Source organism: Sinorhizobium sp. 22678, from assembly GCF_052044265.1.
GTDB classification, from domain to species: Bacteria; Pseudomonadota; Alphaproteobacteria; order Rhizobiales; family Rhizobiaceae; genus Sinorhizobium; species Sinorhizobium meliloti_A.
On sequence record NZ_JBQEMS010000001.1, the window covers coordinates 104,498 to 215,094 of the forward strand.

The window sequence follows — 110,597 nt, forward strand, 5'->3', positions numbered from 1 at the left end:
GCCATACGCCTTCTCGCCGGTCGCGACCGCCTTCAATACGCCGCCATTGCCGCCGGCGGCCGTCGCGCCGTTTTCGGCGAGCGCCTTGTAATAGTCCCAGCCGAGCCCGTCGATGCCGGCAAGCGTCTGGGCATGGATCAGCGCCGCACCCGAGGTGAGCGGGCTCGGCATGGTGACCAGACCCTTGGCCTCGGGTTTCGCAAGATCCTGCCAGCCGGCCGGCTTCATCGAAGCGGAAGCGTTGTAGACGATGCCGGTCGTGATCATCTTCGTCGAATAATAGGCGCCCTCGGCATCGAAGAGCGAGGCGTCATAAGCCGCCGCTTCCGGAGATTTGTAGGGCATCAGATATCCCGTTTCCTTCAGCCGTTGCATCGTCACCGTGTCGGCGATCAGAAGCACGTCCGCCACCGGGTTGCCCGCTTCGATCTCCGCCATCAGCTTGGCCATTATCTTCGTCGTCCCGTCCCGCACCCACTCGACCTCGACACCCGGATTCGCGGCCTGAAACGCGTCCACCGTCGCCTGCGCGTCCTCGTTCGGCTGGCTGGTGTAAAGCACGAGGCTTTCCGCGAAAGCGGCAGTGGACAGGAGGCCGGCGACGAGCGCTGCGGCGACGGCAGGGAGAAGCGTTTTCATGAATTTACCCTCGGTCGGAGAAAGATCGCGCCGAGGGATAGAGCGGGTGTTTTACAGGGATGTGACAGCGAAAAGCCGGAAAAACCTCAGCTCGTCGGCCGACCGGAGTATTCCACGAATGTTCTCGGACGATCTCTCTAAAATATTATTGGCGATTCAAATCAGCGGCTTGATCGTATTTTCGGGACGGGGTGAGTCCCTCGCACAATTAAATTCGGTTCATCCATTGCATATCTCGAAGCAGCGTTTATATATAGCTCATCGAAACTTGCTTGTGACCTTTGTCTACGCGCCGAAGCGCTTCGTCAGATTTCCTCTCAATATCGATCAAACCGGGCTGATATTCGTCCGGGAACTCTAGCGATTGAAAGGAAATCGTTATGAACTCAGGCACCGTAAAGTGGTTCAACAGCACCAAGGGCTTCGGCTTCATCCAGCCCGACGATGGCGCCACGGACGTATTCGTGCACGCCTCCGCCGTTGAACGCGCTGGAATGCGTTCGCTCGTAGAAGGCCAGAAGGTTACCTACGACATCGTCCGCGACAACAAGTCCGGCAAGAGCTCTGCAGACAATCTGCGGGCCGCATAAATTCGTCATTCGCCTCCGCTGACCACGGATGTACTGGCAGGGAGCGTTTGAATGACGGGGCGCCCCAGCGCGTCTGGTAAAGACGCGCGGCGCTCAAGAGGAGGTCGGGGTAACGCCCGGCCTTTTTTGCTTGTGCCGCCCCCGGGTGGCACGGACGAAGGAGATGGCCATGGGCCGGAACACCTACAGCGTTGGCGACAGTGTCGTCCTGAGAGCCGATCTCACGCGCACGGCCGCTGCGGACCGGACCTGCCGCATCGTGTCCATCCTGCCCGCGGCCGAACATGGGGAAGCGCAATATCGGGTGCGGTTCGGAACGGAGAACTTCGAACGGCGAATCTTCGAACACGACATCGATCCTTCGGAAACGGCTTCGCCGGTCCAGGAACACGGCCAGACGGCATCGGTCGAAGGCAAGCCCTGGTTCAAACCCTTGAACATCAGGACGCCGAAATAAAGAACCCAATCAGCAATCCTATAAAAACGGAAAGGATATACTTTGCAGGTACTCGTCAGGGACAATAACATCGACCAGGCTCTTCGCGTTCTCAAGAAGAAGATGCAGCGTGAAGGCGTCTTCCGCGAAATGAAGATGCGCAGCGCCTACGAAAAACCGTCCGAAAAGCGCGTCCGCGAAAAAGCAGAAGCTGTCCGCCGCACCCGCAAGCTGGCGCGCAAGAAGCTTCAGCGCGAAGGTCTGCTGCCGTCGCCGAAGAAAGTAGCCCGCGCGCGCTGAGGCGCGCCCTGCGGCTGCACAGCAGCTACGGCGATCCTCGCACGTCTGATGAGCGCGCGGCGCTGTAGGCTGGTACCACTTTGCGACGCGCCCTTGCGCGTCGTTTTCATGCGTGAATTCGCTCGGTCCCCTCTGCGGCGTTTCCTTCGACCCTGCGATCACGGTTCCTGCGCCTTTGCATCCGCCAGACCCACAACGCGGCCGCGCAGATCGCAATTTCCGCCGCAAACGTCCAGTGCAGTATGAAATTGAGGTACCAGGGCTCAAAGCGCGCCGGCACCTCGACGAGGTTGAAGCGGGTCCCCGAAAGGGGATGGAGCCAGCGGATGTCTGCGGCGATCGAATCGAGAAGAAGGTGCATCATCACGTTGGCGAGCGCGACCCAAACGAGAAACATAGAGTGCCGCTTCCCGGCAAGGATCAGCGCCGCGGCCGTGAGCGCCGCAATCCCCAGCCAGAAAATCGGCAAATGGGTCCAGTAGTCGTGATGTGGCGTACGCCGGCCGTCTACGAGGTAAAAATAAATCAGATCCAAATCCGGAAGCACGGAGAAGATCAGCCCGACCGCGAGCGCGCGGGATCGGATGTTTTCATTCTTTCGAGCGATGCAATGGGTGAGAATGTAACCGGCGGGAAGATGGGCAATGAACATCGAGGGGGATCCTGGGCGGCAGCGTGCCGGGTGCAGACCATCAGGGCATCCCGGCATTTTCATGGCAACCGCCGGTTATGGTTATGAGGAATTTCTACCCTAAAGGGCGCTGCAGAGAAGCCTGCTTTTCCCCTCCCGAATCCGCGCTATAGTCACTGGGGCCGGCCCAAGGACATGTCGCATGACACTCACCCTCTACCTTCATCCGCTTGCTTCCTTCTGTCACAAGGTGCTGATCGCGCTGTACGAAGCCGGCACGCCGTTCACCCCGCAGGTCGTGGATCTCGGAGACCCGGCGGAGCATGCTCGCTATCTGGAGGTCTGGCCCGTCGGCAAGATTCCCGTGCTGCACGACGCTGCACGCGACAGGACGGTGCCGGAAACCTCAGTGATCATCGAATATCTCGACCAGCATTACCCCGGTGAGCAGCCGCTGATACCGCAAGACGACGCCCTGGCGCTCGAGGCGCGGCTCTGGGACCGCTTCTTCGACCTCTACGTCCAGGTCCCGATGCAGAAGATCGTGACCGATACGCTGCGCGCCTCCGGCGAGAACGACCGGCGCGGCGTCGCCGATGCGCAAGCGGCGCTGGCGAACGCGTATGACCTTGCCGAACGCCACTTCGACGACCGGCGCTTTGCGGTCGGGGAAAGCTTCTCGATCGCCGACTGCGCCGCCGCGCCCGCCCTCTTCTACGCCGGTATCGTGGCCCCGTTCGACGGCACCCATCCGAACCTCGGCGCCTATTTCGAGCGCCTGCTGGAGCGCCCCTCCTTCCAGCGCACCTTGGCCGAGGCGCGGCCTTACTTCCCGCTGTTTCCCTATAAGGACGCGATACCGACAAGATTCCTCTAACATCCTATAGGCGACCAACAACACAAGGAGCGAGACAATGGAATATCGTCGGCTCGGCCGCTCCGGGCTCAAGATCTCGACCATCACCATGGGTACGATGACGATCGGCGGTGGCGGAAAGTTCTCCCAGGTCGGCGATGTCGGTGTCGCGGATGCCCGCCGCTATGTCGACCTCTGCCTGGATGCGGGCGTCAATCTGATCGATACGGCGGACATCTATTCGACCGGCACCTGCGAGGAGATCATCGGCGAAGTTCTCGGAGGAAAGCGCAAGGACGGCGTGCTCATCGCCACCAAGGCGCGCTTCTCGATGGGCCCCGGCCCCAATGACGGAGGCCTGTCGCGCCATCACCTGGTCCACGCCTGCGAGGCGAGCCTGAAGCGTTTGAAGACCGACGTAATCGACCTTTACCAGGTTCATGAATGGGACGGTCAGACGCCGCTCGAGGAAACCATGGAAGCGCTCGATACGCTCGTGCGCCAGGGCAAGGTGCGCTACATCGGCTGCTCCAACTATTCCGGCTGGCACATCATGAAGGCACTCGGCATCAGTGCGCTCGAACACCGCCAGCGCTTCGTCAGCCAACAGATTCATTACACGCTCGAAGCGCGCGAGGCCGAGTACGAACTGGTCCCGATCTCCATCGATCAGGGTCTCGGCATCCTCGTCTGGAGCCCGCTGGCGGGCGGCCTTCTGTCAGGCAAGCACAGGCGCGGACACTCGCCGGAAGGCACCCGCCAGCTTGCCGGCTGGAACGAGCCGCCGATCCGCGACGAGGAACGGCTGTGGAAGATCGTCGACATGCTGGTGGCGATCGCCGCCGAGCGCAACGTGTCCCCGGCGCAGGTCGCGCTCGCCTGGCTTATCGGCCGAGATGCCGTCACCTCGGTGATCATCGGCGGGCGCACCGAGGAGCAGTTCCGCGACAATCTCGCCGCTGCCGGCCTGAAGCTCACCGACGAGGAACGCGAGCTCCTCGACGCCGTCAGCCTGCCGCCGGTCATCTATCCCTATTGGCATCAGCTCTGGACCGCCAAGGACCGCCTCGGCAAAGCCGATCTGTCGCTGCTCGGGCCGCATATTTGAGCGACGACAGCTCTTTATGAACCCGCGGCCGCCCCTCATCCGCCTGCCGGCACCTTCTCCCCGCTATTGGGGCGAAGGAGACTCGCGGTAGCCGCTCGATATCTCTCCGCAACCGTTCATTGGAACTGAGTGCATGCCGCTTGTCCCTTCTCCCCGATTTGCGGGGAGAAGGTGCCGGCAGGCGGATGAGGGGCGAAAATCGTCAGCCTGCCGCGACTTCCACTCAGGCCGCCTGCGCGACCTCGCCGCGAATGAGATCGGCCAGCCGGCGGATGCCCTCGTCGATCATCCTGTCGTTGGCGCAGGAGAAGCTGAGCCGCAGGGTGTTTTCGCCGGACCCGTCGGCGAAAAAGGCGCGGCCGGGGACGAACGCCACCTTGGCCGTCTGGATCGACTTGGCCAGCAGCTCAGCGCCGTCGCTCCCCTTCCTCAGCGTGACCCAGATGAACATGCCGCCTTCGGGCTTCGTCCAGGTGACGCCGGCGGGCATGTATTTTTCGAGCGCCGACAGCATCGCGTCACGCCGCTGCCTGTAGGCCTTGTGGATTTTCGCCACCTGCGCCTCGAAGCCCCGCCCGGCGACGGTCGCGATCGCCATCTGGTTGATGGTGGAGGAGTGAAGGTCGGCGGCCTGCTTCATCAGCACCAGCTTGCGGATCACCGGTTCGGCGGCGCAGATCCAGCCGACGCGAAGGCCAGGCGCCAGCGTCTTCGAGAAGCTGCCGCAATAGATCGTGCGGGTGCTGCTTATGTCGCCTTTGCGGGCGATCTCAAGCGCAAGGATCGGCGGGATCGCCTCGCCGTCATAACGCAGCGACTGGTAGGCCGCATCCTCGATGATGGCGATGTCGAGCTCCTCGGCAAGTGCAAGGACGTGCTCGCGCCCGGCACGACCCACCGTCTCGCCGGTGGGGTTGGAAAAGTCGGCCGAGAGATAGGCGAACTTGACGCGCCCGCCCGCTTCCGCTGCAGCCTGGGCATAGGCTGCCGGCGTCCGGTTGCCGGCGGGGTTCAGCTGATCGTAATTGGGTTCATAGGCGTTGAAGGCCTGTAGCGCACCTAGATAGGTCGGCCAAGTGACGAGCGCCGTGTCTTTCGGCGACAGAAACAGCTTGCCGAGATAGTCGAGCCCCTGCTGCGACCCGGAGGTGATGAAGATGTTGTCGACGCTCGCCGGAATGCCAAGTGCCGCCATCTGCCCGGCGAGCCACTCGCGAAGCGGCCGATAGCCCTCGCTCACCGAATATTGCAGCGCGGCACCGACCGACGGCCCATCGAAAATCTCGACGTAAGCCTCCCTGAACGCATCATTCGGGAAAAGCTCAGGATCGGGAATTCCGCCCGCAAACGAAATGATGTCGGGACGATCAAGGAGCTTCAGCAATTCGCGGATTTCCGAAGCCTTCATCCGGCTCGAGCGCGTGGCGAAAGTGCTTTCCCAATCCAGCATGGAGGTCCTCCCGGTTGCACCCGAGGGACATGAACACAGCGCAATATTTAAGTCAATATTCCTGACCTATTTTGCCTCAGCTGTCGCCTGCGCCGTTACGGCAATCGTGCAGTTACAGACATTCCGATACGCTCGTTGGAAATGGGAGGCGTTGGGAAGGGCTGCATACGGGATCGAGCATACGGGATCGTGACGCCGTGGCCGTCGACACCGTCAGGCAACGATCGGCTAGCCGCTTCGGCTCGAGACGCCAAGGGTCGGACCGGATAAGTCCGGTCGGCAGGAGGCGGCGAACGCCTCCTGATACTCAGGCCTCACCCTCGTCGAAATAGCTGCAGATCAGAAGAAAAGAGATCCCAGCCAAGATAAACAAATCGAAAAGAGCGAAGTGCTGTATGATCGTGGACATAGTGCTCCTCCTACCCACAAGGGTATCAGAACACAATTTCTGAATTTTTGGAAGAAAATTCTCCGGATGACTTCCGAAGGAGAACTCTATTCTTTAATTTTTATGCAGCGCAACATTTATACTGCGCCGCAAAAGCGAACCGGAAGAGGCGTTTGTTTGAATCCGCCCTCTTGAATACCTATGCCGGCTGGACCGACCTCACGCTGCCGCTGCTGTCCACGATGCAGGTAAACTTGCGACCGGCGGCATCGAGGTCGACGCTGTAGCTCGTCGCATCGAGTTGTCGAGAACTCATCGGCAGGACCTTGGCGCCGCCGGCCTGGGCGACCACGGCATTGGCGCACAAAAGCTGCAGGTCGGCGGGGGCTGTCTGAAGGCTCGTGCGGGCCATTTCCTGAGGTTCCGGGGTCGATTGGCATGCGGCAAGAAGAAAGACCGCAGCCATCACGGACGCTTGAATTGGACGGCTTCCCAATTTACTCGTCGACAAATCCACATCCTCCGGTCTTGGCATATAGCCCGTATCTTCGCGCTCTCGCCCATGCGGCCGCGTTTCGGCCGGTTACACGCCCTTATAGAGAGCAGCCCCCTGCATCAGCACGATGACCTTCGCGCCCACGCTGACGCGCGAATGCAGGTCGATAATGTCTTCATTGTTCATTCTTATGCACCCGGAGGAAACGTCCAGCCCGATCGTCCAGGGCTCCACCGTACCATGGATGCGGTAGATCGTATCGTTATCACCTTCGTAAAGGTAGAGCGCGCGAGCGCCTAGCGGATTGTCGGGCCCGCCCGGCATGCCGCCTGCCCATTTTGCCGCGTTCGGATCGCGCGCGACCATCTCGGCCGGCGGCGTCCAGGTCGGCCATTCGGCCGTGCGCCCTACCCGAACGATGCCCGCCCAGCCGAAACCTTCGCGGCCTACACCGATGCCGTAGCGGATCGCCTGACCGCCGGGCTGCACGAGATAGAGGAAATGCTGGTTGCCATCGATGATGATCGTGCCCGGAACTTCTGCCGTGCGGAACGGCACCATCTGCCGGCGAAAGGCCTCGGGAACCTGATTGTTTCGCGCAAAGTACTGTCGGGCTTTCCTCTTGTCGTAGTTCACCCATTTCTTCGTCTTGGAATCGTAGATCTGCGTTTGGGCAAGCGCTGCAAGCGGAACGAGGCAAAGGCCGAGGAGAAGCAGCGCCTTGCCCAATTTACGCCGGCCTGCCTGTCTTTTCGAGAGCGTCTGGATCATCGTCATTTCGCCCATCCGTCGATCCGTTCCGCGTGGCTATCAACCCATTTCCTGGCGTAGTCCGCAGGCGCCTGCCGCTCGACTTCGAGCGCATAGCTCATCGCCGTCACTTCATCCGGCGAGAAGTCTACCTTCTGAAGGAACTGCGCGACTTCCGGATGCTTCTTTGCGAAGGCCGTCGCATAGCCGATCTGAAATTGTCCGGCGTCCCACGCCGTGGCGGCGCTCGATTTGCTGACCCATAGCGGGTCGTTCGGCGGCGCGATCTTCCATTTCGCCGGGTCGTGAGGCGGCTCCTCGAGCCGGGAGATCTGGTGCAGCTTGAAAACATGGTGCGGAGCATAGCAGTAGAAGACCATGGGGCGCGCGGTCGCGATCGCCGCGTCGACCGCCGCCATCGCCACTTCCTCCTTGGCCTCGACGAGCGTCAGGTTCGCCGCATACCCGTAGCCCGCCGCCCGCGCCCGTTCGATGCCCGTCGAAAGCCATTCGGCGGCGCCGATCCACATTTCGCCGCGCCCGTCGCCGTCGGTATCCAGTATCTTGGTCTTGGCCGGATCGCCGAGATCCGCGACCGATTTGATCGTCGCAGCCGCTTCCGGCGTGGCGCAAAGCCCCTGCCATGCAGGCACCGCACGCTCGCTGAGCGTCACGACGCCTTTTTCGGTCACGAATTTGCGGACGAGTTCGTCGAAATTCGGCCGCCAAACCTCCGGCTGGATATCGACCTCGCCCTTTTCGAGGCCGATGAAGGCGGTCAGCGTCCCGAGTTCGCGCACCTCCGCCTCGAGGCTGAACTTCTTGGCGATGCCGAGCTTGAGAATGTTCGCGGCTGCCTGTCCGGATGGCCAGGGCGGCATCGCGATCACCAGATCCGCCGCCGCTGCCGGCGCAGCCACGGCCAACGCCAGCGCCGCCGCGCAAAGGAACTCCCGGCCTCTCCTCACAGTGCCCCCCGAAAAGATTTATCTGAACGTCGTTCCTATGCGAATGCCTGCTGAGCTTTATCTTCCTTGGGGGCACAATGCACGGCTTGCCGAGTCCCGTCAACTTCCGGTTACACCGCCTGCATTTCGCCGCTTAACCTATGCGAGCCGGTGCTCACCGTCCGGGACGGCGCGTGACCCACCGAAGTCCCGCCGCCACCGCAATTCCAAGCAGAGGCCATACCGCCCACAATCTCCCCTCCCAGGAAAGGAGATTGACCGCAAGGACCGCAAATCCGGCTGCCCCGAGCAGGGCCAGTCCGCGGTCGAGCCGCGTGGACGTCCATAGGCCACCGAGCATCGCGATCAAGGCCAGCGCAAACAGGGGCCATCTGGCCCAGAACGTTCCCTCCCACGACGCGAGATTTATGGCAACGACCGCCGCTGCGGCTACGGCGAGAACGCCGAAAAGGCGACGGCCTGCCGCTGCGCGTCCTACGATCGTCGCTCGCCGTGCCCCGGTCTCGGCGGCCGGGGTCCCGCGGTCCGAATGTGCACCCGGTCTCCCCCAGTCGCGGCCCCGTTTTTGCGACACCGCGCCCTCGGCCGTTCCGATCTGCACCACATAACTCGGAATGCCCCCGTCGATGTTCTTGACCGTCAGCGCGCCAAGGAATTCGAAGCCGACGGCCAGCTTGTTGCGAACCTGATCATACACGGTGCTCGAAATCACGATGCCGCCGGCCGGCGCCGAGGCTTGCAGGCGGGCCGCGATATTGACGCCGTCGCCGTAAAGGTCGTCGCCGTCAGCGATCACATCGCCCAGATTGAGGCCGATGCGATAATCCATCCGCGCCTCGCCTTGCCGCTCGGCATTCAGTCCGGCCAACTCGTTCTGAACGTCTATCGCCGCCCTCACCGCCTCCACCACGCTCGGAAACTCCGCGATCACCCCGTCGCCCCACGTATTGACCACCCGTCCTTCATGCGCCTCGATCAGGCGCGCCATGGCATCCCGGCTGCGCTTGAGAGCCTGAAGCGTTCCCTCCTCGTCTTTCCCCATCAGGCGCGAATAATCCTGCACGTCGGCGCAGAAAATGGTGGTCAGCTTACGGCGTGTTGGTGACATCGGATTTCGCCCTCGCTCGGAGGCTGGCCGAAGGCCCGCGCCTCGCAGGATAGCGACGCCGTCGCGATTCTCAATGCCGGACGCATCTGCGGCGCGTCACTGCGTGCTTAGAGCACTCCAGGAAAGTGTGTGACGGCTTTGCGTACGGGAGCACCGGCAGCTTGCTGCAAGGAACTGATCGGTCCCTCGGTGGTTTGGAGCCGTGTATCGCATGAAGCGACGAAACTGGAGGTTACAGATGTTGAGAAAAATGTTGGTTGCAGCCGCGATATCCGCCGCTTGCGTGTCCCCAGCCTTTGCTCAGGCCGATATGGTTTGCGACCAGGCAGGCATGACGAAGCTCGAGACTGACGTGGGCCAGATCACCGACACGGGTCGGAAGGAGATGGCGCAGAAGGAACTCGCCATGGCCAAGGAGGCACTGGCGGCGAACGATCAGGAAAAGTGCAAGTCCCATATGGCGAATGCCATGAAGGGTAAGGATCCGATGTAAGCCGCTGCATATGAAGAAGCCGGAGCGTGGGCTCCGGCTTCCCTTTTGTTCATTGCAGGCAGATCTTAGTTTTTCGCCTTATCGACCAGCTTGTTTTTGCCGATCCAAGGCATCATCGCGCGCAGCTTCGCGCCGACTTCCTCGATCTGGTGAGAGTCGTTGACGCGACGGATACCCTTGAAGCGGGCGGCACCGGAGCGGTATTCCTGCATCCATTCCGAGGTGAACTTGCCGGTCTGGATGTCCTTGAGGACCCGCTTCATCTCGGCCTTGGTCTCTTCGGTGATGATGCGCGGTCCGGTGACGTATTCGCCCCACTCGGCCGTGTTCGAGATCGAGTAGTTCATGTTGGCGATGCCGCCTTCATAGATCAGGTCGACGATCAGCTTCACCTCGTGCAAGCACTCGAAATAGGCCATCTCCGGCGCATAACCAGCCTCGACCAGCGTCTCGAAACCGGCGCGGATGAGTTCGACCAGGCCGCCGCAGAGAACGACCTGTTCGCCGAAGAGATCGGTTTCGCACTCTTCCTTGAAGTTGGTCTCGATGATGCCCGAGCGGCCGCCGCCGACGCCGCAGGCGTAGGAGAGAGCGAGATCGAGGGCATTACCGGAAGCGTCCTGATGAACGGCGACCAGGCAGGGGACGCCGCCGCCCTTCTGGTATTCGCCGCGGACCGTATGACCCGGGCCCTTCGGCGCGATCATTACGACGTCGACCGAGGCCTTCGGCTCGATGAGGCCGAAGTGGACGTTCAGGCCGTGCGCAAAGGCGATTGCCGCGCCGTCGCGGATGTTTCCGGCGATCTCGGCCTTGTAGATGTCGGCCTGCAGCTCGTCCGGCGTCGCCATCATCATCAGGTCGGCCCAGGCGGCAGCTTCGGCAACCGTCATGACCTTGAAGCCGTCCGCTTCGGCCTTCTTTGCCGTGGCGGAACCCGACTTAAGCGCAATGGCGACGTTCTGCGCACCGGAATCCTTGAGGTTCAGCGCATGGGCGCGGCCCTGGCTGCCGTAGCCGATGATGGCGACCTTCTTCGACTTGATGAGGTTGAGATCGGCATCACGATCGTAATAGACGCGCATCGAATTTTCCTTCCCTTTGCTTGTCCGTTTCGCTTTGGCAGCCGCAGATACGGCCGCCCTACCTTTTCGCGCCGTAGAGCGTGAGAAAGGCGTCGACCGCCCGCTCCGCCCTGCGGCTGAAATCCTTCTTCAGGCTACCCGGCTCCTCGCCGAGAAGCATGCGCAAATGCCAGTCGGAGACGACGAGCCCGTAAAGAGCGCCATAGGCTTCGTCAGCGTTGTCGAAAGCCAGGAGACCGGCCTTGCGGCCCGCTTCGAGCAGCGCTCCCGCCCTGCGTCCGATCTGCCGGCGGCCGCGTTCCTGCAGCATGTGGCCGAGCTTCGAGCCTTCCCGGCTCGCCTGTCCGATCGCCAGCCGGTTGAGCGCCAGCGACACGTCGCCCGCCAGCACGTCGAGAAGGTCCTTGGCGAAAGCGACGAGATGCACCCTCAAGCTGCCCCCGTCCAGCTTTGCGGCGGAGACGTCGAGCGTGCGAACCTTGCTCGCCTGAAAGGCGATCATGGCCGAAAGGAGCCCTTCACGATCGCCGAACCACTTGTAGAGGCTCTCCTTGGAGCAGTTCGCTGCGCGCGCCACTCCCGCCGTCGTCAGCGCCTTTTCGCCCCCGTCGACAAGCAGGCGCAAAGCCTGTTCGAGCACCGCTCCCTGGCGCTCGGTCAGGCCGTTTGCGGCACCTGCCTCTCTTATCGCTCCGACGCTTTGCACTCGCTTCGCCCTATCAGTACCGTACGGTACGGTTCGTGAGGTTTCTAATTGTCCGATCCGGCGACGTCAAGCGGTTTTGGATATCCGGTTCGTTTCAAGGCAGCCCCGGACAAAAATGGGAGCAACCCACTGGCGGGACTCCGATTTCCGTGCCTGCGTCGCCCCCGCGCCCGCTTTACCGGTGCGCGCCTCTCTACATTACGAAAATATAATGATTTCAAAGCTTTTCGCTGATCGGGTTGATCTTTATGTTGAATGAAGATGCCTGGGATAGAGAAAAACGATGAGCAAGACAGCCAAGACGACGGACGAAGCGTCGCGTTCGACACCGTCGAACGTCACCGTCATCCCGGCTCCGGTGATGCCGCCACGCAAAAAGCGCCGTTCGCGCCGTCGCTGGATCTTTGCGCTCCTGGTGCTCGCTATCGTCGGCACGGGCTACTATGCCTGGAGCCGCCAGGGCGCGCAGCCGGCCACCACCATGATCACTCAGGCGGTCACGCGCGGCGACATCGAAGAGAGCGTGACTGCCGTCGGCACGCTGGAGGCGGTCAAATCGGTCGATGCCGGCGCACAGGTCTCCGGCCAGTTGAAGTCGCTGCATGTCGGGATCGGCGACAAGGTCGAACAGAATCAGCTCATCGCCGAGATAGACCCCGCCTCCATCGAGAACAGGATCGAGATCGACGAGGCGGAACTGGCCAATCTTGAAGCGCAGCTCGTCTCGAAGAAGGCCCAGCTCGTATTGAAGCAGGCCAACATCGAGCGTCAACGCAATCTCGTCGCCACGAAAAGCATTTCGCAGTCGACGCTCGACCAGGCCGTCGCCGATCATGCGGCCGCTGGAGCGGACGTGCAGGCGATCGAGGCGCAGATCCGCAAGCAGAAGGCCACCCTTGCCGGGGACCGGGTCGATCTCGGCTATACCAAGATCTATGCTCCGATGGCCGGCACGATCGTCGACGATCCCGCCAAGGAGGGACAGACCCTCAACGCCAACCAGACGACGCCGACGATCGTCACCATCGCCGATCTTTCCACGATGACGGTCAAGGCGCAGGTCTCCGAAGCCGATGTCGGCAAGCTGAAGCTCGGCATGGATGCGTATTTCACCCTGCTCGGCCAGCCCGGAAAGCGCTTCGCCGGCAAGTTGCGTCAGATCGAGCCGATGCCCGATACCGAGAACAACGTCGTCCTCTACTATGCCCTGTTCGATGTCCCCAATCCCACGGGCGAATTGATGATGTCGATGAGCGCGCAGGTCTTCTTTGTCCAGGCGGCGGCCAAGAATGTGCTGGTCGTCCCGAGCACGGCACTCCGCACCATGGAGGCGGCGGCCTCCGACGGGCCCGCAAGAGCGGAAGTGACCGTCGTCGCGCCGTCCGGTGCGAGGCAGACGCGCACCGTCGAGGTCGGTGTCCGCAACCGGGTGAGTGCAGAAATCCTCCGCGGGCTGGAGGAAGGTGAGAAAGTGGTCGTCGACGCTGCCTCCGCCACGAACGGCAACCGCGGTCCCAATACCAACCGGCGCGGCATGCGCATGCCGCCGATGTTCTGAGCACGCCGATGGCCCCGCTCATTTCACTCCGGGATGTCAGCAAGACCTATTTCAACGGCGACATCGCCGTCGAGGTTTTGCACCATATCTCCCTCGATATCGAGGCCGGCGAGTTCGTCGCGATCATCGGCCAGTCCGGTTCCGGCAAGTCGACGCTGATGAACATTCTCGGCTGCCTCGACCAGCCGACCTCGGGCAACTACTTCATCGAAGGCGAAAGCGTCTCCGGCTTCGACGGCGACGCCCTCGCGGCGTTGCGCCGCCGCACCTTCGGCTTCATCTTCCAGTCCTACAATCTGATCCCGACCGCAAGCGCCCGGGAGAATGTCGAGGTACCCGCCGTCTATGCCGGCGTTTCCGCCCGCGACCGGCACGATCGTGCCGAGGCGCTCCTGCAGTCGCTCAAGCTCGGCGAACGGCTCGATCATCGTCCGAACCAGCTTTCCGGTGGCCAGCAGCAGCGCGTCTCGATCGCCCGCGCCCTGATGAATGGAGGCCGCGTCATCCTTGCCGACGAGCCGACCGGCGCGCTCGACAGCCAGAGCGGCGAAGAGGTGATGCGCCTCCTTCGCGATATGAACGAAAACGGCCACACCGTCATCGTCATCACCCATTCGCGCGAGGTCGCCGCACAGGCCGACCGGCTGATCGAGATCAGCGATGGGCGGATCGTTGCCGACCGCTCCAAGAAGGGACGCAGCAATCCCGACGCAGCCGTGGGTCTCGCCCAAAGCACGCGTGAGGGCTTCGCGGCGATCGCGGACGTCTCGGAAGCGGTGAAGATGGCACTGCGGGCGCTGCGGGCAAACCTCTTCCGTACGATCCTGACGCTTCTCGGCATCGTCATCGGCGTCGGCTCGGTTGTCGCCATGCTCGCCATCGGCACCGGCGCGCAGAATTCGGTACTAGACCGCATCTCGTCGATGGGGTCGGATCTTCTCGTCGTCCGCCCCAGCATGGCGAATTTCCGGGGCAGCGCCGGCGGGACGAATGTTACCCTCGTGCCGGCAGATGCGGATGCGATCACGGAGCTTGCGAATGTCGCATTCGCCGTCCCGGAAATGACGAGCACCGTGACGCTTCGGCGCGGCAACATCGACTATCAGACGACCGCTAACGGAACGGTGCCGCAGTTCACGGAAGCGAAGTCCTGGAAGATCGGCCGCGGCGAGTTCATCAACCGGAACGACATGGAAACATACGCACCGGTCGCCGTGCTCGGCGAGACCGTCGTCAAGACGCTCTTCCCGGAGGGCTCCGACCCGATCGGTCAATATGTGCTCGTGAACAAGATCCCCTTCCAGGTGATCGGCGTGATGAGCGGGATGGGCGCCAGCGCCGGCGGCAACGATCAGGACGACGTGGTCCTCGTGCCGCTCACGACCGGCAGCATGCGCCTCTTCGGTCAGCGCAACATCCGCACGATCACCGTCAAGGTGCAGGATGCCGCGGCAATAGACGTGACCCAGGAGAGAATTCAGGCACTGCTCAACGAGCGCCACAGGAAGGACGATACCCAGATCACCAACATGTCCTCCGTGCGCGAGGCATTCACCGAGACTTCGAACACCATGAAGTTCTTCCTGGGATCGGTCGCAGCGATTTCGCTGCTCGTCGGCGGCATCGGCGTGATGAACATCATGCTCGTCAGCGTCAGCGAACGCACACGCGAGATCGGCGTGAGAATGGCGACCGGAGCGCGCGAGCGGGACATACTCGTGCAGTTCATCGTCGAGGCACTGGTCGTTTCCGCGATCGGCGGGGCGATCGGCATCGTGGCGGGTCTATCGACCGGTTACGCCGCTAAAGCCTTCGGCATGCCCGTCAGCTTCACGCCCGGCCCCGTCGCGCTTGCCTTCGCTTGTGCGTTTCTCACCGGCCTGCTCTTCGGCTATCTGCCGGCCAGAAATGCATCGCGCCTCCAGCCGGCGGTGGCCCTCGGCGCGGATTAGATCAATTCCACGCAATACGGGTTTTCCCGCCCTGCAAAAGCGCCCATTCAGTCGAAGTCAGATATTTTGCGCGCCTGCGATCAATTCCCAGCGCTTACCGTTCGACTGGGACTGTCGGGCGAAGTAATTATAAGGAGTGCGTGACCAATCTCTGACCGAGTTGGTCCTGTTGTCGAGCACAAGGTCGCCTTCGCTCGTGCGGACGGTGAGAACCGTGTGGCCCTCCCCGCGATAACGCGCAACCGTGAGTAGCAGAGCCGAGGCCGGCCACCCCCGTTTCAGAAGTTCCCGCTTCTTCAGAATTGCAAAGTCCTCGCAGTCTCCGTAAGCGGTCGGCACGCGCCAGTCATCGTCCTTGCCGACATTTGCGCGGTCGCTGCGTTCGCGGATGCTTGCATTGACGGTGCTGTTGATCTGTTTGAGCTCGCTGATCTTTTCCGGGGCGAGAACGACGGCCTTCTTGCCGCCGCCAGTGTTGCAGAGCCGCGGCTCGCGGGCGCAGAAGGATGCGAAGGCCGGCGGCGCGAAGGCCTTGCCGGCGGTCCTCATGGTTGTACCGGCATCGGCAGCCCCAGGGGCCGCGATCAGCAACAAAAAGACTGTCTGCGCAATGAAGCGTTTCACGAGGCGTTCTCCAACGGCGGGCATAAGTCCCCCGGTTCGCCGTAGAGACTAGCTAAGATAGATTAAGCCATGGTTGATAACCCGAAATGAGGCAGTGATATGGCCATCTACTAACAATTCGTAAGTTGACCACAGGTAATTTTAATTCAATTCTAAAAAGTATTTTTAAAGTTAATGTTTTTAGGAGTATAGAAATGAAAAGAATTAATAGATCGATATTTCGGACATTTTTCATACTATCCACGGCCACGATAGGAGCCGTAATCGTTACGACGGATGCGGATGCAGTACAGCGCCAGCGCATGACTGCCCGTCAGTGCAGTCCGCTTTCGGAAGACAACTTCGCGGCATGTTGCGTTGCAATAAACCGGTCGAAGATTCTCACCCCCGCGCAGATTAAGATGTGTCCGCCCCTGACGACGGCGACCATTGGTGCGGGCACCGGACGCCACGATCGCAGTGACTCCACTGCAAGCGGTCCGACGAGAGGCGGCGGCAAGAGCGGTGGCAACAAGGGCGGCGGCGCTGGTGGCGGCGGTGGCGGCGGTGGCGGCGGCGGCGGCGACAACGGCGGCGGTGGTGGTCAGGATCCCGGCAAGGGTGACCAGGATAATGGCAAAGGTGATCAGGACGGCGGTAAGGGCGGCCAGGATAACGGGAAGGGCGGCCAGGACGGCGGCAAGGGCGGCCAGGACAACGGGAAGGGCGGCCAGGACGGCGACAAGGGCAACCAGGACAACGGGAAGGGCAACCAGGACGGCGGCAAGGGCAACCAGGACAACGGCAAGGGTAACCAGGACGGCGGCAAGGGTAACCAGGACGGCGGCAAGGGTAACCAGGACGGCGGCAAGGGTAACCAGGACGGCGGCAAGGGTAGCCAGGACAACAATAAGGGCGATCAGGACGGCCAAGGCAAAGGCGGGAAGGACAAGGGCGACAAGTAAGCAGCCGCGGCCATGGACGCGGTGACGGAAGTCCCTGGCATCAGCGAGAACAGCGATCGCGACTGTCGACGGCTTACGGCCGGACTGGGAAAGTGACAAGCCGGGGCGCTTGTCCAGCAACGTCGACGGTAACCCTTGAAGGGCGGCTCCCGCAGGTGCCGCCCTTCCCTTTTGGCAGCGGTGTCGTCAGAGCGGGATCAGGAAGAGTGTGCAAAACTGAAATGACTTGACCCGTGCAGCGACGACAACCTTTCACTAACCCCTGGTCCCGATAATGCCGCCGCAATCGAGGACCGAATCCCATGACCAAGGCAAATTCCAAAAGACGAAAGCGCAGCACGGCCCGCAAGAGCAGCCGGAGCGGTATGGGCCGCTGGTATCTGGCGGCAGCAGTCATCGTCGGCGGGATTGTGGCCTACGAGCACCGGGGGGAGTTAGGACATCTCCCCGGGGCATCGAAGGTGACGGCACTGCTTTCGCACGCCGAGAAACCGTCCGAGAAAAAAGCGCAGGCGAAGATGCCGGCCGAGAAGAAACCGCCCAAAAAGGTAGAACTGGCGACCATTCCGATCCCTTCCCGTCCGAAGGATCAGACCGGGTCGATAGCGCCGAAGACCGCATTGATCCCGCCTGCACCCGTGGAACTACCGGTTAGGCAGTCTCTCGAACAGACGAACCTGCGGCCGGCCGAGAGCGGCACCTTCTATTTCTGCGGCATCCGCCATGATAACTGCGTTCTCGACGGCGATACCTTCCTGTACCAGGGCCAGAGAATTCTCATCGCCGACATAGATGCGCCGGAAACGAAGCTCGCGAAATGCGACGAGGAACGGTCGCGCGGCTCTTATGCCAAGGCACGATTGCGAGAGTTGTTGAATTCCGGAAACTTCGCCCTCGTTGCATCCGAAGCCACCCCGGGCGACGAGCCCGGCAAGCGGCGGCTCGTCGTCAGGAACGGCAGATCCCTCGGAGACATCCTCATATCGGAAGGGCTCGCCAGAAAGCGAACCGGGCAGCCACAGTCGTGGTGTGGCCAGTCCACCGCGCGCGTTTCCGGTTGAACCGCATCGTCAACAGGACGCGGGAATGAAGTTCGCTACCCATAGCGGCGGTGATCTGACAGAACCGCATCGATGACCCGCCGCGATTTTTCGATTTCCCGTCGATCGGTGCCCGGAATCTCGGCGGCAACGATCAGCGCCTTCCACAAGGTCCATCCACGGCCACGCGCCCAGGTCTCTTCGTCGAGCGGATGGGCGTCCCGGAATGCGGCGCGGCTTGTTTCATCGAACATCGTCCAGGAGATCGACAGGTCGCAAGCCGGATCGCCGACGCCGGACGTGCCGAAATCGATCACGGCGCTCAACTGGCCGTTTTCGACCAGGAGGTTGCCGGAGGCGACATCGCCATGGAACCAGACGGGAGCATTGTTCCACGCGGAGCCAAGCGCCACCTCCCACACCACACGTGCGGTGGCAACGTCGATCCTGCCCTCGAGCGCTTCGAGTGCCCGGCGCGTTTCGGGGTCGTAGACGGCCAAAGGACCGCCTCGGAAGAAATTGTGTTGCCCGGGCGGCGGACCGCTCCGCGCGTCGATCCGTTGCAGCGCAGCCAGGAATTCACCGAGGGTCCTCGCAAAACTGCCGAGGTCGGCGATGGGCGCATGGGTCGCGGTCTCGCCCGGTAGCCATCGATAGACGGACCAATGCCACGGATAGCCCCTGCCCGGCCGCCCAATGGCCAAAGGCGCAGGAATACGCAACGGCAGGTACGGCGCAAGACGAGGCAGCCAATGCTGCTCCTTTTCCACTTGAAGCGCGTAATGGGCGGCACTCGGCAACCGCACGTTCATATCGTCGCCCAGGTGAAAGGTCCTGTTGTCCCACCCTCCGAACTTGACCGGTCTTATCGGCAGGTCCGCCCATTGCGGAAACTGCTCGGAAATCAACTGTTCGACGAGAGCTGTACTGATTTCGGGCGTTTCGGCGGAAGACATCGAATGTCCGCTTCCCTGATCACGGTGATTGGTAGACTGCCGGGAGGAGCCGGATCGCTTCGATGGCTCAATGAGACGGCGGAACGATCCGGCTGGACCGAATTAAGATCATGAAACGTGACGGTTTCCAAGTTCCGCCCGGAAATTGCGCTCAGGCATCGACCTGCAACAGCCCGAGAACCCGCGTTACGGCGGACGGGATAGGGCCGATGACGGGCACATCGAATAGCGGCTGCAGCTGCTCCGCCGCCTGTCCGAGCGGGCCGCCGCCGATGATGACTGCCTCCGCCCCATCCAGGTCGACGGAGGCGCGAACTGCGTGCCAGAGCGAGGTCCGCAAGCGCTCCTCGTCTCTGGATACGGCGAGCGGATCGCCTGGCGTGCAGCGGATGCCGGAGTAGAGATGGGAAAGCCCCAGATGCCGTGCCCGCTCTGCGATCGCATCCGCGAGGTCGGGCGTCGTGGTTGCAACGCCGAACCGTCGTCCATCCCGCGAAGCCTCCAGCATCGAAGCTTCGCAGATGCCCACGACGGGAATGCCGACACGCTCCCGGAGCAGGGCAAGGCCGGGATCGCCAAAGGCGCTGACGATGATCCCGAGGCAGCCCGGCTCGTGTCTGGTGCCGATTTCCACCACCTCGTCGGCGGCGGCTGCCAGTTCGTCCGGCTTCAGGATCATCCGGGGACTGCGCCTGGCCGTGGCGCTTGCCACGGCCAGGCGTCCATTCGCAGCCTTGTGCGCGATGGAGGCCATCATCTCGCTCGTCGCCTGCGAGCTGTTCGGGTTGATCAGCAGAAGATGGAAGTTCACGTTCTGAGCTCCGCGACGACTGGCCCCTGCTGCGCCGCCTTCGGCTGATCGGCCTCCGCCGGCAGCGAGAGATCCTCCATCGATCGGCCGTAGGTTTCCGGGCCAAGCTGGATGCAGAATGCGAAGACCGCATACATTCCCGCAGCAAGCCCGAAGACGCCGATCATTCCGTAGCTGTCGAACAGCATGCCGGAAATCGTCGGCACGAACGAGCCGGCCGCCGATCCCGTTGCCAGAATGAGGGCCACCCCGAAGGCGCGAATTCTCGTCGGGAACAGTTCCGGCGCATAGATCCAGATCGACGTGTTGAGCAGCAGGACGAAGAACTGGAAGATGGCTCCGAACAGGAGCACGAGATAGATATTGGTGCCGAGAGCGACGATCGACACCGCCGCAAGGCAGGCGAGCGCCGCACCCACGGTCAGCACCTTCTTGCGCGGCAGATAGTAGCCGAACATCGAAGCGGCGATCGCACCGAGGACGCTGCCGCTCTGGATGATCATGCTGTAGAGCAGGCTGCCGGAGAGCGTATAGCCCATCGACACGAAGATGACGGGCATCAGCGTCAAGACCGACAATTGCGCGCCATAGCTCATGAGAATGGCGATCGCTACCGGTATGGTCCGCCCGATGAAGGGTGCTCGGAAGAGTTCCCGCCAGTCGCTCTTCTCGGTGGCCTCGTCCGTCATATGATCTGTCGTCAGGTATTCCTGCACCACGAGATTGCGCGGTTTCAACGAGCCTGAGGCCAGGATGGACAGTACCTTGTTCGCCTCGTCGATCCTGTTCTTCGAGGCGAGGAACCGCGGCGTCTCCGGTACAAAGCGGCGATAGAAGACGACCAGAAGCGCCGGCAGCGCCAGTGACGCAAATAGCCAGCGCCAGCTGTTCTCTCCCGGGAAAAGCGTAAATATCAGCAGGCCGAATGCCGGCGCCAGGAAGTTGCCGAACCCGCCGGCGCCGACATTCACGAGACCCGCCGCCGTGCCGCGAAACTTCGGCGAGCAGAATTCCGAGAGCATCGTCACCGCCGTCGAGATTTCGCCGCCGACGCCGAAGCCGACGATCGCGCGGGCAAAACAAAGCATGGTGAAGTTCGGCGCCATCGCGCAGGCCGCCGAGCCGATGGTGAAGAGCAGGAGATTGACGGTCAGCATCACCCGCCGGCCGTAGCGGTCGCCGAGAATGCCCGACAGCAGTCGCCCGACCGCGGCGCTGCCGAAGGTGATCGTGTTGAGAAACCCGATGTCCGTGCCGGTAAGGCCCCAGTGCTCCTTGAGAATGGGGCCGGCGACGCCGATCGTGTTCTGTTCGAAGCTGTCGAACAGGCAACCGATCAGGACGAGGGCGAGAATCTGCTTGTGCGCGCCGGTAACGCCGATTTTGGTGAAAGCCGATTCCAGTTGTCGAATGACCGGCGAACTCCCGCCGGTCGGCACCATATTTTCCGCTGCCATTGTTGTTCCCCTTGTGGTTGAACGAGCGTGAAAACTTAGTTTCTCAATCATACATCAAGAAACTGCAGTTTCATAGCCCTGAATCCACAGGGGGCGACGGAGAGGAATTCCTGCCCTTCCGGCAGGCTTGGCCTCCACGAACATGGCGTTCCGGCCGGGGCCTATCGATGGCGAGCTTCGTGCGCCAAGCCGTTGCGATCCTTACTGCGCGGGCTCACAGCTCTTCCAGCGTGTCGTTCAGTGCCTCGATACCGCGCAGCCGGTTCCGGCCGGCAACGCCTGCGGTCTCGATGCAGCGTGTGGTCAGGAGATGGCAGAGCGCCATCACCGACACATGGTTGAAAAGCGGCCCCGGCGCCAGGGTCTGGCAACGGAAGTGCCAAGCCGCACCGCTCAGGAGAGGCACGCCTTCATCGGTGATGTAGAGCAACTTCGCCTTGGTTCTTTCCACCTGCGCCATGAGTTGCTCCATCAGAGCGACGCGGCGCCGCAGACCGAAGAGAACGACGACGTCGTCGGGCGCGATGCTGACCAGATGCTCGCCGAGCGTCTGCCCGCCTCCGGGAATGGCAGCGATGTTTTCGATCACCTGCGTGAGCTGCCATTGCAGATAGGTCGCAAAGGAATGGCTGGCGCGAAAGCCGATGACCCACACCTTGCGGGCCTCCAGGATGGCTGTGGCAGCCGCATCGATCTCAGCCTCGCCGATCGCGAGGAACGTGGCTTCGAGATTGGCGACGCCCTGGGCGACATGCGCTGCGACCGATTGCCGGCCGTCGGCATCGGTGGCGGTCGCCAGGAAAAGGCGCGACCCGGTCTGCTTGTCCGCGCGCGCGTGCCGCCGCGCTTCCTCGTAGTTTTCGTAGCCGAGGCGCTGAACGAAGCGCGACACGGTCGCTTTCGACACATGGGCCAAAGCCGCCAGCTCCTGCGCGGAATAGCTCGCTATCTCCCCCGGAAAATCACAGAGGAAATCGCCGAGCCGCCGCTCGGCCGGATGCAACTCGGGTAGAATTTCGCGGACGCGAGCGAGGAAGGATCGTTCTTTGGCGGCCATTGGCACTCCCATGAAACTGTCGTTTCACGGGACTGTCCGATTTTCGTCCGGCCTTGGCAATAGGTGGAAGATCCGCCCCGCGGTCACCTTTCTTCCGGAAGCGTATCCTTCTGCGTTATCAGCCGGGCGCTGTGCTGGCCGCTCAGATATGTCCATAGCCAGCTCCAGGCCACGGCAAAGCGGCTGCGCGTACCGATCAGGAAATAGATGTGGGCAATGCCCCAGATCCACCAGGCAAGCGACCCCTTGAGCTTGATCCGGCCGAAATCGATGATCGCCGCGCGCCTGCCGATGGTGGCCAGGCTTCCCTGGTGCCGGTAGCGGAACGACCCCGGCGCCGGAGAGCCCGTGAAGCGGCCACGGATCACCTGGGCGACGTAGGCCCCCTGCTGCTTGGCCGCGGGCGCGATGCCGGGCACCGGCTTGCCGTCCTCCTGGATGACGGATGCCGTATCGCCGATGACGAAGATGTCCGGATGGCCCGGCGCGGTCAGATCGGGCCCGACCTTAACGCGGCCGGCGCGGTCCGCGTCTGCGCCGATCCATTTGGCGGCGGGCGAGGCCTGGACCCCGGCCGCCCAGACGAGCGTCCGGCTCGCGACGAAGCTCTCGCCTATCGTGACCCCCTCCTCGGTACAGTCGGTCACCGGCGTGCCCGTCAGCACCTCGACGCCAAGCTTCTCCAGTTCGCGGGAAGCATAGGCGGAAAGCTCCTCGCTGAAGGCGGGAAGAATGCGCGGGCCGGCTTCGACGAGCACCACGCGGGCCAGACGCGTATCGATCCGGCGGAACTCGCCGGGCAGCGTTCTATGGGCCATTTCGGCAATGATGCCCGCAAGCTCGACCCCGGTCGGTCCTGCGCCGATGATCGTGAAGGTCAGCAGTGCGTCGCGCCTGGCGGGGTCCTCCTCCATCTCCGCCTGCTCGAAGGCGATGAGCACGCGGCGGCGAATGGTCGTCGCATCCTCCAGGGTCTTGAGTCCCGGCGCGACCGCCGCCCATTCGTCATGGCCGAAATAGGCGTGCGTTGCGCCGGTCGCCAGGACCAACGTGTCGTAGGGGATCGATTGCCCATGCACGAGCGTCACTTCCTTCGCAGTCGTATCGACGCCCGCTACCTCGCCGAGCAGCGTCGTCACCTCCTGTCGGTCGCGGTAGAGCCGGCGGATCGGCCATGCGATCTCGGAGGTTGCGAGCACCGTGGTCGCCACCTGGTAAAGCAGCGGCTGGAAAAGGTGATGATTGCGCCGGTCGATCAGCGTGACCCTGACCGGCGCACCCTTGAGGTCGTTGACGAGTTGCAGCCCGCCGAAACCTCCGCCGACCACGACGACATGATGTCTTTCCTGCATGGTCTTCCGTCCTGTTCCTCATCCGCTCACATCGAGCTGGCAACACTGTTGAACTCCACACGCGGGAGCGCAAGCCGTTGCCCGGCATGGCTGCATTGCATCCGCGAATGGTCTTCGCCGGACGTTTCGGCGGCCTACTCCGCATAGCCGACGGGCACTGCGGTACCACTTTTCAGGACTTCCATCGAAATCGACGCGGAAACGTCGAAAAGCTCCACCTTCCGCACGATCTGCTTGTAGACGACGTCGTAGTGTTCGACCCGCGGCAGAACCACCTTGACGATGTAATCGTAATTGCCGGTCAGCCGGTGCGCCTCGACGATCTCCGGAATGTCGCTGATCGCCCTGCGGAACTTTTCGATCCAGTCGTCGGAATGATGCGCCGTCTTGATCAGCGCAAAAACCGTGGTCGGCACGCCCATCCTTTCCCGGTCGAGGACGACGATGCGCCGGGTGACATAGCCGGCCTCCTCCAGCCGCTGAATGCGCCGCGAGCAGGCGGAAAGCGAAAGACTCACCCTCTCGGCAAGGTCGCCCATGGCGACGCTCGCATCCTGCTGCAGAAGCATGAGCAGCTTCCGGTCTCTCTCGTCAAGCACGCTCCGACTCCTTGCTCTTGCCATAGAGTGCGCCGAAATTTTTCGCGGCATCTGGATTCGGGCGCAAACGGCTTGCTAAAATTTGGCCAAGCGCCGATCAAAGCAAACACATGCAACCGGGCCCGCACGATAATCTAGCAATGGAACGGGGAACGTGGCGAAGCGTTCCCGACGGCCAAAGGGCAGCAGCAGGAATGACGATGGAAATGCGGAAAATCGGCCTCATCGGCGGCATGAGCTTCGAAAGCTCGGCAGTCTATTACCGCTTGGTCAACGAGGCCGTGCGCAAGCGACGCGGCAAATTACATTCGGCGGAAGTGCTTCTGCATTCCGTCGACTTCCAGCAGATCGTGGACCTGCAGAGAGCCGGCCATTGGGATGACGCCGCCCTGCTTCTCTCCGATGTCGCGCGCGGGCTCGTCGCCGGCGGCGCGGACTGCATCCTGATCTGCAGCAATACCATGCACATCATTGCCGACGCGGTGCGTGCCTCCGTCGACGTCCCGTTGATCAACATCATCGACGAAACGGCCTTGCGCCTGAAGGCCGCCGGCAGCCGCAAGCCCCTGTTGCTCGCCACACGCTACACCATGGAACACGGCTTCTATGCCGAGCGCATGAACACACATGATATCGACCTGATGGTACCCGATGCGGATGGCCGGACACTCACTCACCAACGTGATCTTCGACGAGCTCCGCGCCGGCCAGGTGCTGAACGTCTCGCACTCGGCAATGATCGGGCTCGTCGAGAAAGCAAAGGCGGAGGGTGCGGACGCCGTCATTCTCGGCTGCACCGAAATCTGCCTGCTTCTCGATCCGGCCGAATTGCCGCTCCCGGGCTTCGATTCCACCGCCATCCATGCGGAGGCGGCGGTCGAATTCTCGCTTGGCGACCGGCAGTAAGCTGCCTAAAGGCGCTGATATAGCAGGCCCACCGCAGCACCGAGAGCGATACCGATCGCATGAGCGTGGCGATGCCACAGGCCTGCGGCGATAATCCGCCTATCGCGTGTCGTCGTACTCCGCCCGCGCCTGTCGGATAGTCTGGTGGTTCTCCAGCGACCAGTCGACGAAGGCCCTTAGCACGATAAGAAACGAGCGCCCGAGATCCGTAAGGCTGTATTCCACGCTCGGGGGCTGCGTCGGGTAAACGGTACGGCGCAGATAACCGTCACGCTGCAGATCGCGTAGCGTCTGGGTCAGCATCCGCTGTGAAATGTCCGGGATGAGCCGCCTGAGCTGCGAGAAGCGCAAAGGACCGTCGGCGAGCGACAGAATCATCAGCGAGTTCCACTTACCGCCGATATTGTCCATCACGTCCCGCACCGGACAATTGTCGATGTCCATAGGCACGCCGCAGACGACTGCCACCCGCTTGCCCTTCAACGTGCCCGACGCCCTGGTCATGGCGGTACCCTTTCCGTAACCACGGCAGAAAAAACTGCCTCCTTTACAGCTCTTAGCAGATCACGGGATAAGAGCAACTCTCAAAAAGAGACCAGCTTTCGGGATGAGCTCATGTCGACAGGACATGCTGAACAACGCGCTGGAGTGGAAACGAAAGGAAAAACATGTCTGGAAGACTGCTCGTAACCGGCGCCGCCGGACAGTTCGGCAAACTCGTGCTCGATGCGCTCCTGACCTCCGGCAAGACGAAGCCGGCCGATATTACCGCCGCCAGCCGGGACATCGCCAAACTGGCGGACTACGCAGCGAAGGGCGTCGAGACCCGTGCCGCCGACTTCGACGATCCGGCCTCGCTCGAGCGGGCCTTCGCCGGCGCCGACCGCATACTCATCATTTCGACGGATGTTCTCGACGAACCGGGCAAGCGTCTGAAGCAGCACCTTGCCGCCGTCGAAGCGGCCAGGAAGGCGGCGGTGAAGCACATCCTCTATACGTCGATGCCGCAGCCGGAAACCTCGGTGATCCCTTTCGCGTCCGATCATCTCGGCACCGAAGAAGCCATCAAGGCGACGGGAATTCCCTACACGATCCTGCGTAACGCCTGGTACATGGAAAACCTCCTCCTGTCGCTCCCGCACGCACTCGCGGCAGGACAATGGTTCTCCTCCGCCGGCGATGGCCGTATTTCCCACATCGGCCGCCGTGACCTTGCCGCCGCCGCCGCTTCCGCTCTCCAGTCAAGCTCTGCGGAAAGCCGCACTTACACCTTGACCGGACCGCAGGCCCTTACAACCGGCGAGATCGCCGCCCTTGTTGCCAAGGCCACCGGCAAGACGCTCGAGGTGGTCCACGTCTCTGACGAGGCATTGTCGGGCGGTCTCAAGAATGCGGGTCTCCCGGACTTCGTCGTCCCGATCCTCGTCTCCTTCGACGCCAATACCCGCAAAGGACATTTCGACATCGTGACCGACGACACCGCCGGGCTTACCGGAAGGCCCCCCATCGACCTCGCCTCCTTTCTGGAGGCGAATAAGTCAGCACTCGTCCACTGATCATGAGGAAGCGGGAGGCCCGGCAAACGACCGGGCCTTTTTTAAAAGCGGGAGCAGAAGAATGCGCAGCTTTCCCTTCGGAATTCCGGTCCAATTCGAGGGTGGAGGTTCGGCGTTCAGCGCAAGGCGGTCTCGCTCGAACTCTGCGGCGCGGACGCTGCGGCCCGGCGAGCTACCCTGCCCTCCTCGGCCTTGTAGAAATATTGGCTCGCCACCAACCAGCCCTTTAACGGCCTCAACGGCGGAATACAGGTCAGGAACATGAACGGCCCGGTGACCAGGAGATGGACCCAAAGGGGGGCGTTGTATTGCACCTCCAGCCACACGCCGAGAAACACGCTCGGCACGCAGGCAAAGCATATGACGAAGAAAGCAGGACCGTCCGCGGGATCGGCGAAAGAATAGTCCAGGCCACAGACTTCGCATCCTTGCCTGAGCTTCAGGAAACCATCGAACAAATGTCCCTGGCCGCAACGGGGGCAGCGACCTCGTAATCCCGTATGCAGCGGCGACAGAGGCGGCCACTCATGATCCGACATCGTTCTTCCTTTCAGTCTTCTGCATGCCCCGGCAAACCCGCAAGCCTGCGAGACGTTCCCGTCGACCAGGCACCGGCCGCTTCGGCGACCCCCAAAAGATGACATACAAACCATACAAGAACAATAAATTGTATGCATACGGGGGCGCGGCAATTCCACGCAGCACCTTCGCACGGGAGTATCACCGCTAAACGATGAGGTTTCGGGCCGCCGGCGACTGAGCGAGGAGACCGGCGATGACCTCCAGGCTGTGCCGCAGTTCATCGCGTGTCCGCGCAGACCCCAGACCGAGCCGGACGGCTTCCGGTGGGTCGGAGATCGCGAAGGCATCGCTGGCGACGACGCCGATCCCCGCCGTTCGCAGCTGCGCCGTGAACTCGCCGCGATTCCAACGGGGGGGCAGCTTCAGCCAGAGATGAAACCCCTCGCGATCGGTGAGAAGATCGGCGTCCTCGAGGCTCTTGATCGCGATCTGCTGGCGCGCGCCGGCTTCCGTGCGGATCGCTCCCAGAACCGCTTGCGCCGTTCCTTCCTCCAGCCAGCGCGTGGCGATAGCCGCCGAAAGCGGTGACGTCATGCCGACTGTCGCTCGGATCGCGCCTTCGAGGCGGACTGCCGCCGATCGATCGGGCGCGACGAGATAGGCGATGCGGAGCGCCGGCGAGAGGCACTTGGCAAGCCCCGCTATATAAAAGACGAGGTCCGGCGCGAGCGCGGCCAGTGGCGGAACGGGGTTTGCGGGCAAGGCGCCGTAGGCGTCGTCCTCGATCACGGACACGCCGTAACGGCGTGCAATCGCCACGATCGCCTCGCGGCGCTCGAGCGGAAGCGTCGCGGTCGTGGGATTGTGAAGGGTCGGATTGCAGTAAAGCGCCTTCGGCTTGTGCCGGGCGCACGCCTCCTCGAACGCGTCGGGCAATATCCCGTTTCGGTCGATCCGGACGCTCACGAGCTCGATACCCATATGCGCCGCCAGTGAGCGGAGGCCGGGATAGGTGAGCGCCTCGGCGCAGATCCTGTCGCCCTTCGTCGCCAGCACCCCGACGCTCGCAAGCAGAGCCCCTTGCGCTCCTGTACAGACGACCAAGCGGTCGGCTCGAAGGTCGCCGAGCCGCGGCTTGAGCCAGGCTGCACCGGCAGCCCTGTCCCGCTCCGTGCCGCCGACGGGCTGATAGCGCATCAGCAGTTCGGGATCACGCTGGTCGAGAGGCGCAACATCCGTCCACATTCTCTCCGACAGGGCGGGGCCGTCGAAGAGCGGCGGCAGGTTCATGCTCATGTCGACGAGACCGCCCAGCAGGCCGCCCGCCAGACCGCCCGAGGAGGGACGTGCGGCGCTCCGGCGCCGAGCCGTGACGTAGGTACCCTGCCCCACGCGACCCTCGACCAAACCGCGCCGGCGCGCTTCGTTGTAGGCGCGGCTGACGGTTGTAAAGTCGATGCCGAGCGCGGCCGCCAGCGCGCGCTGCGGCGGCAGGCGCACTCCACCCTCAAGTCGACCCGCCGCGATGTCCGCGGCGATCTCGTCGGCAATTGCGAGATACAGCGGTCCTCGCGCTTGACCGAGCGCCGGCATCCAGGAAACCTCCACGCGATCCACGTCCATCGTAGCCTTTCGAGTCTTACAATGTATGGATATTGCATGGACGGAGTTTGGCGCGCAAGATCGTCCTGGTAGACAGAGCTGGAGCGCGCGGCTTTCCGGCGATACGACTAACCGGGCCTGAGCCGGCGATTGGTGTCGCTCGGCATGAGATCCTTGAACATCCTCGGCACGATGGTCATCGCACCGTAGACGCTGAGGTGGTCGTCGTCGGAATATAGGGGAATGCCGTTCTTCTCGACAGCGCAGACCGGATTACAGAGGAGCGGCACTGCACTGACGCGCTGTACGCCCAGGTCCTCGTCGGCAATGGCCAGGACCGAATTGGCCTTCGCGCTGCGTGCATCGACTGCCTGCCGCGTTGGCGGAGGCGGCAGGTCGGCGTCGATGAGGCGGTGCAGCCCCAACGCGTGCGGAACAGACCAGCCGATCTCCGGTATCCCATCCACGATGACGACGCGCCGGCCGGTGTCGCGGATCTCCCGAACCGTCCTCAAAAACTCGCTCTTGAAAATCGCATAGTTTCCGGCGGTGCCAAGGCTCGCCTCCTCGAAATCCAGACGGTCGAGGATTGCGGGGCGTCCCGTCTCCCCGGGATATCGTTTACCGTTCGCTGCGAGCGGCCAACGTGCGCTGAGGACGACGATCGGAAAATCATCGCTTTGTTCCAGCATCGCCATGATGGCCGCGTTGAAGGCGACGCAATCTCCGCTGTGTTTCTGATCCACCCGCTGCACGCCGAGGATCGGCGGGCATGCGCCCTTGAAGGCGACCGCGCCGCCTCGTTTCCGGCCGTCCATCAGGAAATCGAGGCCCGACAAAAGCGCCCCTGCATGGGAGTCACCCCATAGGAGCACGTCGTTCCTCCGATCCGAGGGCGAACTTGCTTCGCCTTCGATGCGGCACAGTCCGTCCTTAGGCAGCTTGCCGTCACACCGCCCGCGGCGCGCGTCGATATCGCGACTGCCGGCATAGGCAAGTCGGACATCCTGCGGAAGGCGTTCCGGAAAACCCTCCCGCAGGTCTACGACTGCTGAAACGACCGAGAGGACGGCAGCGCCGGCGAGCGCGGAGGCGAAAATGCGTTGCCGCGAAATTCCAATCGGCGGCCGACGACGGAAGGGCCTTTCGACCAGACGCCAGCTCGCGAAGGCACAGGCGAAGGAAAGGCCTATCGCAAGCGAAGCCTGCGCGTAAGGAAGGTCCAGCGTACCGAGGGTCAAACGAAAATAAACGATGATCGGCCAGTGCCAAAGGTAGAGCGAATAGGAGACGAGGCCGATCGCCACCGGCACCGGGCTGGACAGAATGCGCGCTACGGCCGTCTGCCGTTGCTCGCCCGACCAGAGCAACGCCAGGGCTCCGAAGCATGGCAGCGCGGCGGCAATGCCTGGAAATGGCGTCGCGGCGCTATAGAGCGCGACGGCGATGAAGATTGCCGCGATCCCCGACAGCGCGATCGCCTCGACCAGATACGCGTTCCGGCAGGCCGGAAACACGCCGAGCGCCAGCAGCACACCGAGCCCAAGTTCCCAGGCCCGTGTCGGAGCAAAATAGAAACTCTCCTGCGGATAGGGACCCGTCGCCCAGACGGAAAGCAGGAAGGAGAAGATACAGAGACCGACAAGCGCACCGAGAACGGCCCTGCGCGGCCTCCCGTAGAGCCACCAGAGGAGCAGCGGCAGGACGATGTAGAACTGCTCTTCGACGGCCAGCGACCAGGTATGAAGCAGGGGTTCCAGATCCGCACTTGGAGCGAAGTAGTCGGAAGTGGAGAACCAGAACCAGACGTTCGAGGCGAACATCATTGTCGCCAGTGCCGAACGCGCAAGGCCGACCAGCATGTCCGGCAGAAGGAGAAGCACACCGGCAGCAAGGCACGTCGCCACGACGACGAAGAGCGCCGGCAATATTCGGCGGGCACGCCGCTCGTAAAACGTAGCAAGCGAAAAGCGACCTTCGGCAAGATCCTTATGGAGTATTCCCGTGATCAGAAACCCCGATATCACGAAAAAGATATCGACGCCCACGAACCCGCCGGAAAAACCCGGAATGCCGGCATGATACAAAACTACCGGCAGGACCGCGATCGCTCGCAGCCCGTCAATATCCTTTCGGTACTCCATCTGAGCAATCCTCGAGCACCTGCAATAAATTTATTCGAAATAACTTGATCGATAACGCTGTAGTGTGACCTCTATAATACAAGTGGAGCCCGAACTGAACTCAATTACGTTGATCCGCCGCTTTTTTTTGGCCTCAGCTGCCCGCAGTCGGCGCGCGCAGCTTCACATCAAAAGAGGTACGCGCGAAAATCCCTCGTCAAAGCGACACGCAACAAGAGGCGCGCCGAGCTACTAATCCGTCGCCCTAAGTCGTCTCGCCACAGGCGCGGCGGAAGCGTCGTACGGTCTCGGCCATTCCGTATTCGAGCGCATCGGCCGTCAGCCCGTGTCCGATCGAGACCTCGGCGAGTTCGGGAATGTGTTTGACGAGCAATGGCAGGTTGGCGACGGTCAGGTCGTGGCCGGCATTGACGGCCAGACCAAGGCCGATCGCGATCTCCGCGGTGCGGCCCAGCTCGATCGCGATCCGCTCCGCCTTTTCCGGATCGTCGTAACAGCCGCCATAGGGTCCGGTATAGAGCTCTATACGGTCGGCCCCGGTCTCCTTGGCAAGCTTCAGCGCCTCCGGGTCGGGAACGCCGTCGGCAAACAGCGAAACGCGGAAACCTCTCTTCTTCAGCCGCCCGACGACGTTGCCGAGCAGGTTATGGCTCTTGCGAAAATCCCAGCCGTGGTCGGAGGTTGCCTGTGCCGGATCGTCCGGCACCAATGTCACCTGCTCGGGTTCGTGCCGCTCGACCAGTTCGAGGAACGCCTCGTTCGGAAAGCCCTCCATGTTGAATTCCGCAGCCGGAAACTCGTCGTCGATCAGGTCGCGGATCGGCTGGAGATCGGAAAAGCGGATATGCCGCTGGTCCGGGCGCGGGTGGACGGTCAGTCCGCTCGCTCCCGCCTGCAAGGCGGTGCGGCCGAGGCCGGTCACAGACGGCCAGGGGAGATCGCGCCGGTTGCGCAGCATGGCAATGGCATTGAGATTTACGGAGAGCTTTGCAGGCATATCGGAACTTTCGGACGAAACGCCCCAATTGAACGAGGGGCCGAATGATGGCTACGCTGCTGTTCTACCGCAGTTTTCAGGAAACCGAAATCGATCTTTGCCCGGCCCCATCACATGACGCCTCTTTGACAGCGATCAGATAGGTTGATATCAACGTTACCGCCGATGATTGATTGATGCCGCAGCAACCGGAGGAGAGTGATCATGACGATGCAGACCACCGCTACGGAACTCGCAGCGCGTAACCGCGCCCGCTTTCCCAACGAAAGTCCCGACTACCGCCGGGCGCGTAACGCGCTTCTCGCCGAGGAGATCGAATTGAGGCGCCACATCGAGCGGGTGTCGGAGCTGCGCAGGCGATTGCCGCCGGGGGGCGAAGTGACCAAGACCTACCGTTTCGAGAGTGAGAGCGGACCCGTCACACTTGCCGATCTCTTCGGCGACAAGGATACCCTCATCATCTACAGCTATATGTTCGGGCCGCAGCGCGAAAGACCCTGCCCCATGTGCACCTCCCTGATGGCCGGCTGGGAGGGCAAGGTGCCCGATATCGAGCAACGCGTGGCACTCGCCATGGTCGCCCGTTCGCCCGTGGAGAGACTGCTCGCCGCAAAGAAGGCCCGCGGCTGGACGCAATTGAAGGTTTATTCCGATAGCGACGGCGCCTTCACCCGTGACTATGTCAGTGCCGAGGATGAGGACGTTCCGGGCTATACCGTCTTCACGCGGAGAGACGGAAAGATCCGGCACTTCTGGAGTGCGGAGATCAGCGGCGAGATGGCCGATCCGGGCCAGGATCCGCGCGGCGCACCCGATCCCGACCCGTTATGGACCCTGCTCGACACCACGCCAGAGGGACGAGGTGCCGACTGGTACCCGAAACTCGAATATAGCAGCGGCCAGTGATCGCGCCGTTTTAGGCGCCCTCGCCTGCCCGTCCATAGAGGACCCGTGCAGGCGACGGCCTTGCGCGCCCGCCAATCCACGCATTTCTGCTGCGGAGCCCGAAACGCGGACTTTTTGACGCGCGGCCTGACAACCACCATCTTTGGGCCTAAGTTTCGAATCAGGCTAAGGTTGCTTATGTTCTAAAACAATTTGAGCCGCATCTTTTATTGGAGCCATCGATGACGCCAGCCGAAAGGCCATGCAATGAGACGATCCGGCGAGCGCTCGCCCGGATTCTCGATAGCAAGGGCTTTCAACGCTCCGAGCGGCTGCGCGCGTTTCTCGCCTATGTGGTGGAAAAGGAGATCCTCGGTGAAGGCGCCCAGTTGAAGGGCTATTCGATTGCCATCGATGTTTTCGGACGCAGCCAGACATTCAATGCGGACAGCGATCCGCTTGTCCGCGTCCATGCCGGCAAGCTGCGCAAGCTGCTAAAGACCTTTTACGAAACGGACGGCGCAGACGAAGAATGGCAGATCGCCATGCCCAAGGGGACCTATGTGCCGGAGTATCGCCGGCGGTCGTCCAGTGTGCCTGTGTCTTCAGGTCACGATACCGCAGGCACCCGCAGCCGGCAGTCCGGGCGCAGGCCGCCCTGGCAGCCCGCCCCCTTCTCCTCTCCCTGGGCCGTGCTCACGGTGCTGCCGCTTCTCCTTTTCGTTCCTCTGCCGGCGTCGGAAATGTCGCTCGAGATCGATGCCGAGGCCAAGCTCGTCAATGGTCCTATGGCCGCCGTCAGGGGCCTTCCCTCTGTCAGCATCAGCGTGACCGGCCCGCAGCACAAGAGCACCCGACGGTTTGCCGCGCAGTTGCGCGAGGCGGCGCTTCGTCACGGAACGCTCGGGCAGGCAACCGCGTCCGACGGCGGCCGTGCGTCGGTTTCGGGCAATCAGGCGCTTGCATTCTCCATAGCGCTCACCTGGTATGATGCGCCTGCGGCCGGCATCCGGGTCACGCTTTCCCATGACGGCGAAGGCATCCCCCTGCGCCAGGACTTCATTACAGCGGACCGGCTCGATAGCGAGGCCGACATTCTCTACGAAAGCACCTCGCTTGCGGCACAGCTTTTTGCCCTGGACGGCGAAATCTATGCCCATGCCGCACTGGAAGGCCTGCAAAGCACGCTGATGCGATGCATGTCGGCGACCGCTCAGTACCGCAAGCTGCTGACGCGCGAAAGCTTCCAGGAGGCGTGGAACTGTCAGCAGAAACTAAAGCCGCTCAAGGGCGACGAGCCCTTCTTCATCCTCTCGGTCAGCAGTCCGCACAAGATCAACGGTCACTGAACTCTTCACAGGGCGTTCTTCATCCGGTGGGACGCCGCTGAGCGGGAATATGACCCGGCATAATCACGGCCCACATCATATGTTGCCATTGGTGATCGGTGGTCAACTGGCCCGAGAGTTGTTTTCACGCATAGGCAGCGGTAGTATTTGCCGTTAGTCCGCACGTCTTTCCGGATGGACCGCGTGTTCTGCCGAAGGGCAGCTTCCGATGGAACAGAAGAATCCTCTTCTTAGGAAGGAGTTATTCGGAAGCCCTTTTCCATTCGACGCCACTCGATGGCGCCTCCTACGATCTGTACTTGATACGGGCGAAATGCTTGGAGGAAGAAATGAAGAATTGCACGATCGCTCTCGCTCTCGCAGCCTGCTTCGCCTTGTCCGGCTGCCAAACCGCCTCGATGACCGGGGGGCGGACCGGTGAGTTCGGCTGCATCGCAGGCACCGTCGGTGGCGCGGTCGTCGGTGGTCTGGCCGGCGCGACCATCGGATCGGGAACCGGACAACTCTGGGCCGTGGGCGGCGGTGCCGTACTCGGCAGCGCGGCGGGCAGCGCCCTGACCTGCACCTGACCCAAAGGAACGGGGTGATGAAGAGACCAGTCCTCGTGGCGGTGTTCGCGCTTTGCCAGGTGATTGCAGCAGCGGCGCAGGATCAGCCGCTGGCCATGAACCAGGGTCAGATGAATCGTCTCGACCGTGACGGGAACGGCGCCGTCGACCGGCCGGAATATCAGGCCTTCATGGCCTCGGCCTTCGCGAACCTGGACAGGAACAAGGACGGAAGCCTGCGCTCGGAAGAAGTGGCGCAGGTTCTGAACGCGCAGCAATTTGCCGCGACCGACGCCGATCGCGACGGGAAGCTCAGCCGAACCGAGTTCCTCAACAGGGTCATGGCCGACTTCAAATCAGCCGACAGAAGCGGCGACGGCAGCCTCCAATAGGGCAGCGCCGCCGCTCGGCCAAGGATGTTCAGTCGCGATGCCGTTGCGGAGCCAACGCCATGACCTGCGCATAGGCCATGGGCGACCGGCTGCCGGGCATGTTCTCGTCGAGCACCAGGGTCTTCACGTCGTCGGAGCGGACGTCCAGCGCAATGACGCGCTCGAGCTTGTCGATCTGCCATACGGCGTAGCCGAGTTCGGGAACATATCCGCAGTCGCATCCGCAATCCCCGCCGAGGATCTCCCGCGGCTCTTCCGGCAGATACATGATCTGCGGCTTCGGCAACTTGTAACAATGCCCCTCATAGGCATAGCCGTATATCACGCCGATGCTCTTGATGTATCGTTCGCCGCCCTTTTCGAAATTCTTCGCCGGTATGTTGACGCTGACCGGAAGCTGACTGAACTTCAGCTCATCATCGAAAATGGCGAGGACGATCTGCTGCTTTAAGATACCGGCGAGAACGTCGTTGTCGACCGTTCCGATCGCCGCCTCCTTTACTATTCTCACCAGCGTGTTCAGGTCTTCGTCCCGAAGCGAAGTTTCGCGCAGCGACGACTTGATTCTTTGCCGGATCTGCTCGTCCGTGATCTTGAATATCTCTTCTCGCGTTGCCGGTCGCCCGTAGAGACGTACTTCGCTCGGATTGTAGGTATCGTAGATTGGTTTGGACAGGCCGTCCGGCTCTTTGCCCACCCCGGGATGGCTGCTGCAATTGCTCATCTTCCTCTCCTTTTCTGTCCCCTATCTCGAGCTGATGATTTCACGCCATGCGAAATTCGCCTCCAGAACTCCGGCGGCCGTTCCATCGGCAGCCGCGACGACAGCGGCCGCGGCCTGATCCAGCCGCAAGGTGTCCGGATTGACCGACCGCAGCGAGGCTGCAAGCGCCTGTCCAACCGCGTCGCGGGCCGACCGCAGCGCAAGTCCGAAGATCATCGGCTTGATCCGGAAAGCCTCTGCCGTTGCCTGACGGAACCGGTCGAAATCATCCTGCTCCAGATGCCGGAGGTCGATATCGAGCAGCCGTATGTCGGCACAGTCGCGTGCCACAAGCTCGCGATGATAGAGCTCGACGATCGAGTCGAAAATTGCGCCCACGAAAGGCAGTGCGCGGTCATGCACCTCGCGCGTGACCTCTGACATGCGGCGGAAATTCGTGGCGAGACGGATCTGGCTTTCCGGACTGGTCTCGGCGAAGCGGTTGAGTTCGTTATAGAGAAGGAGGTTCCCTTTCGTCCGCCTGAGCAGCCTGTCGATCGCGGAATCGAAGTGCAGGAACGAGATCAGCGACACAAGGTCTGAAAAGGCCTCGGAAAAAGCGAAGAAGTCGCCTCCATGTGACACAGCCGTCGGAATGCCGGTTTCAGAAAGGAGAATGAGATGTCCGGTCTCGTGAGCGATGGTGTCCAAATTGAGCGCATAGGGCCGCCTAATTCCGTCGATGTCGGAACAGCCAAGCTCCAGGAAGCCGTAGCCCGCCTGGGCATTGTCCCAATTCACGAAGGCAACGATCTCCAGCCGCGGAAAGGTCTGATCGAAGAACCAGCGGACCGGTCTGCCCAGATAGCTCTGCCAGATGTTGAGAACGAAGTGGACACAGGCATAGGCATGCACAGGCAGGAACGCCCGGGAGTCGGGAGACAGGTTGTCGAAATGGCGATCCGGACCCGGTCCCACCGGTGCGCGAGCGGCGCCGTGAAACGGCGGCAGCCGGTCGAAGCCGTAGGGTTCCTTGTCATCGAGCGGATCTACGACATACATCGTCGCGTCGCTCGGGCCTTCGCCGATCTCATCCCTCGGTATGGGCAGCCAGACGCGGTCCGGTTTTTCATAGCCCGGAATGAAGGGTGGCTGAGGGAAAATCCAGAACCGCGTGCCCAGACGGGAATCGCCGGACTCGAGGGCTTCGTCTCGAAGCAGACGCATCGCACACTGCCCCCCGGATGAAAATGCCTAAATTATGGTTTCAATTTATAGGTGTTCACCAAATTCGAGTCAATGCCGCCTGCTTCCAGGTCGCGGAGGAAGGTGTTCGTCGCGATCCAGTCGCCATCTTGCTGCGTGCCGCGATGCTGCTCCAGAAGGCTTGGCGCTTGCTGTAGTGCAAGGATCGCGTCGTGCCTCTTCTGTCCGATCATCTGCTCCCGCAGTTCCTTGCTTCTCTCCTGAGCCCAGCCCGCCGCCTGCAAGACCGCAGAAAGCGAGCGCTCCCGGAAGTTCAGATTTCGCGCAAACGTTGTAAGTCTCTCGCGTTCCGAACGGCTGACGACACCCAGGCGCCACCACGCGGAAAAGGTTCGCTCCAGGTCGACAAGTGCATCCGTCAAAGGCGGAAAGCCGAGTTCCGGCGGCCCCGAATGTACCGCGACCGCATCGTCGGGGGCAGGGTTGGAAAGTGGACCACGTCCGAAGCGTCGATACCACCTGTAGACGAGACCGAGACCGATCATGCCGAAAGCGTCAAGCTCCGCGGCTCGGAGCGCGCCCATGCTGGCGGCGCCGATAACGACGATCCCTTGCGCCATGGCCCAGAGAATTTCCTTGTGCCGGACAGCCGGTCTGTCTTCGAACTGGCCGTCGATCAAAATCATGGCCCGCGGTCGAAAGGCATGTGCCGCAAGCAGGACATCCCCCTGGGCGGCCGGCTGCAGATAAATCGCGTCGAGGATTTTCTCCGCCTCGGCAAGACGCAGCGTCGGACCGAGAAACACTAGGATCGGATTGTCGCCTCGGCCGGCCATCGCACACTCATCGCAGGACGAAAAAGGGAGAGGCTCCGGGAAGAACCGTTCGCACGCAATGGACACCCGCCTCCTCGTCGGCGCCCACGGGAATGGCCAGCACAGGTCCAAGACCGGCTTCGACCACCCGGTCTACCAATGTACCGGGATCCGGAGTCGCCGCGGGCGTCGGCTCTGCCGGCTTGGCCGCCGCATCGGCGAGGACGAGCTCGCGGGCCTTCGCCACCGCGGCATCGGTGCTCCTGCGGTAATGTTCCCTCGTCTGGTCGTCACGGGCGCCGGAGATCGCCCCTGCCCTTGCCGAGAGCGCCTCCAGCATTGCGCTCGCCGCCGCCATTTCGATGCTGGGCCCGGCGGCGTAGCCTTCCGTCGGCAACGCAAGGATCGGTTCCCCGAACCCGGCCTCGACCGTCTGACACCAGACGACGGCAACAGCCGCCGGCGACGGAGCGCGCCACAGTGCAAACGATATCCCGCGAGCGCCCGCGAGCGATCGGATATGATCCACCCCGTCACCGAGTCCGTGGGGCGCAATGCGCCACCGGTCGAAGAAGCCGTGTGTTGCGAATGCGCGTGCGATGGCGTCCCGTTCAAGGCATTCCCATAATCCGTGCAGGAAAGCACCATGGGGGCTCGTATGGCAGGCAAGCCCGGTGGTTGTTCGCAGAAAGACGCCGTCATGGGACGGCTGCGGTTCGCTGTAGCACGTATGCACAAGTTCCAGCGGCACCGGGTGCGCCGAGCCGCCGACGACATCGATACCGTCGATCCACGCAATTGTCCTTTGCCGCCATTTCCCGCGCCACTGCGGAACCACGAGGTTGTCAAAAAGGTCGTCGGCGATTTCGAGCTGGTCGGCCGTCGCCAGAAAGGTCCGCTCCGCCGGAATGGTCTCGGCGAAATAACGCTCGAGCGATTCCATCAGAGCGCCGACTGCCGCCTCCGCTCTCGACAGGCCCCGTCCGAGAGACGTGACCTCTGAAAGCGCGGCAGGGCGGACAGCCTGCATCACCGGCAGGCCGATGCGGTCGAGCCCCGTCAGATCGCCGAGGCGGGTGATGCGCGCGCGGCGGCAGAGTGGCGGCAGGGCGGCGAGACAGCGCTCCAGGCTCCCCTCGACCAGATCATCCGATAAGGGCGCCTTCCGCGCGGACACGAACGAGGCATAGAGATCAGCGAGGGGGCCGCGTGCGCCCTCGTTCGACTTCGCACCGTTTCGTTCAGCGCCCGATGGCAATGCCGAGCTCCCGCATCGAATGCCTCGCTCGCCTGATGAGCGCCGTCGCCCGTTGGCTTTCCGCGATTTCAACGGCGCACCGCAGGTCTGTGGCGACGGCATCCTTACGCTCGCCTGCCCGCGCCCGGAGAATGGCGCGGCATCGGTGCAACTCCGCCAGCCAATAGGCATGGCCGGTTTCCTCCCCCCTACCGATCGCTTCGTTAACGACGTCGATCGCCGGCTCGATCTTGCCGGCGAGACCCAGCAAGGTAGCGTGCATGCAGAGATAGATCGGCAGATCCGCCACCGTCCCAAGTTCGCGCAGAAGCGCCAGGCCGTTTTGAAAGGTGGCATGGCCACTCGCAAGGCTCGTGCGGTGCGCCTCGGCCCACCCGCTGAAGAGAATCGACAGGCCGGACAGGGACTGCATCTTGTGCCGCTTTGCGAAATCCGCCATTCGTGCCGAAACCTCGACGAGCCTTTCGAAATCGTCCCGGTAAAAAGCAGACACCGCTTCGGTATCCAGGGAGTGTGCCTTGCTGTGGGCATGCGCTATCCGGTCCGTGAAAGCGATCATTCTCGATAGCGCCGCGTCCGAGGCTTTCGTGCGCCCCGTGAGCCATAGGGAGAGCGCGAGTTGGCCGAGGCCGCAAACCTTCGCATCATGCCCGCCGAATTCCGTTCGGCTCTCTTTGGCGCGCTTCTCGTCATAGAGCGCCAGGCCGGCCTTGATCGCCTCCTGCGTTTCCCGATGGCGGCCGAGATTGAAATCGATCGCCCAAATGCAGTGGTTGACCTGGAGCTGGATTTCCGGTTCGTTGGCCTTCGACAGCATCGACCGCACCTCCAGGGCACGGTCGTGCATGATACGGAAGTCCTGTCCGGTAAGCCACCAACCCCAATATATCGGAAACCATTGGGACTGCTCGGACATCGGTCGTCGCCGGGCGATCTCCACCGCGTCCTCATAAAGCCTTCGCGCGGGGTCGGAACTCAGGCCGACCGTTCCTAGCAAAATCGGACCGAGGGCCGTCAACGCCGAAAGCTTCAGAGGTTCGGCTGTGTCGCTCTCGCTCAATTGGCCGCAAAGATCCAGGGCATGTTCCAGAAATTGCCTCGCCTCTATCATTGCGGACCGGCTCGAACTCTCCTTCCCCGCGGCGATGAACAAGGGGACGGCCTCTTCGACAAGCCCCGCCCTTTCCGCATGCTCGGCAAGCGCGCCGGTATCGATCCAGGCCGCCATGCCACGATTTTGGTCGACCGCTGTGAAGAGCCGCCGATGCAGCACCTGCCGCTGCTTGCGCAGCACGGCATTGTAGATCGTCTCCTGGATCAGCGTATGCCGGAAGCCGTAGGCGGTGCGCCCCGGCACCCTTATCCGCGTCAGGAATCCCGTCTCGCAGAGAGTATCGGCCGCGTTCGCAAGCGCGCTCTTGCCGAAATCGGGTAACAGAGCCCGAAGCAGCGGCAAGGTCACCTGCGTGCCGGCGACTGCCGCCGCGCGCGCGACCTCCCTGGCCGTGCCGAGCTGCTGCAGGCGGGATTCCAGTATCGACTCGAACGCCGACACATGCGACGGGTTGGCGTTCTCCGACAGGCGCATCGTGTCGGGCTCGACATTTTGCGACACCCATTGACAGATCTCCTCGATGAAGAGCGGAACGCCGCCGGATATCCGTTCGGTCGCGTCGAAGAGATCGGGAAGCAGCGCCAGGCGGTGCTCCGGCCATTTTGCCTTTATCGCCAGCCTGGTTTCATCCGAATCGAGTGGCCGCAACGCAAGCCGCGTCGGGTTGGCGGCGTCGAGCCATTCCGAAGCAAAGGAAGGACGCGACGTCGTAACGAGCAAGACGGGGAATTTTGCAATGATCCTCGCAGCTTCGCCAAGCAGGTCACGGGATGTCGGATCGATCCAGTGGACGTCCTCGACAGCCACCACCACCGGCCCGCGTCGGCACACGGCTTCCAATGCACGGAGCATGGCGCGATGAGCCTTCTCGCGGATCGCCTTCGGATCTTCGTTCAACTGCAGACGGCTGCCCTGCGCCCCGAGCAGGTAGGAGAAGACATCGACGACCTCGGCGTCCCTGATACCGTTGCGTTCGAACAGCGCCGCCACCGCAGCGGCCGTCGGACCCATCTGCCCTCCGCTCCCCGACGCCGCCTCGGGGAGATTGTTCAAGAGAGGATGAAGTGTCGAGCGGAAACCGCCGGGCAGGCACTGGAAGAAGAGAAGCTTGGAACGCTTGCCGCGCGTCCGCCTGCGAATTTCCCTGAGAAGACGCGATTTGCCGATGCCGGCGTCCCCCTGGATCAGGACCACGGAGCCGTGTCCCGCAAGGACGCCATCCCAAAGTTGCCCGATGGTATTCAGTTCGTTCTCGCGGTTGATAAGGGGCCCGCCCATCCGTCCGAAAGCATAGAAGCGGTCCACTCCCAATTTATGACCGAGCGCGCGCCACACTTTCTCAGGCGCCGCAAAGCCCTTGAGCTCCTTGCTGCCCTGAAACACGAAGGCATGGGATCTGCCGGCAAGGTGACGTGTCTCCTCGCAGACCAGAACGCTGTTCGGGGCCGTGATGGCCTGCAGCCGGGCAGCCATGGCAAGCGCCGCGCCTGTGACCGGTTCCCGAGTCCAGCCTTCGCGGGATCCTTCGCGAACGAGGGCTACCGACGTGGCGATGCCCACGCGGACCTGGAGATCGTCCTGCCCCGCCTCGCGGCCGACGCGCTTGCAGGCCTCTACGATCCCGAGCCCAGCGCGGATTGCGAGCGAGGCGGCGTCCTTCGCCTCGAGTTCGATCGGGAAGAGCGCAACACCGCCGTCGCCGGCCTCATGCTGCATCACGCCGGAATGCGATGCGATCGCTTGTTTGGAAGCAAGCTGAAAGGCGGACATCAGTTCCTGATAGTCCTCGATATCCATCACGTGCATCAGATCGGTCGACCCGACCAGGTCATAGCAAAGCGCCGTGACGATACGCCGCTCGCCGCCACGCACGGAAGAGCCGCCCGGGCGCTTCCCACGCTCGGCCGCTCCTCGTGGTGTTTTGGTCCGGCTCTCGCGCAGCATGCACCACTCCCGCATTCGCCTGCCAGGTCCGCTCAGATACGCGGCGCTGCCTAAGGGCGACCTGTCTGTCTCGCATTTTTCCGACGTGATCCCGACCTGAGTGCGAAAAATATCACCCCTGACTGCACGCGGTGTCGGGACCGACACGGGGAAGGCTGATTGCCCGTCAGGGCAATGTCAATCGGCGGGCAGTTGCAAAACGCGCAGCCGGGCAACCTTTCCCCTTCGATGAGCGTTAAGACGCGCCTTCTTGTGCTGCAACCCACGCCGGAACCGCAGGCGCTACTGGATTGCCGCACGGTTTGAGCGCAACCTTGCAAGAGAGGCGGCGCAGGCACCCGGCGCCTGGAGGATGGTTTTTCGTCACATCTGCATCAGGAGACGATCGATGGCACGCACTCCCGCGAAATACTGCGATCTCGTCATGAAGGGCGGCATCACCAGCGGTATCGTCTACCCGAATGCCGCTCTGGCGCTTGCGCGGGAGTACCGGTTCAAGAATATCGGCGGCACGTCGGCCGGGGCGATCGCAGCTGCGGCTTGTGCGGCGGCCGCGGTCGGAGACCGGCGGAAGCAGATGAAGGCGGCGATCGCTCAACCAGAGGAGCACGTCGGTTTCGAAGGCCTTGCGAAGGCATCGTCGAACCTCGCCTCTCCCGGCTTCATCAACGGCCTCCTCCTGCCTGCGGCCGGCGCAGGTCAGGCATTCCGTTTGCTCGTCACACTCGCCGGCAACGCCGGCGTTCTTCGCAAAGGCCTTGCGCTTCTTGGAAGCGTCGTGCTCATCGCACCCGTCGAAACGCTGCTCCTGCTCGCGGCACTCACGGGTCTTGCCTATGCTGTCGGGGGGCAAACCGGCATGATAGCGGCGGCTCTACCGGCTGCGGTCTGCGCCTATCTGGCAGGGGCGGTGTTCTCGGTATTGCGCATCGCTCGTGTCCTGCGCCGCAATCTGATGGGCCTCTGTACCGGCACGGCACCGGATCAGCCCGCCCGCCCAGGAAAGATGGTCTTGACCGATTGGCTCCATGAAACCCTGCAGGCACTGTCCGGCAAGGCTTCGGACCAGCCCCTCACCTTCGGCGATCTTTGGACGGCGGAGCGCTACCCCGGCGAACCGGGCTCCGACCGGGCCGTCACCCTGAAGATGATCACGACCGGCATATCGCACCAGGAACCGCGCAGCCTGCCGTTCGAAAGCGCGCTTTTCTGGTTCAGGCGCACGGAATTCGAAGCGCTTTTTCCCAAGGTCGTCGTCGACTGGATGGTAGAGAAGGCCGGGGAGCCGGTCACCGTGGCGGGTGAGGATTACTATCTGCTACCGCATGGCGCCGACATGCCGGTGCTCGTCGCAACGCGCATGAGCCTCAGCTTCCCCCTCCTGATCAGCGCCGTGCCGCTGCATGAGCCGGCCCGCCGCGAAAGCCCGCCGGAATCCGACGGAGAAAACGAAGCTGAAGATACGACTTCGGACGAGGACGAACAGAAGACCGTATTGGACAGCACGGAAGCGCTGACCACCGGCGGCAAGAAGCGCAGGGCCAGGCCCGCCGCGTTCCGGATCTGCTGGTTCTCCGACGGCGGCATCAGCAGCAACTTCCCGATCCACCTCTTCGACCGGGCGCTGCCGCGATGGCCCACCTTCGCCATCAATCTCGTTTATCCGGGAACCTCCGATACCGGCTCGCGGCCGGAGGTCTTTCTGCCGGAGAACAACCGGCAAGGATGGCAGCGGCACTATCAGCCGATTGCACACAAGTCGGCAGTTCACGAACTCTGCGCCTTCGTTTTCGCGATCGTCGCGACCATGCAGAACTGGCGCGATCTCCTCCAGTCGCGCGCGCCCGGGCATCGCGAACGCATCGTCCATGTCTCGTTGAGCCCACAGGAAGGTGGCCTGAACCTCGCAATGTCGAAAGAGGTCCTCGCGACCGTCTCGAAAAAAGGCACGGCCGCCGGCGAGGCATTCGCCCGGTTCTCCTTCGAGAACCATTACTGGATCCGCTGGCGCAATCTCGCCTCGGCACTCCAGCGCTACACGATCGATATTGCCGCGAGCGACGCTTATCAACCGAAGATCCCCGGCTACGAGACCGCCTACGCTCTCGCCCGCGACCCTACGTCGAAGCCTCCCTCATACCGGTTTGCAAGCAAGGCGGAGCGCGAAGAGGCGGCGCAGCTTCTCGAAAAGCTGATCGGCGAGGGAGAGAAATGGAGCGGTGAAGGCCCCGACCTGACGAAGACGGCGCCGCGGCCGCTGCCACAATTACAGATAGCACCGACTTATTAAAGGGTGAACGACCGAAAGTTTGAAACTACAATTTCCGCTACAGCATCGCGCGTTATCGGATGCGCCGAGGTCAGGAGCGCGTGACAGTCCCTCATCCGCCTGCCGGCAGCACCTGCTCCCGGCAAGCGGGGCGAAGGACTGGCTACATGCGTCCATGCCAACAGACTCCGGCGATTTGCGGGGCAGGTCTCCTCTCCCCGTCAAAAACGGAGAGGGTTTAAGGCGAAGGGCAAACCGCTGGAGGCATAAGGAAGGCCGAGACTTCACCGGACTATCGTCAACCGCTCGGCCGCGCGTGTGATCGCCGTGTAGAGCCAGCGTTCGCGCGTGTCTCGGAAAGCCCAGCTCTCATCGAAAAGCACGACGTTGTTCCATTGCGAGCCCTGGGCCTTGTGCACGGTCAGCGCGTAGCCGTAATCGAACTCGTCGTAACGCTTGCGCGTGGACCAGGGGATTTCGCCCTCGACGTCCTCGAAAGCCGCCTTCAGGAGCTTGATCTTGGCGGCGCCGCGATCCATGTCGTCGTCTTCCGGGCGGATCATCAGGTTGATCCCCGGCTTGACCGTCTCCTTTGACGAACTCATCACCTGCCAGAGCGAACCGTTGAGCAGCCCCTTGGCCGGATCGTTGCGAAGGCACACGAGCTTGTCGCCGGACTGCGGATATTCGCTGGTAAAGCCCTTCAGTTCACGAAGCCGCTGGTTGTAGCGCCGCCGTGTCCTGTTGGTCCCGACCAATACCTGATCGGCTTCCAGCACCATAGGCTGTGTCACCTGCCCCTTGGAGATGACCTGGGCGGTGCCGTAGTCGCCGTGCATGATCTCCTTGCCCTCGCGCACCTGCATGGCGAGCTGGATGATAGGGTTGTCCCTCGCCTGGCGATGGATATCCGTCAGAAGAAAATCCGGTTCGTGATTGGTGAAGTAGCCGCCGCCGGAAACCGGCGGCAATTGGCCGGGATCGCCGAGAACGAGGATCGGCGTGCCGAAACTCATCAGATCCTTGCCGAGCGCCTCGTCCACCATCGAGCATTCGTCGACGATGATCAGCGCCGCTTTCGCGACCGGACTCTGGCGGTTGATCGCGAACATCGGCGCAATCGAGGTCTTGCCGGTCTCCTCGTCCTCCACTTCCTCCTCGCCGCGCGGTCGGTAGATCAGCGAGTGGATCGTCTTGGCGTTCGTGGCCCCCTTGGAGCGCAGCACCTGTGCAGCCTTGCCGGTGAAGGCGGCGAACACCACCTCGCCATCGACATTTTCTGCAAAATGGCGGGCGAGCGTCGTCTTGCCGGTGCCGGCATAGCCGAACAGCCGGAAGAGCTGAGATCGGCCTCCCTTCAACCATTGCGAAACGGCCTTCAGGGCCTCATCCTGTTGCGGAGCGAACTGCATGACCTTGAGTGTCAGGATTCGGCCGCCCGGCGCAAGTGCGGATTTGGCCGGCCAGCCAACGAAGCTCGTGCGGTGCTGCTGCGCGAGGCCATCACGTCAGCAATCCACGACTTTGTGGCCGACTTCCGGCAAAACGGCTGTGGCACTTTTTTGCACCGCACCTTGAATCGGGGCGGCCGATCCTGCTACCAACGGTGCGCTGCATACAGTGTGCAGGAAGACGCGCCGCCCGCCGGAGAATGACCTTGAAGCCGGAACAGCCCTCAACCCCGACGCTGCCCAGGAACGGCGGACTGGGACGTCTGTCCGCCGTTTGGCAGTGGTGCCTGCTGGCCCTGCTCTCCGCCGTCTTCGCCGGCCTCCTCGAAATGATCGGAATTCCTGCGGGGCTGCTGATGGGGCCGATGATCGCCGGTGCGCTCGTCGGCATGAATGGCGGAACGATCCGGCTGCCGCGACAACTCTTCTTTTGCGTTCAGGTCGTGCTGGCGATGATGATCGCCGCTTCGATGAGTCCCGATCTTCTCGTGACCTTTTCCGGCAATTGGCTCCTCTTTCTCGCCATCATTCTTTCGGTGATCGGCGTCAGCACGCTCTGCGGCTGGACGATCACCCGGATGGGCATCCTGCCGGGCACGACCGCGATCTGGGGCTCGTCGGCGGGCGCTGCCTCGACCATGCTGCTGATGGCCGATGCCTATGGCGCGGACGCCCGGCTCGTCGCCTTCATGCAATATCTGCGCGTCGTCTTCGTCGCCAGCACGGCGACCATCGTGTCTCATCTCTGGGTGAGCGGCGTCGAAGCCGAAACGGCACCTCACTGGTTCGCCCCGCTTGCCGGTCTGCCTTTCATCATGACGCTCGCCGTCGGAATCGCGGGCGGCTTCCTTGGCAGGATACTGCGTGTCCCGGCCGGCGCCTTCCTCGTGCCCTTTGCAATCGGCTCGGCCCTCAACATTACCGGAACGCTTACGATCGAACTGTCGCAATGGCTGCTGGCGCTCTCTTTCGCGATGCTCGGATGGAATATCGGCCTCGGCTTCACGCGGGCAATTCTGGTGCATGCGCGGCGCGCTCTGATGCCGACGATCGTCTCCATCCTCGTGCTGATTGCCTTTTCCGGCTTTCTCGCTCTGTTGCTCGTCAAGGTCGCCGGGACCGATCCGCTGACCGCCTATCTCGCGACCAGTCCCGGCGGGCTCGATTCGATCGCCGTCATCGCTGCCTCGAGTGACGTCGACCTGCCATTCGTCATGGCCTTGCAGACGACCCGTCTGCTCATCATCACGCTGATCGGCCCCGCCCTCGCCCGCTTCGTCGCCGACCGTGCATAAACCCAGCGCCGCAATCGTTACTTGCGCAGGGAATAAATCCGTAGCGTTCCGTGTCTTATCCTCGAACCCGCCCGAGCGCGGTTCTACGTCGAAGACATCTTGAGGAGGGAACGCCCATGAGAACGCTTGCGTTGACCATCGCCATCTCACTTGCCACGGCCGCCGCCGCCTTTGCCGCTCCGCCCGTGAAAACGGTCGAGTCGGAGAAAGGGCCGGTGCTCGCCGCCGAAAACGGCATGACGCTCTACACTTTCAAAAACGACAAAAAGGGCGTCTCTGCCTGCTATGATGCCTGCGCCACGAATTGGCCGCCCTTCATGGTGGAAGGCGACGCAACGGCCGAGGGTGCCTTTTCGGTCGTGGAGCGAAAGGACGGCAGCAAACAATGGGCGAAGGACGGCATGCCCCTTTATTTCTGGGTGAAGGACAAGAAAATGGGTGACGTCACCGGCGACGGCGTGAAGGGCGTATGGGATGCCGCACGGCCGTGATGGCTTGAATAAACGCGCGGGGGAGGAAATCTCCTCCGCCGACCCGTTCGAGGAGGACGTCCTGGCGCTGATTCCGGCGCTCAGGCGTTACTCGCGCAGCCTCGCGCGTTCCGATACGGATGGCGAAGATCTGCTGCAGGACTGCGTCGAAAAAGTGCTTACGAGACGCGCGCAATGGCGAGGCGTGAACCTTCGCGCCTGGGTCTTCACGATCATGACCAATCTTTATCGCAACGGCCGACGCCGCCGCGCTCAGCACCCGGAAGTGGAGCTTGACGAGACGCTCGGCCTTCGCGCGGAGGAAAACAATGCGGATCCTCTGGAGCGGCAGCGTCTGCTGCGCGCACTCGAGCGGCTCTCCGCGGACAATCGCGCCGTTCTGATGCTCGTCGTCATCGAGGGATACCGCTACCAGGATGTGGCAGACATGATGGAAATTCCGGTCGGGACCGTGATGTCCCGCCTTTCGCGAGCCCGCCGCCAGCTTGCCGAAGCGATGAAGGACGATAACGTGATCGCCCTGCGGAGACCCAAATGAGCGCCGACTTCGAAACCGTCTCCGATGACGACCTCCACGCCTATGTGGATGGCCACCTGGCGCAACCGGAGCGCGAGCGCATTGAATCCTGGCTGGAAAAGCAGCCGGCAAAAGCCGAAGAGGTCCGCCAGTGGCAGGCGCAGGCGACGGCGCTGAAGCAGCATTTCGCCTCTTATGCCCGCAGCGACGAGGAAGATCGCTCGCTTATATCCGCCCGCCGAAAATCACGGAGTACCGGATGGGCATCGGCGGTGCCGACGCTGCGACGTCTCGCCGCCGGGCTTCTGATCTTTGCCGCCGGCGCGCTCGCCGGAGCCTATGGACCCGACCTCGTGGCTCCGCCGCCCGAGTCCGCCGATGCCTCCGAGGCGCTCCCCCGGCAGGCACAATCGGCATTTCTGATCTATGCCAGCGAAGTCCGCCACCCAGTGGAGGTCGGTGCCGGCGAGCGGGAGCATCTCGCCACATGGCTCGGCAAACGCCTCGATTATGGGCTGAAAATTCCCGACCTGTCCTCGCTGGGATTCTCGCTCGTCGGCGGGCGCCTCGTGCCGGTCAACGATACGGCAGGCGCAATGCTGATGTATGAAGACGTGACGGGGGAACGGCTAACGGTCCTTCTCGGCCGCAACCCGGAAAATCGCGAAACGAGTTTCCGTATATCCAGCCGGGGTGAAGTCGAGACATTCTACTGGATAGACGGCGAAATCGGCTACGCCGTGACGGGCGAAGTGCCGCGCGCCCTGCTGCAGAAGGTTGCCGACGAATGTTATCGCCAGTTCGAGGCTTCGGAGAGCTCTTGAACGGCCGTCGGACCATGCCTCAACGCAGAGGATCATTCGCGAGCGCGATCGGCGTTCCGTGCGGCGTCGCTTCCGCTGCGCGCTGCCAACTGCCGACCAGCGCTTCCAGTTCGGGGCCGGAAGCGAGGGAGAGTTCCGTTACCAGACGGCTCAGCGCCGCAACCCAGCAAACGTAGTAGTCGCTGCCGTCCGCCCTGCGGCCGGGCTTGTAGAGCTCGGCCGAAAGCGCTTCCGCCCATTCGCTCCACGAAAATACACCCTGCTCGTGAAGCCGCACGGTCATGGCAAAGGCGACCGCCTGCCAGGGTTCGGCAAAGACGGGATCGCCCTCGCGCGATTTTGGCAGTTCCGCCGAAGCCAGAAGCGGGGAACGGGCAGGAGCAGGCGTCGATCTATGCGTGTTCAAGATAGCTCTCCCAGGCATCGATAGAGACGGTAAGCGTCGGGTCCGCGCCCTCACCCCAGATCTCGCCGGCGTCGAAGACCACCGTATAGAGCCATTGCGGGTTCTCGCCCTTGCCGTGGGCGTTGTCGTCCGGGAAGACGAAGCCGCCCTGCACGGCCTCCACCATGCCTGTCCTGGCGCGGGCGTAGCGCGGCAGGCGCGTGTGGCTCTCCGGATTGAAGTTCTTCGTACGCACTCTCTCGCGGGCGGCAAAACGCGGCGGGGTTTCGACCGGGCGGTCGCATGGCCCGCCCTTGGCGAGCACGCCTGCCACCATATCCGCTGTGAGCACCCGCTTCGGCTCCCGCCCCTTGTCGAGCATGTGGCCGGCGTCGAGCTCGGCTTCCGTCACGAAGCCGTGGCGCTTCAGAAGCGTTTCCAGCGCCCGCGTCCAGATTTCATAATAGCTCGCGGAAAGATAGGTCGCCGGGGGTAGGCTTTCGCGCGCGTGCCGGCTTTCGTCCAGCGTCCAGGCACCGAAAGCGCCACAGGAAAGCGTGATGCCGAGCGCCCGTTTTTCCCACTCGGCATGGAATGTGGGCTCGTTGCGTTCCGGAGCGATCGGACCCATGCCATGCTGACCTCCGAGATCGTGCGGCCCGTTCATCGTACCCCCTCCGGCGAAAGGGCGAGCCCGGTGCCGATCATGGAATCGCGCGTCACGAGCTCTGCCAGGGCGTCCTCGCCGAAGCCATCGGTACCTTCCGGCCGCTCCGGCACCACGAGGTAGCGCAGTTCGGCCGTCGAATCCCAGACGCGAACCTTCTTTTCAGCCGACAGCTCGAGCCCGAACTCGGCAAGCACGCCGCGAGGATCGATAACCGCGCGCGAACGATAGGGCGGCGCCTTGTACCAGACGGGCGGCAGCCCCAGCACTGCCCAGGGATAGCAGGAGCACAGCGTACAGACGATGAGGTTGTGCGTTTCGGGCGTGTTGAACACCGCACGCATGTGCTCGCCCTGGCGCCCGGTGAAACCGAGGCTGGCGATCGCCGCGGTCGCGTCGCGTTTCAGCCAATCGGCAAAATCGACGTCGCTCCAGGCCTTGGCGACGACGCGTGCGCCGTTTCGCGGTCCCACCTTCGTCTCGTACGCCTCGACGATCGCGTCGATCGCCGCAGGATCGATCAAACCCTTTTCCGTCAGCACCGTCTCCAGTGCCTTTACCCGGGCTTCCATGTCGGTCAGATGGTTGTCGTGGTGATGGCCGTGATCGTCGCCATGCCCATGATGATGCTCGGACATTCCTGGCTCCTCTACCGAAGGCTACTGATCTTGATGCGTGACCCTAAAAACGTCGCGTGTCGGCGGACTATCTGAGCATCGGCCAAAGACTGACGACGAGCAAGACGGCCATGGTGATGTTGAACCATTTGAGCCTCGCAGGTTCCGAGAGCCATTGCCTGAGGGCCGAGCCGAAACCCGCCCAGGTCGAAACGCTCGGCACATTGACGAGTGCGAAGACGACGCCGACGACGAGCACGCTCATCAGATAGCTGTCGCTGCTCGTATAGGTGGCCATGGCCGAAACCGCCATTACCCAGGCCTTCGGATTGACCCATTGGAAAGCAGCCGCCTGCAGGAAGGTCATCGGCACTGCATTCGCCTTTCCTTCGCCGAGCGAGCGAGACGTGCCGATCTTCCAGGCGATCCAGACCAGATAGGCGCCTCCGGCGAACTTCAGGGCCGTATAGAGGAGCGGCACGGAATGAAGCAGTGCGCCGAGACCGAGCCCCACGGCAATGAGAAGAACGAAGAAGCCGATGCCGATTCCCAGCATATGCGGAATCGTGCGCACGAAACCGAAGTTCACGCCCGAGGCGAACAGCATCATGTTGTTCGGTCCGGGCGTGATCGATGTCGTTAAGGCAAACAGGAACAGCGCCAGAAGCGTATCCAGTTGCATGAGTTCCTCCAAAGCCGCGGGTCTGCCGAGAACGCCGCTACAAACCTGGGATTCGCGTCGCGTAATCTCCCGGGCGGCGACCCTGGTGGGTCAAGCTAGCTGACCCAAATGCAACCGCCACCCAAATCTTGTCACGGTGACAAACCGAAAGCCGGGGGTGCTGCACCGCCTTGACCCCTAACCTTTTCCATGGGATAGCCACGCTATGTGTGAACATGACACCCACATTGTCGCCCGGTTCGCCGGCATCCCAACAGGCGGGATGCAGGGGCTTCGCACACGCTGACAACAGCGCCGCGCGTCTATTATACGCGCAGGCACGCGCAACCCCTCAGCCTCGCTCAAAGCGGACGGGGCTTTCTTCTAATTCAGGCGCCCGTCCATCGTCATCATGGAGATGGAAAATGGCACAGAACGTTTACGACAAACCCGAATTCTTCACCGGCTACAGCCAACTCGGGCGATCCCTGCATGGACTCGCCGGCGCTGCCGAATGGCCGGCAATCCGCGCAATGCTGCCCGACCTCAGGGACTTGCGCGTCGTGGATCTCGGTTGCGGCTTCGGCTGGTTCGCCCGCTGGGCGCGGGAGAACGGCGCGGCCCATGTCCTTGGCCTCGACCTCTCCGAAAAAATGATCGCACGCGCGCGGCAAGAAACGGAGGATCCTTCGGTCGAGTATAAAATCGCCGACCTCGAGCATCTGGTTTTGCCCGAGGCGAGCTTCGACTTCGCCTATAGCTCGCTCGCCTTCCATTATATCGAAGACTTCGACCGGCTGGTGCGAACGATCCATAGGAGTCTCCTGCCCGGATCGCATTTCGTCTTCACCATCGAACATCCGGTCTACATGGCTCCGACGAACCCTGGCTGGTCCACGGACGCCGAGGGCCGCCGCATCTGGCCGCTCGATCGCTACTCGGCCGAAGGAAAGCGTGTCACCGACTGGCTTGCCAAGGGCGTCGTCAAGTATCACCGCACGCTCGGCACCACATTGAACACCCTGATTTCAGCCGGTTTTTCGATCCGCCGCGTTCAGGAGTGGAGCCCGACCGCCGATGAGATCGCCCGCAAGCCGGAGCTCGCGGAAGAGGTCGACCGGCCGATGATGATGCTCGTTGCCGCACAAAGGTAGGAGTCTCGGCCGCGCGGGATGCGCGAGTAGTATTTGCCATCCCTTGCCGCCGCCCTGTTGGAGGGCAAGCGCCGAATTCAGGAAATATGCCGTAAAGTCCGGCTACTTTCGCTTCTGCGCCTTGCCCTTCTTTGCGGGGGCGGCAACTGGATTTGCCGCCTCCTCGGCCTCTTTCTCCAGCCGCATCTGTTTGAGCCGGGCGGTCTTCTTCACACGCGCCGCAGCTTCCTGCTCGATAATGGCGCGTGATGCAATTGTGGCCTGATCCGCGCGATCCGCAGGGTTCTTCTTCTCGGCCTTGAAAATACGATTGCCGACGTCCTTCATGCGAGATCCTCCATCAAATTTCAGCCAATAAAAAAGGCCGGGACAGGCCCGACCTTCCTCATCATCTCAACCCGCCGCGCCAGTACATCCGTGGTCACGGGCGGGGAGATAACAATGTCATGAAGTGCCGTGTTAGGGCACAAACGCGCGATCCGTTCAGAGAGCGCGAAGGTTGTCCGCCGAGGTCTTGCCCGAGCGCCGATCCTGCGTCAGCTCGAAGCTTACCTTCTGCCCGTCTTTCAGCGTGGACAGGCCGGCGCGTTCAACCGCCGAAATATGGACGAACACGTCAGCGGCGCCGTCATCTGGCTGGATGAAACCGAAGCCCTTGGTGCTGTTGAACCACTTTACCGTTCCAGAAGCCACGTCGATGTCCTTTCAATAGCCATGGAAAACCGCCACCGCATAAAAACGGTGTATCAAAACCGATGTTGTCAGGATTTTCGTGACGATGCGCCTTGGCGCAGAAACAAATATCGTCGATCAATATCGATACCGAGCTATGTAGGTCATCATTGTGTTTCTTACAAGGCACAATTTTATTTTCTTTCGAGAGAAGACTATCGGCGCGACCGCACGCGGCGGCGTGTCACGGCCGCAATGCTGCGACTTGCTTGTGGACTTTCCCCCACGCGGCCTTAAATCTCGGAACTGGAGCAACTCTCAGGACAATCCCTATGCACGATCCGATCCCGACCATCGTTTTTCCGGACGGCCGCAAGGTTCCCGCGCTCGGCCAGGGGACATGGCGCATGGGGGAAAACCGCGCGAAGTCCGCCGACGAGATCCGCAGCCTGCAGACCGGGCTCGATCTCGGCATGACGCTGATCGACACTGCAGAGATGTACGGCGACGGCGCTGCCGAACGTATCGTGGGAGAAGCGATCCGGGGTCGGCGCGACGAGGCATTCGTCGTCAGCAAGGTGCTGCCCTCCAACGCCAGCCGCGCGGGTACGGTTGCCGCCTGCGAACGCAGCCTGCGCAATCTCGGCATCGACTGCGTCGATCTTTACCTTCTGCATTGGCGCGGGGGCTATCCGCTCGCCGAAACTGTCGCCGCCTTCGAAGAGCTGAAGAAGGCCGGCAAGATCCGTGCCTGGGGCGTATCCAATTTCGACGTCGACGACATGGAGGAGGTGTCGGCCGTTCCTGACGGCGGCAACGTCGCGGCCAATCAGGTGCTCTACAATCTCGCCCGCCGCGGCATCGAATTCGACCTGCTGCCCCGGTGCCGCGATCGGGGCGTGGCGGTCATGGCCTACTCACCGCTCGACGAAGGCCGCCTTCTGCATGACGCCGATCTGATTCACATCGCCAAGGCGCATCAGGCGACGCCCGCCCAGGTGGCACTCGCCTTTTTGAAGACGCGTTCCGGGGTGATTTCGATCCCGAAGACCGGTTCCCCCGAACGCGCCCGCGAAAACCGCGACGCGATGGATATCCGCCTTACGACGGAAAATCTCGACGAACTCGACCGCCACTTCCCGCCGCCGCGAAGGAAGACGCGGCTGGAGGTGATTTGATGCCATAGGTACCCAGACGGGCGAAGTGGGCTTGTAAGGGTGCGGCAGGTGCAGCCCCTCCCACCTGTGGGGAGGCGCGCGCCCCCGAAGGGCGCGATCTTTCCCGCTTCTTTACATTCCCTGGGGCCCGCGGTTCATCGCGGCGATGCCGGTGCGGCAGACTTCGATCAGCCCGAGCGGCTTCATGATGGCGATGAACTGCTCGATCTTGGAAGGCTTGCCGGTGATTTCGAAGACGAAGTGATCGATGTTGGCGTCGATGACCGAGGCACGGAAGGCGTCGGCGAGCCTGAGCGCCTCCACCCGATGTTCCCCCGAGCCGTGTACCTTGACGAGCGCCAGTTCACGCTCGATCGGCCGCTCATGGCCCAGACCGGCGGCGCGGACCGTGAGATCTACGACCCGGTGCACCGGCACCAGACGTTCGAGCTGGTTCTTGATCTGCTCGAGCACGTGCGGCGTGCCGCGGGTCACGATGGTGATGCGCGAGAGATGAGCCTCGTGCTCCGTCTCGGAGACCGTCAGGCTCTCGATATTGTAGCCGCGGCCGGAGAAAAGGCCGATGACGCGGGCCAGCACGCCCGGCTCGTTATCGACCAGAACGGAAAGCGTGTGCGTTTCCGCAAGCTCCGTTTCCTTGGCGATGAAGTAGGCGGAGCCCGTCGCCTGAAGATGTGCATTCATTTTCCTGTTCCTACCTTGTCTTCAAACGAGCTGGCGGCCCTTGGCATCGATGGCGTTGGCGACCACCTCGTCCGTTGCCTCGTCGGGGAGCAGCATCTCGTTATGCGCCTTGCCCGAAGGGATCATCGGGAAGCAGTTGGCGAGATTGGCGACGCGGCAGTCGAAAATGACCGGGGCCGGTGTGTCGATCATCTGCCGGATCGCATCGTCGAGCTCTCCCGGCTTTTCGCAACGGATGCCGACGCCGCCATAGGCCTCGGCGAGCTTGACGAAGTCCGGCATCGCCTCGGTGTAGGAATGCGACAGCCGGTTGCCGTGCAGGAGCTGCTGCCACTGCCGGACCATGCCCATATATTGATTGTTCAGGATGAAGATCTTGACCGGCAGGCCGTACTGAACCGCGCACGACATCTCCTGGATACACATCTGGATCGAGGCGTCGCCGGCGATGTCGATGACGAGGCTCTCCGGATGCGCGACCTGGACGCCGACCGCGGCCGGGAATCCGTAGCCCATGGTGCCGAGGCCGCCCGAGGTCATCCAGCGGTTCGGCTCTTCGAAGCCGAAGAACTGCGCGGCCCACATCTGGTGCTGGCCGACTTCGGTGGTGATGTAGGTGTCGCGGTCCTTGGTGAGCTCGTACAGCCGCTGGATCGCATATTGCGGCATGATGACGTCGGCACTCGGCGTATAGGCCAGCGAGTTGCGCGCCCGCCACCTGGAGATCTCTTTCCACCAGTCGCCAAGCCGCGCCTGGTCGACCGTCTTGGCCGCAGCACGCCACAGGCGGATCATGTCCTCGAGCACAGCGGCGACGTCGCCGATGATCGGAACGTCGACGCGGACGTTCTTGTTGATGGAGGACGGGTCGATATCGATGTGGATCTTCTTCGAGTTGGGTGAGAAGGCATTGAGCCGGCCGGTGATCCGGTCGTCGAAGCGCGCGCCGATGCAGATCATGAGGTCGCAATCATGCATCGCCAGGTTGGCTTCGTAGGTCCCATGCATGCCGAGCATGCCGAGCCAGTTCTTGCCGGAGGCCGGATAGGCGCCGAGGCCCATCAGCGTCGACGTGATCGGGAAGCCGGTGAGCTCGACCAGCTCCCTCAGGAAATGTGCGGCTTGCGGCCCGGAATTGATGACGCCGCCGCCCGAATAGATGACCGGCTGGCGCGCCGTTTTCATGAGCGCGACCGCCTCCTCGATCCTCTTCAGGTCCCCTTGGGTCTTCGGCTGGTAGCTCTTCTGTGTCGGAACGGCCGAAGGCGGCGTATAGGTACCGGTTGCGAACTGGACGTCCTTCGGAATGTCGACGACGACCGGACCCGGACGGCCCGACTGAGCAACGCGGAAAGCCTCATGGATGACGCGGGCGAGCTCGTTGACGTCCCTGACCAGCCAGTTGTGCTTGGTGCAGGGCCGGGTGATGCCGATCGTGTCGCATTCCTGGAAGGCGTCCGAGCCGATCAGCGACGTCGGTACCTGCCCCGAAATGCAGACGAGCGGGATCGAGTCCATCAGCGCGTCCTGCAGCGGCGTGACCGCATTGGTTGCTCCCGGGCCCGAAGTCACGAGCATGACGCCGACCTTGCCGGTGGAGCGGGCATATCCTTCGGCCATATGGCCGGCGCCCTGCTCGTGGCGGACGAGAATGTGCTGGATATCCTCCTGCTGGAAAATCTCGTCGTAGATCGGGAGCACGGCACCGCCGGGATAGCCGAAGATGTGTTCGACGCCATTGTCTTTCAAAGCCTGGAGAACGATCTCCGCGCCCGTCATCTGGTTCTCAGTTCCGCTCATTGGCCTGCTTCCGTCCCTCGTTCAGGTTTGGGTGAATAACGTGTTTGAAGGCATAAAAAAAGGCCCCGTCAGGAGCCTCGTTCAGCGCATGGGTGGCTACCGCCGGATGGTTACACCATCCTGCCCATGCGCCGTCCCACCACAAGAATAACCGCGAAATTTTTCATGGGGCGATTTGTTAAACGGAAATTCCCCATCCGTCAACGGCTTTGGCGTGTCCCGATCGGCACGGCCTGCGAGCAACCAGTTATTAAACCGCAGCCGCTATCCTGGGACGCAGCAAGGAAAAGGCGCCGGATTCGGCGCGCATCCTGCTGCTGATTGGCGTTTTCGCCCGAGGTGCTGCGTTGCTCGAAAGTGGAAATCAATCGGCGCCTCGCGCCGCCGAGACGGATCGCCGCGATACGTTCAAGCCCGGCAATCGATTTCTCGGGCGGGTCGTCGCCTGCAACGGCTCGCGCGCCACGATCGCGGCGGTCGCCGAAAATGGCGAGACTTCGCTCACCGAGCTCTGGTCGGTCGGCAAGTTGGTTTCGATTTCCGTCGGCACCAACCGTGTCGTCGCACTCGTCTATTCGATGCAGACCGTTTCCGAGGGCTGGGGCGAAGAGGTCAACAATACTTTCCGCATCGAAGTGGAATTGATGGGCGAGGTTCATGTCGGTGCGGATGGGCGGGAAGAGTTTTCCGCCGGCATCAGCCGCTATCCCTATCTCGGAGCGATTGCCCACCGCATCCGCGTGAGCGATCTCGCCCGCATCTACGACTCCGGTCAATCGGACAGTTGCGTCATCGGCAAGCTGACGCAGGACGAAAGTCTCGACGCCACCATCCATGTGCCTTCCATGCTTGCCAAGCACTTTGCCATCGTCGGCACCACCGGCGTCGGCAAGTCGACCGCCGTGACACTGCTCCTGAACAAGGCGATCGCCGCCGACCCGAAGCTGCGTGTGCTGATCCTCGATCCGCACAACGAGTTCGCCGCCGCGTTTCCCGACCAGGCGGTGATAATCGACACGGATACGCTCGACCTCCCGTTCTGGTTCTTCCGGCTCGAGGAGTTGGCCGAGGTCATCTTTCGCGGACGCCCGCCGGTGCCGGACGAACTCGATATCCTGCGGGACGTCATCGCGGACGCGAAAAAAGCATTCAAGGGCGGCGAATCCGCCCTGATGCGGCGGCAGACGGAAAAGAGCTCGATCACCGCGGATACCCCCGTCCCATACCGCATTGCCGATCTTCTGGCGCTGATCGATGAGCGCATCGGTCGGCTGGAGGGACGCAACGACAAGCCGTACCTGCGCTCCCTCAAGGTCAGGATCGTCTCCGCAGTCAACGATCCGCGCTACCATTTCATGTTCTCGCAGAACACGATCACGGACACGATCGAGGACACGATTGCAAAGATCTTCCGCATTCCCGGCGACGGCAAGCCGATCGCCACCTTCGAGCTTGCCGGGATCCCATCGGAAGTCGTCAACTCCCTCGCCTCCGTGCTCTGCCGCATGGCCTTCGAGATAGGCCTCTGGGGCAATGGCGCCATTCATATGCTGGTCGTTTGCGAAGAGGCGCACCGCTATGTGCCGGCCGATCCGTCGCTCGGCTTTGTGCCGACACGCCAGGCTATTTCACGGATCGCCAAGGAGGGTCGCAAATACGGAGTCTCGCTCGGCATCATTACCCAGCGGCCGGGCGAGCTCGATCCGACGATCCTGTCGCAATGCTCGACGGTCTTCGCCATGCGGCTCGCCAACGATCGCGACCAGGAAATCATCCGTTCGGCGATCGCCAATTCGTCGATCTCCACCACCAGCTTCATTTCCTCGATCGGCAACGGCGAGGCGATCGCATTCGGCGAGGCGGTCGCAGTGCCGATGCGCATGCGCTTTGCCCGCGTCGACGATGCGCGGTTGCCCCGCGCCCACGGCATCACCGACAAGGTTGACGACGACGCGCCGCCCCTCGCCGACCTCCGTTCGATCATCAGCCGAATGCGTGCCGTCAACGGTCCCGACATATCGAGTTTCCAACAGAGCTATCTGGCGTCACAGACCAAGCAGGCGCCGGCGCTCGAGGACAATAACCGGAGCGGGAGAGGCACCGGGACCGAGATCGCGGACTCCCATTCGCGACGATACCCCGCATTCGAGCCCTATAGCCCCGACATGCTTCCCCGCCCGTCCGAGCCGGGAAACCAGGAGTTCGAACGCTTCAGCCGGATCCGCGAGCAGATCCTGTCCGGAGAGGCGGAACGGATGTCGGGCCGGCCCGCCGAGGCGCCCGGCCAACCGGATGCAGGCTTCGCCACGCCGGCACCGCGTCACGAGGGGTCGCTTCGCGAAAGCCTGCTCAGGCGACCACTCGGCAGCCTCATCCGCAAATAGAACGGAAGCGGAGGGTACGGTGCGTCCTGACCGCTCAACCTGCCCTGATTGCAATTTTGGATCCGGGGGCTCCTCTCAAGCGTTGAGGTGACGTCAAGGCGAGGAGACGATCATGGACGACACTGACGCATGGAGAAACGAGCGGCGCCTCTGGCTTGAGGGCTCCGATCCCTATCGCGAATTGCTGGACGAAGACTGCATCATGGCATTCCCTGCGCCGGTTGGTCTGCTGCGCGGACGATCGGTCATAATCCGAAGTCTCCAGGGAATTCCGCGGTGGGAACATCTCACGATCAGCGAGAAAGTCATGAGCCGGATCGGCGAGAACTTCATCGTGCTCGGCTATCTTGCGGAGGCGCGACGCGCGGAAGGTGGGCCTTATGCGGCGTGTTGTACCTCGACCTATCACGGCGTGGGAGCAGACTGGAAGCTTATTCAGCACCAGCACACGCCGGTTGATTGACGGCCCGCAAGCCTCCGCCTCCGTTGCGCGGAGCAAATTGGGATGAAAATCATGGAAGAGATTTTGACGCGCTTCTTCGAGCGCTACGAGAGCATGGCCAATCAGGTCCTTGCGGGGGCGCTTCCGGTCGGAAGTACGACCTCCGCCTTCGCCACGGACTTTATCGCCGCCTCGCCGGCCGGAGTCATGACGGGAAAAAACGACGAGACCCTGACGGCTTCGATGGAAAAGGGTTATGCCCGCTATCGTGCTATCGGCACCAGGGAATTGAAGATCCGCAAAACCACGGTAACGCCGATCGATGCGCTGCATTTTCTCGTAAGGGTCGATTGGCGCTCCGTCTTCGACGCCGAGGAACAGCCGAATGTCACCATCGATTTCGAGGTTCATTACCTCGTTCAGCTGCGTGGCGGCGAGCCGAAGATTTTCGGTTGGATCAGCGGCGACGAGGAGGCGGTATTAAAGGAGCACGGCATCGACTGACGCTTCTGATGCCGCTTCAGACAGCAGCATAATGCTCAAGGAGCCTCAGCCCTGTGCTCGTTGTTCAGTCTAAGGCATCCGGACCGTCGATACGCTGCCAGGTCTCGTCAAGCTGATTGCGAAACCAGGTCATCTGACGCTTGGCATATTGGCGCGTTGCCGCCGCGCCGGCCTCGATCACCTGCGCCTCGCTCATCTCGCCTTTCAGCATCGCGGCGATCTGTGGGACGCCGATCGCCTTCATCACCGACATCTCCGGAGGAAGGCGAAGCGCGAGAAGCGCGCGCACCTCCTCGACGGCGCCTCTCGCAAGCATCGTCTCGAAGCGTCGATCGATACGGCCATGAAGAAGCCGCCGCTCCGGCAATACGACGATCTTCTGCGCTCGCGCCGGGTCGATGTTCACCGGCCCACGGCTCTGCTGGTAAGATCCTATCGGCCTTCCCGTGGCCTCGATTACCTCCAGCGCGCGCACGATACGCTGCCCATCGCCGGGTTGCACGCGCGCCGCCGTCTCCGGATCGCGCTCGGAAAGTTCACCGTGCAGCGCCTCGGCGCCTTCCTCCGTCAGGCGCGCACGCAGGCGCTGGCGGATCGCCGGCGGAATCTCGGGCATATCCGATAGCCCTCCGATCAGCGCTTTGAAATAGAGGCCCGTGCCACCGACGAAGACCGGCAGCCGCCCTTCCTTCCTCAGCCGCGCCACGAGCGCTTCCGCTTCGCGGAGCCACACGCCGGTGGAATAGGCCCGGCCCGGGGGGACATGACCGTAGAGGAAATGCTCGACGCCCCCCATCTCGCTTTCATCCGGCCGCGCGGTCAGGACTTTCAGTGTGCCGTAAACCTGCATGCTGTCCGCATTGATCACGACGCCGCCGTGTCTTTGCGCGAGCTTCACCGCGAGCGCGGACTTGCCGCTGGCGGTCGGCCCGGTTATCAGGATCGCGTCGATGTCTTTCGCAAGGTTTTGCATCATGGCTCTCGTTGCCACGCTTATCGCCAATCCGTCAAATCCCGTTCTGTCGCCAGCACGCGCGGAAGCGGCAGCGGAAAGCCTCGACGCGTCCGGGCTCTATTGGCTCGCGGACGGTATTGCCTGCGACATCGTGTTGAGGGATGGCGCCGAGGCCGGCGAAGCGGAAGCTCGGCTGCGCCAGGCGGTCGCCGGCGCCGCGATCGACGTCGCCGTGCAAGATGCCGAAAGCCGCCGCAAGCGATTTCTGATTGCCGACATGGACTCCACCATGATCGGGCAGGAATGCATCGACGAGCTGGCCGCGGAAGTCGGCTTGAAGGAAAAGGTCGCGGCAATCACCGCGCGCGCCATGAACGGCGAGATCGCTTTCGAGCCGGCACTCGTCGAAAGAGTGGCGCTTCTCCAGGGCCTGCCCGTTACCGTCGTCGCGGAGGTCATCGCCACGCGTATCACATTGACGCCGGGTGGCCGCGAACTGATTGCTACGATGAAGGCGAAGGGACATTACAGCGCCCTCGTCTCCGGCGGCTTCACCGTATTTACCGGCCCTATCGCAGAGAAGCTCGGATTCGACGAAAACCGTGCCAACATTCTCGTTGAAGAGAACGGCAAGCTGACCGGCGACGTTGCCCGGCCGATCCTCGGCAAGCAGGCCAAGGTCGACGCGCTCATCGACATTTCTGAACGGCTCGGCATCACGCCGGCGGACGTCATCGCCGTCGGCGACGGTGCCAATGATCTCGGAATGCTGCAGCTTGCCGGCACTGGAGTGGCGCTCCACGCTAAGCCCGTCGTTGCCGAACAGGCGAAGATCCGCATCGACCATGGCGACCTCACCGCCCTGCTCTATCTCCAGGGATACCGCAAGACGGATTTCGTGACGTGATCATTCTAGAGACCGAGCGGCTCAGGCTCCGTGCCTGGGCCGAGACCGACCGCGAACTCTTTGCCGAGATCAACAACGATCCCACGGTCATGGAGTTCTTCCCGTTCCGCCGCACCCGCGCGGAGGCCGACGCGCTTTTCGACCGCAACAACCGCAACATCTTCGAAACCGGCTTCGGCTTCTTCGCGCTCGCGCTCCGTGAGAACGACGCACCGGTCGGCTTCTGCGGACTTGCACGCACCGATCTCGAACCGCACCTGCCCGACGGCACCGTCGAGATCGGTTGGCGCCTGGCTCTCCGCCATTGGGGAAAGGGCTACGTGACGGACGCAGCCCGGGCGCTTCTCGATTATGGATTCGGCGAGAGGAAGCTTAGGGAGATCGTTGCCATCGCCGTTCCGGCCAACACGCGCTCCACCGCCGTGATGAAGCGGATCGGCATGCGCCCCGATTCCATGCGCGACTTCGATCATTCCGGCGTCCCGGACACGCATCCGCATCTCAAACGCCACGTCCTTTACGCAATAACCGCGGAAGAATGGCGGCGGGATGGCCTTGCCGCGAAGCGGTAGCACCCCGTCGCCACGGCCGAGAGCGCGCGCTCTATTCCATCCGCACCGTCACGAAACGCAGTTCGCCGGTCTTGTTCGCGATCATCAGCAAGGCGTTGCGGCGCCCGTCGGCCTTCAGTTCGGTGACGCGTGAGGTGACATCCTCCGGCGTTTCCATCGCTTCCTGACCGAGTTCGACGATCACCTCGCCCGGCTCCACCCGACGCTCGGCAGCGGGCGAATTGGGTTGCACCTCGGTGATCACGACGCCTTTGACGCTTTCGACAATGCCGAAACTCTGGCGGCGGTCGGCGTCGAGCTCGGCAAGCTTCATTCCGAGCACGGTGTCGCTTGCAGGCAGTTGCGCGGCCGGCGGCTCGCCGGGCTTCGCCTCACCGCCATTCGGCAGCACTTCGCCCGGTTTCGCATTGGCGAGCTGCTCGCCATCCTCCAGCCGGCCGAGCGTCACGCGAGCGGTCTGCTCCTTGCCGTCGCGGATAATGACCACATCGACCGCCTTGCCGACCGGGCTCTCGCCGACCGTGCGCATGAGATCGCGAATTTCCGCGATATCCGTTCCGTCGAAGCGGATGATGATGTCGCCCGGCTTGATCTCGCCCTTGGTGATCGGACCGCCCTCGATGATGCCCGAAACGAGCGCGCCGCGTGGCAGCTCCATCTTCAGGCTCTCGGCGATATCGTCGGTGACGGGCTGGATCCGTACACCGAGCCAGCCACGGCGCGTCTCGCCGAATTCCCTGAGCTGGTTGACGACGTTCACCGCAAGCTCCGCCGGCACGGCAAAGCCGATACCGACCGACATGCCGGTCTGCGAAAGGATCGCCGTATTGATGCCGACGACCTCACCCTGCATGTTGAAAAGCGGACCGCCCGAATTGCCGCGGTTGATCGCCGCATCGGTCTGGATGAAACTGTCGTAGGGTCCGGCATTGATATTGCGGCCGCGTGCGGAGACGACACCCACGGATACGGATACGCCCAGGCCGAACGGATTGCCGACGACCATCACCCAATCGCCGATCCTGATCTTTCGCGAGTCGCCGAAGGAGACGGCCTTGAGCGGCTTCTTCGGTTCGACCTTCAGGAGGGCGAGGTCGGTTTTCGTATCCATGCCGACAAGCTTCGCCTTAAGCTTCGATCCATCGGAGAAATTGATCTCGATATCGTCGGCATCCTGGATGACGTGGTTGTTGGTGACTATGTAGCCGGCCGGATCGATGATGAATCCGGAACCGAGCGAGTTGACCGTGCGCGGCCGGCCGCCCTCGCCGCCCTGTCCTTTGAAAAACTCGTCGAAGAACTCCTGATGCGGCGATCCTTCCGGCACCTGCGGCATCGGCGCATTGTCGTCGCTCTTGACGTTCTGCGAAATCGAGATGTTGACGACGGCGTCGAGCAGTCCCTCGGCGAGATCGGCAACGGACGGCGGGCCGGCCGGAGGCCGGGACGTGGCCGTCTGGGCCAGCGTCGCATTGGTGAATATGAGTGCCGTCGCAGCCGCCAGCACCAGGCCGCGGAAGAATTCGGGTCGTTTCGACAAGTCGCTAGGCTCCTATCATTTCCCTTACATAACGCCGGCCCCCGGTCGTCCGGCAAGGATGATGCATGAACATCGCTCGGCTGCAACGAACTACAGCGCAGCGCGACCCGATCGAGACGCGCATCACGCGAACCTTCTCTTGAAGATACGGCGGAATTCCGAAGCGTCCAAACACGATTTCCTGATCCGGGCAGCGAACCGGCGGTGCCTCAGATGGTTATTTCGTGCCCGTGCTCTTTCAGAGCCTCCACGGCCTGCTCGAGATTGGACCCGGCGACGAAGACGTAATCGGTGCTGAAGGTCGAATTGGCGAAGACGCCGACACCTGCCTCCGACAGCGGTCGCAGCACCGACGATAGAACGCCTGGCACGTCGAAACTGAAGTGCTGCTCGATGCGGAAGCAGCGCCAGCCGAGCGAACTCTGCACGCTCGATGGGACACGGGCGGCACGACAGACGAGCGTCATTTCCTCGCGGGAACTGGAAACCGTCCAGAACCCCGGGCCCGGCAGCCACTCCGGAATCGCGGATCCGACGTTCAAACGGGTAATGGCATATTCGGCATCGACCAGCCGGATGAGCAATTTATGTGGCATTCGCATTATCCTCGAAGCAACCATACGAGCCCGACGCCGACGGCCACCGAAGTCAATCCGGCCAATCGGAGCTGATGTTCAGGGACATACGGCAATCGCCTCGCCAGTTCCACCAAAACCAAAGGGGCCAGTGCGTACACCAGCCCCTCGATGATCAGGAAAAAAGCCAGACCGGTCAGAAAGTCGGACATCGTCCGCTCAATCTGCGGTGGTCGGCGCCGCCAGGCCCGGGCTCGGTGGCGGTTGGTCCGCACCGTCCGCACTGTTGAAATAACGGAAGAATTCCGAATGCGGCGACAGCACGATGGTTGTGTCCGGGCTGCCGATCGACTGCGCATAGGCAGCCATCGACCGGTAGAACTCGAAGAAGCCCGGATCGCGCTGGAATGCGTCGGCAAATATCTGCGTCCGCTCCGCTTCGCCCTCACCGCGCAGGATTTCCGAATCACGCTGCGCTTCGGCGACGATCTCGACCACTTGACGATCGGCAATCGCGCGGCGTCGCTGGCCTTCCTCGTTGCCCCGGGCACGGATCAGTTCGGCTTCGGCCAGACGTTCCGCCTTCATCCGATCGTAGGTCTGCTGCGAGACTTCCTGGGTCAGGTCCGTGCGGCGGATGCGCACGTCCTCGATATTGAGACCAAGCGACTCGGCATCCGCGCTGAGGTCCGTACGGACCTCACGCATCATCGATGCGCGCTCGTCGGAAAGCGCCGCCTCGAATCCCCTCAGACCGTAGACCCGGCGCAGCGACGCATCGAGGCGCGTCCTAAGCCGGGACTCCGCAGATTCCCGGTCTCCGGAAACCGTCTGCCGGAAGCGGCGGGGGTCGGCGATCTTGTAGACGACGAATGCATCCACCTCGTAGAATTTGCCGCCGGAGACCTGCACGCGGATATTGTCGAGGTCGAAACGGAGTGCCTGGTCTTCGACATACTGGACGCGATCGGCGTCCATGAAGCCGAATGGAAGCTTGAAATAAAGACCCGGTTCGCTCTTCACCTCCCGGATCTGACCGAAGCGAACGACGATCGCCTGCTGGCGCTCGTTCACGACGAAGACCGAGGAATAGACGACGAACAGGACGGCGGCGAGGACGATCAGGATTATTGAACTGCGATTATTGATCATTGGTTTCCTCCCGACTGAACGGGCCTGCCGATTTCGTTGAGCGGCAGGTAGGGCAGCACGCCCTGGCCGTTCTTTTCGTCCAGGATGACCTTCTTGGACTTGCCGAGAACGCCTTGCAGCGTTTCGATGTAAAGCCGCTTGCGCGTGACCTCGGGGGCCTTGGAATATTCGTCGTAGACCGAGATGAAGCGCTGAGCCTCACCCTGAGCTTCCTTGACGACGCGGTCCTTGTAGGCGGCCGCCTCTTCGCGGATCTGGGCGCCCTGGCCGCGAGCCCTGCCGAGCACCTGGTTGGCGTACTGGTTCGCCTCCTCCACGAAGCGGTCCTCATCCTGTTCGGCGCGCTGCACTTCGTCGAAGGCATCGGCCACCTCACGCGGCGGTGCGGCATCCTCGATCGCTACGGTATTCACCGATATGCCGGCGCCGTAAGCATCCATCGTCGCCTGGATCGTGTTCTTCACGTCCGCGGCGATCGCCTGGCGGTTGTCGCGGAAGATATCCTGGGCCGGACGGCGGCCGACGACCTCGCGCATTGCGCTTTCGGCCACCTGCTGCAGCGTGTCGGCCGGGTTCTCGACATTGAAGAGATAGGCCTTCGGATCGGTAACCGAGAACAGCACCGAGAACTGCACGTTGACGATGTTCTGATCGCCGCTGAGCATCAGGCCGGCATTCGACTGGCCCGTGCGGCCGCCGATATTCTGCTGCTGCTCCGTCACCTTGACGATCTCGACGGTTTCGAGCGGCCAGAAGTGATAGTGCAGGCCCGGCATGGAGATTTCTTCCTTCGGCTTGCCGAAGCGCATCTCGACGCCGCGTTCATCCGGCTGAACGGTATAGATGGAATTCAGCAGAACGAAGCCGAGGACCAACAGGCCTACGATGACGAAGATCCCGCCGTTGAAGCCTCCCGGCACCACGTTTTTCAACTGATCCTGGCCACGCCGGATGATCTCTTCCAGATCCGGCGGACCGCCTCTTCCGCCGCGTGGCCGGTTGGGCCCCTGGCCCCATGGCCCCTGATTGCCGCCGCCGCCGCCCCACGGGCCGCCGCCGCCGCCATTCTGATTGCTCCAGGGCATCAAATCCTCACTTCCAAGAAACTCTGTCGCTGAACGCCCCGCAGGCATTGCGGCCGGTCACGATGTGAACCCGTTATAGGTATCATGTGCATTGCTTTCAACGCGATACGGCCGAGTTCACCGTAAATGCGTTAAAATTGTTCACCGCTGCGCCGCAGCGATAGGCAAGTGCGTGGATAAGCACCGAGACCGCTCAGGCTCCGGCACCTTCTGGCGGCGACGTGCGGCGGCGCCAGGTCACGAAGTGCATCGCGTGGCTGTCTTTTTCGCCGCGCGGAAGGTCTTCCTCCAGCACCTTTTCGAAAATCGACGGGTCGATAGAAGGGAAGCGTGTATCGCCATCCACCTCCGCCTGCACTTCGGTCACGTGCAGCACATCGGCCATGCCGATCGACTGACGGTAGATCTCGCCGCCACCAATAATGCAAATCTCGTCGGCCCCGACCGCGGCCGCCCGCTCCCGCGCGATCGTGAGCGCCACTTCCAGCGACGGCGCCACCTCCGCGCCGGGAGCCTCGAAATCGGGGTTGCGGCTGATGACGATGTTCGGCCTGCCGGGCAAGGGTCGCCCGAGCGAGGCCCAGGTCTTACGTCCCATGACGACCGGCTTGCCGATCGTCAGCGCCTTGAAGCGCTTGAGATCGGTCGAAAGCCGCCAGGGCAGATCGCCCTCGCGGCCGATGACTCCATTCGCTGCGACAGCGACGACGAAAACGATCTTCGGTCGGGTGGTCACCTTCTGCTCCGCCTCAGTCATGAAAGCCACTCGGCTTGCTGTCGATTTCACGCGCGCGAACCAGCGCCGCCCGGTCCGTGACGACGCGAATATAGCGATCTATCACGTCGCTTTCCGGCAGGATCTTGCGCATCCACTGCAATGCGCTTGCGAGCAACAGATCGGCCGCGCTCATCGATTCGCCAAGGAGATAGGTGTGCCGCGTAAGCGCGTCGATCACATGCGCACACATTTCGGTGTATAGCCTCGCGAGCCCCGGATTGTTCACCGTCACTCCGGATATATGAGCGAGAGCGGTCGGCTCGATGACACCGGCATAGTAGGCGAGCCACGACAGATAGGCGCCGCGCTCGCGATGGCCGGGCGGCCGGCTCAGGCTGCAATCGGGATAGAGATCCGTCAGATATTGCACGACCGCGACCGACTCCCAGATCAATGTCCCGTCGTGGAGGAGTGCCGGCACCTGCTTGTGCGGATGCGGATTGTTTTCGTCCGGGCCGCCGGATCCGTCCCAACGGCGGATATCGACATAACGGATGTCGTAGTCGGCACCGAGTTCTTCGAGCAGCCAGATGATGCGCGATGAGCGCGACAAAGGCGCGTGGATCAGCGTCAGCATGGAAACCTCCCATTGGGGCACCACCGGGAAACGCGGGAGCCGGCTTTGCCCGGAGTGCTTAGCTAGACCGCGACCGGCGCCTTGATATGTGAATCGGCTTCGTAGCCGACGAGCTCAAAGTCTTCGAATCTAAACGAAAATATATCCTTCACCGCCGGATTTAGTTCCATTTTCGGCAGCGGCTTCGGCGTTCTCGTCAGTTGCAGCTGCGCCTGTTCGAAGTGGTTGCGGTAGATATGTGCGTCACCCAGCGTATGAACGAAATCGCCGGCTTCGAGTCCTGTCACCTGCGCCACCATCATCGTCAGCAGAGCGTAGGAAGCGATATTGAAGGGTACGCCGAGAAAGATATCGCCCGAGCGCTGGTAGAGCTGGCAGGAGAGCTTCCCGTCCGCCACGTAGAACTGGAACAGGCAGTGGCATGGCGGGAGCGCCATTTCGTCCACAAGCGCCGGGTTCCAGGCCGAAACGATGTGGCGGCGGGAATTCGGATTGGTCTTCAGGCCTTCGACGAGCGCCGCGATCTGATCGATATGTCCGCCGCCGGGCGTCGGCCAGGAGCGCCATTGATAGCCGTAGACCGGTCCGAGCTCGCCGTTTTCGTCCGCCCATTCGTCCCAGATGCTCACCCCGTTTTCCTTGAGATAGGCGACGTTCGTGTCGCCCCTGAGGAACCAGAGAAGCTCGTGAATGATCGAGCGCAGATGCAGCTTCTTGGTGGTCAGCACCGGAAAACCCTGCGACAGGTCGAAGCGCATCTGATAGCCGAAAACGGAGCGCGTGCCCGTACCCGTACGGTCGCCCCGGTCGGTTCCCGTTGTGATCACATGTTCGAGGAGATCGAGATATTGTCGCATGCTTTTCCGCCGACGATTCGTTCGTAGCGTCGAAAATAGAACGAACCGCCGCGCGAACCAATGGTGGAAAGGTGTTTTCCCGCACTTCGCGTCGCCATGCACGACCGTCCGTCGGTCGGGCCAACCAGCCCCAAGACCTCCGGCATACGCGCCCGGCGGTTCATTTCGACGGGCGTCGGTTTGCGGCGTGGTCCTGATACTGCTCGTTCCTTACCGCCCTCTCGTCGAGGCCGCGCGAGTCGGAATGCTGGGCCTTGTCCCTGTTCGACAGGACGTCGTTTTCGCCGAGGATGCCTTCCTTCAGTTCGGTTTTCGCACCGCTACCGTCGCCCTTGCCCTTGTCGGGCTTTCCCATGTTCTTCTTGCTGGCGTGAGCCATCGCAGTCTCCTTTCAGCTATTCTCGGAAATGCCGGCCAGTTCCATCAGTCGCCGGCGCCCTTGTGATGCCTGCTCTCCTGATTTTTCCCACGCAGAATGCTGCGATCGTCCGCCTCGCGGGCATCGCCATGCTCGGTGCTCAGATCCTGTCCCTTGCGTTGCGCCTTTCTCAAAGCGTCGGAACGGTGCAGATCCGCGTCGGCATTGAAGTCCTTGTCTGCGTTGGAGGTGTTCTCGCGGCCCTGCAGCACGCGCTTCTGCTGCTCTTGCGTCTTTCTGCCGACCATTGCCTTGCTCCTATTTGTTGCTGCGACCGCGCTGGTCCGGATTTGCGCCGCCTTGCGCGGTCGTGTCGTTCGCGACATCTCCTTCAATAGTGTTGCCGCGTTTCAGGGCTTCGTAGTCCGACGGTCCACCAATGCCCTTCGTGCGTCCGATCCCGGGATCCTGCTTCAGGTCCTTGTCGCTCGGGCGGCGTGTCTTCGGATGTTTGGACGATGTCATCGGCCTTCCTCCTGCTCTGCGACTTGTCCCGGGGCGCCCCTCGTTCACTTCCTCGGTTAACCGCACTGAACCGTGAATGTTCCGCAATCGCGGCCCCGTTCGGCAGTACGAGGCGGAGCAGTATTTATCGGCAGCGGCGAAACAATCGCGGCGTATGGCTGTTAGGCCAATCTACAGCGCCGCGTTCTTGGCGGGACGCGAAATTCTGCATGTTCACGCCTGAACGGGCTCTGACCGCCTGAACCGGTTCCCGCCAAAGAGACATGCAGTTGCGCTTCAGCCATCAAGCAAGGGAGGTGACGATGAGCGCCACAGGTCTCGACGTCTTCGAGAAGACACTGCAAACGACCCATATCTGGCTCGGCGAGATCATGGAACAACACGGTCCCGACCGGAAAGTCGCCTGGCACATCCTGTCAGTTGTGCTGCGGGTCCTGCGGGACCGGCTTCCTCCGGAAATCGCGGCCCATCTCGGCGCGGAACTTCCGCTGATCGTACGAGGCGCCTACTACGATCAATACCGGCCGAACCACCCACCGGACAAGGGCACTCGTTCGCTCGACGAATTTCTCGCCCGGATCGCGGAGGGTATGAAGGATACGCGACCGGTCAATCCGGCCGACGCGGCGCGTAGCGTATTTCGGGTCCTGGCGCGGCATGTCGACCTTGGCCAGACTGCAAAGGTACGCGACGCCTTGCCCAAAGAAATTCAGTCGCTGTGGCCCGACAGCATCGGCGCCCGCGAATAGCGCAAACGGGGGCGAATAAAAGAGATCGGCGCCGGGTCACGGCGCCGCCGGGGCAGCTCTGGCGCCCGGCCGGCTCGTCGCCGACCGGAAAGCGCTTTGCCGGCCAACCTGGATCAGAGCGTCTGGAGCTTGCCCAGATTCTTGGCGACCAGATAGTAGAAGGTCACACGCGACTTGCTGCGATCATCCGCCATCGCTTTGGCCGCCGCAGCAACAGCGGCATCTGCATCTGACCCACCGACGCCGAGTTTCTTCTCACACCATTTTTCCTTGACGCGTTCCAGTTCTTTTGGATCCGACGCCGAAACGAGGGCGGAATCCTTATTGCGAAGGGCGATACCGAGATGGCGCACGATCTTGTTGACAACTGCTTCGTCGGCGCTGCTGTCATACTTCTGCACGTCTGCAAGATAATCAGTCATGAAGCCTCCACTTTGCACTTGCTCTCAAAAGCTGCCGCCCTTCTCGCGAACCGCGTGCAGCAGGCGGAGTTTTTCACGCCGCTCGTGTAAGTCAAGCATTTCGTGCGGAGTTGGCGAGACCGACATAAATCCGTCATTTCCCTCGAGAAGCCCTTTTCTTGGCAGTCGGAAAGACCTATATGACGAGTGCCGTCTTCGGGCGGCTATGGCAATAAACGGGCGATGCAATAAACCCATTGGACCCGGGGGCGGTACCCGGCGCCTCCACCAAAAACCGGCCTGGTGCAGACCGGCTTTTGATGGGGGCGAAATAGGATCGACAAGGGCGTAAAGATCGGCTTTTTGCTCGGCATTGTACCACCGTTATCGGGCTAAACTTATAGTTGCAAACGACAACTATGCTGAAGCACGTCTCGCTGCCTAACGGCGGTGCGACACTTCAAATCAAGTCCTTCCGGGTAGCACCGTAAGGCGGGGTCCGAAGGCACCTGGCAACAGAAGCCTTCACCTTCTCCCCTGTCGTGAAATGGTCTATAGATGCCTCAATAATTGACTCGTCATAAACAGACGGGCAATGAAGGAGCAGGCCACGGCGCCGACATAGTCAAGGCGCAGGTTTGGCTGTAGCACCTTGAATCGCTGCATGATTTCCTGAATGGAGTTCCGGTTGCAGGAATCATGCATCAAGTGACTTGAAGAGAACGGGGACCAAATGGGCCAGGACCATATTCGCTACGACATTCTGGCGCAGGACGCGCTTCGCGGCGTCATTCGCAAGGTGTTGGCCGAAGTTTCCGCTACGGGCCACCTGCCCGGCGATCACCACTTCTTCATTACGTTCCTGACCGGTGCGCCCGGTGTCCGGATCTCGCAACATCTCAAGGCCAAATATCCGGAACAGATGACGATCGTCGTCCAGCACCAGTTCTGGGATCTGAAGGTTACCGAGACCGGCTTCGAAATCGGCCTTTCGTTCTCGGACACACCGGAAAAGCTTGTGATCCCGTACAATGCAATTCGCGGCTTCTACGATCCCTCGGTCAACTTCGAACTGGAGTTCGATGTGGCGGCCGGCGAGGAAGAAGAAACCGATTCGGCGGAAATAACCGCTTATCCGCTCGACGAAGCTGCCGAGGCCCCAACTGACGAAAGCACGGAAAAACCCGACGGCCCGAAGGGCGGCGGCGCTTCCGTCGTCTCGCTCGATTCCTTCCGCAAGAAAAACTGACGACGCGAGGAGGCGCGGACCATGGCCGGCGACGTGATCAATCTGCGTCAGTTCCGCAAACGCCAGGCTCGGACTGAAAAGGAAAAGCAGGCCGAGCAGAATCGCCTTACCTTCGGCCGCAGCAAGACCGAGAAGGCCCTGACCAAGGCCTTGAACGAAAAGGCCGCAAAGACGCTTGATCACGGCAGGCTCGAGCAAGCGGGCGGCGAGGCTTCAATCGACCGGAAGAAGCCGTGACGACCGCAGCCGCAAAAGCGATTCCCACTCAAGGACTTGCGGCAGCTTTCCGAATCCAATCGGCAGCTGCTTGAATCCGTTTATGAGCATGGGGAAGGTCGTCAAGCATTCGGCCACCTTGCACGGACACCGCACCAGCTTCACTCTCGAAGAACCCTTTTGGCTGGAATTGAAATCCATCGCCAAGGACCGCGACATGCCGCTCGCGCGGCTCATTGCCGAGATCGACGACGGCCGCGGCCAGGATGGAAATCTGTCGTCGGCCTTAAGGGTCTATGTGCTCGCCTGGGTGAAGGCACGCGAAGGGACGGTGCGCGAGGCATAGAGCCACCTCCGGGAACAATGCCGTTGCTCGCCGGTCGCCTGCTACTGCACGGTAATGTCGGGAAGCAAATCGAAATTCAGGCCCTGACCAGCCGGTGGTCCGGCATTTTGCCCGCCCGGGTTACCGGAAGGCGATGGCAACTGGCCGCCGCGCCGGGCATCCTGCGACGGAGCGACAGGCGTCTGCTGACGACCGATGCTGCGCGGCGGCAGCTGCCGCATTCTCAGCCGCTCCTCATCCTCCGCACGGCGTTCAGCGGCCGCCCGTGCTGCCGCCTCCGCCCGCATCCGCGCCGCTTCCGCCGCCGCTGCCTGACGGCGGCGCTCCTCGGCGATCGTCCGCAAGCGCTGCTGCTCACGCTCCGCCGCGCGCGCCCGGTAAAGCGCGACCTCGCGGCGCAAGCGTTGCTTTTCGAGCACATTCGCCTGTAGTGTCTCGACACGCCTGCGCTCGCGCTCGAAGGCTCTGAGCGACAGGAAGTTAGACAGCTCCGTGACATCGACCGTCACGCCGGGCGATGCAAGCAGCCCGGCATAGGAGAACCGGACGCGAGGCTCGGCTCCCGCAAGCGCCTCCTCGCCGGGACGGAAGGTCAGATCGATCGCCCCGCTCATTCGCCCTGCAGGCAAGTCGAAAGCAGCCTCCCCGCTGAAAGCAGCGTTGCCATCACCGGCGGTGACGTTCTGCGCCCTGACGGTTCCGCCTGCAATGCCGAAGGGCACCTTCACAGCGCCGACGACCGACTGGCCGGTGAAGAGCAGGTTCTCTGCAGCCTTGCGGATCGCATCGGGCGAGATATCGGTCTTCATTGCGTCCGCCGCCGCCATCAGTTGCGGCAGCGCCGCCGTATTGATGCCGTTGAGAGTAAGCCCGTTGAAGGTCGCCGTTCCAGATCCGCTGAGCGATTGCACCATTGCCTGCGGCGTTGCGCCGGCAGCCTCCATCGCCACGGCAAGGTCGAAGCGACCGGTCGCCACCGGGCCCGTCGGCCGCACCCAACCCGTTTCGGCAATGTCGGCACCTGTGAGATCGAACTTCGAGCGCAGGTAGCCGGAGCCGTTGGCATTGCCGATTTGCAGCCGCCCCGCGAGCTTGCCCCCCAGCCAGTCTCCCGTCGCATCGCTGAGTGCGAGTTCATCGCCCTTCCATTGCAGTTTCCCGGCAAAGCCGGTCACCGGACCGTAGACGCCCGGCCAGACGCGCTTCGCACTTACGTTGAGCGCCACATCGAGCCCGGTCCATGCCGGTTTTACGACCGGTGCCAGCGCCAGTCCCCCGGTGCTTGCGTCGTGAACCTGCCCCAGAATTCCTTCGCCGAGCCAGGCGAGATCGAGGGCATCGACCGAAAGCTCCCCTTGCGCCTTGCCGAGGACCTTGCGGTCGATCGAAAGCGCGCCGGCAAAGCCATTCTGGTCGGCTTTGCCCTCGATTGCGGTGACTGCGATTTTTTCGGCATCGGTCGCAAACTCAGCCGAGACCGTTACCGGCAAACCGCTGCCCATCTGCGGCAGCCCGATGCCTTGCAACAGCAGATAGGGCTCCAGGTCCTCGGATTTCAGGGTGAACTTCCCCTGCCCTTCGAGATAGTGCGCGCGCGCAAGATCGAAAACACCGTTCGCCGCAAGCGACGTCCGCTCCGTGGTGAAGGTCAGCGAACCATTTGCCTTCGAGCCCTCCGTGCTCTGCAGCTTTATGGCAAGAATGCCGTTCGCGTCCGCTTCGAAGGGCAGCGGGTCCAATCCGGCCTGCCCCAGGAGAACGGATGTCTGCGGATTCTCGAGCGTCGCCTCCAGCAGCATGCCCTGGCCGGCGAGCGCCTGGGCGACATCGGGCGCCTGATAGCTGGCGGCTATCTTGCCTCCATTGGCGGTCCCGATTACGCCGAAGGTGAAGGGTGCGTTACCCTCCTTGTTGCCGGCCGTCAGCGTTACGTCGAAAGCAGCGTCCGAGTAATAGGGTCCGGCCTTGATCAGCCGTGCCAGCGCCGGATGGGCCGTGCTATGCCGTCCGATCATTTCGAGGAAGGGCGTAAGCTCCTCCGCGGCGAGTTTCATCTTCGCCGACACGACCGGTTTTTCGAGCCCGCCGCTGATGCGGCCGGAAAACGCAAGCTGTGCGCCGGAAAGAGCGCCGATCGCCACGCGCTCCGCCTGGAGCTGGCCGTTCTTGAAGGTGAGTACCGCCTGAACGTCCTGCGCTTCCTCACCGAAGGCGGAGAATGTCTCGGCGGAAAGATCGGCGGCGATGGCGTGCTGCAGCAACGTCCCGGTGGAGGCGTCGCCCGCGACAAGACCGGCGAGGGCCTGAAGCGCCTCCATATCTATGCGGTTGCCTTTCAACTGCAGCGACAGCGCGGGCGGCTGCTCGGCGAAGGACTGGCGCTCGATCCTGCCGCGCAACGTGGCCGGACCTGCCGCCACTTCAAGGTTTTCGAATTGCTGCAGAGTGTCCGTCAGATTGACCGTCGCCGAAAACCCGGCCGTTTTCAGCGTGCGTATCGCCGGATCGACCGATCCCGCCAGCCAGTTCGCGAATCCCGACGGCTGGTTCGAAGCGATGACGAGGTCCCCGCGAAAGGAGCGCTGCTCCTTGAGGCTCAGCCGGCCCTTGGCTTCCAGTTGCGTGCGGCCGGGCAGGAGTGCGACCGCATTGTCGACGATCCAGCCGGCGCCGTCGGGCCGGACGTCAAGGCGAACGTCGCGCACCGTCGTGTCGCCGATCACGATCGCCGGAAGTTTCAGACTGGCGCGTCCCGGCACCTGCGGGATCGGGATATCGGCGGCGATCGCCAGCATTGCGTCGATCCGCTGGCGTAGCGAGACGGCCGGATCGCGCCCCGTCTTGCCGCTGCTGCCGGAATTGCCGATGCGGCTGACATCGATCTGCTGGCCGTCGGCGATCAGCAGGAACCGCTGGTCCTTGCCGGTGTCGAGCGTCGCCTCGCCGGTGACGATATAGGGATCGTCGGGCGGCCCTATTTCGAAATGGTATTCCGGTACGCGGATGCTTTCATTGGTAAGCTGGAACTCGCCGTTGATACGAAGAGCGCCGTCCGCCTTGACCTCGCTGGCGGGCCGGTTTTCCGTGAGCGTGAAGCGCCCGGCATAAACCGGTCTGAAATCGACGATCTTCAGATCGCCGTCGAGCTCCACGCCGAAGGGCCGTTCGTCCGGCACCAGCCGCGCCCGCAGGCTTAAGGCGCCTGTTTCGTCGACAGTGTTGCTCGTCAATGAGAAGCTTCCCGCCTCACCGTCGAGCGTCGCACGGCCTTCGACCCTCCAGGGCCCGGCGAGCGTGCGGGCGGAGAGGTCGGCGGAGAGCTCACTGACCCGGCGCGTGCGCCCCGTCTGCTCATCCACGAACTCGATCTCGCCGTCGGCGATCTCCACCCTCTCCAGGATGACCGTATTGGCGGGAATCGTGGCGCGCGACCCGCGTGCCCAATCCAGCGTGCCATCGGGCTGGAGCCGGAGCCGCGCCTTTGGCCGGTCGAGCCGCATGTCGAAAATCAGTGCCTCGCCGCTCAGGAAGGGCGCAAGCTCCGCGCTCATCGAAAACTGCGCGACCTGAATCAGCGGTGCGCCGCCGTCGCTCGCTCCGACGCGCACGTCGTTGAGCGTGACCGTGGGAAAGGGAATGAGACGCGCATCGACGCTGCCATGGACCACCACGGGCTTGCCCATGATGCGGCTTGCCTCCCGCTCGAAATCGGCACGGAAGCTGGTCCAGTCGATAAACAGGGGTGCGATCAGCGCGGCAAAGAGCGCGACGACCAACAGTCCTCCGAGGGTAACCAGAATTCGCGCCAGCACCGTGTCACATTCCCGTCAGTTCGTCCGTCCCTTGCATTGCGGCTTTGAGCCGGTTTTGCAAGTCTCAGGCAAAGATCTTGCCCGGATTGAAGATGTTGTCGGGATCGAGAGAGCGTTTGATCTGCCGCATCAGATCCAACGCATCGCCGAGTTCGGCCGCAAGAAACGGCATCTTGCCCTGCCCGATCCCATGTTCACCCGTACAGGTGCCGTCCATGGAGAGCGCCCGCCCGTTCAGCCGCTCGACGAAAGCCTCCGCCTGCGCCACGTCAGCCGCATCCGTGTCGTCGAAGAGCAGCCCCACATGAAAATTTCCATCGCCGGCGTGCCCGACGATCGGCGCGACCAAACCATGTGCAGCAATGTCCTCATGCGTCGCCGCGACGCAGTCGGCAAGACGCGAGATCGGCACGCAGACATCGGTGGAGAGAATGGCGCGCCCCGGCATGAGGCTCTTCTGCGCCCAGTAGGCGTTGTGCCGTGCCTTCCAGAGCCGTGCCCGCTCTTCCGGATTGGTCGTCCAGATGAAACCCGTAGAACCGAATTCCGACGCTATTTCGGCGAATTGACGGGACTGCAGCTCGACGCTCTCCCCGTTGCCGTGGAATTCGACGAAAAGGGTGGGCGTTTCCTGGTAGGTCAGGCCCGAATAGGCATTGCACGCCCTCATCTGCAACGCGTCCAGGAGTTCTATGCGCGCCACCGGGATGCCGGACTGGATCGTCAGGATCACGGCATTGCAGGCGTCGGCAATCGTCGGAAAAGGGCAGACGCCGCCGGAAATCACCTCCGGTGTGCCCTGCAGGCGAAGCGTGATCGAGGTGAGGATGCCGAGGGTGCCTTCCGCGCCGACGAAGAGGCGCGTCAGGTCATAGCCGGTCGACGACTTGCGCGCCCGATGCGCCGTCGTGATTTCGCGCCCGCCGGCGACGACGGCCGTGACGGCGAGCACGTTTTCCTTCATGGTACCGTAGCGCACCGCATTGGTGCCCGATGCACGCGTCGACGCCATGCCGCCGATCGAGGCGTTTGCGCCCGGATCGATCGGGAAGAAGAGACCGGTGTCGCGCAGGTAGCTGTTGAGCTCCTCCCGCGTCACGCCCGGCTCCACCGTGCAGTCCAGGTCGTCGGCATTGACCGCAAGCACGCGGTTCATCCGCATCATGTCGACCGAAATGCCGCCGTGGGGCGCGTTGACGTGACCTTCGAGCGAAGAGCCCGTTCCGAAGGGGATGAGCGGCACGCGGTGCTCACATGCGATCTCCACGACCTCGCGCACCTCGGCTGCACTTTCGGGGAAAACCACGGCATCGGGCAGCTGCGCGGGAATGTAGGTCGTCGTGTGGGCGTGCTGGGCCCGGATCGCTTCACCGGTCTGGAATCGATCGCCGAAGCGTGTGGCGAGGTGTGTTTTGGCCGCCGCGATACCGTTCTCGTTTCTCGCCCCTGCCCGGATTGCGTTCACCGCCACGAAAATTCTCCTTCTCATCTCCCGATGCGCCTTCGCGGCCCCGGAAGAGCGCTCTTTCGTCTTGAGCGCCCGCACAATCTATCCCCAATTCGCACTCGAATTAAGGGCACCCGGTCCGGCGCGACAAGGAAAATACGCGAGGGCTCACTCTCCCGTCTCCACTCTCGCAAATCCGTCGCGGGCGCTTTGGACGGCTTCGAAGATCGACACCGTCCTTGTCCGCACGCGCCCCAGCCACCCGGCCGACCGGAAGCGCTTACATTTCAATGGGCTACTGTGCAAATCGGAATCACTTTGTCCAGAAGTTCACCGGTTTGGAGCGGCATCGCGTCAAAAAATTACCGCCGGTGATACCGGCTTGTCACAAGTCCGGCCGACTGGAGGGCACCGCAGCGAATGCGCCTTTTGTTTGCAGGCCTATAGGGTATTATGTCCGGAAAGGGAGAACGTCGCATGTTCGGGCTGCTTGCTTTGATCACCGCGTCGATTTTCTTCGGCGCCGCCATTTACATCAATGTGGCTGAACAGCCTGCCAGACTGGCGCTGGACGGAGGTGCAGCGCTGCGGGAATGGGTACCCGCCTATCGGCGCGGCTTCGAGATGCAGGCTCCTCTCGCGATCGTTTCCTGCCTCCTCGGCGCTGTGGCATGGTGGCAGTCAGGCGATGCGCTCTGGGGCTTGGGAGCGGCCGTCATCATACTCAACTGGCCCTATACGCTTTTCGTCATCATGCCCGTCAACCAGCGCCTGGAGACGACCCGTCCGGATCAGGCGAATGCGGAAACCCGCGAACTGATCGAGCGCTGGGGCAGGCTCCATGCCGGCCGCAGCGCCCTCGGTGCGCTCGCTACCCTCATCTATCTCGCTGCCGCAGCAGGCGGCTTCTGACGATCCGCGGCAATTGCGCCGCGCCACCTGCCGCTGCCTCAGATTTCGACCATGTCAGATCTTGAGCACCTCGGCCGCCTTCATCTCCTCCAGCAGCTTCCGCTCCTCGTCGGCATGTGGCTTGGTAAAGCGGGCAATGACCAGATAGGCGACGGGCGTCAGATAGAGCGTCACGACCACCGCCAGGCCCAACCCACCCACGAGCACCCAGCCGAGGGCGATGCGTGCTTCGGCGCCGGCACCGCTTGCCAGAACCAGCGGTACCGCGCCCACGACGGTCGCGATCATTGTCATCATCACCGGCCTAAGACGGATATTGGCGGCATTCTCGATGGCGCTGCGGACGTCCTGCCCACGGTCGCGGAGCTGGTTGGCGAACTCGACGATCAGGATGCCGTTCTTGGCCATGATGCCGACCAGCATGACGAGCCCTATCTGACTGTAGATGTTGAGCGTGTTGCCGGTCACGATCATTGCGAAGACGGCGCAGGCGAGACCGAGCGGCACGGTCGACATGATGATGAGGCCGCTCACGAAGCTTTCGAATTGCGCCGCGAGCACCAGAAAGATGATGACGAGCGCGAAGCCGAAGGTAACGAACAGGCCGTTGGCGTTCTCGTCCAGCGTCGCGGCCTCGGCAAGCGGCATGATCCGCGATCCGGGCGGCAGAAGGGGTTCGGCGATCTCCTCGACCATCGACAGCGCCTCGCCGAGTGCGAGATCGGACTTCAGGCCGGCCGACAGCGAAACGGCGCGCAGTTGCGATTCGCGGGAAAGCTGCGGCGCCACTGCCTTCTCCTCGACCGTGGCGATGGACGACATCGGCACGATGCGGCCGTCCCCGGCCTTGACGAAGATGTTCTGCAGATCCGTCGGGTCGTTGAGCGGCTCGGTGGAAGAGAGCAGTTTGACCGGATAGGACTCTCCTTCCACGAAGATATCGACGACGCTGCTGCCGTCGAGCATCGCCTGCAGCGCCCAGGAGAGGCCACCTATGTCCACGCCGAGGTCGGAGGCGCGCTCCCGGTCGATCGTCACCGACAATTGCGCCTGGTTGGCCTCGTAGTTGAGCCTCACATTCTCGAAGCGGCCGGTATCCTCCATCGCCCTGACGAGCTTCGCCGCCGCGTCGCCCAGCTTCGTGTAATCATTGCCGACAAGCGCGACCTGCAGGCCGCTGCCGGCACCGCGGATACCGAGGCTGTTCGCCTGGATGGTGAAGGCGCGAACCGACGGGATCTTCGACGTCGCCCTGTTGATGTCGGCGACGATCTGGCCCTGCGTACGCTCGCGCGCTTCCCATGGGGCAAGCGTCAGGACCATGAAGCCGCTATTGGCCGAGCCGCCCTGACCGGAAATCGAGAACACATTGCTGATCTCGCCGGATTTGAGCAGCGGCTGCAGGCCCTCTTCGATGCGGCGCAGCTGTGCCTGCGTGTATTCCAGCGAGACGCCCTGCGGCGCGTTGACCCGCAGCATGACCTGCGAACGGTCCTCGTTCGGCGTCAGCTCCGACTTGAGCGTCAGAAAGCCCAAAGCGCCGACGGCGGTAAAGAAGGCGGCCACCGCGAAGACGATGAGCGGCGCATTGAGGCAGGCGCGAAGCGTCACGCGGTAGAAGGCGGAAGCGCGCCGGCCGAAGCGCTGCATCACCCCCTCATGCTCATGCGGCTCTTTCGTCAGCATGCGCGAGGCGAGCATCGGACAGAGCGTCAGCGAGACGAAGGACGACAGGAGGATCGAGAAGGCGAGCACGAAGCCGAATTCACGGAAGAGCCCGCCCGTCTGCCCCGGCAGGAAGGAGAGCGGAACGAACACGGCCGCCAGCGTAGCCGTGGTTGCGAGCACGGCGAAGAAGACCTCGAGCGTACCGTGGACGGCGGCGGCGCGCGGACCGAGGCCCTCGGCCCGGCGCCGCACGATATTTTCGAGCACCACGATCGCATCATCGACGACGAGCCCGGTCGCAAGCACGATCGCCAGAAGCGTCAGGATGTTGATCGAGAAGCCCGCAAGATAGATCGCGGCCACCGTTCCGATCAGCGCGATCGGCATGGTTATGGTCGGGATGAGCGTCGCGCGCCAGTCGAGCAGGAACAGGTAGATGACGAGGGTGACGATGAAAACGGCGACGAAGAGTGCGATCTCCACCTCATGGATGGCGCCGTTGATGAACACCGCATCGTCGCTGGTGATCTTGAGCTCGGTTCCGGGCGGCAGGATATCCGAGGAGATCGCGTCCACGACGCTGCGCACGCCCTCGGAAATATCGACCGTGTTCGACTGGGCCTGGCGGATGATGCCGAGGCCGATACCCTCGCGGCCGTTGGAGCGCAGCGCCGAAGTGCCCGTATCCGGGCCGAGGGTCACGGTCGCGACGTCGCGAAGCCGGACATTGTTGCCGAGCATCAGGTTTTCGAACTGCTCGGGCGTCTGGAGGTCGGCCGTCGCCCGAACGGAGATGTCCTGACTTGCGCTCGTCAGCGAGCCCGCCGGCACATCGTAGGAGGCGTCGGAAAGCGCCTCGCGAAGATTGGCCACGGTGACTCCGCGTCCGGCGAGCTTCGCCTGATTCAGGTCGATACGGAAAATCTTCTCCTGGTCGCCGTAGACGGTGACGTCGGCAACGCCTTCGACCGCGGCCAGCCGGTCGCTGATCTCGTTCTCGACGAGCAGCGTCATGTCGTCCATGCTCATCGTGTCGGAGGTCAATGCAAGGCGCATGATCGGCTGGCTGTCGGAATCCGCCTTCACGATGCGCGGCTCGTCGGCATCATCAGGCAATTGGCCGGTGATCCGGCCGAGCGCATCGCGAACGTCGTTGGCCGCCTGGCCGATATCGGTCGTGTCGGAGAATTCGAGCGTCACCCGGCTGCGCCCGAATGACGAGGAAGACGAAATGCCCTTGATGCCCTGCACGCGCGAGACGGCACCTTCGATGACCGAGGTCACTTCACGGTCGATCGTTTCCGGCGAGGCGCCGTCGAACTCGGTCGTGACCGAAACCACCGGCTGGTCGACCTGCGGCAGTTCGCGGATCTCGACGCCGTTCCAGGCGGCAAGACCGGCCACGACGATCAGCGTGTTGACGACCAGGGCGAAGATCGGCCGGCGGATGAAAAGCGCGGTGAAACCCGTCTTTCCGCCCTGCCCTCCGCCTGGTTGATGGCCTCCCATGCCGATATTCATTTCGCGTCTCCCGCGACCTTCTGCTCGGCCTCGGCCGCAGGCTCGCCGGCGATCCGCACCACGCCGCCGTCGCGAAGCCGCTGCACGCCCTCGGTCACGACGCGGTCGCCCTCGGCGAGGTCCGCATCGACAAGCACCCTGTCGGGATTGCGCTGGATGATCTTGATCGGCACGCGCTCGCTTTTGTCGCCTTTGACCCGCCAGATAAAGGAGCCTTCGGAGCTCCACTGGATCGCCAGCGGGTCGACGGTGGGATATCGGTCGCCGTCGAATGCCACGGTGACCGAAAAGGACATGCCGGCGCGCAGCATGTCATCCGGATTCTCGAGTCGCGCCCGGACCCGGAGCGTCCGGCTCTCCGGGTCGAGGCGGTTGTCTATCGCGTGAACGACGCCCTGAAGTGCACGACCTGGCTGCGCGATCGCGCTCGCGGTCACCGGCTGATCGACGGAGATCTTGCCTGCGAAGCGCTCGGGTACCCAGAAATCGACGAGGATCTGCGACCGGTCGTCCACGACGGCGATCGGCGTCGAGGTCGTGACGTAATCTCCTATATTGACGGTGATGATCCCGACCACCCCCTTGGAGGGCGCCACGATGTCGCGACGCTTCAGGTCGAGCTCGGCGGTTTTCAGCGCCAGTTCGGCTGCCTGCAGCGCGATTTCGGAGTCACGCACCTCGACGGCCGTCACTGCGCGCGCGGTGCTGAGATTGCGGTAGCGCTCGACCTTCTCCCGGGCACTGTCGCGGGTCAGCCGCGCCTGCTCGGCAGCGATCATCTGGTCGTCGCTGTCGAGGCGCGCGATAACCTGGCCTTCCGTGATCCTGTCGCCCGACTTCACCAGTATTTCCGTGAGATTTCCCGTTGCGGTCGGCGTCACCGTAACCGAGCGGATCGCTTCGCCGTTGCCGATCGCGTTCAGCCTGTCGTTGACGACGGCGCGCTCGGCAGGCTTAACGACGACCAGGGGGGCTTCCGCGAAGCCGCTGCGTCGACCCTGCCCGCGCTCGCCATTGCCCGAACCGCCCCCTGCCCCTTCGCCGTCCTTTGGTCCCGACAACGCATCGATCAACGGTTGCGAAACCCCGATCGCCGCCAAGGTCTCACCCGCGCCGGGCGCAAAGCGCACCCACGCGGCGCCCCCGACGGCGAGGACGACGACGCTGATCGCGAGCTGATTCCAAAAGCGCATTCATGTCTCCAAAAGAAAAGCTCTCCAAAAGAAAAAGCCCTCCAAAAGAAAAGGGCGCTCCAACGAGGCGCGCACCCGATGGAACGTTCCGATTTGGGCCGATTATCGTTGTTTGCAGACGTCCGGGCAATCTCGGAATGGCATCATTACGCAATTGTAACAAAAGCGATTTTGGTGGCGGCATGATGGCCCCTGCGCCCGTCCTGAACCGCACACGCAGGGCGGCGGGTCGGCGGCATGTTTACAGCTTGCGTGGCTCGGCTATTCTGTTCGTCGCCGGCGGCTGTTTCGGGCCGGCTCTCGACACGAAGGGAGACGGCAATGTGCGATGCATGCGTCATCGAATCGGTCAAGCAGCGGATGATGTCGCGGCGGAGTTTGCTCCGTGCGGCCGCGGTCGGTACGGCAGGCATTGCCGCCGCCGGCATGGGGATCGCACCTCCGGCGCTTGCCGCCGGCCACGGCAGCGTCACCGATCTCACCCATGAACTTCATGAGGAGTTTCCGACTTTCTTCGGTCAGCAGCAATTCTTCCGGGAGCAGAAGTTCAAATATGCCGAACACAAGTTCAACCTTTTCGAACTTCGGGTGAACGAGCACACCGGGACTCATGTCGATGCGCCGCTGCACTTCTCCGCCGACGGCCTTTCAGTCGCCGAGTTGCCCCTCGACAAGCTGCTCGTGCCGCTCTGCGTCGTCGACATCCGCGAGAAGGCGGCCGCCGATCCGGATGCGCAGCTGACGCCGGACGACATCAAGGCTTGGATTGCGGCCAATGGAGACATTCCCGAAAACGCCTGCGTCGCCATGCTGTCGGGCTGGTCGGATCATCTCGGTACCGACAAGTTCCGCAATGCAGACACGGCCGGTAAGATGCATTTCCCCGGCTTTCACGCGGAAGCAGCCAAGTTCCTGATCGAGGACACGAAGGCAGCCGGCATCGCCGTCGATACCCTCTCGCTCGATCACGGCATTTCGCCCGATTTCGCCACCCATCACGCCTGGCTGCCGGAAGGCCGCTGGGGCCTCGAGGCGGCCGCCAATCTCGACAAGGTGCCGGCCAAGGGCGCGACTCTGGTCCTCGGCGCACCAAAGCACCGTGGCGGCACCGGCGGCCCGGCCCGCGTCTTCGCCCTCGTTTGAAACGCATGGAGTAAGCATGAGCACTGTGGCGCCGCCATCCGGTCCCGAATCCGACCCACGCGTCAAGGCCGTCTTCGACGACATCCGGGCGACTCGGAAATCGGACTTCATCAACAATATGTGGCTCTGGCTCGCCTTCGACCCCGAACTGCTGGAGCGGACCTGGGCGGAGGTCAAGGCGGTAATGGCGACGCCTTCGGCGCTCGACCCGCTGGTGAAGGAAATGCTGTATATCGCGGTTTCCGTGAGCAATGGCTGCGGCTACTGCATTCATTCCCACACCGCCGCCGCAAGGACCAAGGGAATGACGGACGCCGAGCACGCGGATCTCCTGCGCGTCATTTCGCTCGCCGCCAAGACCAACCAGCTGGCGACGGCCCTGCAGGTCCCGGTCGATCCGGTGTTCGACGCGTCCGGCAAAACATAAACGGCGGCATGCCGACCTGAAAACATCAGTCTTTCCACAGGCATGCGCGAGCGGGCGAAGGTTCCGGAATAAAAGAAGAACATCCTTTCTGGCCTTTCGGTCCCGAATCACTACATTGGGCCGCATGACCAAAGGTTTTGACGATATTCCCTTTTTCGACGAGGAACCTGCGCCGCGGAAACCCGCCGCCGCCGGCGGCGGCATCGCGGCGCGCGCCATGGCCGCCCGCGACAAGGCGCAGCGACCGGACTATGTCTCCGGGCTCAACCCGGAGCAACGGGAGGCAGTCGAGGCGCTGGAAGGTCCGGTGCTCGTGCTCGCCGGCGCCGGCACCGGCAAGACGCGCGTTCTGACCACGCGGATCGCCCATATCCTTTCGACCGGCCGCGCCTATCCCTCGCAGATCCTCGCCGTCACCTTCACCAACAAGGCGGCGCGGGAAATGAAGGAGCGCATCGGCGTGCTCGTCGGCCACGCCGTCGAGGGCATGCCCTGGCTCGGCACCTTCCACTCGATCGGGGTCAAGCTCCTCCGCCGCCATGCCGAGCTGGTGGGTCTGCGGTCCGATTTCACCATCCTCGACACCGACGACGTCGTTCGACTTATCAAACAGCTCATCCAGGCGGAGGGTCTCGACGACAAGCGCTGGCCGGCCAAGCAGTTCGCCGGCATGATCGACACCTGGAAGAACAAGGGCCTGGACCCGTCGCAAATCCCCGAAGGCGATGCCCGCGCCTTTGCCAACGGCAAGGGCCGCGAGCTCTATGCCGCCTACCAGAACCGGCTGCTGACCCTGAATGCCTGCGATTTCGGCGATCTGCTGCTGCATCCGATCCGCATGTTCCGCGCCAATCCGGACGTGCTGAAGGAGTATCACGCCAAGTTCCGCTACATCCTCGTCGACGAGTACCAGGATACCAACACGGCGCAATATATGTGGCTGAGGCTGCTGGCCCAGCGGACGCAGGGTTCCGGGAAGAACAACCCCTCCCCAAGCCCTGCGGCGCCGCAGTCTAGCCCCTCCCCCTCGTCGGGAGCGGTTGGGGAGGGGCATTCCCCTGGCGCCGAAGAGAGAAAGCCCACCGTCAACATTTGCTGCGTCGGCGACGACGACCAGTCGATCTATGGCTGGCGCGGCGCCGAGGTGGACAACATTCTCCGCTTCGAGAAGGATTTCCCCGGCGCCAAGGTCATCAAGCTGGAGCGCAACTACCGCTCGACCGAGCATATCCTCGGCGCGGCGGCGCATCTGATTGCCCATAACGAGGGCCGGCTCGGCAAGACGCTCTTTACCGAACGCACCAATCCCGACGACGAGAAAGTGCATGTTCATGCCGCCTGGGATTCCGAGGAGGAGGCTCGCGCGATCGGCGAAGAGATCGAGCAGCTCCAGCGCAAGAAGCACAACCTTAACGACATATCGATCCTCGTGCGGGCCTCTTTCCAGATGCGCGAGTTCGAAGACCGCTTCGTCACGCTCGGCCTCAACTATCGCGTCATCGGCGGTCCTCGCTTCTATGAGCGGCTCGAAATTCGCGATGCCATGGCCTATTTCCGCCTCGTCTGTCAGCCCGCCGACGATCTCGCCTTCGAGCGGATCGTCAACACGCCGAAGCGTGGCCTCGGCGAGACGACCGTCCGCACCCTGCACGACTACGCCCGGGCCCGCGACATCCCGATGCTGGCCGCGGCGAGCGAGATCGTCGAGACGGACGAATTGAAGCCGAAGGCGCGCAAGGGCCTCTTCGACGTCGTCGCCGATTTCCGCCGCTGGCAGGCTTTGCTCGAATCGACGCCGCACACCGAACTTGCAGAGCAGATCCTCGACGAGAGCGGCTATACCGCCATGTGGCAGGCCGACAAATCGGCCGAAGCGCCCGGGCGCCTGGAAAACCTGAAGGAACTCATCCGTTCGATGGAAGCGTTCGAGTCCATGCGCGGCTTTCTCGAGCACGTCGCCCTCGTGATGGACGCCGAGCAGAACGAGAATATGGACGCCGTCTCCATCATGACGCTGCATTCGGCCAAAGGGCTGGAATTCGACACCGTCTTCCTGCCGGGATGGGAGGAAGGGCTGTTCCCGCATCAGCGCGCTCTGGACGAGGGCGGCCGCGCAGGTCTGGAGGAGGAACGCCGCCTCGCCTATGTCGGCATCACCCGCGCCAAGCGCCGCTGTCATATCTGGTTCGTTTCGAACCGCCGCATCCACGGCCTCTGGCAATCGACGCTTCCCTCACGCTTCCTCGACGAGTTGCCGCTCGCCCATGTGGAAGTCGCCGAACAGGAGGTCTCTTATGGCGGTTACGGTCGCGGCGGTTACGGCCAGTCGCGCTTCGACAAGGCCGATCCCTTCGAAAACAATTATCAGACGCCCGGCTGGAAGCGCGCCCAGCAGCACCGCTCGGACGCCACCCGCGACAATTGGGGCACCCGCTCCGGCCACGCCATCGAACGCATCGGTTACGGCGAATCAGGGCCCCGCACCCGCACCATCGAAGGCGAACTCGTCGCCAAGTCGACGAGCGCCGAGCCCTCCCGTTTCAATGTCGGCGACCGGGTCTTCCACATCAAGTTCGGCAACGGCAACATCGCGGCGATCGAGGGTAATAAGCTGACGATCGATTTCGACCGCGCCGGGCAGAAGCGTGTGCTGGATGGGTTCGTAGAGCCGGTGTAAGCACTTCCGGAAAAATGTGCAGCGCTTTTCCGCTCTACCCTATCCCAGGCCTCAAAACATCTTTCGATACATGACGAAGCCCGACTTATCGGCCACCTTGTCGTAAAGCTGCATCGCCGTGTGGTTGGTCTCGTGGGTCAGCCAATAGACGCGCGGCGACCCCGCGCGTTTCGCCGCTTCGTAGACGCCGTTGATAAGCGCCCGGCCGACCCCCTTGCCGCGGCCGGCCTCGTCGGTGAAAAGGTCCTGCAGATAGCAATTCGGCTGGATCGACGTCGTGCTGCGGTGGAAAATATAGTGCGTCAATCCGATGAGCCGCCCTTCGCTTTCGGCGACCAGCGCATGCATCGGCTCATAGGCATCGAAGAAGCGCGACCAGGTCATCTGGGTGATGTCGGGATGGAGCGCCGTTTCACCGGCTCGGCCGTAAAAGGCGTTGTAGCCGTTCCAAAGCGGCAGCCACTGCTCATAGTCGAGGCGCGTTACCGGGCGTATGGCAAGATGGTCGGACATTCTCAATCCCCGTTCGCAAATTCAGGCGCACTACAACTATCTTTGCCGGAAGACTGTGTCACGCCCCAGCACAAGACCCCGTTTATCCGCCCCTCGCCTGTCTCAACAGCGCGATCACCTCGGCATCCGTGGTCTGCTCGAAATCGTCGTAATAGACGCTGACCGCATGGAAAGGGGTGGGGGTGGCGAGACAGACGAGCCGGTCCACCTCGTCCCGCAGGGCGACGATCGCGCTCTTCGGCGAGACCGGAACGGCGAGCATCAGTGCCGCGGCGCCTGCCTGCCGCAGAGCTTTCGCCGCAGCTTTGGCCGTTCCGCCCGTGGCAATGCCGTCATCGACAATGATGACATTGCGCCCGCTTGGAGAAATTCGCGTCTGATCGCCCAGATAGAGGACGCGGCGTCGCGCGAGTTCGAGCCTTTGCCGCTCGGTCTCCGCCTGGACGTACTTCTCGGAAGGACTGACGATACGCATTGCCTCGGCATTGAGGACGACCTGCGGCTCGTCGCTGTCGACCAGCGCTCCGAGACCGAATTCGGGATGACCGGGTGCGCCGATCTTGCGAACGATGAGGAGTTCGAGGGACGCGCCGAGGGTTCTTGCCACCTCGAAGGCCACCGGTACGCCGCCGCGCGGCAATGCCATCACCAGCGGGTCGGCGAAGTCCGCGTTCTCGGTGAGATGCGCTTCGATGGCGCGAGCAAGCCTTCGACCCGCATCGGCTCTGTCTGCAAAGGGTATGTCTGCGAAGGATATGCCTTCCTGGGCCATGACATCGCTCCCTGAAAAGCTCCGCGACCGATTGCTACAACTATGGAGAGAGTGATCGCTCAAATTGCAGCGAATTTCGCCAGCTTTCGTTAATGCGCCATCGTTACCAATGGCCTTGCATAATGGCTGAAACGCAAGCCGCACTTTATTTTAGCACGACAGGCCGTTTCGAAATGAGCTTTCTCTCCGCCATACCGGTCATCGCCCTTCTTGCCATGCTACCCGTTCTCCTTTCTCTGCGGCCGGTCGCCGCTGTTCGGGAGTTCTCCGCCAGTTGTGCGCTTTCGGCAGCTTCGGCAGGCGCTTTGGCGGTTGCGGCGGCGTTGCAGGCGCCGGTCGCCGCAATGTTCGGCTATGCGGGTCTCGCCGTTTCCCTCTTCTTCGTCCTACAGGGCCTTCGTTGGTTCCTCGCATTGTCGATGCCTGCATCGCTTTGTCTGGTGCTCGCATTCACGAGCGGCGTGCTCGGCTTCATCATCGCGCTCGGCGGCCATGACAGTCCGGCCGCTGCCGTGATTGTCGTTGCGGGCGTTGTCGCGGCTCCACTTCTCGTCCTTGGTCTGGCCGCAGCCGACCGCTGGCCGAGCGAAAAGCCGGCGATCAAGATCGTAGTCGTCGGCTCCGCCGCCGTGGTTTTCACCGCCCTCGCTCATGTTCTCGGCCCATCGTCGCACGTCTTGCCGGGACCGCCAGGTCCGCCCGCTTCGATGCTGTTTGATTTCCTGCTCGTCACCATGCGGGTGCTGTGCCTTCCCCTCGTCTTCCTGGCCGTGATCCTTACGATGCAGGCCCGCATCATCGCCGGGTTGAGGGCCATGATCGCACGCGACGGCTTGACCGGTGCGCTGTCGCGCGGGACGCTCATGGAAGAGGGCGAGCGGATCTTCGCCGAGTGCCTGGCGCGCCAGGAGCCGGCTGCCTTCCTGCTGCTCGACCTCGATTTCTTCAAACAGATCAACGATCAGTACGGGCACGCCTGCGGCGACATGGCGCTCGCGCATTTTGCCGAAACCGTCTCGGCTTTCCTCGCCGGACGGGGCGTCCTCGGACGGATCGGTGGCGAGGAATTCGGCATCGTCCTGCCGGACCACACGGAAGAGCAGGCAAAGGCGCTGGCGGAGGACATCTGCCACGTGGTGCGCGAGACGCCTGCCGGCCGCTCGCATCAGCGCATCCGTTTGACCGTGAGCATTGGGATCGCCGCCGCCATTGCGGGCGAAACGATTGCCGACGTGATGATACGCGCCGATCTCGCTCTCTACGACTCAAAGGCGGATGGTCGCGACCGTTGCTCGGTAGCAAGGGATCGCCGCATCGACGCCAGCGCCCGCGCCCTTGCGGCAGCCGCCGCGCAATTGCGCGAAGCGCGTGCCGCCCGGTCGGAACTGCGCCACTCCGCGTGACTTCTCGCACGATGGATCCTGCATATCGACGGGCGTGGCGGCCGGTGCTTGCATTGCAGCATCCGCTGCCTATCTGAACGGTGCAGTTCATTGGAGGATACTCATGTTGCGCCGCATCCGTGCCTTGATTGTCGCCGGCCTCACCGTCACGGCCGCGGCGGTTTCGCCCGTCCACGCCGAAACCGTTGGGCAGGTCGGGGTCGACTGGCTCGGCAACGATATCAAGATCGATGCCGTGAGCGACCCGAAGGTGACCGGGGTTACCTGCCACGTCACCTATTTCGATCGCAGCGTCATCGACCGCCTGAAGAACGGCAACTGGTTCGAGGATCCGTCGAACAACTCCATCGCCTGCCGCCAGACCGGCCCCATTGCCATCGGCGATATCGACCTGTCGAAGGAGGGGGAGGAAGTCTTCCGTTCCGGACTGTCCCTCATCTGGAAGAACCTGCTGGTGACACGTATCTACGACAAGGCCAACGACGCGCTGATCTATCTGGCGCATTCGAGGCAGTTGACCGACGGTTCGGCCAAGATGTCGATCACCACGGTCCCGCTCTATGGCCAGCCGGTCACCTGGAAGAATGGGCGGCCGGAATAAGCGATCCGGCAGACGCAGCAGATCAAACGGCCGGAAGGGGAGTACGGGTTTCCGCACTCCCCTTCCGAGCTACAGCGCGCGCTTCTGCGAGACTAAGGTCTGCCGCATTTTACGCCGCATACATAATTTCTTGAGCTGGTGCGCCTCGATGAAACATGCAGTAGCTGATTTCGCGCCTTACGGTTTAGGCGGCACAATACCCCGATAGTAGTCGCCCTCACCCGGGTCGAATCTCTCCTGGTAGGTACCGTTCGGAGACATCATACGACCTCCGTCGATACTCCCTGTCGCAGTCGGGTCGACCGAAGACGGAGGCAGGTTACGCGACGTCGGCATGCGCACCTGATTCTGCGTCCCCGGAGGGTGGTTCGGGTCGAGGCCCTGATAGTAGCTATCCGCAAAGGCTGGCGCCGCGGCGCCCACCAAGGCGGATGACAGGACAAATGCAGCAAATGATTTTTTCAGAGAAAGTCTCATGACATTAACTCCTATGTCCGTTAGGCATCCCACCTCCCAATGGATGCTACTGTTCAGCATACGAGCCTCCTACGGATGCTGCGGTTACAAAGATAACACCGGGCACCGGTCGAAAGCGTTTGACGATTTGTCACTTTTGCTCATCCAAGAGTGATGCTCATTACGTAACTGTAACTTGACCGCCCCCTGCACCGACCAAGGTGGCATTGCGGGCGCGTCCTCAGCCTGAAAGAGCATGCAGCGGCGGACCATCGCCTCTGAGGGCGGTGGTCCGCGAAAGCGCAATGCGCTCGGAGGCATCAGGAATGTTTAGGGACGGGGAGCCGGAGGCGCGATGCCTTGATAATAGTCCCCGTCACCGGGGCCCTGATACTCGTTCGTATAGTGCTCCCGTACTCGGCCGGGAGCGTTGCTCGCCCGGCTGCCCGGCACCGGTTCCATGTAGATGCTGCCGGTCGGCGCAGGATCGACATAGACGCTGCCCGTCGGTGCGGGATCGACATAGACGCTGCCGGTCGGGGCAGGATCGACGTAATACGGACGGGCCGGCACCATTACCGCGCCTCTGTTCTGAGTGCCCGGAGGATTATGCGGGTCGATGCCCTGATAGTAACTGTCTGCAAAGGCCGGCACGGCGACGCCGGCAAGCGCCGATGAGAGGGCAAATGCAGCGAGCGATGTTCTGAAAGAAACTTTCATGGCGTTGCTCCTGTCTGTTTCCACATCAGCTTCCAAACGCGGAGGCTGTAATCACCAGCAGACGGCTTCTCGCCAAATGCTGCCTGTGCATAACTCGTTTGGCGTGCAGGGGTTCCTTGCGTGCGACCGCTACGTTTTCACATTTGCTCGCTCCGCCGTGATGCCGATCGCCGTGCAGCAGCCGCCGAGCGTCCGCCGGCTCATGCGAAAAGGCCCGCTTTCGCGGGCCCATTCGGAAACCGTCCCTGGCGGTCCGGCAGTCATGCTTTCAGGGCCGAGCCGACCTGAAAAATCGTGATTAGGCTGCCTGTGCCAGTTCCTCGGCGATGACGGTGTCGAGATTGAGGAAGCAGACCATGGATTTTTCAAGCGCGACGATGCCGCGGCAGAAGGCGCGCTGGGCTTCCGGGATGATCTCCGGAGCGGGCTGCAGGTCTTCGCTGCGAATCGTCATCATATCGGAGACCTGCTCGACCAGCAGTCCGACGAGCTTGCCATTGATGTCGGTGACGATGATGGCGGAGCGCTCCGACGGCTCGGTCATCTTCATGCCGAGGCGGCAGGCCATGTCGATGACCGGGATCACCGCACCCCGGAGGTTGATGAGGCCGAGAACGTACGGCGGCGTGTGCGGCATCGGCGTAACCGGTGCCCAACCGCGGATTTCCCGGATTGCCATGATGTCGATGCAGAATTCCTGTTCACCAAGGTGAAAGGAGACGATTTCGAGATAGGCGCCTGACTGCTTGATTGCGTTGCTCATGATCAAAACTCTTCCCAATTTTCACCGGACGCCGTTACCGACGGCGTTGATCCCGGCATGTTGCCGAATGCGCCAGCCAGTTTTCCCATCAGCGCCTTTGCTGGAGATGGAGCTGGACGCGTGGATGATTGCGCGGCCGCGGGCTTGCGACGTGACACGGGCGCGGCAGCAGTCGCTGTTGCCGCCCCGGCCGGAGCGCCTGGCCTCGCCGGGCCTGCCCTGCCCGGCGGCCGGATCGCCGCCGTGCGGATCGCCGTCTCGCGCGCCTGCCCGTGGCGGAATTGCCCGACGATCTCGCTGAGCTTCTCTGCATCCTGCGCAAGCGTATGGCTCGCCGCATTGGTCTGCTCGACCATGGCGGCATTCTGCTGCGTCATCTGATCGAGTTGAGCGACGGCGGTATTGATTTCGCGCAGGCCCGTCGATTGCTCGCGCGCCGCCATGACGATCGAGCTCATATGTTCGTTGATGCAGGCCACCTTGGCACCGATGCGGCCGAGCGCGTCGCCGGTCTCCTGAACCAGCCTGACGCCGGTCTTGACCTCGTTGCCCGAGCGGCTCACCAGAGCCTTGATATCCTTCGCGGCACCGGCAGCGCGCTGGGCGAGCTCCCTCACCTCCTGGGCAACGACGGCAAAGCCCTTGCCGGCCTCCCCCGCCCGCGCGGCCTCGACCCCGGCATTGAGCGCCAGCAGATTGGTCTGGAACGCGATCTCGTCGATCACGTCGATGATCTTGCCTATCTCGCTGGAAGCGCCCTCGATGCGGGCCATGGCGGCGATCGCCTCGCCGACGATGCGCCCGGACTCCTCGGCATTGATGCGCGCCTCGTCGACCATATGGCTTGCCTCTTCGGCGCGCTCGGTCGCTGTCTTCACGGTGACGGTGATTTCCTCGAGCGCGGCCGAGGTCTGCTCCAGCGATGCGGCCTGTTTTTCCGTTCGCCGAGCCAGATCGTCGGCCGCGCTACGCATCTGCCGCCCGTTCGATTCGATCGAGGCGGTATTCTCCGTGACACTCGAAAGGACATGGCTCAGCCGTTCCACCGTGTCGTTGAAGTCGCGGCGCAACGCATCGAGCCCGCTATCGAAAGGCTCGCGGATGGCAACCGCCAGATTGCCGTCTGCAAGCTGATTGAGCGCTCCGCCGAGGGCTTCGACTGCGGTCTTGATCCGTCCGATAGCCTGCTCGCGCTCCGTCTCGTGACGCTCGCGTTCCGCCTCGATTTCCTTCCGACTCGCCCTCGCCCCTTCCTCGAGCGCGCGTTTCTCGATTGCCGAGGCCCGGAAAAGCTCGACCGAACGTGCCATCTCGCCGATTTCGTCGCCGCGGTCGAGCCCCGCCACTTCAGCCCTGAGATCGCCCGAATGTATTCGCCGCATGCCGTCGCGCAGACCGAGGATGCCCGGGCGCAAGACGTTCCCATGGAACCAGATAAGGCCGATCAGGGTCGCCATTGCCAGCAAACAGGCGGCTGCCTGGAGCATGAGCCCATGCTCACCATTGGTGCGGACATCTGCGATGCGCGCCGCGGCCAGGCCGGCTGCGGCATCGGCCAGTTGCGCAAGCGATGCGCCAACGCGCTCGCCTGCGGCGTCGATGACATCGTCGATGCGGGCGAATTCCTCGCCTGGCGCTCCGGCCTCCACGAGCGCTTTCAGGTCCTGCTCGACGGCCTTGCGCAGTTGGGCGATATCCGCTTCGTAACCGGCAAGAACTTCCGGCTTGCCGACAAGACGCGCGAGCGCCTCGAGATCGGCTTGCCTGCCCTCGATGACCTCTAGCGAGGATTTGATCTGGGCCGCACGCTCCGGCTGTATCCGGCGTTCGCCGCGGTCGACGATGGTGTCCATTGCCGCAAGCACGAGCTTCAGGCGGGCAAGGCGCATTTCCTCTATCGTTCCCATGTCGCGCTGAGCGACAACCGCCTTGTCGAGCGCCTCTTGCGAGCTGCCTTGCTCATAGAGGCCGACGGCGAGAACGGAACCGAAACCGAGAAAAGCTGCCCCCGCAAGCGTCGCAAGGCGTTGGCTGACGGAGAGCGTTCTCCTGGCGGATGCAAGGGTGTTCATCGATATGACAGTCCATAGCTGGACCCGCCGCGGCAGGCGGGGTCCTCCGTTGCGATCGATGCGGAAAACCGGGCTCGATCAAACCGGATGACCTCATGTCATATCGAAGTGGTTCACTTCTCCGCGTCTGTGGACAGTGGCAAACAGACCTTAAACAATCGCTAAAACACGGGCCGCGACTTTGCGGAAGTTCGCGCGTTTCGACCGCTGCTGCCCTTTTCCTTCCGTCTCATGGTGTTATGATCGCCTTATGCGCACGGACACCAAAAAGTCGCTCTCTCCCCTGATCTTCGCCCTTGCCACGGGCGTGCTCGCGCTCGTCTTTCTGCTCGCCTTCAGGGGCTGGATCGCGAATGGCGCCGACATTTTCCTGTCGCTGGCGCAAGCCGGTCTCGCCTGGTGCATTTGAGACGCATCGCCTCGAGCACACCTGCGGCAATTGTCCCCTTTGCACCCGTGTGTCCGAAGCGGTATCAACGCTACATTCCTGACGGCCCGACGGCGCCGTGCGTCCGTTTCAGATGCGTCGGGGCAGCAACAGACTGGTGGCAATAATGAAATCCATACGCATCGTTCTCTGGGTAGCCATTCTCGTCATGGTGGCAGTCCTCGGCTGGCTGACCTTCGACATGACGCAGTCGAAGCAGCAGGCCGCATCCGGCCCCTTCGGCGTACCCTTTACCCTCGTCGCCCAGAATGGCGAGCCCATCACCGAGAAAGCGTTCACCGGCAAGCCGACGGCGCTCTTCTTCGGCTTCACCCATTGCCCGGAAGTTTGCCCCACCACGCTGTTCGAACTGAACGGCTGGCTCGACAAGGTCGACCCCGAGGGCAACAAGCTGCAGGCCTACTTCATCACCGTCGATCCGGAGCGCGATACCCCCGAAGTGCTCGCCCAGTATGTTTCAAACGTGTCCAAGCGCATCACCGGTATCTCCGGTCCGCCCGAAAAGGTGCTGGAAATGGTCAAGGGTTACCGCGTCTATTACAAGAAAGTCCCCACCGACGAGGCAAAGCCGGACGGCGACTACACAATGGATCATACCGCCTCGGTCTTCCTGCTCGACGCCAACGGCCAGTTCAGCGGAACGATCGCCTATGGCGAAAATCCCGAAACGGCCGTCAAGAAGCTGGAAAACCTCACGCGCGGCTAACAAGGTTTGCCCGTGTATCCTGCGGGCGCCGGCAATCCCGGCGCTTTGCCTTTGTACCTCATTCATGATAGCGGCGAACCGCCCACAGCGCGCGCATCCGATCGGACGCGCCGAAGCCACTGTGGCCCTTTTGAATGGCTGCATGCCGAAGGAAAGCACCGTGAGCGAGATACGCCTTTTCGTTACCACTACCGAGAAGCAGGCGGCCGCCGTCCTCGACGTCATGAGCGCAATCTTCGAAGAAGACGATTACGCGATCGCGACCATGGAGATCGACGAGAAGCGGGATGTCTGGGAGGCCTCCGTCTACATGATGACGGATGAAGAGGAGAGCGTGAGATCACGCCTCGCTCAGGCACTCGAAGCCGAATTCTCGCACCTTCCGATCGAGCGCGAAGTGCTGCCGGATGTCGACTGGATCGCCAAGTCGCTGGAGGGCCTCGCCCCCGTGCGCGCGGGCCGCTTCGTCATCCACGGCTCGCACGATCGCGACAAGGTGAAGCCGGGCGAGATTGCCATCGAGATCGATGCCGGTCAGGCCTTCGGCACCGGCCATCACGGCACGACCGCCGGCTGCCTCGAAATGCTTGCCTCCGTCGCCCGATCCCGGCCTGTCCGCAACGCGCTCGACCTCGGGACGGGAAGCGGCGTGCTGGCGATCGCCGCCTGGAAGCTCCTGCATGTTCCGGTGCTCGCAACCGACATCGATCCGATCGCAACCCGCGTCGCTGGCGACAACGCCCGTCGCAACGGCGTCGTCAACGGCTTGACCTTCGCCACGGCGCCCGGCTTCCACTCGACCACCTTCAGCGCCAACGGCCCGTTCGACCTCATCATCGCCAACATTCTGGCGCGGCCGCTGATGAAGATGGCGCCGCAACTTGTGGCCAATCTCGCTCCGGGCGGTTCGGTCATCCTCTCGGGCATTCTCGCCGAACAGCGCTGGAAGGTGCTCGCAGCCTATAACGGCCAGAACCTCAGACACGCGTGCACCATCTGGCGCAATGGCTGGGTAACCATTCATCTGACCAGATAAGTCACGCTTGTCGCAGACGCGTCCGGTCGCGGCGTCCGCTTCAGTGTTTCTATGAAACGTTGGAATGCCCTAAAGCGCATCCCTGATCGGGAACATGTCTTCGCCGTAATGATGAAGCCTCGTGTGATGTCGGCGGCATAACCACCGCACCTTCAAAGGCTCGTCGTATTGATCGTGATGAGCATCGACCGCTTCGATCCCGCAAACCTCGCACGTTTGCTTTTCCAGCTCGCCTGCCTTCACTGCTCGCTGCACAGCGAGGTGAGCATCATATTTTCCCGGATTGGCACGGCGCCAATTGGCTTGACGGGTATCGGTTTTCAGCATCGCTGCTCTACCTCTGCATGCTCCGTTTGAGAGATATCCTCGCAAGTCGACCGTAAGCGGGCATATCACGAAGCAAACCGTTCTTCATTTGTTTTCCCGTGGACACCGCCTCTTTCCACAGGAACCTCCGTATCGACCGAAACGGGAGCTGAGAAAACGAAAAGGCCGCCCGGTCCATCATGACGGGCGGCCTTCTCGAAACAAAGGCGATGCCGAAGCATCGCCTGCTGACCGGCTTTTGGCCGACCATACCCGCGAGCTTGAGGAGGAGGAGCGCTCAAGCGGGCTCTACCGTTCCGAAGCTGGCCACCCTGAGGGAGGAGGAGAACAGATGACCAACTATTCTCGGAACTGCAGTCTTTTGAACCGGCGGACGTTCGTCCGTGTTCGTTGAGGCGGCTTATAACCTATAATTCCGATAGAGAAAGCCACATTCGGGCATGGGTGCCATGCGCCTCGTGCATATGTATTACAAATGAGCAAATGGCCGCCCGCGCTGCCCGAGGTGCCGGACGTTCACGCGAATTTCGCCTCCCTCTCCGGGAGCGGATCTTAAGTTGTTATTTTATGCGGGTCGTTACCCCAAAACCGCTGCACACTTTTGGAAGAGATGCATTAACATGCTCGTCTCACCTGCGGTTCTCCGCCAAGCTTACCGGGAAAGTCCATGTTCCAATCCTTCGAAGTCACCTCCACGCCCCAGTTCGGCAAGGAGAGAACCACCGCCCTGCGTGCCGCCCTCGCAACCCTGGGCGTCGATGGCTTCCTCGTGCCGCGTGCCGACGAATTTCAAGGGGAGTATGTGCCCCGCAGTTCCGAGCGGCTGTCGTGGCTGACGGGCTTTACCGGTTCGGCCGGTGTAGCGCTCGTGACGCAGCGCGAAGCGATCGTCTTCGTCGACGGCCGTTATGTAACCCAGCTCAAGGAGCAGGTGGACGGCAGCGTCTTCACCGGCGGCGATCTCATCGGCGAACCGCCGCATGTTTGGCTGGAGCGCCATGGACCCAAGGGCTTCCGCCTCGGCATCGATCCTTGGCTGCACACCGCGGCGGAAGTTCGCCGGCTCGAAAAGGCGCTGACGGCGGTCGGCGGCAGTGTCGTCCTCCTCGACCACAATCCGCTCGACCGGCTCTGGACCGATCGTCCCGCAGCGCCGCTCGGCCCTGTGACGATCCAGCCGGTCGAGCATGCGGGACAATTGGCAAGAGACAAGATAGCGGAGATCGCGGCGGGCGTGTCAAAGGCGAAGGCCGCGGCCGTCATACTTACCGATCCCTCCTCCGTCGCCTGGACCTTCAACATCCGTGGCAGTGACGTGCCGCACACGCCGCACCCGCTGGCACGCGCCATCGTCCATGCGGACGGCAGCGCCGAGCTTTTCCTCGACAAACGCAAGACCGGCATCGAGCAGGAGGCCTACCTGACGCAGCTCGCCGATATAATGGCGCCTGCTACCTTCGACGATCGGCTCGCCGCCCTCGCCTCAACCGGCGCAGCCATCATGATCGATCCGGATCTCGCCCCCTTTGCGATCGGCGAGCTGATTCGCAGGAAGGAAGGTTCGGTGGTCGAGGCGGTCGATCCCGCCCGCCTGCCACGCGCCTGCAAGAATGCAGCCGAGATCGCCGGATCGACCCGGGCGCACCTGCAGGATGGTGCGGCGATGGTCGAGTTCCTCGCCTGGCTGGACGCGCGGGAGCCCGGCAGCGTCACCGAAATCGGTGCAACCAGGCAATTGGAGGCGATGCGCGCGGCCGTCGGCGAGCGCATGCAGAACCCCTTGAAGGACGTTTCTTTCGACACGATCGCCGGCGCCGGTTCGCATGCCGCAATCATGCATTACCGGGTCACGAACGAAACCGACCGGCGGATCGAGGCGGGTACCATGTTCCTGATCGACTCCGGCGCGCAATACATCAACGGCACGACCGACATCACCCGCACGGTCGCGATCGGCGCGGTGCCGGAAGAACAGAAGCGATTCTTCACGCTCGTGCTCAAGGGCATGATCGCAATCAGCACGGCGCGCTTCCCGAAGGGGTCACGCGGCGTCGATCTCGATCCGCTCGCCCGGATCGCACTGTGGAAGGCGGGCGCCGATTATGCGCACGGGACCGGCCACGGTGTCGGCTCCTATCTCTCGGTCCACGAAGGACCGCAGCGCATTGCCCGGCTTGCCACGCAGGAATTGCTGCCGGGCATGATCCTGTCCAACGAACCCGGTTACTATCGCCCCGGTGCCTTCGGCATCCGCATCGAGAATCTCGTCGTCGTCCGCCAGCCGGAGGAGATCGATGGCGGCGACCAGCCGATGCTCGGCTTCGGCACGCTGACCTTCTGCCCGATCGATCGCCGGCTCGTCCTTCCCGCCCTGCTGACCGACGACGAGCTCGACTGGCTGAATGCCTACCACGCGGAAACGCGGGAAAAGCTGATGCCGCTGCTGTCGGACGCGGAGACGAGAGACTGGCTGGCCAATGCTACGGAAGCAATCGCGCGGTAGCTCGGAACCGGGCGGCCCGGCGGTGTGGGCTGGGGCTGGGGTACCGCCGGGCCTCCGTTGGGAGGGTCGATTTCTCAACCAACAGCATGGTTATATTTGCGGCGACGCTTTCGCGTAACCCGCGAATTTTACTGGATCGCAGCCTTGGAGCGTCTCATAAGACACACAAAGGTCGCTGCAGGAAACTTTTCGGGACTGCAATCTCTTCTCCTTCCTCATCCTGCGCATGTCACAGAGATGAGGGCAGCGCCGCGCCTGCGGCGCGACGAGCACAGGGACGAGGCGATCAAAAAAGCCGCGGCGGGTAGCCCGAATCTCGACAGGCCTTCATCCGACAATCGTCTGAATGCCGAATCACGGCGCGTTCCCAGTCAGATACCGAGCATCGTCTTGGCTTGGCCGAGCGCTGCTTCCGAGCCCGCATGGTCGCCGGCCTTGTGCAAGTCTTCGCCCTGCTGGCGCAACTGTTTCACCTTGGCCATGTCGGCCTCGGACAATGATGCGTTGGGCATGGCCGCATCGATGGCCTGCATCATGGAGGGGCACTGATTCGCAAAAGCGGGGACAGGCGCAAGCGCGAGAAACAGCGCAACGGAAATTCTGGTAATCATGGTCGCTCCTCCGTGGGCCGGGGGGCGGCTGCCTCCCCGGCAACGAGAGGATGATAGTCCAGAACCGGCCCGGCGCCAATCCGAGCGGCCGGACCCGTGCTCAGGCGGGCGGGAACCTACATGATCAGGTACCGGATCGCCATGACCGCGATCCAGCCGACGAGCAGCATACGAAGCGTCGAGAAGCGCAGCCCGATGACGAAGGCGACGAGCATCGCTGCGGCGACGTCGATGCCACCATAGACGAAGGCAGGCGCCACCAGCGTCGTCAATACAGCCGCGGGGACTGCGTTCAACGCAGATTCGATCCGCGGGGGAATGTACTTCAGCTGCGTGATGAGCACGTAGCCACCGAAGCGCGTGACATAGGTGGCGACCGCGGCCGCAACGATGAGATAGAGCAGATCGAGGTGTTGCGCGTCCAAGGATCAGGCCTCCTTTTCCACGGCCTGGGCTTTGATCGCCGGCCGCTTCGGCGGCATACAGGCCGCAAGCACGATGCCGGCAAGCGCGCCGATGCTGACATGCCAGGGGGAGCCGACGAAATGCATTGCCGCCACCGAGGCGACGGCGCTCACGGCCACGATCGGCAGAAAACGGTCGCGTGTGCGGAAGCTCATCACCAGCCCTAGAAAGTAGATCGGGAGGAGCACGTCGAGACCGATCGCCTTGGGATCGCCGATCAGCTGCCCGAAAATCGCACCGATCAGCGTATTGATGATCCATGGAACATAGATCACGACGCCGAAGCCCGCATACCAGGCGAAGGTGACCGGCAATCCGCGCTCGCCGCGCTGTTCGGTCTCTGCATATTGCGGATCCACGAGCAGAAAGAAGGCGATCAGCTTTTGAGCGAAGCTGAAATGGCGGATGTGCTTGGCGAGAGAAGCGGAATAGAGCACGTGGCGGAAGTTGACCGCAAAGACCGAGAGCACCACGAGCCAGGGCTGCACGTTGCTTCCGAAGAGTTCTATGCCGACCATCTGGCTTGCACCCGCATAGACGGTGGCGCTCATGAATACCGCATCGGCAATCGAAAAACCGTTATCCACCGCAAGCGCCCCGAAAAGCGCGCCGAAGGGCGATGCCGCCAGCATGATCGGAAAGCCGCCGCGAAGCCCTTCCCGGAAATCGCCTCTGCTCATGAAATTCTCCCGCGGGGGCCGCTCGTAACGAGCATGCCGGCAGATTGCCTGCCGGACAGATAGGGGCTGCCGCACATCGCGACAATTCAATTACTCTGATGCGGCGATTGAATTTTCTGATGGTTGGACGCGCGTCATTCCAAGCGCACGCAAGACCAGGTGCTCGGCCGGCCAACCATAAGAAGGCGGACGCAAGGAACGCGCCCGCCCCGACACGTCAGCGCTTTACCTGAAACGTGTGCTCTATGCCTGGAAAAGTGCGCGCCTTCACCTCGTTGGCATAGGCCTCCGCCGCCTTTGAGATCGTCGGCGCCAGTTCGGCGAAGTGCTTGACGAAGCGCGGTTTGAAATCGTTGAAAAGACCCAGCATGTCGTCCGATACCAGGATCTGGCCGTCGCAGGCCGGCGAAGCGCCGATGCCGATGGTCGGCGCGCGCAGCGTGGCGGTGATCTCGCGGGCGACCGGCTCCACCGTTCCTTCGACCACGATGGCGAAAGCGCCGGCATCGTCGATCGCCTTGGCGTCGCGGCGGATCTTGGCCACTTCCTTCTCGTTGCGCCCGACCGAGCGATAGCCGCCCGTCGTGTTGACGAGCTGCGGCATCAAGCCCACATGGCCGAGCACCGGAATGCCACGGCTGACAAGAAATTCGACCGTCTCGGCCATCTCGGCCCCGCCCTCGAGCTTCACTGCGCTGCAGCCCGTTTCCTTCAGGATGCGCGCGGCGCTGCGGAAGGCCTGTTCCTTGGATTCCTGATAGGCGCCGAAAGGCAGGTCGACGACGACACAACAGCGCTCCGAACCGCGCATGACCGCCTGGCCATGCGCAATCATCATGTCGAGCGTGACGCCGACGGTCGTATCGAGGCCGTAGAGAACCATGCCGAGCGAATCGCCGACGAGGAGGAAATCCACATGAGGATCGAGAAGCCGTGCGATCGGCGTCGTATAGGCCGTCAGGCTGACGATCGGGCGCTCACCCTTCAGGGCTTCGATGCTGGCGGGGCTGAGCCGCCGTTTCGTGGTCTGGACGCTCATTCTCAGGCTACCTTTGCAAAACGGGCGGATTTCGGGGCTATGACGCGGTTGTCGAGCAGCTTCGTGGTGCCGAAGCGGACGAAGAGCAGGAGCAGGACCGGCTTTTCTCCGATCTCGCCGATAGGCTCAAGCGTTTCCGGGTCGCGCAGCGCCACCACTTCGGGCCGCGCCAGGGGTTCGCCGGCGAGAAACTCCAAGACACCCTTCTCGATTTCGGCCGGTTCGGTGACGCCGCTTGCGATCAGCCGCTCGGCCTCGTCCAGCGCCTTCGGCACGATCGCGGCTGCACGCCGCTCTTGTGCCGTCAGATAGACGTTGCGCGACGAACAGGCGAGACCGTCCTCCTCGCGCACCGTCGGTACGCCGATGACCGTAACGGGCTGCGCCAGATCCTCGACCATGCGCCGGATGATCTGGAGCTGCTGGAAATCCTTTTCGCCGAAATAGGCGCGGTCCGGCTGGACGATGTTGAAGAGTTTGGTGACGACGGTCGCAACGCCTGCGAAATGGCCGGGCCTCACCGCGCCTTCGAGCTCGGAGCCGAGCTTCGGCACGTCGACCACCGTTTCCATCGGCCGCGGATACATGTCGGAAACGCCGGGTGCAAAAAGGAAATCGACGCCGCCATCGGTCAGCAGCGCCCGATCACGGGCGAGGTCGCGCGGGTATTTGCCAAGATCCTCGTTCGCGCCGAACTGCAGCGGATTGACGAATATGCTGGCAACGACCACGTCGTTCTCGCCGCGGGCGCGGCGCACGAGTTCCATATGGCCGACATGAAGATAGCCCATGGTGGGGACCAGTCCGACGGACCTGCCCGCGCGCCGATGCTCGGCAAGGGCCTCTCGCAGTTCGGCGATGGTGCTCATGGTTTTCATTTCGGACCCTCCAATCCGCCGGGACGTCAGACACGCCCCGCTTCGCCGATATGGCTCCTGCATCGTCAAAATGCTACAGCGACAGTTGCGCGTCCGATAAGACGCGCGGCTGCGGGCGCCAGCCCCGCGAAAAGGCAATTGCACAAATTTTGGCTGCAAGATCTATCTTGTGCAGCGCAAAAACACAAACGGAAATGGGCTCAAATTCGAAGCGCCGCACCTGATCGGCGTCTCAGACCGCGGTCGAGTACGAGGGGGTCGCAAAATTCAACGAGACCTGTCGGCACGCGGCACATGTCTTCGTCCTTGGCTCATCGAAGCGAAACCATCTTCAACAAGGAGCACCCCATGCGCATGATTTTCGTCAACCTGCCGGTCAAGGATCTGAAAGCCTCGCGGTCCTTCTTCTCCGCTTTGGGCTTTACATTCAACGAGCAGTTTTCCGACGAGACCGCCGCCTGCATGGTCATCGACGACAATATCTTCGCCATGCTTCTGACCGAGCCGAAGTTCCGTAGCTTCATCGTCGGCGAGATCAGCGACACGGCGAAGGGCACCGAAGTCATCACCGCGCTCTCCGCCGGAAGCCGTGCCGAATGCGACGACATGTTCGACAAGGCTATTGCCGCGGGCGGCAAGCCATGGAAGCCGGCGATCGACTATGGCTTCATGTACGGCATCAGCTTCCAGGACCTGGACGGCCACGTCTGGGAGTTCATGTGGATGGACATGTCGGCTGAGCAGCAGGCGTGACGATCTAAACCAACGGGTCGCGCGGCATCGCTCTCATCCGCCTGCCGGCACCTTCTCCCCCCGTCCATGGGGAGAAGGGACTGAAAGGGGCGCCGCGAATCCCCTTCGCCCCGCTTGCGGGAGAAACAAAATACGCTACCCGCCGATCAACGCCAGCCACTCGTCCTCGTCCATCGTCTGTACGCCGAGTTCGCGGGCCTTGTCGAGCTTCGAGCCGGCGCCCGGGCCGGCAACGACGATGTCGGTCTTCTTCGATACCGATCCCGCCACCTTGGCGCCCAGACTCTCCGCCTTCGCCTTCGCCTCCTCGCGCGTCATCTTCTCCAGCGATCCCGTGAAGACGACCGTCTTGCCGGCGACGGGGCTGTCGATCGCCACGGGCAATGCCGCGCTTTCGGGCGTAACTTCGCGCAGCAGCTCGGAAACGACCTTCAGGTTGCGCGGCTCCTTGTAGAACTCGACAATGGCGCGAGCGACCACCTCGCCAATGCCGTCGATGCTGTTCAGCTCGTTCCAGGCATCTCCCGAAAAGCCTGCCGCCTCGGTCATGGCCGCCCCGAAATGCTCGTAGCTGCCATAGGAACGCGCAAGCAGCTTGGCGGTGGTCTCGCCCACATGGCGGATGCCAAGCGCATAGATCAGGCGATGAAGCGCTATCGAGCGGCGGGCATTGATCGCCTCGTACAGCTTGCGGACGCTTACCTTGCCGAATCCATCGATGTTCTCGAGCTTGTTGAGCGATTGCTCCTGGCGGCGTTCGAGCGTGAAGATCTCGGGGGCGGTGCGGATCCTCAGATTCTCGTCCTCGCTTTCGAAGAAGAACTCGATCTGCTTGGAGCCGAGGCCTTCGATGTCGAAGGCATTGCGCGAGACGAAATGCTTCAGATGCTCGACCGCCTGCGCACGGCAGACGAAACCGCCCGTGCAGCGGCGCACGGCATCCACCTTGCCGGTCTTTTCGTTGATGTCGCGCACCGCATGGCTGCCGCAGATGGGGCACGTCGTGGGAAACCTGTAGGGCTCGGCGCCTTCCGGCCGCTCGTCCATCACCACGTCGACGATCTGAGGGATCACGTCCCCTGCCCGCTGGACGATCACCATGTCGCCGATGCGGACGTCGCGCCCATCGCGGATCGGTTCGCCGGTGTTGCCGACGCCCCGGATGTAATCCTCGTTATGCAGCGTCGCGTTAGTGACGACGACGCCCCCGACCGTGATCGGCTCCAGCCGCGCGACGGGCGTCAGGGCGCCGGTACGGCCGACCTGAATGTCGATGCCCTTCAGACGCGTGAACGCCTGTTCGGCCGGAAACTTGTGCGCCGTTGCCCAGCGCGGACTGCGCGAGCGGAAGCCGAGCCTGGCCTGCAGATCGAGCCGGTCGACCTTGTAGACGACGCCGTCGATGTCGTAGTCGAGGTCCGGACGCTCCCGCTCGATATGGTGATAGTGCTCCAGGAGCGCGTCGGCGGAGAAGAAGCGCTGCATCAGCGGGTTGACCGGGAATCCCCAGGCCTTGAAGGTCTCCACCATGCCGAGCTGCGTATCCGCAGGCATCGCCGAAATCTCGCCCCAGGCATAGGCGAAGAAGCGCAGCTTGCGGTTCGCCGTCACCTTCGCGTCCAGCTGACGGAGCGAACCCGACGCCGTATTGCGCGGGTTGACGTAGAGCGGCCTGCCCTGCGCCGCCATTTCGGCATTGAGCGCGGCGAAGTCCGATTTCGCCATGTAGATCTCGCCGCGGATCTCGACGACGTCAGGCGCGTCGGCGGGAAGCGTCTGCGGGATCATGCCGATGGTGCGAACATTGGCCGTGACGTTTTCCCCGGTCGTGCCGTCGCCGCGGGTCGCAGCCGTGACGAGCCGCCGGTTTTCGTAGCGCAGCGACATGGATAGCCCGTCGATCTTCGGCTCGGCCGTGAAAGCGATCGAGCCGTCCGGGAGCTGGCCGAGGAAGCGGTAGACGCCGGCGACGAATGCGCGGGCGTCCTCGTCCGAGAAAGTATTGTCGAGCGACAGCATCGGCCGCGCATGGGCGACGGGCGCGAAGGTGAGCAAGGGCACGGCACCGACCTTCCGCGAGGGGCTGTCCTCGCGGACGAGTGCCGGAAAGCGCTCTTCGATGAGATCGTTCCGCCGCTTCAGCCCGTCGTAGTCCGCATCCGAAATCTCCGGAGCATCCTTGCCGTGATAGAGTACGTCGTGGCGGGCAAGCTCCGCCGCCAGGAAGGCGAGTTCCTCGGCAGCTTCCGCTTCGTTCAATTGTTCGACGGGTTTTGTTCGATTCAGCATGGATGCGGCTCCAGAACTTTGGAGTCGCTTTTACTGCATGATTCTTAAAATCGGAATCGATTTGAGGGTAACCGACACGAAGAAAAGTGAGGGCTATTCAACCGTTGCCGGCGAGCAATCGCGCAGCCGCAGCCCTTGCCTCCTCGGTAATCGAGGCGCCGGCGAGCATGCGGGCGATCTCTTCCGTGCGTGCCGCTTCGTCCATGCGGGCGACGCGGGTCGCGATCATCTCGGTCTTTTCCGCGGAGGGCCCCTTCGAAATCAGGAGATGCGTCGCCGCACGCGCGGCAACCTGCGGCGCATGGGTGACGGAAAGCACCTGCACGGTTTTCGAAAGTCGCTTCAGGCGCTGGCCGATCGCATCCGCCACGGCGCCGCCGACGCCGGTATCGATCTCGTCGAAGACGAGCGTCGGCGCCGACCCGCGGTCGGCAAGCGCCACTTTCAGCGCCAGCAGGAAGCGCGAGAGCTCGCCACCCGAAGCGACCTTCATGATCGGCCCCGGCCTGGTGCCGGGATTGGTCTGGACGTGGAATTCGACCGCATCGATCCCGTCGGCCGTCGGCGATCCCGGGTCGCTCGTCACCTCCACCATGAAGCGGGCGCGTTCGAGCTTCAGCGCAGGCAGTTCTTCCATGACGGCGGCCGAAAGCGCAGCAGCCGTATTGTGGCGCTTCTCGGAAAGCGAGCGGGCCGCAACGTCGAAGGCCGCTCTGGCCTCGGCGACCTGTATTTCCAGATGCTTCAGCTTCTCCTCGCCGGCGTCGAGATCGGCAAGATCTGCGATCATCCGCGCGGCAAGTGCCGGCAGTTCGGTGACGGGAACCGAATATTTGCGGCTCGCGGCCCGCAGAGCAAAAAGCCGCTCCTCGACGCGCTCGAGTTCCTTCGGATCGAATTCCGTGTTGCGGAGCGCGCGCTCGACCGCCATCTGGGCATCCGCGAGCTGGTTCAGCGCCCCGTCCAGAAGCTCGACCGTCTCTTCGAGCAGGCCGGGTGCCTCATGGCTCTTGCGTTCGAGCCGCCGGACGAGCGACGCGATGAGCGGTACCGGCGAGGCGTTGCCGTTCAGAAACTCGGATGCCTCGCTGATGTCTCCGGCAATGCGCTCGACCTTCATCATGCGGGCCCGGCTCTCGGCGAGTTCCTCCTCTTCGCCGTCGCGTGGCGAAAGCGTCTCGAGTTCCTCGACGGAGGAACGCAGATAGTCCGCCTCGCGGGCTGCTGCCTCCACCTTCTCGCGGTGTTTCTTCAGACCGCGCTCGGCATCCTTCCAGCCGCGATAGAAGGTCGCGACGTCTTCCGCAGCTTCGGTCGTGCCGCCGAAAGCGTCGAGCAGCGTGCGGTGCGCGTCGGTGTCGACAAGCGCCCGATCGTCGTGCTGGCCGTGAATTTCAACGAGCGTCTGGCCGACCTGCCGCATCAGCTGGACGCTCACCGGCTGGTCGTTGATGAACGCCTTGGTGCGGCCGTCGGCCGATTGCACACGGCGGAAGATCAGATCGCCGTCGTCGTCGATGCCGTTCTCGCGCAGGAAGAGCCGCGCCGCATGGCCGGCGGGAACGTCGAAGACAGCGGTAACCTGGCCCCTGTCCTCGCCGTGACGCACGAGCGAACCGTCGCCGCGGCCGCCCAGCGCGAGCGACAGACTGTCGAGAAGGATGGATTTGCCCGCGCCGGTTTCGCCGGTCAGCACCGAAAGCCCGGCATCGAAGCTGAGGTCAAGCCGTTCGATCAGGACGATATCGCGGATCGCGAGCTGGGCGAGCATCCGGTTTCATATCTTCGTTGTCGGGCGCCGGGAAAATCACGCGCCGATGAGGTTCTTTCCCGCGCGCGCGATCCAGGACGTGCCGGTTTCGCGCGGCTCAAGCCCGCCGGATTGCAGCAGCTTGTAGGAGTCGGCATACCATTGGCTGTCGGGGTAGTTATGCCCGAGAACCGCTGCCGCCGTCTGGGCTTCCCCAGTCACGCCCATCGCATAATAGGCTTCGACGAGACGGGCGAGCGCTTCCTCGACCTGATTGGTGGTCGGATATCGCTCAACGACGGTGCGGAAGCGTGAAATCGCCGCAAGATATTCCTTGCGCTCGAGATAATAGCGGCCGACCTGCATCTCCTTGCCGGCGAGCTGGTCGCGTGCAAAGCGGATCTTTGCCTGCGCATCGTCGACATATTCGGAGTCCGGATACTTGTCGACGACGACCTGCATCGCCTCGATCGCCTTTGCCGCAGGTCTTTGATCCTGCGTCACCGACGGAATCTGCTTCGTATAGGCAAGGCCCTGGATATATTGCGCGTAGGCCGCGTCTTCCGACTGCGGATAAAGGTTCAGATAACGGTTGGTCGAGTTGATCGCGTCCTGATACTGGCCGTTGCGATAGGAAACGAATGCATTCATGACCAGCGCTTTGCGGGCATATTCGGAGAACGGATGCTGCTTGTCGATCGCCTCGAACTTCCGCGCCGCTTCCGTCGTCTTGCCGGCGTTCAGGTTTGCGAGGCCCTGGTTGTAGAGCACGTCCGGCGGATCGGTCTCGGCCGTGAGTTTGGTGATGTCGATGTCCGGATCGTTCTGGCAGGCCGTGATCAGACTGGAGCCGGCGATAGCCGCAAGAACGACCGCGGCGACGCGCGCTGATCTTCTTATGTCGACAGAAACTGCAAGAACCATCGGATATTCCCGTTTCACTCAGCGCCCAGCATCGCGCCAGACTTGCGCGTTTTAGAGCAAGTTACCTCAAGACCGCAACGTCATGATCGGCAATTCATGCAAATTTGTGGCGCCCTGCAGGGCTGCACCCCTTTTCAGATGTGTAAAGCGCCTCTGGCACCGTGAAAATCGGTGCCGAAGAACACGCGTTACTCGGGGCAACGATCGAATCATCATAAAAATGCCGGCCTTTCGGCCGGCGACTGGAGAAGAATGTCCTATGCCGTCAGGCGGACCAGGGCGCGAAGCCCGGCGCGGCAACCGCCACCATGTCCCGCGAACGGGTGCGCTGACGCGGCGTTGCCGTTTCCACCACCTCATAGGCGGTCGGATCGCTGAGCAATGCCTTGAGGGCATTGGCATTCATCCGGTGCCCGCCGCGATAGGAGCGGTAGCAGCCGAGGAAGGGAGCGCCCGCCAGCGAAAGATCGCCTACGGCGTCGAGGGTCTTGTGGCGGACGAACTCGTCCGTATACCGCAGTCCCTCCACATTGATGACCGCGTTGTCGTCCGAGATTACCACGGAGTTTTCGAGTGACGAGCCGAGCGCGAAACCGCCTGCCCAAAGGCGCTCCACATCGCGCATGAAGCCGAAAGTACGCGCCCGCGACAGCTCCCGTTTGAAAACGGAAGGCGTCATGTCGCCCTTCCATGCCTGACGGCCGATCAGCGGGCAGTCGAAATCGATCTCGACTTCGAAGCGCATGCCGTCATAGGGCGTGAATTCCGACCAGGAAGCGCCCGATTCGATACGCACCGGCTTTAGGATGCGGATATAGCGGCGCTTCTCGGCAAGCGATTGAATACCTGCCTGCTCGATCGCCTCGATAAAGGGGGCGGAGCTGCCATCCATGATCGGCATTTCGGCGCCATGCACCTCGATCGACAGGTTGTCGAGGCCGAGCGCGTAGACCGCC

General features: G+C 62.6%; 110 protein-coding genes, 1 other RNA gene and 1 pseudogene (2 of these 112 running past the window's edge). 44 read left to right on the forward strand and 68 right to left on the reverse strand.

Features of this window, described 5'->3' with window-relative positions; genetic code table 11:
- Positions 1 to 639 carry the 5' portion of an ABC transporter substrate-binding protein gene (locus tag ACTJKL_RS00675; RefSeq protein ID WP_440851927.1) on the reverse strand. It extends 342 nt beyond the left edge of the window, so the window shows 639 of its 981 coding nt (coding positions 1-639); its start codon is at positions 637 to 639; its stop codon lies beyond the left edge, outside the window.
- A 380-nt stretch (positions 640 to 1,019) separates the two neighbouring features.
- Here ACTJKL_RS00675 and ACTJKL_RS00680 point away from each other — a divergent pair, with 380 nt between their 5' ends.
- The 3 genes from ACTJKL_RS00680 (at position 1,020) to rpsU (ending at position 1,965) form a co-directional block, all read left to right on the forward strand.
- Positions 1,020 to 1,229: a cold-shock protein gene (locus ACTJKL_RS00680; protein WP_018095341.1), complete on the forward strand. Its 210-nt coding sequence runs from the start codon at positions 1,020 to 1,022 to the stop codon at positions 1,227 to 1,229.
- 169 nt (positions 1,230 to 1,398) lie between these two features.
- Positions 1,399 to 1,686 (forward strand): cold-shock protein, encoded by a 288-nt coding sequence (locus ACTJKL_RS00685; RefSeq protein WP_100674880.1) that lies wholly within the window; start codon positions 1,399 to 1,401, stop codon positions 1,684 to 1,686.
- A 42-nt stretch (positions 1,687 to 1,728) separates the two neighbouring features.
- Positions 1,729 to 1,965 carry a 30S ribosomal protein S21 gene (gene rpsU, locus ACTJKL_RS00690; protein ID WP_003537123.1) on the forward strand — a complete coding sequence of 79 codons (237 nt, stop codon included), beginning with the start codon at positions 1,729 to 1,731 and terminating at the stop codon, positions 1,963 to 1,965.
- A 106-nt stretch (positions 1,966 to 2,071) separates the two neighbouring features.
- Here rpsU and ACTJKL_RS00695 read toward each other — a convergent pair whose 3' ends face one another.
- Complete coding sequence (locus tag ACTJKL_RS00695; protein ID WP_440851928.1) at positions 2,072 to 2,617, reverse strand: metal-dependent hydrolase; 546 nt, start codon at positions 2,615 to 2,617, stop codon at positions 2,072 to 2,074.
- A gap of 181 nt (positions 2,618 to 2,798) precedes the next feature.
- On the opposite strand from ACTJKL_RS00695, the gene ACTJKL_RS00700 reads away from it, so the two are divergent.
- Both ACTJKL_RS00700 and ACTJKL_RS00705 read left to right on the forward strand, forming a co-directional pair.
- The gene (locus ACTJKL_RS00700) at positions 2,799 to 3,473 is read left to right on the forward strand and encodes a glutathione S-transferase family protein (RefSeq protein WP_440851929.1); all 675 of its coding nucleotides are present in this window, start codon (positions 2,799 to 2,801) and stop codon (positions 3,471 to 3,473) included.
- Between the two features lie 37 nt (positions 3,474 to 3,510).
- Positions 3,511 to 4,560 carry an aldo/keto reductase gene (locus ACTJKL_RS00705; protein ID WP_440851930.1) on the forward strand — a complete coding sequence of 350 codons (1,050 nt, stop codon included), beginning with the start codon at positions 3,511 to 3,513 and terminating at the stop codon, positions 4,558 to 4,560.
- A 223-nt stretch (positions 4,561 to 4,783) separates the two neighbouring features.
- Here the strand turns inward: ACTJKL_RS00705 and ACTJKL_RS00710 are convergent, their stop codons facing one another.
- The 5 genes from ACTJKL_RS00710 to ACTJKL_RS00730 all read right to left on the reverse strand — a co-directional run bounded on the left by ACTJKL_RS00710 (position 4,784) and on the right by ACTJKL_RS00730 (position 9,720).
- Complete coding sequence (locus ACTJKL_RS00710; RefSeq protein WP_440851931.1) at positions 4,784 to 6,010, reverse strand: aminotransferase-like domain-containing protein; 1,227 nt, start codon at positions 6,008 to 6,010, stop codon at positions 4,784 to 4,786.
- Positions 6,011 to 6,597: 587 nt separating this feature from the next.
- Positions 6,598 to 6,933 (reverse strand): hypothetical protein, encoded by a 336-nt coding sequence (locus ACTJKL_RS00715; protein ID WP_086017462.1) that lies wholly within the window; start codon positions 6,931 to 6,933, stop codon positions 6,598 to 6,600.
- Positions 6,934 to 6,981: 48 nt separating this feature from the next.
- Positions 6,982 to 7,680, reverse strand: coding sequence for a L,D-transpeptidase (locus tag ACTJKL_RS00720; RefSeq protein WP_127712744.1), 699 nt, complete (start codon positions 7,678 to 7,680; stop codon positions 6,982 to 6,984).
- Entirely contained in the window at positions 7,668 to 8,612 is a 945-nt protein-coding gene (locus tag ACTJKL_RS00725; protein WP_440851932.1) for an ABC transporter substrate-binding protein, read from the reverse strand. The genes ACTJKL_RS00720 and ACTJKL_RS00725 overlap by 13 nt, the downstream gene beginning before the upstream one ends.
- A gap of 154 nt (positions 8,613 to 8,766) precedes the next feature.
- Positions 8,767 to 9,720: an adenylate/guanylate cyclase domain-containing protein gene (locus tag ACTJKL_RS00730; RefSeq protein ID WP_440851933.1), complete on the reverse strand. Its 954-nt coding sequence runs from the start codon at positions 9,718 to 9,720 to the stop codon at positions 8,767 to 8,769.
- 238 nt (positions 9,721 to 9,958) lie between these two features.
- Here ACTJKL_RS00730 and ACTJKL_RS00735 point away from each other — a divergent pair, with 238 nt between their 5' ends.
- A complete protein-coding gene (locus tag ACTJKL_RS00735) occupies positions 9,959 to 10,213 on the forward strand; it encodes a hypothetical protein (protein WP_018095352.1) in 255 nt (84 codons plus the stop codon).
- A gap of 65 nt (positions 10,214 to 10,278) precedes the next feature.
- Here ACTJKL_RS00735 and ilvC read toward each other — a convergent pair whose 3' ends face one another.
- Complete coding sequence (gene ilvC, locus ACTJKL_RS00740; protein ID WP_018095353.1) at positions 10,279 to 11,298, reverse strand: ketol-acid reductoisomerase; 1,020 nt, start codon at positions 11,296 to 11,298, stop codon at positions 10,279 to 10,281.
- 58 nt (positions 11,299 to 11,356) lie between these two features.
- Positions 11,357 to 12,004 (reverse strand): TetR/AcrR family transcriptional regulator C-terminal domain-containing protein, encoded by a 648-nt coding sequence (locus ACTJKL_RS00745; RefSeq protein ID WP_018095354.1) that lies wholly within the window; start codon positions 12,002 to 12,004, stop codon positions 11,357 to 11,359.
- 283 nt (positions 12,005 to 12,287) lie between these two features.
- Between ACTJKL_RS00745 and macA the strand changes: the two genes are divergently transcribed.
- Complete coding sequence (macA, locus tag ACTJKL_RS00750) at positions 12,288 to 13,562, forward strand: macrolide transporter subunit MacA (RefSeq protein ID WP_440851934.1); 1,275 nt, start codon at positions 12,288 to 12,290, stop codon at positions 13,560 to 13,562.
- 8 nt (positions 13,563 to 13,570) lie between these two features.
- Positions 13,571 to 15,514, forward strand: coding sequence for a MacB family efflux pump subunit (locus ACTJKL_RS00755; protein WP_440851935.1), 1,944 nt, complete (start codon positions 13,571 to 13,573; stop codon positions 15,512 to 15,514).
- A gap of 57 nt (positions 15,515 to 15,571) precedes the next feature.
- Here ACTJKL_RS00755 and ACTJKL_RS00760 read toward each other — a convergent pair whose 3' ends face one another.
- Positions 15,572 to 16,162: a transglutaminase-like cysteine peptidase gene (locus tag ACTJKL_RS00760; protein ID WP_100675112.1), complete on the reverse strand. Its 591-nt coding sequence runs from the start codon at positions 16,160 to 16,162 to the stop codon at positions 15,572 to 15,574.
- Between the two features lie 170 nt (positions 16,163 to 16,332).
- Between ACTJKL_RS00760 and ACTJKL_RS00765 the strand changes: the two genes are divergently transcribed.
- A complete protein-coding gene (locus ACTJKL_RS00765; protein ID WP_440851936.1) occupies positions 16,333 to 17,082 on the forward strand; it encodes a hypothetical protein in 750 nt (249 codons plus the stop codon).
- A gap of 302 nt (positions 17,083 to 17,384) precedes the next feature.
- Positions 17,385 to 18,143: a thermonuclease family protein gene (locus ACTJKL_RS00770; protein WP_440851937.1), complete on the forward strand. Its 759-nt coding sequence runs from the start codon at positions 17,385 to 17,387 to the stop codon at positions 18,141 to 18,143.
- A gap of 35 nt (positions 18,144 to 18,178) precedes the next feature.
- Here ACTJKL_RS00770 and ACTJKL_RS00775 read toward each other — a convergent pair whose 3' ends face one another.
- The 6 genes from ACTJKL_RS00775 to ACTJKL_RS00800 all read right to left on the reverse strand — a co-directional run bounded on the left by ACTJKL_RS00775 (position 18,179) and on the right by ACTJKL_RS00800 (position 24,354).
- Positions 18,179 to 19,078, reverse strand: coding sequence for an aminoglycoside phosphotransferase family protein (locus ACTJKL_RS00775; protein WP_440851938.1), 900 nt, complete (start codon positions 19,076 to 19,078; stop codon positions 18,179 to 18,181).
- A gap of 151 nt (positions 19,079 to 19,229) precedes the next feature.
- Entirely contained in the window at positions 19,230 to 19,889 is a 660-nt protein-coding gene (locus ACTJKL_RS00780) for an aspartate/glutamate racemase family protein (protein ID WP_100671625.1), read from the reverse strand.
- A complete protein-coding gene (locus tag ACTJKL_RS00785) occupies positions 19,886 to 21,346 on the reverse strand; it encodes an MFS transporter (protein ID WP_440851939.1) in 1,461 nt (486 codons plus the stop codon). The genes ACTJKL_RS00780 and ACTJKL_RS00785 overlap by 4 nt, the downstream gene beginning before the upstream one ends.
- A gap of 214 nt (positions 21,347 to 21,560) precedes the next feature.
- Positions 21,561 to 22,403, reverse strand: a complete 843-nt coding sequence (locus ACTJKL_RS00790; RefSeq protein ID WP_018095363.1) for a MurR/RpiR family transcriptional regulator — start codon at positions 22,401 to 22,403, stop codon at positions 21,561 to 21,563.
- An 83-nt stretch (positions 22,404 to 22,486) separates the two neighbouring features.
- Positions 22,487 to 23,755 carry an NAD(P)/FAD-dependent oxidoreductase gene (locus ACTJKL_RS00795; RefSeq protein ID WP_440851940.1) on the reverse strand — a complete coding sequence of 423 codons (1,269 nt, stop codon included), beginning with the start codon at positions 23,753 to 23,755 and terminating at the stop codon, positions 22,487 to 22,489.
- Between the two features lie 134 nt (positions 23,756 to 23,889).
- Entirely contained in the window at positions 23,890 to 24,354 is a 465-nt protein-coding gene (locus ACTJKL_RS00800) for an Lrp/AsnC family transcriptional regulator (protein WP_003533799.1), read from the reverse strand.
- A gap of 200 nt (positions 24,355 to 24,554) precedes the next feature.
- On the opposite strand from ACTJKL_RS00800, the pseudogene ACTJKL_RS00805 reads away from it, so the two are divergent.
- A pseudogene (locus ACTJKL_RS00805) lies at positions 24,555 to 25,260 on the forward strand (aspartate/glutamate racemase family protein).
- A 99-nt stretch (positions 25,261 to 25,359) separates the two neighbouring features.
- Here ACTJKL_RS00805 and ACTJKL_RS00810 read toward each other — a convergent pair.
- Entirely contained in the window at positions 25,360 to 25,764 is a 405-nt protein-coding gene (locus tag ACTJKL_RS00810; protein ID WP_440851941.1) for a winged helix-turn-helix transcriptional regulator, read from the reverse strand.
- 164 nt (positions 25,765 to 25,928) lie between these two features.
- Between ACTJKL_RS00810 and ACTJKL_RS00815 the strand changes: the two genes are divergently transcribed.
- On the forward strand, positions 25,929 to 26,816 hold the full coding sequence (locus ACTJKL_RS00815) for an SDR family oxidoreductase (protein ID WP_440851942.1): 888 nt from the start codon (positions 25,929 to 25,931) through the stop codon (positions 26,814 to 26,816).
- Positions 26,817 to 26,932: 116 nt separating this feature from the next.
- Here ACTJKL_RS00815 and ACTJKL_RS00820 read toward each other — a convergent pair whose 3' ends face one another.
- From ACTJKL_RS00820 to ACTJKL_RS00835, 4 genes are all read right to left on the reverse strand, one after another.
- Positions 26,933 to 27,355, reverse strand: coding sequence for a DUF983 domain-containing protein (locus tag ACTJKL_RS00820; RefSeq protein WP_275597699.1), 423 nt, complete (start codon positions 27,353 to 27,355; stop codon positions 26,933 to 26,935).
- 187 nt (positions 27,356 to 27,542) lie between these two features.
- Complete coding sequence (locus ACTJKL_RS00825; protein WP_440851943.1) at positions 27,543 to 28,961, reverse strand: aminotransferase-like domain-containing protein; 1,419 nt, start codon at positions 28,959 to 28,961, stop codon at positions 27,543 to 27,545.
- Between the two features lie 107 nt (positions 28,962 to 29,068).
- Positions 29,069 to 31,084, reverse strand: coding sequence for an acyltransferase family protein (locus ACTJKL_RS00830; RefSeq protein ID WP_275597698.1), 2,016 nt, complete (start codon positions 31,082 to 31,084; stop codon positions 29,069 to 29,071).
- Between the two features lie 244 nt (positions 31,085 to 31,328).
- On the reverse strand, positions 31,329 to 32,081 hold the full coding sequence (locus ACTJKL_RS00835) for a pyridoxine 5'-phosphate synthase (protein WP_440851944.1): 753 nt from the start codon (positions 32,079 to 32,081) through the stop codon (positions 31,329 to 31,331).
- Positions 32,082 to 32,285: 204 nt separating this feature from the next.
- On the opposite strand from ACTJKL_RS00835, the gene ACTJKL_RS00840 reads away from it, so the two are divergent.
- The 4 genes from ACTJKL_RS00840 to ACTJKL_RS00855 all read left to right on the forward strand — a co-directional run bounded on the left by ACTJKL_RS00840 (position 32,286) and on the right by ACTJKL_RS00855 (position 35,255).
- Positions 32,286 to 32,987 (forward strand): DUF899 family protein, encoded by a 702-nt coding sequence (locus tag ACTJKL_RS00840; RefSeq protein ID WP_440851945.1) that lies wholly within the window; start codon positions 32,286 to 32,288, stop codon positions 32,985 to 32,987.
- A gap of 221 nt (positions 32,988 to 33,208) precedes the next feature.
- A complete protein-coding gene (locus ACTJKL_RS00845; protein ID WP_100671633.1) occupies positions 33,209 to 34,315 on the forward strand; it encodes a hypothetical protein in 1,107 nt (368 codons plus the stop codon).
- 329 nt (positions 34,316 to 34,644) lie between these two features.
- Positions 34,645 to 34,884: a glycine zipper 2TM domain-containing protein gene (locus ACTJKL_RS00850; RefSeq protein ID WP_018095373.1), complete on the forward strand. Its 240-nt coding sequence runs from the start codon at positions 34,645 to 34,647 to the stop codon at positions 34,882 to 34,884.
- A gap of 17 nt (positions 34,885 to 34,901) precedes the next feature.
- Positions 34,902 to 35,255 carry an EF-hand domain-containing protein gene (locus tag ACTJKL_RS00855; protein WP_100671634.1) on the forward strand — a complete coding sequence of 118 codons (354 nt, stop codon included), beginning with the start codon at positions 34,902 to 34,904 and terminating at the stop codon, positions 35,253 to 35,255.
- A 28-nt stretch (positions 35,256 to 35,283) separates the two neighbouring features.
- Here ACTJKL_RS00855 and ACTJKL_RS00860 read toward each other — a convergent pair whose 3' ends face one another.
- From ACTJKL_RS00860 to ACTJKL_RS00880, 5 genes are read right to left on the reverse strand one after another with little or no spacing between them, the layout of a single operon-like run.
- Positions 35,284 to 35,979 (reverse strand): hypothetical protein, encoded by a 696-nt coding sequence (locus ACTJKL_RS00860; protein WP_100671635.1) that lies wholly within the window; start codon positions 35,977 to 35,979, stop codon positions 35,284 to 35,286.
- Positions 35,980 to 36,000: 21 nt separating this feature from the next.
- Complete coding sequence (locus tag ACTJKL_RS00865; RefSeq protein ID WP_411933661.1) at positions 36,001 to 37,185, reverse strand: gluzincin family metallopeptidase; 1,185 nt, start codon at positions 37,183 to 37,185, stop codon at positions 36,001 to 36,003.
- A 32-nt stretch (positions 37,186 to 37,217) separates the two neighbouring features.
- The gene (locus tag ACTJKL_RS00870) at positions 37,218 to 38,000 is read right to left on the reverse strand and encodes a TfuA-like protein (protein WP_411933662.1); all 783 of its coding nucleotides are present in this window, start codon (positions 37,998 to 38,000) and stop codon (positions 37,218 to 37,220) included.
- A 7-nt stretch (positions 38,001 to 38,007) separates the two neighbouring features.
- A complete protein-coding gene (locus ACTJKL_RS00875) occupies positions 38,008 to 39,237 on the reverse strand; it encodes a YcaO-like family protein (RefSeq protein WP_411933663.1) in 1,230 nt (409 codons plus the stop codon).
- A complete protein-coding gene (locus ACTJKL_RS00880; protein ID WP_440851946.1) occupies positions 39,221 to 42,295 on the reverse strand; it encodes an ATP-binding protein in 3,075 nt (1,024 codons plus the stop codon). The genes ACTJKL_RS00875 and ACTJKL_RS00880 overlap by 17 nt, the downstream gene beginning before the upstream one ends.
- Positions 42,296 to 42,683: 388 nt before the next feature.
- On the opposite strand from ACTJKL_RS00880, the gene suhR reads away from it, so the two are divergent.
- A complete protein-coding gene (suhR, locus tag ACTJKL_RS00885; RefSeq protein WP_440851947.1) occupies positions 42,684 to 44,585 on the forward strand; it encodes an RpoH suppressor SuhR in 1,902 nt (633 codons plus the stop codon).
- A 263-nt stretch (positions 44,586 to 44,848) separates the two neighbouring features.
- Here suhR and ACTJKL_RS00890 read toward each other — a convergent pair whose 3' ends face one another.
- Positions 44,849 to 45,976: an ATP-dependent DNA helicase gene (locus ACTJKL_RS00890; RefSeq protein WP_018095382.1), complete on the reverse strand. Its 1,128-nt coding sequence runs from the start codon at positions 45,974 to 45,976 to the stop codon at positions 44,849 to 44,851.
- A gap of 245 nt (positions 45,977 to 46,221) precedes the next feature.
- Between ACTJKL_RS00890 and ACTJKL_RS00895 the strand changes: the two genes are divergently transcribed.
- The 4 genes from ACTJKL_RS00895 to ACTJKL_RS00910 all read left to right on the forward strand — a co-directional run bounded on the left by ACTJKL_RS00895 (position 46,222) and on the right by ACTJKL_RS00910 (position 49,142).
- Entirely contained in the window at positions 46,222 to 47,310 is a 1,089-nt protein-coding gene (locus ACTJKL_RS00895) for an AbrB family protein (RefSeq protein WP_440851948.1), read from the forward strand.
- A gap of 116 nt (positions 47,311 to 47,426) precedes the next feature.
- A complete protein-coding gene (locus tag ACTJKL_RS00900; RefSeq protein WP_100671642.1) occupies positions 47,427 to 47,801 on the forward strand; it encodes a COG4315 family predicted lipoprotein in 375 nt (124 codons plus the stop codon).
- Complete coding sequence (locus ACTJKL_RS00905; protein WP_018095385.1) at positions 47,785 to 48,339, forward strand: RNA polymerase sigma factor; 555 nt, start codon at positions 47,785 to 47,787, stop codon at positions 48,337 to 48,339. Before ACTJKL_RS00900 ends, ACTJKL_RS00905 begins: the two co-directional genes overlap by 17 nt.
- Positions 48,336 to 49,142 (forward strand): anti-sigma factor family protein, encoded by an 807-nt coding sequence (locus tag ACTJKL_RS00910; RefSeq protein WP_440851949.1) that lies wholly within the window; start codon positions 48,336 to 48,338, stop codon positions 49,140 to 49,142. Before ACTJKL_RS00905 ends, ACTJKL_RS00910 begins: the two co-directional genes overlap by 4 nt.
- A 19-nt stretch (positions 49,143 to 49,161) precedes the next feature.
- Here the strand turns inward: ACTJKL_RS00910 and ACTJKL_RS00915 are convergent, their stop codons facing one another.
- The 4 genes from ACTJKL_RS00915 to ACTJKL_RS00930 all read right to left on the reverse strand — a co-directional run bounded on the left by ACTJKL_RS00915 (position 49,162) and on the right by ACTJKL_RS00930 (position 51,493).
- Complete coding sequence (locus tag ACTJKL_RS00915) at positions 49,162 to 49,548, reverse strand: nitrile hydratase accessory protein (protein ID WP_440851950.1); 387 nt, start codon at positions 49,546 to 49,548, stop codon at positions 49,162 to 49,164.
- Positions 49,535 to 50,194 carry a nitrile hydratase subunit beta gene (gene nthB / locus ACTJKL_RS00920; protein WP_440851951.1) on the reverse strand — a complete coding sequence of 220 codons (660 nt, stop codon included), beginning with the start codon at positions 50,192 to 50,194 and terminating at the stop codon, positions 49,535 to 49,537. Before nthB ends, ACTJKL_RS00915 begins: the two co-directional genes overlap by 14 nt.
- Positions 50,191 to 50,832, reverse strand: coding sequence for a nitrile hydratase subunit alpha (nthA, locus tag ACTJKL_RS00925; RefSeq protein ID WP_127712018.1), 642 nt, complete (start codon positions 50,830 to 50,832; stop codon positions 50,191 to 50,193). The genes nthB and nthA overlap by 4 nt, the downstream gene beginning before the upstream one ends.
- Positions 50,833 to 50,899: 67 nt before the next feature.
- Positions 50,900 to 51,493: a LysE family translocator gene (locus tag ACTJKL_RS00930; RefSeq protein WP_018095390.1), complete on the reverse strand. Its 594-nt coding sequence runs from the start codon at positions 51,491 to 51,493 to the stop codon at positions 50,900 to 50,902.
- Positions 51,494 to 51,897: 404 nt separating this feature from the next.
- Between ACTJKL_RS00930 and ACTJKL_RS00935 the strand changes: the two genes are divergently transcribed.
- Entirely contained in the window at positions 51,898 to 52,626 is a 729-nt protein-coding gene (locus ACTJKL_RS00935; protein WP_440851952.1) for a class I SAM-dependent methyltransferase, read from the forward strand.
- A gap of 102 nt (positions 52,627 to 52,728) precedes the next feature.
- On the opposite strand, the gene ACTJKL_RS00940 is transcribed toward ACTJKL_RS00935, so the two are convergent.
- Positions 52,729 to 52,953 (reverse strand): hypothetical protein, encoded by a 225-nt coding sequence (locus tag ACTJKL_RS00940; RefSeq protein ID WP_003533858.1) that lies wholly within the window; start codon positions 52,951 to 52,953, stop codon positions 52,729 to 52,731.
- A gap of 156 nt (positions 52,954 to 53,109) precedes the next feature.
- Positions 53,110 to 53,319, reverse strand: a complete 210-nt coding sequence (locus tag ACTJKL_RS00945) for a cold-shock protein (RefSeq protein ID WP_003533862.1) — start codon at positions 53,317 to 53,319, stop codon at positions 53,110 to 53,112.
- Between the two features lie 311 nt (positions 53,320 to 53,630).
- On the opposite strand from ACTJKL_RS00945, the gene ACTJKL_RS00950 reads away from it, so the two are divergent.
- On the forward strand, positions 53,631 to 54,476 hold the full coding sequence (locus ACTJKL_RS00950) for an aldo/keto reductase (RefSeq protein WP_440851953.1): 846 nt from the start codon (positions 53,631 to 53,633) through the stop codon (positions 54,474 to 54,476).
- A 111-nt stretch (positions 54,477 to 54,587) separates the two neighbouring features.
- On the opposite strand, the gene ilvN is transcribed toward ACTJKL_RS00950, so the two are convergent.
- Complete coding sequence (gene ilvN, locus ACTJKL_RS00955) at positions 54,588 to 55,160, reverse strand: acetolactate synthase small subunit (protein ID WP_018095393.1); 573 nt, start codon at positions 55,158 to 55,160, stop codon at positions 54,588 to 54,590.
- A 21-nt stretch (positions 55,161 to 55,181) separates the two neighbouring features.
- Positions 55,182 to 56,960: an acetolactate synthase 3 large subunit gene (locus tag ACTJKL_RS00960; RefSeq protein ID WP_018095394.1), complete on the reverse strand. Its 1,779-nt coding sequence runs from the start codon at positions 56,958 to 56,960 to the stop codon at positions 55,182 to 55,184.
- A gap of 347 nt (positions 56,961 to 57,307) precedes the next feature.
- Between ACTJKL_RS00960 and ACTJKL_RS00965 the strand changes: the two genes are divergently transcribed.
- The 3 genes from ACTJKL_RS00965 (at position 57,308) to ACTJKL_RS00975 (ending at position 60,290) form a co-directional block, all read left to right on the forward strand.
- A complete protein-coding gene (locus ACTJKL_RS00965; RefSeq protein ID WP_440851954.1) occupies positions 57,308 to 59,344 on the forward strand; it encodes an ATP-binding protein in 2,037 nt (678 codons plus the stop codon).
- A gap of 112 nt (positions 59,345 to 59,456) precedes the next feature.
- Entirely contained in the window at positions 59,457 to 59,807 is a 351-nt protein-coding gene (locus ACTJKL_RS00970; RefSeq protein ID WP_100671651.1) for a hypothetical protein, read from the forward strand.
- 42 nt (positions 59,808 to 59,849) lie between these two features.
- Entirely contained in the window at positions 59,850 to 60,290 is a 441-nt protein-coding gene (locus ACTJKL_RS00975; protein WP_100671652.1) for a DUF6841 family protein, read from the forward strand.
- Positions 60,291 to 60,354: 64 nt separating this feature from the next.
- On the opposite strand, the gene miaA is transcribed toward ACTJKL_RS00975, so the two are convergent.
- Complete coding sequence (gene miaA, locus ACTJKL_RS00980) at positions 60,355 to 61,266, reverse strand: tRNA (adenosine(37)-N6)-dimethylallyltransferase MiaA (RefSeq protein WP_440851955.1); 912 nt, start codon at positions 61,264 to 61,266, stop codon at positions 60,355 to 60,357.
- On the opposite strand from miaA, the gene serB reads away from it, so the two are divergent.
- Together serB and ACTJKL_RS00990 are read left to right on the forward strand one after the other, a co-directional pair.
- Positions 61,265 to 62,152 (forward strand): phosphoserine phosphatase SerB, encoded by an 888-nt coding sequence (gene serB, locus ACTJKL_RS00985; protein ID WP_275597684.1) that lies wholly within the window; start codon positions 61,265 to 61,267, stop codon positions 62,150 to 62,152. The genes miaA and serB overlap by 2 nt on opposite strands.
- Complete coding sequence (locus ACTJKL_RS00990) at positions 62,149 to 62,724, forward strand: GNAT family N-acetyltransferase (RefSeq protein ID WP_440851956.1); 576 nt, start codon at positions 62,149 to 62,151, stop codon at positions 62,722 to 62,724. Before serB ends, ACTJKL_RS00990 begins: the two co-directional genes overlap by 4 nt.
- A gap of 31 nt (positions 62,725 to 62,755) precedes the next feature.
- Here ACTJKL_RS00990 and ACTJKL_RS00995 read toward each other — a convergent pair whose 3' ends face one another.
- The 11 genes from ACTJKL_RS00995 to ACTJKL_RS01045 all read right to left on the reverse strand — a co-directional run bounded on the left by ACTJKL_RS00995 (position 62,756) and on the right by ACTJKL_RS01045 (position 70,171).
- A complete protein-coding gene (locus tag ACTJKL_RS00995) occupies positions 62,756 to 64,264 on the reverse strand; it encodes a Do family serine endopeptidase (RefSeq protein ID WP_100671656.1) in 1,509 nt (502 codons plus the stop codon).
- A 209-nt stretch (positions 64,265 to 64,473) separates the two neighbouring features.
- On the reverse strand, positions 64,474 to 64,860 hold the full coding sequence (locus ACTJKL_RS01000) for an ACT domain-containing protein (protein WP_003534920.1): 387 nt from the start codon (positions 64,858 to 64,860) through the stop codon (positions 64,474 to 64,476).
- A gap of 5 nt (positions 64,861 to 64,865) precedes the next feature.
- Positions 64,866 to 65,051 carry a DUF2065 domain-containing protein gene (locus ACTJKL_RS01005; protein WP_018095402.1) on the reverse strand — a complete coding sequence of 62 codons (186 nt, stop codon included), beginning with the start codon at positions 65,049 to 65,051 and terminating at the stop codon, positions 64,866 to 64,868.
- A 7-nt stretch (positions 65,052 to 65,058) separates the two neighbouring features.
- Positions 65,059 to 65,991 (reverse strand): protease modulator HflC, encoded by a 933-nt coding sequence (gene hflC / locus ACTJKL_RS01010; RefSeq protein ID WP_100671657.1) that lies wholly within the window; start codon positions 65,989 to 65,991, stop codon positions 65,059 to 65,061.
- On the reverse strand, positions 65,988 to 67,076 hold the full coding sequence (gene hflK, locus ACTJKL_RS01015) for an FtsH protease activity modulator HflK (RefSeq protein WP_100671658.1): 1,089 nt from the start codon (positions 67,074 to 67,076) through the stop codon (positions 65,988 to 65,990). The genes hflC and hflK overlap by 4 nt, the downstream gene beginning before the upstream one ends.
- A gap of 193 nt (positions 67,077 to 67,269) precedes the next feature.
- Positions 67,270 to 67,833 (reverse strand): dihydrofolate reductase, encoded by a 564-nt coding sequence (locus tag ACTJKL_RS01020; RefSeq protein ID WP_100671659.1) that lies wholly within the window; start codon positions 67,831 to 67,833, stop codon positions 67,270 to 67,272.
- Positions 67,826 to 68,431 carry a glutathione S-transferase gene (locus tag ACTJKL_RS01025; protein WP_018095406.1) on the reverse strand — a complete coding sequence of 202 codons (606 nt, stop codon included), beginning with the start codon at positions 68,429 to 68,431 and terminating at the stop codon, positions 67,826 to 67,828. The genes ACTJKL_RS01020 and ACTJKL_RS01025 overlap by 8 nt, the downstream gene beginning before the upstream one ends.
- Before the next feature lie 62 nt (positions 68,432 to 68,493).
- Positions 68,494 to 69,288, reverse strand: a complete 795-nt coding sequence (locus tag ACTJKL_RS01030; protein ID WP_440851957.1) for a thymidylate synthase — start codon at positions 69,286 to 69,288, stop codon at positions 68,494 to 68,496.
- 160 nt (positions 69,289 to 69,448) lie between these two features.
- Positions 69,449 to 69,667, reverse strand: coding sequence for a hypothetical protein (locus ACTJKL_RS01035; RefSeq protein WP_018095408.1), 219 nt, complete (start codon positions 69,665 to 69,667; stop codon positions 69,449 to 69,451).
- 44 nt (positions 69,668 to 69,711) lie between these two features.
- Positions 69,712 to 69,954, reverse strand: a complete 243-nt coding sequence (locus tag ACTJKL_RS01040) for a hypothetical protein (protein WP_440851958.1) — start codon at positions 69,952 to 69,954, stop codon at positions 69,712 to 69,714.
- 10 nt (positions 69,955 to 69,964) lie between these two features.
- Positions 69,965 to 70,171: a hypothetical protein gene (locus tag ACTJKL_RS01045; RefSeq protein ID WP_018095410.1), complete on the reverse strand. Its 207-nt coding sequence runs from the start codon at positions 70,169 to 70,171 to the stop codon at positions 69,965 to 69,967.
- 302 nt (positions 70,172 to 70,473) lie between these two features.
- Here ACTJKL_RS01045 and ACTJKL_RS01050 point away from each other — a divergent pair, with 302 nt between their 5' ends.
- The gene (locus ACTJKL_RS01050; protein ID WP_100671662.1) at positions 70,474 to 70,920 is read left to right on the forward strand and encodes a DUF2267 domain-containing protein; all 447 of its coding nucleotides are present in this window, start codon (positions 70,474 to 70,476) and stop codon (positions 70,918 to 70,920) included.
- 113 nt (positions 70,921 to 71,033) lie between these two features.
- Here the strand turns inward: ACTJKL_RS01050 and ACTJKL_RS01055 are convergent, their stop codons facing one another.
- Complete coding sequence (locus ACTJKL_RS01055; protein WP_100671663.1) at positions 71,034 to 71,342, reverse strand: DUF2853 family protein; 309 nt, start codon at positions 71,340 to 71,342, stop codon at positions 71,034 to 71,036.
- 149 nt (positions 71,343 to 71,491) lie between these two features.
- Here ACTJKL_RS01055 and ssrA point away from each other — a divergent pair.
- The 4 genes from ssrA to ACTJKL_RS01075 all read left to right on the forward strand — a co-directional run bounded on the left by ssrA (position 71,492) and on the right by ACTJKL_RS01075 (position 73,132).
- Positions 71,492 to 71,851: a transfer-messenger RNA gene (gene ssrA, locus ACTJKL_RS01060) on the forward strand.
- A gap of 203 nt (positions 71,852 to 72,054) precedes the next feature.
- A complete protein-coding gene (locus ACTJKL_RS01065; protein WP_324761995.1) occupies positions 72,055 to 72,570 on the forward strand; it encodes an SspB family protein in 516 nt (171 codons plus the stop codon).
- A 21-nt stretch (positions 72,571 to 72,591) separates the two neighbouring features.
- Positions 72,592 to 72,807, forward strand: coding sequence for a DUF4169 family protein (locus tag ACTJKL_RS01070; protein ID WP_127711993.1), 216 nt, complete (start codon positions 72,592 to 72,594; stop codon positions 72,805 to 72,807).
- A gap of 82 nt (positions 72,808 to 72,889) precedes the next feature.
- The gene (locus ACTJKL_RS01075; RefSeq protein ID WP_127711991.1) at positions 72,890 to 73,132 is read left to right on the forward strand and encodes a ribbon-helix-helix domain-containing protein; all 243 of its coding nucleotides are present in this window, start codon (positions 72,890 to 72,892) and stop codon (positions 73,130 to 73,132) included.
- Between the two features lie 41 nt (positions 73,133 to 73,173).
- On the opposite strand, the gene ACTJKL_RS01080 is transcribed toward ACTJKL_RS01075, so the two are convergent.
- Together ACTJKL_RS01080 and ACTJKL_RS01085 are read right to left on the reverse strand one after the other, a co-directional pair.
- Complete coding sequence (locus ACTJKL_RS01080) at positions 73,174 to 76,944, reverse strand: AsmA family protein (RefSeq protein WP_440851959.1); 3,771 nt, start codon at positions 76,942 to 76,944, stop codon at positions 73,174 to 73,176.
- 64 nt (positions 76,945 to 77,008) lie between these two features.
- Positions 77,009 to 78,415: an FAD-binding oxidoreductase gene (locus ACTJKL_RS01085; protein WP_440851960.1), complete on the reverse strand. Its 1,407-nt coding sequence runs from the start codon at positions 78,413 to 78,415 to the stop codon at positions 77,009 to 77,011.
- A 453-nt stretch (positions 78,416 to 78,868) separates the two neighbouring features.
- On the opposite strand from ACTJKL_RS01085, the gene ACTJKL_RS01090 reads away from it, so the two are divergent.
- Entirely contained in the window at positions 78,869 to 79,303 is a 435-nt protein-coding gene (locus ACTJKL_RS01090; RefSeq protein ID WP_100671669.1) for an anthrone oxygenase family protein, read from the forward strand.
- Positions 79,304 to 79,357: 54 nt separating this feature from the next.
- Here the strand turns inward: ACTJKL_RS01090 and ACTJKL_RS01095 are convergent, their stop codons facing one another.
- Entirely contained in the window at positions 79,358 to 82,492 is a 3,135-nt protein-coding gene (locus ACTJKL_RS01095; protein ID WP_338283916.1) for an efflux RND transporter permease subunit, read from the reverse strand.
- Positions 82,489 to 83,685: an efflux RND transporter periplasmic adaptor subunit gene (locus ACTJKL_RS01100; protein WP_100671671.1), complete on the reverse strand. Its 1,197-nt coding sequence runs from the start codon at positions 83,683 to 83,685 to the stop codon at positions 82,489 to 82,491. Before ACTJKL_RS01100 ends, ACTJKL_RS01095 begins: the two co-directional genes overlap by 4 nt.
- Positions 83,686 to 84,006: 321 nt before the next feature.
- Here ACTJKL_RS01100 and ACTJKL_RS01105 point away from each other — a divergent pair, with 321 nt between their 5' ends.
- The 3 genes from ACTJKL_RS01105 to ACTJKL_RS01115 all read left to right on the forward strand — a co-directional run bounded on the left by ACTJKL_RS01105 (position 84,007) and on the right by ACTJKL_RS01115 (position 87,932).
- Positions 84,007 to 84,828 carry a cyclase family protein gene (locus tag ACTJKL_RS01105; protein WP_324762000.1) on the forward strand — a complete coding sequence of 274 codons (822 nt, stop codon included), beginning with the start codon at positions 84,007 to 84,009 and terminating at the stop codon, positions 84,826 to 84,828.
- 16 nt (positions 84,829 to 84,844) lie between these two features.
- The gene (locus ACTJKL_RS01110; protein ID WP_018095422.1) at positions 84,845 to 85,255 is read left to right on the forward strand and encodes a carboxymuconolactone decarboxylase family protein; all 411 of its coding nucleotides are present in this window, start codon (positions 84,845 to 84,847) and stop codon (positions 85,253 to 85,255) included.
- A 124-nt stretch (positions 85,256 to 85,379) separates the two neighbouring features.
- Entirely contained in the window at positions 85,380 to 87,932 is a 2,553-nt protein-coding gene (locus tag ACTJKL_RS01115) for an ATP-dependent helicase (RefSeq protein WP_440851961.1), read from the forward strand.
- 51 nt (positions 87,933 to 87,983) lie between these two features.
- On the opposite strand, the gene ACTJKL_RS01120 is transcribed toward ACTJKL_RS01115, so the two are convergent.
- On the reverse strand, positions 87,984 to 88,445 hold the full coding sequence (locus ACTJKL_RS01120) for a GNAT family N-acetyltransferase (protein WP_440851962.1): 462 nt from the start codon (positions 88,443 to 88,445) through the stop codon (positions 87,984 to 87,986).
- Between the two features lie 82 nt (positions 88,446 to 88,527).
- Entirely contained in the window at positions 88,528 to 89,217 is a 690-nt protein-coding gene (locus tag ACTJKL_RS01125) for a phosphoribosyltransferase (protein ID WP_324762004.1), read from the reverse strand.
- Between the two features lie 122 nt (positions 89,218 to 89,339).
- On the opposite strand from ACTJKL_RS01125, the gene ACTJKL_RS01130 reads away from it, so the two are divergent.
- Entirely contained in the window at positions 89,340 to 90,620 is a 1,281-nt protein-coding gene (locus tag ACTJKL_RS01130) for a GGDEF domain-containing protein (RefSeq protein WP_440851963.1), read from the forward strand.
- Between the two features lie 103 nt (positions 90,621 to 90,723).
- Positions 90,724 to 91,221 carry a CreA family protein gene (locus ACTJKL_RS01135; RefSeq protein ID WP_440851964.1) on the forward strand — a complete coding sequence of 166 codons (498 nt, stop codon included), beginning with the start codon at positions 90,724 to 90,726 and terminating at the stop codon, positions 91,219 to 91,221.
- A 177-nt stretch (positions 91,222 to 91,398) separates the two neighbouring features.
- Here the strand turns inward: ACTJKL_RS01135 and ACTJKL_RS01140 are convergent, their stop codons facing one another.
- From ACTJKL_RS01140 to ACTJKL_RS01155, 4 genes are all read right to left on the reverse strand, one after another.
- The gene (locus tag ACTJKL_RS01140; RefSeq protein ID WP_100671678.1) at positions 91,399 to 91,758 is read right to left on the reverse strand and encodes a hypothetical protein; all 360 of its coding nucleotides are present in this window, start codon (positions 91,756 to 91,758) and stop codon (positions 91,399 to 91,401) included.
- A gap of 249 nt (positions 91,759 to 92,007) precedes the next feature.
- Positions 92,008 to 92,397, reverse strand: coding sequence for a hypothetical protein (locus tag ACTJKL_RS01145; protein WP_275597673.1), 390 nt, complete (start codon positions 92,395 to 92,397; stop codon positions 92,008 to 92,010).
- A 298-nt stretch (positions 92,398 to 92,695) separates the two neighbouring features.
- Complete coding sequence (locus ACTJKL_RS01150) at positions 92,696 to 93,160, reverse strand: chemotaxis protein CheW (RefSeq protein WP_003536237.1); 465 nt, start codon at positions 93,158 to 93,160, stop codon at positions 92,696 to 92,698.
- A 2-nt stretch (positions 93,161 to 93,162) separates the two neighbouring features.
- A complete protein-coding gene (locus ACTJKL_RS01155; RefSeq protein WP_440851965.1) occupies positions 93,163 to 95,232 on the reverse strand; it encodes a methyl-accepting chemotaxis protein in 2,070 nt (689 codons plus the stop codon).
- A gap of 250 nt (positions 95,233 to 95,482) precedes the next feature.
- On the opposite strand from ACTJKL_RS01155, the gene ACTJKL_RS01160 reads away from it, so the two are divergent.
- The 3 genes from ACTJKL_RS01160 (at position 95,483) to ACTJKL_RS01170 (ending at position 97,422) form a co-directional block, all read left to right on the forward strand.
- The gene (locus ACTJKL_RS01160; protein ID WP_100671682.1) at positions 95,483 to 95,641 is read left to right on the forward strand and encodes a hypothetical protein; all 159 of its coding nucleotides are present in this window, start codon (positions 95,483 to 95,485) and stop codon (positions 95,639 to 95,641) included.
- Between the two features lie 145 nt (positions 95,642 to 95,786).
- Positions 95,787 to 96,386 (forward strand): SCO family protein, encoded by a 600-nt coding sequence (locus ACTJKL_RS01165; RefSeq protein ID WP_440851966.1) that lies wholly within the window; start codon positions 95,787 to 95,789, stop codon positions 96,384 to 96,386.
- 160 nt (positions 96,387 to 96,546) lie between these two features.
- Entirely contained in the window at positions 96,547 to 97,422 is an 876-nt protein-coding gene (locus ACTJKL_RS01170) for a 50S ribosomal protein L11 methyltransferase (protein ID WP_198516689.1), read from the forward strand.
- Positions 97,423 to 97,491: 69 nt separating this feature from the next.
- Here the strand turns inward: ACTJKL_RS01170 and ACTJKL_RS01175 are convergent, their stop codons facing one another.
- Positions 97,492 to 97,749 (reverse strand): hypothetical protein, encoded by a 258-nt coding sequence (locus ACTJKL_RS01175; RefSeq protein ID WP_003536225.1) that lies wholly within the window; start codon positions 97,747 to 97,749, stop codon positions 97,492 to 97,494.
- Between the two features lie 667 nt (positions 97,750 to 98,416).
- Here ACTJKL_RS01175 and ACTJKL_RS01180 point away from each other — a divergent pair.
- Positions 98,417 to 100,252, forward strand: a complete 1,836-nt coding sequence (locus ACTJKL_RS01180; protein ID WP_440851967.1) for an aminopeptidase P family protein — start codon at positions 98,417 to 98,419, stop codon at positions 100,250 to 100,252.
- 371 nt (positions 100,253 to 100,623) lie between these two features.
- Here ACTJKL_RS01180 and ACTJKL_RS01185 read toward each other — a convergent pair whose 3' ends face one another.
- From ACTJKL_RS01185 to panC, 5 genes are all read right to left on the reverse strand, one after another.
- Positions 100,624 to 100,863 (reverse strand): PA2433 domain-containing protein, encoded by a 240-nt coding sequence (locus tag ACTJKL_RS01185; protein WP_100671686.1) that lies wholly within the window; start codon positions 100,861 to 100,863, stop codon positions 100,624 to 100,626.
- Positions 100,864 to 100,979: 116 nt separating this feature from the next.
- Positions 100,980 to 101,288 carry a branched-chain amino acid transport AzlD family protein gene (locus ACTJKL_RS01190; protein WP_440851968.1) on the reverse strand — a complete coding sequence of 103 codons (309 nt, stop codon included), beginning with the start codon at positions 101,286 to 101,288 and terminating at the stop codon, positions 100,980 to 100,982.
- 3 nt (positions 101,289 to 101,291) lie between these two features.
- Complete coding sequence (locus ACTJKL_RS01195) at positions 101,292 to 102,008, reverse strand: AzlC family ABC transporter permease (RefSeq protein ID WP_440851969.1); 717 nt, start codon at positions 102,006 to 102,008, stop codon at positions 101,292 to 101,294.
- Positions 102,009 to 102,225: 217 nt separating this feature from the next.
- Positions 102,226 to 103,047: a 3-methyl-2-oxobutanoate hydroxymethyltransferase gene (panB, locus tag ACTJKL_RS01200; RefSeq protein WP_018095440.1), complete on the reverse strand. Its 822-nt coding sequence runs from the start codon at positions 103,045 to 103,047 to the stop codon at positions 102,226 to 102,228.
- Between the two features lie 2 nt (positions 103,048 to 103,049).
- Positions 103,050 to 103,925: a pantoate--beta-alanine ligase gene (panC, locus tag ACTJKL_RS01205; RefSeq protein ID WP_440851970.1), complete on the reverse strand. Its 876-nt coding sequence runs from the start codon at positions 103,923 to 103,925 to the stop codon at positions 103,050 to 103,052.
- Between the two features lie 348 nt (positions 103,926 to 104,273).
- Here panC and ACTJKL_RS01210 point away from each other — a divergent pair, with 348 nt between their 5' ends.
- Positions 104,274 to 104,678: a VOC family protein gene (locus ACTJKL_RS01210; RefSeq protein WP_026168647.1), complete on the forward strand. Its 405-nt coding sequence runs from the start codon at positions 104,274 to 104,276 to the stop codon at positions 104,676 to 104,678.
- 135 nt (positions 104,679 to 104,813) lie between these two features.
- Here ACTJKL_RS01210 and ligA read toward each other — a convergent pair whose 3' ends face one another.
- The 4 genes from ligA to lpxC form a co-directional block, all read right to left on the reverse strand.
- Positions 104,814 to 106,967, reverse strand: a complete 2,154-nt coding sequence (gene ligA, locus ACTJKL_RS01215; protein WP_440851971.1) for an NAD-dependent DNA ligase LigA — start codon at positions 106,965 to 106,967, stop codon at positions 104,814 to 104,816.
- A gap of 97 nt (positions 106,968 to 107,064) precedes the next feature.
- Positions 107,065 to 108,738, reverse strand: a complete 1,674-nt coding sequence (gene recN, locus ACTJKL_RS01220) for a DNA repair protein RecN (RefSeq protein ID WP_440851972.1) — start codon at positions 108,736 to 108,738, stop codon at positions 107,065 to 107,067.
- Between the two features lie 36 nt (positions 108,739 to 108,774).
- Positions 108,775 to 109,641, reverse strand: a complete 867-nt coding sequence (locus ACTJKL_RS01225; protein ID WP_018095445.1) for an outer membrane protein assembly factor BamD — start codon at positions 109,639 to 109,641, stop codon at positions 108,775 to 108,777.
- 265 nt (positions 109,642 to 109,906) lie between these two features.
- Positions 109,907 to 110,597 carry the 3' portion of a UDP-3-O-acyl-N-acetylglucosamine deacetylase gene (gene lpxC, locus ACTJKL_RS01230; protein WP_018095446.1) on the reverse strand. It continues 263 nt past the right edge of the window, so the window shows 691 of its 954 coding nt (coding positions 264-954); the start codon falls outside the window, past its right edge; its stop codon occupies positions 109,907 to 109,909.

What these genes read in the sequence shown, in the direction of transcription:
- ACTJKL_RS00770 (WP_440851937.1), top strand. Translation starts at nt 17,385, where the DNA reads ATGACCAAGGCAAATTCCAAAAGACGAAAGCGCAGCACGGCCCGCAAG.
- ACTJKL_RS01020 (WP_100671659.1), bottom strand. Translation starts at nt 67,833, where the DNA reads ATGACTGAGGCGGAGCAGAAGGTGACCACCCGACCGAAGATCGTTTTC.
- ACTJKL_RS00905 (WP_018095385.1), top strand. Translation starts at nt 47,785, where the DNA reads ATGCCGCACGGCCGTGATGGCTTGAATAAACGCGCGGGGGAGGAAATC.
- ACTJKL_RS00865 (WP_411933661.1), bottom strand. Translation starts at nt 37,185, where the DNA reads ATGCGTCTGCTTCGAGACGAAGCCCTCGAGTCCGGCGATTCCCGTCTG.
- ACTJKL_RS00835 (WP_440851944.1), bottom strand. Translation starts at nt 32,081, where the DNA reads ATGCCTGCAAAGCTCTCCGTAAATCTCAATGCCATTGCCATGCTGCGC.
- ACTJKL_RS01055 (WP_100671663.1), bottom strand. Translation starts at nt 71,342, where the DNA reads ATGACTGATTATCTTGCAGACGTGCAGAAGTATGACAGCAGCGCCGAC.
- ACTJKL_RS01005 (WP_018095402.1), bottom strand. Translation starts at nt 65,051, where the DNA reads ATGTCCGACTTTCTGACCGGTCTGGCTTTTTTCCTGATCATCGAGGGG.
- ACTJKL_RS00880 (WP_440851946.1), bottom strand. Translation starts at nt 42,295, where the DNA reads ATGCTGCGCGAGAGCCGGACCAAAACACCACGAGGAGCGGCCGAGCGT.
- ACTJKL_RS00685 (WP_100674880.1), top strand. Translation starts at nt 1,399, where the DNA reads ATGGGCCGGAACACCTACAGCGTTGGCGACAGTGTCGTCCTGAGAGCC.
- serB (WP_275597684.1), top strand. Translation starts at nt 61,265, where the DNA reads ATGGCTCTCGTTGCCACGCTTATCGCCAATCCGTCAAATCCCGTTCTG.
- ACTJKL_RS00860 (WP_100671635.1), bottom strand. Translation starts at nt 35,979, where the DNA reads ATGAGCAATTGCAGCAGCCATCCCGGGGTGGGCAAAGAGCCGGACGGC.
- ACTJKL_RS00890 (WP_018095382.1), bottom strand. Translation starts at nt 45,976, where the DNA reads ATGCAGTTCGCTCCGCAACAGGATGAGGCCCTGAAGGCCGTTTCGCAA.
- ligA (WP_440851971.1), bottom strand. Translation starts at nt 106,967, where the DNA reads ATGCTGAATCGAACAAAACCCGTCGAACAATTGAACGAAGCGGAAGCT.
- panB (WP_018095440.1), bottom strand. Translation starts at nt 103,047, where the DNA reads ATGAGCGTCCAGACCACGAAACGGCGGCTCAGCCCCGCCAGCATCGAA.
- ACTJKL_RS01035 (WP_018095408.1), bottom strand. Translation starts at nt 69,667, where the DNA reads ATGGCTCACGCCAGCAAGAAGAACATGGGAAAGCCCGACAAGGGCAAG.
- ACTJKL_RS00790 (WP_018095363.1), bottom strand. Translation starts at nt 22,403, where the DNA reads ATGGCCGCCAAAGAACGATCCTTCCTCGCTCGCGTCCGCGAAATTCTA.
- ACTJKL_RS01160 (WP_100671682.1), top strand. Translation starts at nt 95,483, where the DNA reads ATGCGCACGGACACCAAAAAGTCGCTCTCTCCCCTGATCTTCGCCCTT.
- ACTJKL_RS00765 (WP_440851936.1), top strand. Translation starts at nt 16,333, where the DNA reads ATGAAAAGAATTAATAGATCGATATTTCGGACATTTTTCATACTATCC.
- ACTJKL_RS01045 (WP_018095410.1), bottom strand. Translation starts at nt 70,171, where the DNA reads ATGACATCGTCCAAACATCCGAAGACACGCCGCCCGAGCGACAAGGAC.
- ACTJKL_RS01175 (WP_003536225.1), bottom strand. Translation starts at nt 97,749, where the DNA reads ATGCTGAAAACCGATACCCGTCAAGCCAATTGGCGCCGTGCCAATCCG.
- ACTJKL_RS00970 (WP_100671651.1), top strand. Translation starts at nt 59,457, where the DNA reads ATGGACGACACTGACGCATGGAGAAACGAGCGGCGCCTCTGGCTTGAG.
- ACTJKL_RS01065 (WP_324761995.1), top strand. Translation starts at nt 72,055, where the DNA reads ATGGGCCAGGACCATATTCGCTACGACATTCTGGCGCAGGACGCGCTT.
- ACTJKL_RS00820 (WP_275597699.1), bottom strand. Translation starts at nt 27,355, where the DNA reads ATGTCGGATCATGAGTGGCCGCCTCTGTCGCCGCTGCATACGGGATTA.
- panC (WP_440851970.1), bottom strand. Translation starts at nt 103,925, where the DNA reads ATGAAAACCATGAGCACCATCGCCGAACTGCGAGAGGCCCTTGCCGAG.
- ACTJKL_RS00940 (WP_003533858.1), bottom strand. Translation starts at nt 52,953, where the DNA reads ATGAAGGACGTCGGCAATCGTATTTTCAAGGCCGAGAAGAAGAACCCT.
- ACTJKL_RS00730 (WP_440851933.1), bottom strand. Translation starts at nt 9,720, where the DNA reads ATGTCACCAACACGCCGTAAGCTGACCACCATTTTCTGCGCCGACGTG.
- ACTJKL_RS00720 (WP_127712744.1), bottom strand. Translation starts at nt 7,680, where the DNA reads ATGGGCGAAATGACGATGATCCAGACGCTCTCGAAAAGACAGGCAGGC.
- recN (WP_440851972.1), bottom strand. Translation starts at nt 108,738, where the DNA reads ATGCTCGCCCAGCTCGCGATCCGCGATATCGTCCTGATCGAACGGCTT.
- ACTJKL_RS00735 (WP_018095352.1), top strand. Translation starts at nt 9,959, where the DNA reads ATGTTGAGAAAAATGTTGGTTGCAGCCGCGATATCCGCCGCTTGCGTG.
- ACTJKL_RS01050 (WP_100671662.1), top strand. Translation starts at nt 70,474, where the DNA reads ATGAGCGCCACAGGTCTCGACGTCTTCGAGAAGACACTGCAAACGACC.
- ACTJKL_RS00705 (WP_440851930.1), top strand. Translation starts at nt 3,511, where the DNA reads ATGGAATATCGTCGGCTCGGCCGCTCCGGGCTCAAGATCTCGACCATC.
- ACTJKL_RS01100 (WP_100671671.1), bottom strand. Translation starts at nt 83,685, where the DNA reads ATGCGCTTTTGGAATCAGCTCGCGATCAGCGTCGTCGTCCTCGCCGTC.
- ACTJKL_RS01095 (WP_338283916.1), bottom strand. Translation starts at nt 82,492, where the DNA reads ATGAATATCGGCATGGGAGGCCATCAACCAGGCGGAGGGCAGGGCGGA.
- ACTJKL_RS00810 (WP_440851941.1), bottom strand. Translation starts at nt 25,764, where the DNA reads ATGACCAGGGCGTCGGGCACGTTGAAGGGCAAGCGGGTGGCAGTCGTC.
- ACTJKL_RS01040 (WP_440851958.1), bottom strand. Translation starts at nt 69,954, where the DNA reads ATGGTCGGCAGAAAGACGCAAGAGCAGCAGAAGCGCGTGCTGCAGGGC.
- ACTJKL_RS01030 (WP_440851957.1), bottom strand. Translation starts at nt 69,288, where the DNA reads ATGCGACAATATCTCGATCTCCTCGAACATGTGATCACAACGGGAACC.
- ACTJKL_RS01195 (WP_440851969.1), bottom strand. Translation starts at nt 102,008, where the DNA reads ATGAGCAGAGGCGATTTCCGGGAAGGGCTTCGCGGCGGCTTTCCGATC.
- ACTJKL_RS00815 (WP_440851942.1), top strand. Translation starts at nt 25,929, where the DNA reads ATGTCTGGAAGACTGCTCGTAACCGGCGCCGCCGGACAGTTCGGCAAA.
- ACTJKL_RS01225 (WP_018095445.1), bottom strand. Translation starts at nt 109,641, where the DNA reads ATGGTTCTTGCAGTTTCTGTCGACATAAGAAGATCAGCGCGCGTCGCC.
- ACTJKL_RS00855 (WP_100671634.1), top strand. Translation starts at nt 34,902, where the DNA reads ATGAAGAGACCAGTCCTCGTGGCGGTGTTCGCGCTTTGCCAGGTGATT.
- ACTJKL_RS01025 (WP_018095406.1), bottom strand. Translation starts at nt 68,431, where the DNA reads ATGCTGACGCTGATCCACGCGCCTTTGTCGCGCTCATCGCGCATCATC.
- ACTJKL_RS01185 (WP_100671686.1), bottom strand. Translation starts at nt 100,863, where the DNA reads ATGATTACCAGAATTTCCGTTGCGCTGTTTCTCGCGCTTGCGCCTGTC.
- suhR (WP_440851947.1), top strand. Translation starts at nt 42,684, where the DNA reads ATGGCACGCACTCCCGCGAAATACTGCGATCTCGTCATGAAGGGCGGC.
- ACTJKL_RS00845 (WP_100671633.1), top strand. Translation starts at nt 33,209, where the DNA reads ATGACGCCAGCCGAAAGGCCATGCAATGAGACGATCCGGCGAGCGCTC.
- ACTJKL_RS00700 (WP_440851929.1), top strand. Translation starts at nt 2,799, where the DNA reads ATGACACTCACCCTCTACCTTCATCCGCTTGCTTCCTTCTGTCACAAG.
- ACTJKL_RS01000 (WP_003534920.1), bottom strand. Translation starts at nt 64,860, where the DNA reads ATGCCACATAAATTGCTCATCCGGCTGGTCGATGCCGAATATGCCATT.
- ACTJKL_RS01120 (WP_440851962.1), bottom strand. Translation starts at nt 88,445, where the DNA reads ATGTCCGACCATCTTGCCATACGCCCGGTAACGCGCCTCGACTATGAG.
- ACTJKL_RS00975 (WP_100671652.1), top strand. Translation starts at nt 59,850, where the DNA reads ATGAAAATCATGGAAGAGATTTTGACGCGCTTCTTCGAGCGCTACGAG.
- ACTJKL_RS01075 (WP_127711991.1), top strand. Translation starts at nt 72,890, where the DNA reads ATGAGCATGGGGAAGGTCGTCAAGCATTCGGCCACCTTGCACGGACAC.
- ACTJKL_RS00900 (WP_100671642.1), top strand. Translation starts at nt 47,427, where the DNA reads ATGAGAACGCTTGCGTTGACCATCGCCATCTCACTTGCCACGGCCGCC.
- ACTJKL_RS00825 (WP_440851943.1), bottom strand. Translation starts at nt 28,961, where the DNA reads ATGGACGTGGATCGCGTGGAGGTTTCCTGGATGCCGGCGCTCGGTCAA.
- ACTJKL_RS00930 (WP_018095390.1), bottom strand. Translation starts at nt 51,493, where the DNA reads ATGCAACTGGATACGCTTCTGGCGCTGTTCCTGTTTGCCTTAACGACA.
- miaA (WP_440851955.1), bottom strand. Translation starts at nt 61,266, where the DNA reads ATGATGCAAAACCTTGCGAAAGACATCGACGCGATCCTGATAACCGGG.
- ACTJKL_RS01155 (WP_440851965.1), bottom strand. Translation starts at nt 95,232, where the DNA reads ATGAACACCCTTGCATCCGCCAGGAGAACGCTCTCCGTCAGCCAACGC.
- ACTJKL_RS00950 (WP_440851953.1), top strand. Translation starts at nt 53,631, where the DNA reads ATGCACGATCCGATCCCGACCATCGTTTTTCCGGACGGCCGCAAGGTT.
- nthA (WP_127712018.1), bottom strand. Translation starts at nt 50,832, where the DNA reads ATGTCCGAGCATCATCATGGGCATGGCGACGATCACGGCCATCACCAC.
- ACTJKL_RS00760 (WP_100675112.1), bottom strand. Translation starts at nt 16,162, where the DNA reads ATGCCCGCCGTTGGAGAACGCCTCGTGAAACGCTTCATTGCGCAGACA.
- ACTJKL_RS01135 (WP_440851964.1), top strand. Translation starts at nt 90,724, where the DNA reads ATGTTGCGCCGCATCCGTGCCTTGATTGTCGCCGGCCTCACCGTCACG.
- ACTJKL_RS00935 (WP_440851952.1), top strand. Translation starts at nt 51,898, where the DNA reads ATGGCACAGAACGTTTACGACAAACCCGAATTCTTCACCGGCTACAGC.
- ACTJKL_RS00960 (WP_018095394.1), bottom strand. Translation starts at nt 56,960, where the DNA reads ATGAGCGGAACTGAGAACCAGATGACGGGCGCGGAGATCGTTCTCCAG.
- ACTJKL_RS01105 (WP_324762000.1), top strand. Translation starts at nt 84,007, where the DNA reads ATGTGCGATGCATGCGTCATCGAATCGGTCAAGCAGCGGATGATGTCG.
- ACTJKL_RS00785 (WP_440851939.1), bottom strand. Translation starts at nt 21,346, where the DNA reads ATGGCAGCGGAAAATATGGTGCCGACCGGCGGGAGTTCGCCGGTCATT.
- ACTJKL_RS00775 (WP_440851938.1), bottom strand. Translation starts at nt 19,078, where the DNA reads ATGTCTTCCGCCGAAACGCCCGAAATCAGTACAGCTCTCGTCGAACAG.
- ACTJKL_RS01145 (WP_275597673.1), bottom strand. Translation starts at nt 92,397, where the DNA reads ATGAAAGTTTCTTTCAGAACATCGCTCGCTGCATTTGCCCTCTCATCG.
- ACTJKL_RS01210 (WP_026168647.1), top strand. Translation starts at nt 104,274, where the DNA reads ATGCGCATGATTTTCGTCAACCTGCCGGTCAAGGATCTGAAAGCCTCG.
- ACTJKL_RS00850 (WP_018095373.1), top strand. Translation starts at nt 34,645, where the DNA reads ATGAAGAATTGCACGATCGCTCTCGCTCTCGCAGCCTGCTTCGCCTTG.
- ACTJKL_RS01070 (WP_127711993.1), top strand. Translation starts at nt 72,592, where the DNA reads ATGGCCGGCGACGTGATCAATCTGCGTCAGTTCCGCAAACGCCAGGCT.
- ACTJKL_RS01090 (WP_100671669.1), top strand. Translation starts at nt 78,869, where the DNA reads ATGTTCGGGCTGCTTGCTTTGATCACCGCGTCGATTTTCTTCGGCGCC.
- ilvN (WP_018095393.1), bottom strand. Translation starts at nt 55,160, where the DNA reads ATGAATGCACATCTTCAGGCGACGGGCTCCGCCTACTTCATCGCCAAG.
- hflK (WP_100671658.1), bottom strand. Translation starts at nt 67,076, where the DNA reads ATGCCCTGGAGCAATCAGAATGGCGGCGGCGGCGGCCCGTGGGGCGGC.
- ACTJKL_RS01180 (WP_440851967.1), top strand. Translation starts at nt 98,417, where the DNA reads ATGTTCCAATCCTTCGAAGTCACCTCCACGCCCCAGTTCGGCAAGGAG.
- ACTJKL_RS01150 (WP_003536237.1), bottom strand. Translation starts at nt 93,160, where the DNA reads ATGAGCAACGCAATCAAGCAGTCAGGCGCCTATCTCGAAATCGTCTCC.
- ACTJKL_RS00695 (WP_440851928.1), bottom strand. Translation starts at nt 2,617, where the DNA reads ATGTTCATTGCCCATCTTCCCGCCGGTTACATTCTCACCCATTGCATC.
- ACTJKL_RS01115 (WP_440851961.1), top strand. Translation starts at nt 85,380, where the DNA reads ATGACCAAAGGTTTTGACGATATTCCCTTTTTCGACGAGGAACCTGCG.
- ACTJKL_RS00870 (WP_411933662.1), bottom strand. Translation starts at nt 38,000, where the DNA reads ATGGCCGGCCGAGGCGACAATCCGATCCTAGTGTTTCTCGGTCCGACG.
- ACTJKL_RS00715 (WP_086017462.1), bottom strand. Translation starts at nt 6,933, where the DNA reads ATGCCAAGACCGGAGGATGTGGATTTGTCGACGAGTAAATTGGGAAGC.
- ACTJKL_RS00680 (WP_018095341.1), top strand. Translation starts at nt 1,020, where the DNA reads ATGAACTCAGGCACCGTAAAGTGGTTCAACAGCACCAAGGGCTTCGGC.
- ilvC (WP_018095353.1), bottom strand. Translation starts at nt 11,298, where the DNA reads ATGCGCGTCTATTACGATCGTGATGCCGATCTCAACCTCATCAAGTCG.
- macA (WP_440851934.1), top strand. Translation starts at nt 12,288, where the DNA reads ATGAGCAAGACAGCCAAGACGACGGACGAAGCGTCGCGTTCGACACCG.
- ACTJKL_RS01110 (WP_018095422.1), top strand. Translation starts at nt 84,845, where the DNA reads ATGAGCACTGTGGCGCCGCCATCCGGTCCCGAATCCGACCCACGCGTC.
- ACTJKL_RS00795 (WP_440851940.1), bottom strand. Translation starts at nt 23,755, where the DNA reads ATGCAGGAAAGACATCATGTCGTCGTGGTCGGCGGAGGTTTCGGCGGG.
- ACTJKL_RS01130 (WP_440851963.1), top strand. Translation starts at nt 89,340, where the DNA reads ATGGCTGAAACGCAAGCCGCACTTTATTTTAGCACGACAGGCCGTTTC.
- nthB (WP_440851951.1), bottom strand. Translation starts at nt 50,194, where the DNA reads ATGAACGGGCCGCACGATCTCGGAGGTCAGCATGGCATGGGTCCGATC.
- ACTJKL_RS00830 (WP_275597698.1), bottom strand. Translation starts at nt 31,084, where the DNA reads ATGGAGTACCGAAAGGATATTGACGGGCTGCGAGCGATCGCGGTCCTG.
- ACTJKL_RS01165 (WP_440851966.1), top strand. Translation starts at nt 95,787, where the DNA reads ATGAAATCCATACGCATCGTTCTCTGGGTAGCCATTCTCGTCATGGTG.
- ACTJKL_RS01140 (WP_100671678.1), bottom strand. Translation starts at nt 91,758, where the DNA reads ATGCTGAACAGTAGCATCCATTGGGAGGTGGGATGCCTAACGGACATA.
- ACTJKL_RS00710 (WP_440851931.1), bottom strand. Translation starts at nt 6,010, where the DNA reads ATGCTGGATTGGGAAAGCACTTTCGCCACGCGCTCGAGCCGGATGAAG.
- ACTJKL_RS00755 (WP_440851935.1), top strand. Translation starts at nt 13,571, where the DNA reads ATGGCCCCGCTCATTTCACTCCGGGATGTCAGCAAGACCTATTTCAAC.
- ACTJKL_RS01125 (WP_324762004.1), bottom strand. Translation starts at nt 89,217, where the DNA reads ATGGCCCAGGAAGGCATATCCTTCGCAGACATACCCTTTGCAGACAGA.
- hflC (WP_100671657.1), bottom strand. Translation starts at nt 65,991, where the DNA reads ATGATCAATAATCGCAGTTCAATAATCCTGATCGTCCTCGCCGCCGTC.
- ACTJKL_RS00910 (WP_440851949.1), top strand. Translation starts at nt 48,336, where the DNA reads ATGAGCGCCGACTTCGAAACCGTCTCCGATGACGACCTCCACGCCTAT.
- ACTJKL_RS00840 (WP_440851945.1), top strand. Translation starts at nt 32,286, where the DNA reads ATGACGATGCAGACCACCGCTACGGAACTCGCAGCGCGTAACCGCGCC.